This is a genomic window from Pseudomonas sp. GW822-FHT04H02 (assembly GCF_058800645.1).
Window position 1 is genome coordinate 967,718 of the sequence record NZ_JBXAMM010000003.1, and the last position, 109,359, is coordinate 1,077,076.

At 64.1% G+C, this 109,359-nt stretch carries 110 protein-coding genes, 2 tRNA genes and 3 pseudogenes (2 of these 115 only partly in view); 71 read left to right on the forward strand and 44 right to left on the reverse strand.

All coding sequences use genetic code 11. The features are described from left to right. A protein-coding gene (locus tag AC1RMG_RS16910) for a hypothetical protein (RefSeq protein ID WP_015636955.1) crosses the window boundary here: on the reverse strand, nucleotides 1-99 show its beginning. Its footprint begins 189 nt before the window's first position; 99 of the gene's 288 nt are visible here — the first part of the coding sequence; it begins with the start codon at nucleotides 97-99; the stop codon falls past the left edge of the window. A 189-nt stretch (nucleotides 100-288) separates the two neighbouring features. Between AC1RMG_RS16910 and AC1RMG_RS16915 the strand changes: the two genes are divergently transcribed. Continuing rightward, nucleotides 289-495 (forward strand): hypothetical protein, encoded by a 207-nt coding sequence (locus AC1RMG_RS16915; RefSeq protein ID WP_011063378.1) that lies wholly within the window; start codon nucleotides 289-291, stop codon nucleotides 493-495. Between the two features lie 88 nt (nucleotides 496-583). Here AC1RMG_RS16915 and AC1RMG_RS16920 read toward each other — a convergent pair whose 3' ends face one another. Beyond that, entirely contained in the window at nucleotides 584-1,168 is a 585-nt protein-coding gene (locus tag AC1RMG_RS16920; RefSeq protein WP_011063379.1) for a YajG family lipoprotein, read from the reverse strand. Nucleotides 1,169-1,374: 206 nt separating this feature from the next. Between AC1RMG_RS16920 and AC1RMG_RS16925 the strand changes: the two genes are divergently transcribed. Continuing rightward, nucleotides 1,375-1,608, forward strand: a complete 234-nt coding sequence (locus AC1RMG_RS16925) for a hypothetical protein (RefSeq protein WP_210458103.1) — start codon at nucleotides 1,375-1,377, stop codon at nucleotides 1,606-1,608. Between the two features lie 735 nt (nucleotides 1,609-2,343). Next, nucleotides 2,344-3,855 (forward strand): malate dehydrogenase (quinone), encoded by a 1,512-nt coding sequence (gene mqo / locus AC1RMG_RS16930; protein WP_019095052.1) that lies wholly within the window; start codon nucleotides 2,344-2,346, stop codon nucleotides 3,853-3,855. Nucleotides 3,856-3,922: 67 nt separating this feature from the next. Here the strand turns inward: mqo and AC1RMG_RS16935 are convergent, their stop codons facing one another. The 4 genes from AC1RMG_RS16935 to AC1RMG_RS16950 all read right to left on the reverse strand — a co-directional run bounded on the left by AC1RMG_RS16935 (nucleotide 3,923) and on the right by AC1RMG_RS16950 (nucleotide 5,893). Beyond that, on the reverse strand, nucleotides 3,923-4,210 hold the full coding sequence (locus AC1RMG_RS16935; RefSeq protein WP_236203330.1) for a PA4642 family protein: 288 nt from the start codon (nucleotides 4,208-4,210) through the stop codon (nucleotides 3,923-3,925). A 63-nt stretch (nucleotides 4,211-4,273) separates the two neighbouring features. After that, nucleotides 4,274-4,759, reverse strand: coding sequence for a hypothetical protein (locus AC1RMG_RS16940; RefSeq protein ID WP_011063383.1), 486 nt, complete (start codon nucleotides 4,757-4,759; stop codon nucleotides 4,274-4,276). Nucleotides 4,760-4,858: 99 nt separating this feature from the next. Continuing rightward, nucleotides 4,859-5,332 (reverse strand): WbuC family cupin fold metalloprotein, encoded by a 474-nt coding sequence (locus AC1RMG_RS16945; protein ID WP_011063384.1) that lies wholly within the window; start codon nucleotides 5,330-5,332, stop codon nucleotides 4,859-4,861. A gap of 3 nt (nucleotides 5,333-5,335) precedes the next feature. After that, nucleotides 5,336-5,893, reverse strand: coding sequence for a hypoxanthine-guanine phosphoribosyltransferase (locus AC1RMG_RS16950; protein ID WP_011063385.1), 558 nt, complete (start codon nucleotides 5,891-5,893; stop codon nucleotides 5,336-5,338). A 164-nt stretch (nucleotides 5,894-6,057) separates the two neighbouring features. On the opposite strand from AC1RMG_RS16950, the gene upp reads away from it, so the two are divergent. Then, nucleotides 6,058-6,696 (forward strand): uracil phosphoribosyltransferase, encoded by a 639-nt coding sequence (gene upp / locus AC1RMG_RS16955; protein ID WP_011063386.1) that lies wholly within the window; start codon nucleotides 6,058-6,060, stop codon nucleotides 6,694-6,696. Nucleotides 6,697-6,698: 2 nt separating this feature from the next. Beyond that, nucleotides 6,699-7,973 (forward strand): uracil-xanthine permease family protein, encoded by a 1,275-nt coding sequence (locus tag AC1RMG_RS16960; protein WP_011063387.1) that lies wholly within the window; start codon nucleotides 6,699-6,701, stop codon nucleotides 7,971-7,973. 58 nt (nucleotides 7,974-8,031) lie between these two features. On the opposite strand, the gene hemH is transcribed toward AC1RMG_RS16960, so the two are convergent. Continuing rightward, nucleotides 8,032-9,054: a ferrochelatase gene (gene hemH, locus AC1RMG_RS16965; protein ID WP_065365201.1), complete on the reverse strand. Its 1,023-nt coding sequence runs from the start codon at nucleotides 9,052-9,054 to the stop codon at nucleotides 8,032-8,034. Nucleotides 9,055-9,062: 8 nt separating this feature from the next. Continuing rightward, nucleotides 9,063-9,971: a TIGR01777 family oxidoreductase gene (locus AC1RMG_RS16970; protein ID WP_011063389.1), complete on the reverse strand. Its 909-nt coding sequence runs from the start codon at nucleotides 9,969-9,971 to the stop codon at nucleotides 9,063-9,065. A gap of 194 nt (nucleotides 9,972-10,165) precedes the next feature. Here AC1RMG_RS16970 and AC1RMG_RS16975 point away from each other — a divergent pair, with 194 nt between their 5' ends. The 12 genes from AC1RMG_RS16975 (at nucleotide 10,166) to AC1RMG_RS17030 (ending at nucleotide 20,206) form a co-directional block, all read left to right on the forward strand. After that, nucleotides 10,166-11,152: an NAD(P)/FAD-dependent oxidoreductase gene (locus AC1RMG_RS16975; RefSeq protein WP_011063390.1), complete on the forward strand. Its 987-nt coding sequence runs from the start codon at nucleotides 10,166-10,168 to the stop codon at nucleotides 11,150-11,152. Beyond that, on the forward strand, nucleotides 11,149-11,364 hold the full coding sequence (locus tag AC1RMG_RS16980; RefSeq protein WP_019095048.1) for a TIGR02450 family Trp-rich protein: 216 nt from the start codon (nucleotides 11,149-11,151) through the stop codon (nucleotides 11,362-11,364). Before AC1RMG_RS16975 ends, AC1RMG_RS16980 begins: the two co-directional genes overlap by 4 nt. 123 nt (nucleotides 11,365-11,487) lie before the next feature. Then, nucleotides 11,488-12,438: a YbgA family protein gene (locus AC1RMG_RS16985; protein ID WP_152686426.1), complete on the forward strand. Its 951-nt coding sequence runs from the start codon at nucleotides 11,488-11,490 to the stop codon at nucleotides 12,436-12,438. 3 nt (nucleotides 12,439-12,441) lie between these two features. Beyond that, complete coding sequence (locus AC1RMG_RS16990) at nucleotides 12,442-13,377, forward strand: MerR family transcriptional regulator (RefSeq protein ID WP_410036521.1); 936 nt, start codon at nucleotides 12,442-12,444, stop codon at nucleotides 13,375-13,377. A gap of 13 nt (nucleotides 13,378-13,390) precedes the next feature. Beyond that, the gene (gene phrB, locus AC1RMG_RS16995) at nucleotides 13,391-14,836 is read left to right on the forward strand and encodes a deoxyribodipyrimidine photo-lyase (RefSeq protein WP_019095045.1); all 1,446 of its coding nucleotides are present in this window, start codon (nucleotides 13,391-13,393) and stop codon (nucleotides 14,834-14,836) included. Next, nucleotides 14,829-15,254: a nuclear transport factor 2 family protein gene (locus AC1RMG_RS17000; protein WP_493169661.1), complete on the forward strand. Its 426-nt coding sequence runs from the start codon at nucleotides 14,829-14,831 to the stop codon at nucleotides 15,252-15,254. Before phrB ends, AC1RMG_RS17000 begins: the two co-directional genes overlap by 8 nt. Continuing rightward, nucleotides 15,251-16,021 (forward strand): SDR family NAD(P)-dependent oxidoreductase, encoded by a 771-nt coding sequence (locus AC1RMG_RS17005; RefSeq protein ID WP_065365196.1) that lies wholly within the window; start codon nucleotides 15,251-15,253, stop codon nucleotides 16,019-16,021. The genes AC1RMG_RS17000 and AC1RMG_RS17005 overlap by 4 nt, the downstream gene beginning before the upstream one ends. Then, entirely contained in the window at nucleotides 16,018-17,265 is a 1,248-nt protein-coding gene (locus tag AC1RMG_RS17010) for an NAD(P)/FAD-dependent oxidoreductase (protein WP_011063397.1), read from the forward strand. Before AC1RMG_RS17005 ends, AC1RMG_RS17010 begins: the two co-directional genes overlap by 4 nt. Continuing rightward, on the forward strand, nucleotides 17,262-18,077 hold the full coding sequence (locus tag AC1RMG_RS17015) for a DUF1365 domain-containing protein (protein WP_125062179.1): 816 nt from the start codon (nucleotides 17,262-17,264) through the stop codon (nucleotides 18,075-18,077). The genes AC1RMG_RS17010 and AC1RMG_RS17015 overlap by 4 nt, the downstream gene beginning before the upstream one ends. After that, nucleotides 18,064-19,335, forward strand: coding sequence for an SAM-dependent methyltransferase (locus tag AC1RMG_RS17020; RefSeq protein WP_072450942.1), 1,272 nt, complete (start codon nucleotides 18,064-18,066; stop codon nucleotides 19,333-19,335). The genes AC1RMG_RS17015 and AC1RMG_RS17020 overlap by 14 nt, the downstream gene beginning before the upstream one ends. After that, nucleotides 19,328-19,843 (forward strand): DUF2878 domain-containing protein, encoded by a 516-nt coding sequence (locus AC1RMG_RS17025; RefSeq protein WP_072442504.1) that lies wholly within the window; start codon nucleotides 19,328-19,330, stop codon nucleotides 19,841-19,843. Before AC1RMG_RS17020 ends, AC1RMG_RS17025 begins: the two co-directional genes overlap by 8 nt. A 54-nt stretch (nucleotides 19,844-19,897) precedes the next feature. Further along, the gene (locus tag AC1RMG_RS17030; protein WP_493169664.1) at nucleotides 19,898-20,206 is read left to right on the forward strand and encodes a YkgJ family cysteine cluster protein; all 309 of its coding nucleotides are present in this window, start codon (nucleotides 19,898-19,900) and stop codon (nucleotides 20,204-20,206) included. Nucleotides 20,207-20,214: 8 nt separating this feature from the next. Here the strand turns inward: AC1RMG_RS17030 and AC1RMG_RS17035 are convergent, their stop codons facing one another. The 6 genes from AC1RMG_RS17035 to hemA all read right to left on the reverse strand — a co-directional run bounded on the left by AC1RMG_RS17035 (nucleotide 20,215) and on the right by hemA (nucleotide 25,569). Beyond that, complete coding sequence (locus AC1RMG_RS17035; protein WP_210458100.1) at nucleotides 20,215-20,733, reverse strand: acyloxyacyl hydrolase; 519 nt, start codon at nucleotides 20,731-20,733, stop codon at nucleotides 20,215-20,217. A gap of 115 nt (nucleotides 20,734-20,848) precedes the next feature. Further along, complete coding sequence (gene murI, locus AC1RMG_RS17040) at nucleotides 20,849-21,640, reverse strand: glutamate racemase (protein WP_025131835.1); 792 nt, start codon at nucleotides 21,638-21,640, stop codon at nucleotides 20,849-20,851. After that, nucleotides 21,633-22,388, reverse strand: a complete 756-nt coding sequence (locus tag AC1RMG_RS17045; RefSeq protein ID WP_125063679.1) for a molybdopterin-synthase adenylyltransferase MoeB — start codon at nucleotides 22,386-22,388, stop codon at nucleotides 21,633-21,635. The genes murI and AC1RMG_RS17045 overlap by 8 nt, the downstream gene beginning before the upstream one ends. Next, nucleotides 22,382-23,212 carry a peptide chain release factor N(5)-glutamine methyltransferase gene (prmC, locus tag AC1RMG_RS17050; protein ID WP_015636975.1) on the reverse strand — a complete coding sequence of 277 codons (831 nt, stop codon included), beginning with the start codon at nucleotides 23,210-23,212 and terminating at the stop codon, nucleotides 22,382-22,384. Before prmC ends, AC1RMG_RS17045 begins: the two co-directional genes overlap by 7 nt. Next, nucleotides 23,213-24,295 (reverse strand): peptide chain release factor 1, encoded by a 1,083-nt coding sequence (prfA, locus tag AC1RMG_RS17055; RefSeq protein WP_011063406.1) that lies wholly within the window; start codon nucleotides 24,293-24,295, stop codon nucleotides 23,213-23,215. It lies immediately after the preceding gene. Continuing rightward, nucleotides 24,295-25,569, reverse strand: coding sequence for a glutamyl-tRNA reductase (gene hemA / locus AC1RMG_RS17060; RefSeq protein ID WP_047285350.1), 1,275 nt, complete (start codon nucleotides 25,567-25,569; stop codon nucleotides 24,295-24,297). The genes prfA and hemA overlap by 1 nt, the downstream gene beginning before the upstream one ends. Nucleotides 25,570-25,916: 347 nt before the next feature. Here hemA and AC1RMG_RS17065 point away from each other — a divergent pair, with 347 nt between their 5' ends. From AC1RMG_RS17065 to ychF, 8 genes are all read left to right on the forward strand, one after another. Then, the gene (locus AC1RMG_RS17065) at nucleotides 25,917-27,641 is read left to right on the forward strand and encodes a tetratricopeptide repeat protein (protein WP_011063408.1); all 1,725 of its coding nucleotides are present in this window, start codon (nucleotides 25,917-25,919) and stop codon (nucleotides 27,639-27,641) included. 4 nt (nucleotides 27,642-27,645) lie between these two features. Further along, a complete protein-coding gene (lolB, locus tag AC1RMG_RS17070) occupies nucleotides 27,646-28,263 on the forward strand; it encodes a lipoprotein insertase outer membrane protein LolB (RefSeq protein ID WP_019095037.1) in 618 nt (205 codons plus the stop codon). A 1-nt stretch (nucleotide 28,264) separates the two neighbouring features. Next, nucleotides 28,265-29,116 (forward strand): 4-(cytidine 5'-diphospho)-2-C-methyl-D-erythritol kinase, encoded by an 852-nt coding sequence (gene ispE, locus AC1RMG_RS17075; protein WP_493169668.1) that lies wholly within the window; start codon nucleotides 28,265-28,267, stop codon nucleotides 29,114-29,116. A 36-nt stretch (nucleotides 29,117-29,152) separates the two neighbouring features. Beyond that, nucleotides 29,153-29,227: transfer RNA gene (locus AC1RMG_RS17080), tRNA-Gln, on the forward strand. A gap of 47 nt (nucleotides 29,228-29,274) precedes the next feature. Continuing rightward, a complete protein-coding gene (locus AC1RMG_RS17085) occupies nucleotides 29,275-30,216 on the forward strand; it encodes a ribose-phosphate pyrophosphokinase (protein ID WP_003171603.1) in 942 nt (313 codons plus the stop codon). A 138-nt stretch (nucleotides 30,217-30,354) separates the two neighbouring features. Beyond that, nucleotides 30,355-30,954, forward strand: coding sequence for a 50S ribosomal protein L25/general stress protein Ctc (locus AC1RMG_RS17090; protein ID WP_011063411.1), 600 nt, complete (start codon nucleotides 30,355-30,357; stop codon nucleotides 30,952-30,954). A gap of 168 nt (nucleotides 30,955-31,122) precedes the next feature. After that, on the forward strand, nucleotides 31,123-31,707 hold the full coding sequence (gene pth, locus AC1RMG_RS17095; protein ID WP_011063412.1) for an aminoacyl-tRNA hydrolase: 585 nt from the start codon (nucleotides 31,123-31,125) through the stop codon (nucleotides 31,705-31,707). A 23-nt stretch (nucleotides 31,708-31,730) separates the two neighbouring features. Next, nucleotides 31,731-32,831 (forward strand): redox-regulated ATPase YchF, encoded by a 1,101-nt coding sequence (ychF, locus tag AC1RMG_RS17100; protein ID WP_152686428.1) that lies wholly within the window; start codon nucleotides 31,731-31,733, stop codon nucleotides 32,829-32,831. A 58-nt stretch (nucleotides 32,832-32,889) separates the two neighbouring features. On the opposite strand, the gene AC1RMG_RS17105 is transcribed toward ychF, so the two are convergent. Beyond that, nucleotides 32,890-34,944 (reverse strand): TonB-dependent receptor domain-containing protein, encoded by a 2,055-nt coding sequence (locus AC1RMG_RS17105; RefSeq protein WP_493169671.1) that lies wholly within the window; start codon nucleotides 34,942-34,944, stop codon nucleotides 32,890-32,892. Nucleotides 34,945-35,133: 189 nt separating this feature from the next. After that, the gene (gene pobA, locus AC1RMG_RS17110; protein ID WP_011063415.1) at nucleotides 35,134-36,321 is read right to left on the reverse strand and encodes a 4-hydroxybenzoate 3-monooxygenase; all 1,188 of its coding nucleotides are present in this window, start codon (nucleotides 36,319-36,321) and stop codon (nucleotides 35,134-35,136) included. A gap of 190 nt (nucleotides 36,322-36,511) precedes the next feature. On the opposite strand from pobA, the gene AC1RMG_RS17115 reads away from it, so the two are divergent. After that, on the forward strand, nucleotides 36,512-37,402 hold the full coding sequence (locus AC1RMG_RS17115) for a helix-turn-helix domain-containing protein (RefSeq protein WP_015636982.1): 891 nt from the start codon (nucleotides 36,512-36,514) through the stop codon (nucleotides 37,400-37,402). A gap of 66 nt (nucleotides 37,403-37,468) precedes the next feature. Here the strand turns inward: AC1RMG_RS17115 and AC1RMG_RS17120 are convergent, their stop codons facing one another. Together AC1RMG_RS17120 and AC1RMG_RS17125 are read right to left on the reverse strand one after the other, a co-directional pair. Beyond that, nucleotides 37,469-38,686 (reverse strand): MFS transporter, encoded by a 1,218-nt coding sequence (locus tag AC1RMG_RS17120; RefSeq protein ID WP_011063417.1) that lies wholly within the window; start codon nucleotides 38,684-38,686, stop codon nucleotides 37,469-37,471. Between the two features lie 87 nt (nucleotides 38,687-38,773). After that, nucleotides 38,774-39,682, reverse strand: coding sequence for a LysR substrate-binding domain-containing protein (locus AC1RMG_RS17125; protein ID WP_011063418.1), 909 nt, complete (start codon nucleotides 39,680-39,682; stop codon nucleotides 38,774-38,776). A 226-nt stretch (nucleotides 39,683-39,908) separates the two neighbouring features. Here AC1RMG_RS17125 and AC1RMG_RS17130 point away from each other — a divergent pair, with 226 nt between their 5' ends. The 8 genes from AC1RMG_RS17130 to AC1RMG_RS17165 all read left to right on the forward strand — a co-directional run bounded on the left by AC1RMG_RS17130 (nucleotide 39,909) and on the right by AC1RMG_RS17165 (nucleotide 47,346). After that, on the forward strand, nucleotides 39,909-41,027 hold the full coding sequence (locus AC1RMG_RS17130) for an ABC transporter ATP-binding protein (protein WP_493169673.1): 1,119 nt from the start codon (nucleotides 39,909-39,911) through the stop codon (nucleotides 41,025-41,027). Between the two features lie 15 nt (nucleotides 41,028-41,042). Beyond that, nucleotides 41,043-41,963: an ABC transporter permease gene (locus tag AC1RMG_RS17135; RefSeq protein WP_011063420.1), complete on the forward strand. Its 921-nt coding sequence runs from the start codon at nucleotides 41,043-41,045 to the stop codon at nucleotides 41,961-41,963. Further along, the gene (locus AC1RMG_RS17140) at nucleotides 41,960-42,769 is read left to right on the forward strand and encodes an ABC transporter permease (RefSeq protein WP_065365185.1); all 810 of its coding nucleotides are present in this window, start codon (nucleotides 41,960-41,962) and stop codon (nucleotides 42,767-42,769) included. The genes AC1RMG_RS17135 and AC1RMG_RS17140 overlap by 4 nt, the downstream gene beginning before the upstream one ends. 27 nt (nucleotides 42,770-42,796) lie before the next feature. Further along, a complete protein-coding gene (locus tag AC1RMG_RS17145) occupies nucleotides 42,797-43,831 on the forward strand; it encodes an ABC transporter substrate-binding protein (RefSeq protein WP_011063422.1) in 1,035 nt (344 codons plus the stop codon). A 72-nt stretch (nucleotides 43,832-43,903) separates the two neighbouring features. Next, entirely contained in the window at nucleotides 43,904-45,367 is a 1,464-nt protein-coding gene (locus AC1RMG_RS17150) for an amidase (protein ID WP_493169675.1), read from the forward strand. A gap of 77 nt (nucleotides 45,368-45,444) precedes the next feature. Next, nucleotides 45,445-45,521: transfer RNA gene (locus AC1RMG_RS17155), tRNA-Met, on the forward strand. Between the two features lie 180 nt (nucleotides 45,522-45,701). After that, nucleotides 45,702-46,541 carry a 5'-nucleotidase, lipoprotein e(P4) family gene (locus AC1RMG_RS17160; RefSeq protein ID WP_065365183.1) on the forward strand — a complete coding sequence of 280 codons (840 nt, stop codon included), beginning with the start codon at nucleotides 45,702-45,704 and terminating at the stop codon, nucleotides 46,539-46,541. Between the two features lie 118 nt (nucleotides 46,542-46,659). After that, nucleotides 46,660-47,346 (forward strand): T6SS immunity protein Tli3 family protein, encoded by a 687-nt coding sequence (locus AC1RMG_RS17165; protein WP_103407751.1) that lies wholly within the window; start codon nucleotides 46,660-46,662, stop codon nucleotides 47,344-47,346. Nucleotides 47,347-47,395: 49 nt separating this feature from the next. Here AC1RMG_RS17165 and AC1RMG_RS17170 read toward each other — a convergent pair whose 3' ends face one another. After that, nucleotides 47,396-48,388: a cytochrome-c peroxidase gene (locus AC1RMG_RS17170; protein WP_103407752.1), complete on the reverse strand. Its 993-nt coding sequence runs from the start codon at nucleotides 48,386-48,388 to the stop codon at nucleotides 47,396-47,398. A 235-nt stretch (nucleotides 48,389-48,623) separates the two neighbouring features. Between AC1RMG_RS17170 and ggt the strand changes: the two genes are divergently transcribed. From ggt to AC1RMG_RS17225, 11 genes are all read left to right on the forward strand, one after another. Further along, a complete protein-coding gene (ggt, locus tag AC1RMG_RS17175) occupies nucleotides 48,624-50,459 on the forward strand; it encodes a gamma-glutamyltransferase (protein WP_493169678.1) in 1,836 nt (611 codons plus the stop codon). 154 nt (nucleotides 50,460-50,613) lie between these two features. Next, nucleotides 50,614-51,108 carry a GNAT family N-acetyltransferase gene (locus tag AC1RMG_RS17180; protein WP_493169680.1) on the forward strand — a complete coding sequence of 165 codons (495 nt, stop codon included), beginning with the start codon at nucleotides 50,614-50,616 and terminating at the stop codon, nucleotides 51,106-51,108. Nucleotides 51,109-51,336: 228 nt separating this feature from the next. Next, nucleotides 51,337-51,657, forward strand: coding sequence for a transcriptional regulator (locus AC1RMG_RS17185; protein ID WP_368995025.1), 321 nt, complete (start codon nucleotides 51,337-51,339; stop codon nucleotides 51,655-51,657). Continuing rightward, nucleotides 51,644-51,961: a helix-turn-helix domain-containing protein gene (locus AC1RMG_RS17190; protein WP_125063670.1), complete on the forward strand. Its 318-nt coding sequence runs from the start codon at nucleotides 51,644-51,646 to the stop codon at nucleotides 51,959-51,961. Before AC1RMG_RS17185 ends, AC1RMG_RS17190 begins: the two co-directional genes overlap by 14 nt. A gap of 430 nt (nucleotides 51,962-52,391) precedes the next feature. Next, the gene (locus AC1RMG_RS17195; protein WP_368995024.1) at nucleotides 52,392-52,658 is read left to right on the forward strand and encodes a DUF3077 domain-containing protein; all 267 of its coding nucleotides are present in this window, start codon (nucleotides 52,392-52,394) and stop codon (nucleotides 52,656-52,658) included. Between the two features lie 115 nt (nucleotides 52,659-52,773). After that, nucleotides 52,774-53,085, forward strand: a complete 312-nt coding sequence (locus AC1RMG_RS17200) for a type II toxin-antitoxin system HigB family toxin (protein WP_065365177.1) — start codon at nucleotides 52,774-52,776, stop codon at nucleotides 53,083-53,085. Continuing rightward, nucleotides 53,082-53,453 carry a helix-turn-helix domain-containing protein gene (locus AC1RMG_RS17205; protein WP_011063430.1) on the forward strand — a complete coding sequence of 124 codons (372 nt, stop codon included), beginning with the start codon at nucleotides 53,082-53,084 and terminating at the stop codon, nucleotides 53,451-53,453. Before AC1RMG_RS17200 ends, AC1RMG_RS17205 begins: the two co-directional genes overlap by 4 nt. Nucleotides 53,454-53,531: 78 nt before the next feature. Continuing rightward, nucleotides 53,532-54,344, forward strand: a complete 813-nt coding sequence (locus tag AC1RMG_RS17210) for a MerR family transcriptional regulator (protein WP_041119870.1) — start codon at nucleotides 53,532-53,534, stop codon at nucleotides 54,342-54,344. A gap of 133 nt (nucleotides 54,345-54,477) precedes the next feature. Beyond that, on the forward strand, nucleotides 54,478-55,194 hold the full coding sequence (locus AC1RMG_RS17215; RefSeq protein ID WP_125063667.1) for a purine nucleoside phosphorylase YfiH/LACC1 family protein: 717 nt from the start codon (nucleotides 54,478-54,480) through the stop codon (nucleotides 55,192-55,194). Next, nucleotides 55,191-55,646: a GNAT family N-acetyltransferase gene (locus tag AC1RMG_RS17220; RefSeq protein ID WP_011063433.1), complete on the forward strand. Its 456-nt coding sequence runs from the start codon at nucleotides 55,191-55,193 to the stop codon at nucleotides 55,644-55,646. Before AC1RMG_RS17215 ends, AC1RMG_RS17220 begins: the two co-directional genes overlap by 4 nt. Nucleotides 55,647-55,742: 96 nt before the next feature. Then, complete coding sequence (locus tag AC1RMG_RS17225) at nucleotides 55,743-56,324, forward strand: hypothetical protein (RefSeq protein WP_065365174.1); 582 nt, start codon at nucleotides 55,743-55,745, stop codon at nucleotides 56,322-56,324. Between the two features lie 9 nt (nucleotides 56,325-56,333). Here AC1RMG_RS17225 and AC1RMG_RS17230 read toward each other — a convergent pair whose 3' ends face one another. From AC1RMG_RS17230 to AC1RMG_RS17245, 4 genes are all read right to left on the reverse strand, one after another. Then, nucleotides 56,334-56,687 carry a gamma-glutamylcyclotransferase family protein gene (locus AC1RMG_RS17230; protein WP_011063435.1) on the reverse strand — a complete coding sequence of 118 codons (354 nt, stop codon included), beginning with the start codon at nucleotides 56,685-56,687 and terminating at the stop codon, nucleotides 56,334-56,336. A 30-nt stretch (nucleotides 56,688-56,717) separates the two neighbouring features. Further along, nucleotides 56,718-57,812, reverse strand: a complete 1,095-nt coding sequence (gene ddlA / locus AC1RMG_RS17235; RefSeq protein WP_011063436.1) for a D-alanine--D-alanine ligase — start codon at nucleotides 57,810-57,812, stop codon at nucleotides 56,718-56,720. A gap of 43 nt (nucleotides 57,813-57,855) precedes the next feature. Beyond that, a complete protein-coding gene (locus tag AC1RMG_RS17240) occupies nucleotides 57,856-58,335 on the reverse strand; it encodes a GNAT family N-acetyltransferase (protein WP_493169685.1) in 480 nt (159 codons plus the stop codon). Between the two features lie 74 nt (nucleotides 58,336-58,409). Continuing rightward, entirely contained in the window at nucleotides 58,410-59,051 is a 642-nt protein-coding gene (locus tag AC1RMG_RS17245) for a LysE family translocator (RefSeq protein ID WP_011063438.1), read from the reverse strand. Nucleotides 59,052-59,293: 242 nt separating this feature from the next. On the opposite strand from AC1RMG_RS17245, the gene AC1RMG_RS17250 reads away from it, so the two are divergent. The 4 genes from AC1RMG_RS17250 to AC1RMG_RS17265 all read left to right on the forward strand — a co-directional run bounded on the left by AC1RMG_RS17250 (nucleotide 59,294) and on the right by AC1RMG_RS17265 (nucleotide 63,681). After that, a complete protein-coding gene (locus tag AC1RMG_RS17250) occupies nucleotides 59,294-60,103 on the forward strand; it encodes an AraC family transcriptional regulator (protein WP_047285399.1) in 810 nt (269 codons plus the stop codon). Nucleotides 60,104-60,184: 81 nt separating this feature from the next. Next, nucleotides 60,185-60,571, forward strand: a complete 387-nt coding sequence (locus AC1RMG_RS17255; protein WP_011063440.1) for a cupin domain-containing protein — start codon at nucleotides 60,185-60,187, stop codon at nucleotides 60,569-60,571. Nucleotides 60,572-60,829: 258 nt separating this feature from the next. Next, nucleotides 60,830-61,444: a biliverdin-producing heme oxygenase gene (locus AC1RMG_RS17260; protein WP_041119872.1), complete on the forward strand. Its 615-nt coding sequence runs from the start codon at nucleotides 60,830-60,832 to the stop codon at nucleotides 61,442-61,444. Beyond that, entirely contained in the window at nucleotides 61,441-63,681 is a 2,241-nt protein-coding gene (locus AC1RMG_RS17265) for an ATP-binding protein (RefSeq protein ID WP_041119873.1), read from the forward strand. The genes AC1RMG_RS17260 and AC1RMG_RS17265 overlap by 4 nt, the downstream gene beginning before the upstream one ends. A 36-nt stretch (nucleotides 63,682-63,717) precedes the next feature. Here the strand turns inward: AC1RMG_RS17265 and AC1RMG_RS17270 are convergent, their stop codons facing one another. Further along, nucleotides 63,718-64,617 carry a LysR substrate-binding domain-containing protein gene (locus tag AC1RMG_RS17270; RefSeq protein ID WP_401336086.1) on the reverse strand — a complete coding sequence of 300 codons (900 nt, stop codon included), beginning with the start codon at nucleotides 64,615-64,617 and terminating at the stop codon, nucleotides 63,718-63,720. A 102-nt stretch (nucleotides 64,618-64,719) separates the two neighbouring features. Here AC1RMG_RS17270 and AC1RMG_RS17275 point away from each other — a divergent pair, with 102 nt between their 5' ends. Next, nucleotides 64,720-65,652: a DMT family transporter gene (locus tag AC1RMG_RS17275; RefSeq protein ID WP_011063444.1), complete on the forward strand. Its 933-nt coding sequence runs from the start codon at nucleotides 64,720-64,722 to the stop codon at nucleotides 65,650-65,652. Between the two features lie 5 nt (nucleotides 65,653-65,657). On the opposite strand, the gene AC1RMG_RS17280 is transcribed toward AC1RMG_RS17275, so the two are convergent. Continuing rightward, complete coding sequence (locus AC1RMG_RS17280; protein ID WP_493169688.1) at nucleotides 65,658-67,064, reverse strand: MFS transporter; 1,407 nt, start codon at nucleotides 67,062-67,064, stop codon at nucleotides 65,658-65,660. 97 nt (nucleotides 67,065-67,161) lie between these two features. On the opposite strand from AC1RMG_RS17280, the gene AC1RMG_RS17285 reads away from it, so the two are divergent. Then, nucleotides 67,162-68,046, forward strand: a complete 885-nt coding sequence (locus AC1RMG_RS17285; RefSeq protein WP_011063446.1) for a LysR family transcriptional regulator — start codon at nucleotides 67,162-67,164, stop codon at nucleotides 68,044-68,046. A 6-nt stretch (nucleotides 68,047-68,052) separates the two neighbouring features. On the opposite strand, the gene AC1RMG_RS17290 is transcribed toward AC1RMG_RS17285, so the two are convergent. Beyond that, a complete protein-coding gene (locus tag AC1RMG_RS17290) occupies nucleotides 68,053-68,559 on the reverse strand; it encodes a YbaK/prolyl-tRNA synthetase associated domain-containing protein (protein ID WP_011063447.1) in 507 nt (168 codons plus the stop codon). A 68-nt stretch (nucleotides 68,560-68,627) separates the two neighbouring features. Next, on the reverse strand, nucleotides 68,628-69,530 hold the full coding sequence (locus tag AC1RMG_RS17295; RefSeq protein WP_401156678.1) for a LysR family transcriptional regulator: 903 nt from the start codon (nucleotides 69,528-69,530) through the stop codon (nucleotides 68,628-68,630). A gap of 95 nt (nucleotides 69,531-69,625) precedes the next feature. On the opposite strand from AC1RMG_RS17295, the gene AC1RMG_RS17300 reads away from it, so the two are divergent. Beyond that, a complete protein-coding gene (locus tag AC1RMG_RS17300) occupies nucleotides 69,626-70,708 on the forward strand; it encodes an SDR family oxidoreductase (protein WP_169891890.1) in 1,083 nt (360 codons plus the stop codon). Between the two features lies 1 nt (nucleotide 70,709). On the opposite strand, the gene AC1RMG_RS17305 is transcribed toward AC1RMG_RS17300, so the two are convergent. Then, a complete protein-coding gene (locus AC1RMG_RS17305) occupies nucleotides 70,710-71,315 on the reverse strand; it encodes a flavin reductase family protein (RefSeq protein WP_011063450.1) in 606 nt (201 codons plus the stop codon). Between the two features lie 164 nt (nucleotides 71,316-71,479). Between AC1RMG_RS17305 and AC1RMG_RS17310 the strand changes: the two genes are divergently transcribed. The 3 genes from AC1RMG_RS17310 to AC1RMG_RS17320 all read left to right on the forward strand — a co-directional run bounded on the left by AC1RMG_RS17310 (nucleotide 71,480) and on the right by AC1RMG_RS17320 (nucleotide 73,852). Beyond that, complete coding sequence (locus tag AC1RMG_RS17310; RefSeq protein WP_283989163.1) at nucleotides 71,480-72,253, forward strand: SDR family oxidoreductase; 774 nt, start codon at nucleotides 71,480-71,482, stop codon at nucleotides 72,251-72,253. Nucleotides 72,254-72,362: 109 nt separating this feature from the next. Then, nucleotides 72,363-73,271 carry a LysR family transcriptional regulator gene (locus AC1RMG_RS17315; RefSeq protein WP_019093558.1) on the forward strand — a complete coding sequence of 303 codons (909 nt, stop codon included), beginning with the start codon at nucleotides 72,363-72,365 and terminating at the stop codon, nucleotides 73,269-73,271. A gap of 53 nt (nucleotides 73,272-73,324) precedes the next feature. After that, nucleotides 73,325-73,852, forward strand: coding sequence for a GNAT family N-acetyltransferase (locus AC1RMG_RS17320; protein ID WP_015637021.1), 528 nt, complete (start codon nucleotides 73,325-73,327; stop codon nucleotides 73,850-73,852). Nucleotides 73,853-73,891: 39 nt separating this feature from the next. Here the strand turns inward: AC1RMG_RS17320 and AC1RMG_RS17325 are convergent, their stop codons facing one another. The 4 genes and pseudogenes from AC1RMG_RS17325 to AC1RMG_RS17340 all read right to left on the reverse strand — a co-directional run. Continuing rightward, entirely contained in the window at nucleotides 73,892-74,437 is a 546-nt protein-coding gene (locus tag AC1RMG_RS17325; RefSeq protein ID WP_370059450.1) for a methyl-accepting chemotaxis protein, read from the reverse strand. Continuing rightward, nucleotides 74,432-75,208 (reverse strand): annotated as a pseudogene (locus AC1RMG_RS17330) (PAS domain-containing protein); the annotation flags it as partial. The pseudogene AC1RMG_RS17330 and the gene AC1RMG_RS17325, both read right to left, overlap by 6 nt. A 273-nt stretch (nucleotides 75,209-75,481) precedes the next feature. Beyond that, nucleotides 75,482-76,042 (reverse strand): methyl-accepting chemotaxis protein, encoded by a 561-nt coding sequence (locus AC1RMG_RS17335; protein ID WP_256656579.1) that lies wholly within the window; start codon nucleotides 76,040-76,042, stop codon nucleotides 75,482-75,484. Continuing rightward, nucleotides 76,028-76,798, reverse strand: a pseudogene (locus AC1RMG_RS17340) (PAS domain-containing protein); the annotation flags it as partial. The gene AC1RMG_RS17335 and the pseudogene AC1RMG_RS17340, both read right to left, overlap by 15 nt. Before the next feature lie 216 nt (nucleotides 76,799-77,014). Between AC1RMG_RS17340 and AC1RMG_RS17345 the strand changes: the two are divergent. Next, nucleotides 77,015-77,509, forward strand: coding sequence for a RidA family protein (locus tag AC1RMG_RS17345; RefSeq protein WP_011063456.1), 495 nt, complete (start codon nucleotides 77,015-77,017; stop codon nucleotides 77,507-77,509). A 60-nt stretch (nucleotides 77,510-77,569) separates the two neighbouring features. Here the strand turns inward: AC1RMG_RS17345 and AC1RMG_RS17350 are convergent, their stop codons facing one another. Further along, nucleotides 77,570-77,902, reverse strand: a complete 333-nt coding sequence (locus AC1RMG_RS17350; RefSeq protein ID WP_015637022.1) for a DUF2790 domain-containing protein — start codon at nucleotides 77,900-77,902, stop codon at nucleotides 77,570-77,572. Nucleotides 77,903-78,223: 321 nt separating this feature from the next. Here AC1RMG_RS17350 and AC1RMG_RS17355 point away from each other — a divergent pair, with 321 nt between their 5' ends. Together AC1RMG_RS17355 and AC1RMG_RS17360 are read left to right on the forward strand one after the other, a co-directional pair. Then, entirely contained in the window at nucleotides 78,224-79,552 is a 1,329-nt protein-coding gene (locus tag AC1RMG_RS17355) for an OprD family porin (protein WP_015637023.1), read from the forward strand. 176 nt (nucleotides 79,553-79,728) lie between these two features. Continuing rightward, nucleotides 79,729-79,950, forward strand: a complete 222-nt coding sequence (locus AC1RMG_RS17360; protein WP_011063459.1) for a hypothetical protein — start codon at nucleotides 79,729-79,731, stop codon at nucleotides 79,948-79,950. Nucleotides 79,951-80,123: 173 nt separating this feature from the next. Here AC1RMG_RS17360 and AC1RMG_RS17365 read toward each other — a convergent pair whose 3' ends face one another. From AC1RMG_RS17365 to AC1RMG_RS17375, 3 genes are all read right to left on the reverse strand, one after another. Then, nucleotides 80,124-83,261, reverse strand: a complete 3,138-nt coding sequence (locus AC1RMG_RS17365; protein ID WP_011063460.1) for a CusA/CzcA family heavy metal efflux RND transporter — start codon at nucleotides 83,259-83,261, stop codon at nucleotides 80,124-80,126. Between the two features lie 26 nt (nucleotides 83,262-83,287). After that, nucleotides 83,288-84,457 carry an efflux RND transporter periplasmic adaptor subunit gene (locus AC1RMG_RS17370; protein WP_041119885.1) on the reverse strand — a complete coding sequence of 390 codons (1,170 nt, stop codon included), beginning with the start codon at nucleotides 84,455-84,457 and terminating at the stop codon, nucleotides 83,288-83,290. A gap of 200 nt (nucleotides 84,458-84,657) precedes the next feature. Further along, entirely contained in the window at nucleotides 84,658-85,908 is a 1,251-nt protein-coding gene (locus tag AC1RMG_RS17375; protein WP_015637027.1) for a TolC family protein, read from the reverse strand. Between the two features lie 386 nt (nucleotides 85,909-86,294). Between AC1RMG_RS17375 and AC1RMG_RS17380 the strand changes: the two genes are divergently transcribed. Beyond that, the gene (locus AC1RMG_RS17380; protein ID WP_011063463.1) at nucleotides 86,295-86,969 is read left to right on the forward strand and encodes a heavy metal response regulator transcription factor; all 675 of its coding nucleotides are present in this window, start codon (nucleotides 86,295-86,297) and stop codon (nucleotides 86,967-86,969) included. A gap of 57 nt (nucleotides 86,970-87,026) precedes the next feature. Here the strand turns inward: AC1RMG_RS17380 and AC1RMG_RS17385 are convergent, their stop codons facing one another. Next, complete coding sequence (locus AC1RMG_RS17385; protein ID WP_015637028.1) at nucleotides 87,027-87,923, reverse strand: cation diffusion facilitator family transporter; 897 nt, start codon at nucleotides 87,921-87,923, stop codon at nucleotides 87,027-87,029. A gap of 248 nt (nucleotides 87,924-88,171) precedes the next feature. On the opposite strand from AC1RMG_RS17385, the gene AC1RMG_RS17390 reads away from it, so the two are divergent. Together AC1RMG_RS17390 and AC1RMG_RS17395 are read left to right on the forward strand one after the other, a co-directional pair. Then, a complete protein-coding gene (locus AC1RMG_RS17390) occupies nucleotides 88,172-89,542 on the forward strand; it encodes a GntT/GntP/DsdX family permease (protein WP_077934773.1) in 1,371 nt (456 codons plus the stop codon). Nucleotides 89,543-89,629: 87 nt separating this feature from the next. Continuing rightward, entirely contained in the window at nucleotides 89,630-90,046 is a 417-nt protein-coding gene (locus AC1RMG_RS17395; RefSeq protein ID WP_015637031.1) for a lysozyme inhibitor LprI family protein, read from the forward strand. Nucleotides 90,047-90,118: 72 nt separating this feature from the next. Here the strand turns inward: AC1RMG_RS17395 and AC1RMG_RS17400 are convergent, their stop codons facing one another. Continuing rightward, on the reverse strand, nucleotides 90,119-90,637 hold the full coding sequence (locus AC1RMG_RS17400) for a hypothetical protein (protein WP_493169695.1): 519 nt from the start codon (nucleotides 90,635-90,637) through the stop codon (nucleotides 90,119-90,121). 168 nt (nucleotides 90,638-90,805) lie between these two features. Continuing rightward, nucleotides 90,806-92,134 (reverse strand): MFS transporter, encoded by a 1,329-nt coding sequence (locus tag AC1RMG_RS17405; protein WP_493169697.1) that lies wholly within the window; start codon nucleotides 92,132-92,134, stop codon nucleotides 90,806-90,808. Between the two features lie 175 nt (nucleotides 92,135-92,309). Here AC1RMG_RS17405 and panB point away from each other — a divergent pair, with 175 nt between their 5' ends. Further along, on the forward strand, nucleotides 92,310-93,137 hold the full coding sequence (panB, locus tag AC1RMG_RS17410) for a 3-methyl-2-oxobutanoate hydroxymethyltransferase (RefSeq protein WP_011063469.1): 828 nt from the start codon (nucleotides 92,310-92,312) through the stop codon (nucleotides 93,135-93,137). Here the strand turns inward: panB and AC1RMG_RS17415 are convergent. Continuing rightward, a pseudogene (locus AC1RMG_RS17415) lies at nucleotides 93,125-94,512 on the reverse strand (aminotransferase-like domain-containing protein). The gene panB and the pseudogene AC1RMG_RS17415 sit on opposite strands and share 13 nt — an antisense overlap. Nucleotides 94,513-94,516: 4 nt before the next feature. Continuing rightward, entirely contained in the window at nucleotides 94,517-94,750 is a 234-nt protein-coding gene (locus tag AC1RMG_RS17420) for a hypothetical protein (RefSeq protein ID WP_041774476.1), read from the reverse strand. A gap of 115 nt (nucleotides 94,751-94,865) precedes the next feature. Between AC1RMG_RS17420 and AC1RMG_RS17425 the strand changes: the two genes are divergently transcribed. From AC1RMG_RS17425 to AC1RMG_RS17445, 5 genes are all read left to right on the forward strand, one after another. After that, nucleotides 94,866-96,284 (forward strand): short-chain fatty acid transporter, encoded by a 1,419-nt coding sequence (locus AC1RMG_RS17425; protein ID WP_011063472.1) that lies wholly within the window; start codon nucleotides 94,866-94,868, stop codon nucleotides 96,282-96,284. Between the two features lie 186 nt (nucleotides 96,285-96,470). Then, nucleotides 96,471-98,174: an acid phosphatase gene (locus tag AC1RMG_RS17430; RefSeq protein ID WP_015637036.1), complete on the forward strand. Its 1,704-nt coding sequence runs from the start codon at nucleotides 96,471-96,473 to the stop codon at nucleotides 98,172-98,174. A gap of 192 nt (nucleotides 98,175-98,366) precedes the next feature. Next, nucleotides 98,367-100,064 (forward strand): molecular chaperone HscC, encoded by a 1,698-nt coding sequence (locus tag AC1RMG_RS17435; protein WP_011063474.1) that lies wholly within the window; start codon nucleotides 98,367-98,369, stop codon nucleotides 100,062-100,064. A gap of 11 nt (nucleotides 100,065-100,075) precedes the next feature. Beyond that, nucleotides 100,076-101,797, forward strand: a complete 1,722-nt coding sequence (locus tag AC1RMG_RS17440) for a J domain-containing protein (protein WP_493169699.1) — start codon at nucleotides 100,076-100,078, stop codon at nucleotides 101,795-101,797. A 118-nt stretch (nucleotides 101,798-101,915) separates the two neighbouring features. Beyond that, nucleotides 101,916-103,088 carry a hypothetical protein gene (locus AC1RMG_RS17445; protein ID WP_053160064.1) on the forward strand — a complete coding sequence of 391 codons (1,173 nt, stop codon included), beginning with the start codon at nucleotides 101,916-101,918 and terminating at the stop codon, nucleotides 103,086-103,088. A gap of 113 nt (nucleotides 103,089-103,201) precedes the next feature. Here AC1RMG_RS17445 and can read toward each other — a convergent pair whose 3' ends face one another. Next, entirely contained in the window at nucleotides 103,202-103,846 is a 645-nt protein-coding gene (gene can / locus AC1RMG_RS17450) for a carbonate dehydratase (protein ID WP_011063477.1), read from the reverse strand. Nucleotides 103,847-104,001: 155 nt separating this feature from the next. Between can and AC1RMG_RS17455 the strand changes: the two genes are divergently transcribed. Continuing rightward, on the forward strand, nucleotides 104,002-104,334 hold the full coding sequence (locus AC1RMG_RS17455; protein WP_011063478.1) for a hypothetical protein: 333 nt from the start codon (nucleotides 104,002-104,004) through the stop codon (nucleotides 104,332-104,334). A 138-nt stretch (nucleotides 104,335-104,472) separates the two neighbouring features. On the opposite strand, the gene rimI is transcribed toward AC1RMG_RS17455, so the two are convergent. Together rimI and AC1RMG_RS17465 are read right to left on the reverse strand one after the other, a co-directional pair. Beyond that, entirely contained in the window at nucleotides 104,473-104,925 is a 453-nt protein-coding gene (gene rimI, locus AC1RMG_RS17460) for a ribosomal protein S18-alanine N-acetyltransferase (protein WP_011063479.1), read from the reverse strand. Next, a complete protein-coding gene (locus AC1RMG_RS17465) occupies nucleotides 104,922-105,722 on the reverse strand; it encodes a hypothetical protein (protein WP_015637039.1) in 801 nt (266 codons plus the stop codon). Before AC1RMG_RS17465 ends, rimI begins: the two co-directional genes overlap by 4 nt. A 179-nt stretch (nucleotides 105,723-105,901) precedes the next feature. On the opposite strand from AC1RMG_RS17465, the gene mksB reads away from it, so the two are divergent. The 3 genes in view from mksB to mksF are tightly spaced (each overlapping or abutting the next) and all read left to right on the forward strand, a layout consistent with a single transcriptional unit that may run on beyond the window. Then, a complete protein-coding gene (gene mksB, locus AC1RMG_RS17470; protein WP_493169713.1) occupies nucleotides 105,902-107,179 on the forward strand; it encodes an Mks condensin complex protein MksB in 1,278 nt (425 codons plus the stop codon). After that, nucleotides 107,169-107,876 (forward strand): Mks condensin complex protein MksE, encoded by a 708-nt coding sequence (gene mksE, locus AC1RMG_RS17475; RefSeq protein ID WP_015637041.1) that lies wholly within the window; start codon nucleotides 107,169-107,171, stop codon nucleotides 107,874-107,876. Before mksB ends, mksE begins: the two co-directional genes overlap by 11 nt. Further along, nucleotides 107,873-109,359: the 5' portion of an Mks condensin complex protein MksF gene (gene mksF, locus AC1RMG_RS17480; RefSeq protein WP_015637042.1), read on the forward strand. 1,357 nt of this gene lie beyond the right edge of the window; 1,487 of the gene's 2,844 nt are visible here — the first part of the coding sequence; it begins with the start codon at nucleotides 107,873-107,875; the stop codon falls past the right edge of the window. Before mksE ends, mksF begins: the two co-directional genes overlap by 4 nt.

The window sequence follows — 109,359 nt, forward strand, 5'->3', positions numbered from 1 at the left end:
CAGCAGCCAGCTGCCTGGGCAGGCGAACAGCAGGGCAAGCAGGTTGATCAGTTTGGCGGGATGGGCGTTGAACATCGACCAGATCAGTTGCAGCGACATCATGAACCTCGGAGGAAAGCCGTATACGGGCCGTCGAGTGCACCCGCGGCGCGGATTCTACTCAATCCCCGACAAAACGCGGGGGGCTTTCCGACCAGTAACGAGACGCCGGTCCATTAATTTAAAGCGTCATCTTTTCGTCATCTAAACAAGCCAGTCTGTCGCCCCTCGAAACCCACGGAGCTTGTCATGCTGCACGCCGAAAACCAGGACCGCCTTTACCTGATCGCCCCCAGTGAAGAACAGCAGGCGCTGGTGGGCGCCCTGGCGTTCAACGTGCAGGACCGGCACTGGCTGGTGTATTGCGCCCTGGGCGGGCACCAGCACGCGGACCTGCCGGAAACAGACCTGCTGACGGGCGTCAGCATGCTGGACTTCTACGTCGAGGCGGCCTGATCCGCGCCCATAAAAAAGCCCGGCGCGCCATCAGGCAGCCGGGCTTTTTCGTTGCTTGGCCAGGGCTCAAACCCCGGCCAGGCGCGGGTTACTCGCCGAGGATCTGGCCCACGGTCGGATCCTTGAACAGACGGGTCAAGGCATCGCTGAGCACATCGCCCACCAGCTTGGTATTGGTGTCCTGGTTCGGCGCCATGCCGAAACGCTGGTCCAGGGAAGCACCGTAACGGCCGCTGTAACGACGGTTGGCGTTCTGCACATCCGAGCGGAAGGTGGCACCGATGGTGGCCTCGGTCACGTACAGGCCTTCTTTAGGCGACTGGTACTTGAGCTCGGCCAGGGTCACAGTCAACTGAGGGGCGTTGGCGCCACCGGCGGTCGGGGTAAAGCCCAGCAGGCGCACTGCGGCTTCGGCCTGGGCCTGCAGCTTGGGCAGGATCTGCGCGCTCTGCACGGTGATGGCACTGGTTTCCGGGTACAGGCCGCCACGGGTGCCCAGGGTCGGCGAAGGACGTCCATCAACCACTTTCACCACCACCGGCTGGCCATGGCCGACAGGCGCCAGCTGGGCAGTGAGCTTGGGCTCCGGGCTGAGTTGTTGCGGGCTGTGGGCGCAACCCACCAGCGACAGGCTGGTCACAGTGATCAAACCGAACAACAGGCGTTGCAACATGCTCATCTCTCCAGGAATCAGGCACAAACAGGCCCGCAGTATAGCGGTGCACAAGGACGGCAAACCAGCGCCAGGCATGACTTAGTCAAGACTCAGACAGGTCCCGTACAACCGGGTTCCTGTAACCTGCCGTTCACTGGCAATACATCATGATGTAACGGCTCAAGGGCATTCTTATCGTCAATGACACATTCAGGTACCTGGTCATGAACTTCATCCGCTCCCTGTTCGCCCCGCGTCAACAGTTTCGCAGCTTCGCCCTGCTGGACAGCCAGGGACGTTGCCAGGCCTTCAAGCACTGCCTGCTGGCCCCGGTAGGCGATGGCTGGGTGGAAATCCAGGAAATTCGCCTGAACTGGTTGCACCAGCCGCTGCCCGCCAGCGCCCGGGTCAGCCCGCGCTGCGCTCGCTCCCGGGTGCAACCGATACTGGCCACCTGACCAAAAGCCTAATAAAAGTCGCGAAACAGGATCATTTCTGCGCATTTCTTCGTTACAATCTCCCCCCGATTATAAGGACGTCTCCTGATCGGGCCTCGCAGTACCGCCAACGCCACTGCTTTGGCACCCCGCACCGCCCACAGAGAGCCGCCCACACAGTTCGAGTGAAGCTGGCGTGCTTGCTGTTCACCTTGCAAACCTCCACTTTTCGCGAAACTGCAGAGCTGCCGTTGCTCGGCCACTTAAAGCTGTTTGCCCGTCGTGCCCGCATCCTTTGCCGGCATCACCGCGCGGGCCAGGTGCCAGGCTGAGGCAGCCCTTTTTTGAGGTTCACGTCTTCAAAAGAGCGTGAAAAAACGGGTTTTCACAACTTCACAAGAGTGTGGCGAGCAAATGAATAGTTTTGCGTCTGAACTGGCACCATTGGCCTCTACAACAGCCCGATTACACAGGACCGAGCACTCCTCAAGAACTGGTGCTTGAAGCCTGTCCGCTGACGGATTTGGTTGCACGAGCGGATGTATCGACCATAAGTCGAATTGCCCGAGGCTCCCCGAGATGCGTTCATACGCACCTTGAGGCCCGGTTGGCAGCGTCCGTGGTAGTTGCAAAAAATTGCGAAGATTCGGACATGGCGATCCTGGCCATGGGTAACCTGGGGCATTACGTGAACCGCCCCGTCACTCCTGGCAGCCATGCCGTCAATTTGGTGCTGCAGATTTTGGAGACGCGTTAATGGCGCATAACGAAGCAGTAGACGTCGTATTGGTCGGGGCCGGCATCATGAGTGCCACCCTTGCTGTACTGCTCAAAGAGCTCGACCCCGCGATCAAGCTGGAAGTCGTCGAGCTGATGGATTCGGGTGCCGCGGAAAGTTCCAACCCGTGGAACAACGCCGGTACCGGCCATGCCGGCCTCTGTGAGCTGAACTACACGCCACAGGCCGCCGATGGCAGCATCGACATCAAGAAAGCCGTGCACATCAACACCCAGTTCGAGGTGTCGAAGCAGTTCTGGTCCTACCTGACCAAGAAAGGCACCTTCGGCTCGTCCAAGTCCTTCATCAGCCCCGTGCCGCACCTGAGCTTCGTACAGGGCGAAAAAGGCGTTTCCTTCCTCAAGAAGCGCTTTGAAGTACTGAGCCAGCACCATGCCTTCGCGGACATGGAATACACCGAAGACAAGGCCAAGATGGCCGAGTGGATGCCGCTGATGATGCCGGGCCGCCCAGCGGACGAAACCATCGCCGCCACTCGCGTGCTCAACGGTACCGACGTCAACTTCGGCGCCCTGACCAACCAGTTGCTCAAGCACCTGACCAGCGCTCCCGATGCCCAGGTCAAGTACTGCAAGCGTGTCACTGGCCTCAAGCGCAACAAGGCCAACGGCTGGACCGTGAGCATCAAGGACGTCAACAGCGGCAGTACCCGCGAAGTCGACGCCAAGTTCGTGTTCCTCGGCGCCGGTGGCGCGGCCCTGCCCCTGCTGCAGGCCTCGGGCATCGAGGAAAGCAAGGGCTTCGGCGGTTTCCCGGTGAGCGGCCAGTGGCTGCGTTGCGACAACCCGGAAGTGGTCAAGCAGCACCAGGCCAAGGTCTACAGCCAGGCGGCCGTGGGCTCGCCACCGATGTCCGTGCCGCACCTGGACACCCGCGTGGTCGAAGGCAAGAAGTCCCTGCTGTTCGGGCCTTATGCCGGCTTTACCACCAAGTTCCTCAAGCACGGCTCGTTCCTCGACCTGCCGATGTCGGTACGCGCCGGCAACATCGGCCCGATGCTGGCCGTGGCCCGGGACAACATGGACCTGACCAAGTACCTGGTCAGCGAAGTCATGCAGTCCATGGAACAGCGCCTGGAATCCCTGCGCCGCTTCTACCCCGAGGCCAAGGCCGAGGACTGGCGCCTGGAGGTGGCCGGCCAGCGGGTGCAGATCATCAAGAAGGATCCGAAGAAAGGCGGCATCCTGCAGTTCGGTACCGAACTGGTGGCCGCCAAGGACGGCTCTCTGGCCGCCCTGCTCGGCGCCTCGCCAGGTGCCTCGGTGACCGTTTCGATCATGCTGGAGCTGATCGAGCGCTGCTTCCCGGCCAAGGCCAGCGGCGAATGGGCTGCCAAGCTCAAGGAAATCTTCCCGGCACGGGAAAAGGTCCTGGAAACCGACGCAACGCTGTACCACCAGATCAACAGCGAAAACAACCTGAGCCTGGAGCTGGTCGAGCCAAGCAAGGAAACCGAAAGCTGCGCCTGATCCGCGCTGAATGAAAAACGCCCCGTCCTTCGCAGGACGGGGCGTTTTTTTATGCCTGGCGAGAAGATCAGCCGCGGGCGTTGTCCATCAGCTCGATGTAGTCGGCGGCGTTGCGCTGATCGCGGATCAGGTCGATGAAGGTCTGGCCGTGCTCATCCTTGCCATCCAGGTCGAAACCGGCCTCGACGAAGAAGGTCAGGAAGCGTTCGAAATCATCGATGCGCAGGCCACGATAGGCCTTGATCAGCTTGTGCAGGGACGGCGAAGTTGCATCGACCGGCTCGAAATCGAGGAACAACTTGATCTGCTCGTCGCTGATCTCGTCACCAATCACTTGTTTCTTATCTTTACGCATTGCCGACTCCAGCTCGCAGACATTTCACGGGGCGGGCAGTTTACCCCCAGCCCGCATATGGCCTCAACGCGAACGCACGCTGCCGGTATGCAGGTCAGCCCAGATGTGCCCGTTGGCATAGCTGAGGAACTGGCAATACACCGTGTCGTTGCGCAACAGGTCCATCACCGCACGGTACTGGGCCAGCGGGTAATACAGGGTCAGGGTCCGGGTCTTGGCATCGAACTGCGGCTTTTTCAGGCTTTTGCTTTCACCGTCGAAGTTCACCAGCACCTGGCTGATGGTGGCGCCCTTGTTCAACGGCTTGCCCTTGAGCCGCACCCACACTGGCGAAGTCACGGGAATCGGTTGCTGGTTCGATTGGCGCTGGCTGCCGATCACCACCGAATACTCGGTGACCTGCAACAACTGCTGCTGTTGCGGGACGCTGTCGCGCAGGGTCAGATCATCGGGAGGCAGGAACTGCCCGTGCAAGGGGGCCGGGGCGGCTGCCAGGGGCAGGCTCAAGCACAGAAGAAGGGCCGCGCTACTGCGAATCAACAGGCTCATGACAGGCTCCAGACAAGGGCCGAGCACTCTAGCACGGGTTTTTACTGCAAATCTTGCACCGTTACCGACGGTAGGCCGCTGTCACGGGCGCGGGCCTGTTCAGTCGAACTGGGCGCGCATCCAGGCCTGGTATTCGGCCACGCCGGGCTCGCCTTCACGGGGCGCCCAACTGGCCTGCTCACCCTCGCCCACTGGGCGATAAGGGCCGGCCTTGCATTCGAACATCAGGCTGTCGGGCTCCAGCACCACCAGGCCGTGGAAAACCCCGGCCGGCAAGTCCACACCGACGCAGTCGCCGCCGGCCTGCAGCACCCGCTTGCCCTGGACCTGGCCCGCTTCATCGAAAATCAGCACGCCCAGGCGCCCCTTGAGCACCAGCAGGGTCTCGGCCTTGTCAGCGCTCAGGTGGCGATGCGGCGGAACATAAGTGGAGGGTTGCAGCCCCACCGCCATGCGGTGGCAAGGCTCTTCCATGGCATGGAAGTTGTGGTGCTGACGACCGCGGGGGTTGGCCGCGGCTTTCTCAGCCAGGTCGCTGAACAACGCTTGATCGAGAAAGCTCGGCCCGGTCATCGCTTACATGCCCTTGACGGCATAGATGCCGGCAGCGTTACGCCAGTAGCCCTTGTAGTCCATGCCGTAGCCGAACACGTAGCGGTCCACGCAAGGCAGGCCCATGTAGTCGGCCTTGAGGTCCGGACGGGCCTTGCGGTCGTGGTCCTTGTCGATCAGCACGGCCGTGTGCACGGCGCGGGCGCCGGCGTGTTTGCAGAAGTCGATGATCGCGCCCAGGGTGTGACCTTCATCGAGGATGTCGTCGATGATCAGCACGTCGCGGTCGATAAAGGAGACTTCCGGCTTGGACTTCCAGAACAGCTCACCGCCGCTGGTTTCGTTGCGGTAGCGGGTAGCGTGCAGGTAGGAGGCTTCCAGGGGAAAGCGCAGGTGGGTCAGCAGCTTGCCCGCGAAGATCAGGCCACCGTTCATGACGCAGAACACCACCGGATTGCGCTCAGCCAGTTCTTCAGTGATTTGTGCACCGACCCGGGCGATGGCCGCCTCGACTTCAGCTTCGGTGTACAGGCAGTCAGCCTCGCGCATGATTTGACGGATATGCTCGAGATCAGCGGACATGGCGCTCTCCAAGGGGTGGCAGTTTCGGAAAAGCGGGCAAAGGTACGCATCCGGCCCGGTCAGATCAAGCGTTTCTGGACTAACGTACTTTATGTCTATAGGACAACAACCCCGGATAGATTAATCTAGGCCGTTTTTTTTGCCCGCCGCCGGAGCCTTTCCCTATGCCCATCCGTGAGATCCGCCATCCGCTGATCCGACACAAACTTGGCCTTATGCGCCGCGCAGACATTAGCACGAAGAACTTTCGCGAGCTCGCTCAGGAAGTCGGTGCCCTGCTGACGTACGAAGCCACCAAAGACCTGCCCCTGGAAAGCTACGAGATTCCAGGCTGGTGCGGCCCTGTCCAGGTCGAGAAGATCGCCGGCAAGAAGATTACCGTGGTACCGATCCTGCGTGCCGGCATCGGCATGCTCGAAGGCGTGCTGAGCCTGATCCCGGGCGCCAAGGTCAGCGCCGTAGGCGTGGCCCGCAACGAGGAAACCCTGCAGGCCCACACCTACCTGGAAAAACTGGTACCGGAAATCGACGAGCGCCTGGCGATGATCATCGACCCGATGCTGGCCACCGGCAGTTCCATGGTCGCCACCATCGACCTGTTGAAAAAGGCCGGCTGCCGTGACATCCGCGCCATGGTCCTGGTGGCCGCCCCCGAGGGCATCGCCGCCGTCGAGCAGGCGCACCCGGACGTGACCATCTACACCGCTTCCATCGATCAGAAGCTCAACGAGCATGGCTACATCATTCCTGGCCTGGGTGATGCCGGTGACAAGATCTTCGGCACCAAGCAGAAGGATTCCTGATCATGCAGGACGAGTTCAACGATCCGCTCTGGCGCCAGGTACTGTCTGGCGCGCAGATGCTCTTCGTGGCCTTCGGTGCCCTGGTGTTGATGCCGCTGATCACCGGTCTCGACCCGAACGTGGCGCTGTTCACGGCGGGTCTCGGGACTCTGTTGTTCCAGGTGGTGACCGGGCGCCAGGTGCCGGTCTTCCTGGCGTCGAGCTTTGCCTTCATCACCCCGATCATTCTCGCCAAGGGGCAGTTCGGCCTCGCCGCGACCATGGGCGGGGTAATGGCGGCGGGCTTCGTCTACACCTTTCTCGGCCTGGCCGTGAAGATCAAGGGCACCGGTTTCATCGACCGCCTGTTGCCGCCGGTGGTCATTGGCCCGGTGATCATTTCCATCGGCCTGGCCATGGCCCCCATCGCCGCCAACATGGCCATGGGCAAGGCCGGTGACGGCAGCGAGCTGATTCATTACCAGACGGCGATGATGATCTCGATGCCCGCGCTGCTCACCACCCTGATCGTCGCGGTGTTCGGCAAAGGCATCTTTCGCCTGGTGCCGATCATTTCCGGCGTGCTGGTGGGGTTTGCCCTGTCGTTCTACTTCGGCGTGGTGGACACCGCGAAGATCGCCGCCGCCCCCTGGCTGGCACTGCCGCACTTCACCGCACCGGAGTTCAACTGGCAGGCGATCCTGTTCATCGTCCCGGTCGCCCTGGCACCGGCCATCGAGCACATCGGTGGCGTGATTGCGGTCGGCAGCGTCACCGGCCGCGACTACCTGAAGAAGCCCGGCCTGCACCGCACCCTGTTCGGTGACGGCATCGCCACCACCGCTGCCGGCCTGTTCGGCGGGCCGCCCAACACCACCTACGCCGAAGTCACTGGCGCGGTAATGCTGACCAAGAACTACAACCCGAAAATCATGACCTGGGCGGCGGTCTTCGCCATCACCCTGGCCTTTATCGGCAAGTTCGGCGCGCTGCTGCAAAGCATCCCGGTGCCAGTGATGGGCGGGATTCTCTGCCTGCTGTTCGGCTCGATCGCCGCGGTGGGGATGAACACCCTGATCCGCCACAAGATCGACCTGGGCGAAGCCCGCAACCTGGTGATCGTCTCGGTGACCCTGGTGTTCGGCATTGGTGGCGTGCTGGTGGGAACCGGTACCGGTCCGGATGATTTCGGCCTCAAGGGCATCGCCCTGTGCGCCGTTGTCGCCATCGTGCTGAACCTGGTGCTGCCGGGGAACGACGGCTGGAAAAACAAGAAGGCCGATGAGCCGTTGATCTAGAGAACCCTTCGCCGGCAAGCTGTCTCCCCCGCAGGAGCCGGCTTGCCGGCGAAGCTATTTACAACGCCAGCGGCGCTCGCTCGCACAAGGCGTTCAAGGCCTTGGCCCATTGTGGGTCGTCATTCAGGCAAGGGATCAACACCAGGTCCTCCCCTCCCGCCTCGCGAAACTGCTCGCGACCGCGATCACCGATCTCCTCCAGGGTTTCGATGCAGTCGGCGACAAATGCCGGGCACATCACCAGCAGCTTCTTCACCCCTTGTTTACCCAGTTCATCAAGGCGTGCCTCGGTGTAGGGCTCGATCCATTTCGCTCGCCCCAACCGTGACTGGAAGGAAACCGACCATTGCCCGTCGGCCAGGCCCATCTGCTGGGCGAAAGCCCTGGCGGTACGGAAACACTGGCCGCGATAACAGTTGGCAAGCACCTGGGGCGATGACTCTGCGCAGCAGTCCCCGGCACCATCGAGGGAGTGTCCCGGGTTGAGCTTGTTCAAGTGCCGCTCGGGCAGGCCGTGGAAACTCAGCAGCAGATGATCGAAGGGCTGTTGCAGGTGCGGCCGGGTGCTGGCCACCAACGCCTCGATGTACTCGGGTTGATCGTAGAAGGGTTGCAGCACGCTGAATTGCACGTCCAGCTTATGCTCGCGTACCACACGCCTGGCCTCCTCGACCACGGTGGTGACCGTGCTGTCGGCAAACTGTGGATACAGCGGGGCCAGGGTGATCTTGCGTTGCCCCTGGGCCACCAGCTTGAGCAGCACGGACTCGATCGAAGGCTCGCCGTAGCGCATGGCCAACTCTACCGGGCCCTGCTTCCACTGCTCGCTCATTACCTTCTGCAGACGCCGGCTGAGCACCACCAGCGGCGAACCCTCTTCCCACCAGATCGACGCGTAGGCGTGGGCCGATTGCTCTGGCCGCTTGATCAGGATCAGCGACACCAGCAAACGTCGGACCGGCCAGGGCAGGTCGATCACATAAGGGTCCATGAGGAATTGGTTGAGGTAGCTGCGCACGTCCGCCACCGAAGTGGAAGCCGGCGAACCCAGGTTGACCAGGAGCAACGCGTGATCGGTCATGCAACGTCCTATTTCAGAGGCGGCTGGACACAGGCGTCCAGGGCCGCAGGCAAATCAGTGAACTGGAAAGTGAAACCCGCTTCCAGCAACCGCGCGGGAACGGCACGCTGGCCTCCCAGCAACAGCAACGACAATTCACCCAAGGCCAGGCGCAGGAAAAACGCCGGCAGCGGTATCAGTGCGGGCCGGTGCAGCACCCGCCCCAAGGTCTTGGCGAACTCGCGGTTGCGCACCGGTTTTGGCGCGCAGGCATTATAAGGACCCTGCGCCCCAGGCTGATGCACAAGAAAATCAATCAGGGCGATTTGATCGTCGATATGAATCCACGGCATCCATTGCCGGCCGTTGCCGATCGGCCCGCCCAGCCCCAGCTTGAAGGGCAGCAGCAGGCGCGACAAAAAGCCGCCCTCGGGCGACAGCACCAAACCGGTGCGCACCAGCACCACACGCACGCCCATGGCCTCAGCGCGCTGGGCAGTTTCTTCCCAGGCTATGCACAACTGGCTGGCAAAGTCCTCGTTGACCGGGGGCGAATCCTCGCTCAGTTCCCGTTCGCCACCGTCGCCGTACCAGCCCACCGCCGAGCCCGACACCAGCACACCGGGTTTGTGTTCGCGGCTTTCGAGCCAGGCCAGCAGGGTTTCGGTCAGGGCGATGCGGCTGTGCCAAAGCAGCGCCTTGCGCTTGTGGCTCCAGGGCCGATCGGCGATCGGCGCCCCGGCCAGGTTGATCACCGCGTCCACCGGGATCTGGTCCAGCTCTTGCAGCGTCTTGACAGCCCGCACCTGGGGACCGCACAGGGCGGCAACCTTATCGGGTTGGCGAGTCCATACACTCAACTGGTGACCCTGGGCCTGCCAGTGACGACACAGGGCACGCCCGATCAAACCAGTACCGCCGGTCAGCAATATATGCATGACATCTTCCTCGCGTGGCGTTTTACCCGAATCACTAGTCTATTTTTATAAGCAGGGATCTTTTCAATCGGACAGGCTGTGTTTTAACGATAGACAACCTGAACAACCGATGACGCCGAAAGCTATACCAAAAAACAATATTGTACAGGTTTTGGCGGCGGCGTAATCTGTACAGAAAGGTAAACGAGGCCCCTATGACAGTACCCATCGCAATCATTGGTACCGGCATCGCCGGACTCTCCGCCGCCCAGGCGCTACGAGATGCCGGGCATACCGTCCACCTTTTCGATAAAAGCCGCGGCAGCGGCGGGCGCATGTCGAGCAAACGCAGCGATGCCGGCAGCCTGGACCTGGGAGCCCAGTACTTTACCGCCCGTGACCGTCGTTTCGTCACCGAAGTCCAGCGCTGGCAAGCCAAGGGCTGGGTCGCCGAATGGACGCCACAACTCTACAACTCCCACGGCGGCCAGCTCAGCCCCTCGCCGGATGAACAGACCCGCTGGGTCGGCACTCCCCGCATGAGCGCCATCACCCGCGCGCTGATCGGCGACCTCGAGGCCCACTTCGCCTGCCGCATCACCGAAGTCTTCCGCGGCGAACAGCATTGGCATCTGCAGGACGCCGAAGGTTTCACCCACGGCCCTTTCAGCCATGTCGTGATCGCCACGCCAGCGCCACAGGCCACCGCCCTGCTGGCCGCCGCACCGAAGCTTGCGGGCGTCGCCGCCGGGGTGAAAATGGACCCGACCTGGGCCGTCGCCCTGGCCTTCGATACCCCTCTGGAAACCCCCATGGAAGGCTGCTTCGTGCAGGACAGCCCGCTGGACTGGCTGGCCCGCAACCGCAGCAAGCCCGGGCGCGACAGCCACCTCGACACCTGGGTCCTGCATGCCACCAGCGCCTGGAGCCGGCAGCACATCGACCTCTCGAAAGAAGCCGTGACCGAACAACTGCACGGTGCCTTCGCCGAGCTGCTGCACAGCGTCATGCCCGCCCCCACCTTCAGCCTGGCCCACCGCTGGCTCTACGCCCGCCCGGCCACCAGCCATGAATGGGGCGCCCTGGCCGACGCCGATCTGGGCCTGTACGTTTGCGGCGACTGGTGCCTGTCCGGCCGCGTCGAAGGCGCCTGGCTGAGCGGGCAGGAGGCCGCGCGCCGGCTCCACGAGAGCCTGCAGTGAATCGCCTCAACCCGCGCAAACTGCTGCTGTCGAAGTGGACAGCAGCCCACCCGCAACACCGTGAGAAACACTTCCTGGTTACCGAGCTGTTCTGCGATGAACAAGGCACCGTGCTGGACATCGAATTGCAGGCGGTGCTCACCCGACGCAGCCAGCGCCTGAGCTGGCAGACCCTGCAGAACGAGCGCGACTGGCACATGGGCTGGCGATAACCTAGCGCATCCGCGCCGGCGGATACCTATACAAATAATTTGACTTGTACAACTTTAATTCTATGATGGATAAAAGTTGTACAAGCCATCGTTCTTGTACAGGTATACCCCGGAGGTTGAACCATGTCTGCCAAGCCGAAAATCGCCATCAGCGCCTGCCTGATGGGCGTCGAGGTCCGCTACAACGGCGGGCACAAGGAATCTCGCTTGTGCAGCCGGGTGCTGTGCGGCTACTTCGATTTCGTGCCCCTTTGCCCGGAAGTCGCCATCGGCCTGGGCACACCCCGGGAGCCGATTCGCCTGGTAGGCACCCCCGAACAGCCACGGGCCACAGGCACACGGGACAGCAGCCTGGACGTCACCCAGCCCCTGGCCGACTACGCCGAATACATGGCGGGCCAGTTGGGAGATATCTGCGGCTACATCTTCATGCAGAGCTCCCCTTCTTGCGGCCTGGAGCGAGTCAAGGTGTACCAGGCCAACGGCATTCCCCATCGCAGCGGCGGGCGCGGCATCTACGCCCAGGCCTTCTGCGCCCGGCACCCGGACCTGCCCGTGGAGGAAGCGGGGCGCCTGAATGACCCGGTACTGCGGGAAAACTTCCTGACCCGGGTCTACGTCTATCGCGACTGGCAGGCGTTGCTCAAGCAAGGCCTGACCCGCCGCGCCCTCACCGACTTCCACTCACGCTGCAAATACCTGCTGATGGCCCATCACCCCGAACAGTACAAGGCCCTGGGCAATCTGCTGGGCAGCATGGGCAAGGGCGATGCGACGCTGCTCGGCCCACGCTACTTCAGCCAGTTGATGGAAGCGCTGAGCCGCTGCGCCACCCGTGGCACCCACAGCAATGTGCTGCAGCACATCAGTGGCTACTTCAAGCGGGCCATCAGCAGCGAGGACAAGCAGGAAATGCAACGCCTCATCAGCCAGTACCGCCAGGGCATCGTGCCGCTGGTGGTGCCCCTGACCCTGCTCAAGCACCACTTGCGCCAGAACCCCGATCCCTACATTGCCCAGCAACTGTACCTGCAGCCGCACCCCGAAGACCTCAGCCTGCGCAACGCGATCTGAGCCATGAAACCCTTCCCCTCAGCGGTCGACGAAGACACCGCCCCGGATACCGACTGCCAGGAACAGGGCTGGCTGCCGATCCGCGAGGTGGCGCGCCAGACCGGTGTCAACGCAGTCACCTTGCGGGCCTGGGAGCGCCGCTACGGGCTGATCGTGCCCCGGCGCACGCCCAAGGGCCACCGGCTGTATTCCAGCGAGCAGGTGCAGCAGATCCTGACCATCCTCACCTGGCTCAATCGAGGGGTTGCGGTGAGCCAGGTCAAGCCCTTGCTGGACAGCGACACCGGCTCCAGCCCCCAGGTGGAGAATGACTGGCTGCACCTGCGCGCCGCCCTCGCCCGGGCCATCAGCCAGCTGGCCGAGCGCAAGGTCGACGACACCTTCAATCAGGCCATGGCGCTGTACCCGCCACGGACCCTGTGCGAGCACCTGTTGATGCCGCTGCTGGCGGAACTGCAACAACGCTGGCAAGGCCAGTTCGGCAGCCAGATGGAACAGGTGTTCTTCTACTCCTGGCTGCGCAGCAAGCTCGGCGCCCGGATCTATCACAACAACCGCCAGGTGCAGGGCGCCCCGCTGCTGCTGGTCAATCAGTCGGACCTGCCACTGGAGCCGCACCTGTGGCTCACCGCCTGGCTGGCCAGTAACGCCGACTGCCCGGTGGAGGTCTTCGACTGGCCGCTGCCCGGCGGCGAACTGGCCCTGGCCACCGAACGCCTGCAGGCCCGGGGCCTGCTGCTGTATTCCGGCAAGGCACTCAACCCCGCCCAGTTGCCCAGGCTGCTCAGCGGCGTGGCCTGCAAAAAATTCATCGTCGGACCCGCGGTGTGCATCCACCCCGCCCAGTGGTCCGTATGTACCACTGAAATCGCCGATCTGTACCTGGCCCAGGACCCGATAGCGGCCTGCCAGCTACTGCTCGAGCGAGGACTTTTCTGATCCGGGAACCGACATGCAATTGATCTGGCTGCGCAGCGACCTGCGCCTACATGACAACACCGCCCTGAGCGCCGCCGCCCAGCGGGGCGCGGCCGTAGCGGTGTATCTGCTGAGCCCGGAGCAGTGGCTGGCCCATGACGATGCACCGTGCAAGATCGATTTCTGGCTGCGTAACCTGCAGTCGCTGAGCACCGCCCTGGGCCGCCTGAATATCCCGCTGCTGATCCGCAGCGCCGCCACCTGGGAGCAGGCGCCTCAGGTCCTGCTGGAGCTGTGCCGGCAATTGCAGGTGCAGATGCTGCACTTCAACCAGGAATACGGCATCCACGAAAGCCGCCGCGATGCCGCCGTGACCCGGGCCCTGCAACACGCCGGAATCAGCGTCCAGGGTCATCTCGACCAATTGCTGTTCCAGCCCGGCAGCGTACTGACCAAGAGCGGCGGCTACTTCCAGGTCTTCAGCCAGTTTCGCAAGGTCTGCTACAGCCGCCTGCATACCGCACTGCCGGCCCTGGTGAAGGCACCCGGGGCTCAGTTGCCGCTGTCGATCAACGCCGATCCGCTCCCGCAGCGGGTCGAAGGCTTTCCCAGCCCCACCCAAGCCCTGCGCGAGCTGTGGCCCGCCGGCGAGGACGAGGCGCAAAGGCGCCTGGAGCAGTTCAGCGATGAACAGATCCACTACTACCAGAGCGAACGCGACTTCCCGGCCAAACCCGGCACCAGCCAGCTTTCGCCCTACCTCGCCGCCGGCGTGATCTCGCCCCGCCAGTGCCTGCACGCCGCCTTGCGCGGCAACCAGGGCGAGTTTGAAAGCGGCAGCCCCGGGGCCGTCACCTGGATCAACGAACTGCTCTGGCGCGAGTTCTACAAACACATCCTGGTGGGCTACCCACGGGTGTCCCGGCACCGGGCCTTTCGCCCGGAAACCGAGGCGGTGAAATGGCGCCATGCCCCCGAGGAACTGGCGGCCTGGCAGGAGGCCCGCACCGGCCTGCCGATCATCGATGCCGCCATGCGCCAGCTGCTGGAGACCGGCTGGATGCATAACCGCCTGCGCATGGTGGTGGCGATGTTCCTGACCAAGAACCTGCTGATCGACTGGCGCGAGGGCGAGCGTTTCTTCATGCGCCACCTGATCGACGGCGACCTGGCGGCCAACAACGGCGGCTGGCAGTGGAGCTCGTCCACCGGCACCGATTCGGCGCCCTACTTCCGCATCTTCAACCCCATCAGCCAGTCGCAGAAGTTCGACAGTGAGGGGCGCTTCATCAAGCACTGGCTGCCGCAACTGGCGGGGCTGAACAAAAAAGATATCCACAACCCGGCGGCCATGGGCGGCCTGTTCGGCGTGCCTGGCTACCCGGCGCCGATCGTCGATCTTTCACGCTCCCGGGAGCGGGCCCTGGCGGCGTTCAAGGCACTGCCCGCGCGAATGGATGCAGGGGTGAGCCATGAGTGACTTTCTCGACAACTTCGCCCGGGAGTTCGCCGCCCTCGATCGGCACAATCTCGACCGGCTGGAGCAGCTCTACAGCGATGACATCCAGTTCACCGATCCTCTGCACGAGGTCCAGGGGCTGGCCCAGTTGCGCGGCTACTTCGCCGAGCTCTACGCCAACGTCCGTGAGCTGCGCTTTGACTTCCACGGCAGCGACCTGTGCGCCGAGGACCAGGGCTACCTGCGCTGGACCATGAGCTACCGCCACCCGCGCCTCAACGGCGGCGGCCTGATCCAGGTGGCGGGCTGCTCGTACCTGCAATGGCGCGACGCCAGGGTCTACCGCCACCGCGACTATTTCGACGCCGGTGCCCTGCTCTATGAACACTTGCCGCTACTCGGGGCGATGATCGCCTGGCTGAAACGGAGGCTCGGATGAAGCCTGCCATGCCACGAAGGGTCTGGCTCACCGGTGCCAGCAGCGGCATCGGTGCAGCCCTGGCCGAAGAACTGCTCAAGGCCGGGGCCCAGCTGGCGCTCAGCGCCCGTTCCCGCGAGCCCTTGGAGGCCCTGGCCAAGCGCTATCCGGGCCGAGTGCTGGTGGTGCCCGGCGACCTCACCGATGCCTTGCAGGTACGCGAGATCGGCAAGCGCATCGCCCAGGCCTGGGGCGCCCTGGACACGGTGATCCTGAATGCCGGGACCTGCGAATACATCGAGGTACAGCAGTTCGACGCAGCGCTGATCGAACGGGTGCTGAACACCAACCTGCTGGCCGCCAGCTACTGCATCGAGGCCGCACTGCCGCTGTTGCGCGCAGGCAATCGCCCGTACCTGGTGGGCGTGGCCAGTTCGGTGACCTGTTTGCCACTGCCCCGGGCCGGTGCCTATGGCGCCTCCAAGGCGGCGCTGCGCTATCTGCTGCAGTCCCTGCGTATCGATCTTGCTGCCGAAGGCATCGACGTGACCCTGGTCAGCCCGGGTTTTGTCGACACGCCACTGACCGCACGCAACGATTTCCCGATGCCCATGCGCTGGACCGCCGAACAGGCCGCACGGCATATCCACCGGCATCTGGGCAGGCGCCCCCTGGAGATCGCCTTCCCAGGTCTGTTCATCTTCGGCCTCAAGCTCTTGGCCTGGCTGCCCGGCCGCCTGCAACTGGGCATTGCCAGGCGCCTGGCCCGTAGCGGGGAAACATCGTGAAAATCGCCATCATCGGCAGCGGCATCGCTGGCCTGACCTGCGCCTATGTGCTCAACCGCCGGCATGACATCCGGGTCTACGAGGCCGGCAGCTGGATCGGCGGCCATACCCACACCGTGAACGTCAGCCTCAATGGCGAGACCCAGGCCGTGGACACCGGCTTCATCGTCTTCAACGACTGGACCTACCCCAACTTCATTCGCCTGCTGAAGCAGCTCGGGGTGCGCTACAAAGCCACCGAGATGAGCTTTTCGGTGTGCGACCCAGCCTCCGGGCTGGAGTACAACGGCAACAACCTCAACAGCCTCTTCGCCCAGCGGCGCAACCTGCTGTCACCGGGGTTCTGGGGCATGCTGCGGGACATCCTGCGCTTCAACCGGGCCTCCCAGCAGGACCTGCTGCAACAACGCATCGCCGCCGACACCACCCTGGGCCAGTACCTGCAAAGCCAGGGCTACGGCGAGCGTTTTATCCGCCACTACATCGTGCCCATGGGCGCAGCGATCTGGTCGATGTCGCCGGGGCAGATGCTCGGTTTCCCTTTGCAGTTCTTCGTGCGTTTCTTCAAGAACCACGGCTTGCTCTCGGTGAGCAACCGCCCGCAATGGTGCGTGATCGAAGGCGGCTCCAGCCGTTACATCGAGCCGCTGACCGCAAGCTTTCGCCAGCACATCCGTCTCGACTGCCCGGTGCGGCGGGTCGAACGCGATGAGCAGGGCGTACTTATCCACAGCGACGCCGGCAGCGAGCGCTTCGACAAGGTGGTGTTCGCCTGCCACAGCGACCAGGCCCTGCAACTGCTATCCAGCCCGAGCCTCGCTGAACAGGAAATCCTCCAGGCCCTGCCCTACGCCGACAACGACGTGGTGCTGCACACCGATACCCGCCTGCTGCCACGCCGGCGCCTGGCCTGGGCCAGCTGGAACTACCGCCTCGACGCCAGCGCCGAAAAGGCCGCAGCCGTGACCTACGACATGAACATTCTCCAGGGCCTGCAAAGCAGCAGTACCTTCTGCGTCAGCCTCAACCAGAGCGCCGCCATCGACCCTTCGAAGATTCTTGCCCGCTACACCTACGCCCACCCGCAATACAGTCTCGGCGCGCTGGCCGCACAAGCGCGCTGGGGCGAACTGCAGGGCGCGCACCACAGCTTCTATTGCGGAGCCTACTGGGCCAACGGCTTCCATGAAGACGGCGTGGTCAGCGCCTTGCGCGTGGCCCAGGCCTTTGGAGAGCAACTGTGAACAGCGCCCTGTACAACGGCTGGATCAGCCACCGGCGCTTCGCCCCCAAGGACCATGCCTTCCGCTACCGGATCGGCCTGCTGTACCTGGACCTGGACGAGCAGGAAGCGGTGCTGGGGCTCTCGCCCCTGGCAGGCCGCAGCCGTTTCGCGCCCTTCGCCTTCCGTGAAAGCGACTACCTGCCGACCTTCACCGGGCAGGGCATGCGCCTGATCGACGCGGTACGCCAACAGGTGGCCGCGGCCATCGGCCACGCCCCCAGCGGCGCAATACGCCTGCTGACCCAGGTGCGCAGCTGGGGGCTGGCGTTCAATCCGGTGAGCTTCTTCTATTGCTTCGAGGCCAACGGGCAATTGGCGGCGATTCTCTGCGAAGTCACCAACACCCCCTGGCGCGAGCGCTATCACTATGTGCTACCGGCCCGCCCGGGCACTGCCCCAACGCCCGAGCACCAGCACTTCGCCGTGGCCAAGGCCTTCCACGTATCGCCATTCCTGCCCCGGGATCTGGAGTACCGCATGAGCTTCAGCCCGCCGGCCGAGCGGCTGGGCGTGCACATGGCCGACTGGCAGGGCGAGCTCAAGGTGTTCGACGCCACCCTCAACCTGCAACGCCAGCCCCTGGATCGACGCAGCCTGCACCAGTACCTGCGACATTTTCCATGGATGACCGCCAAGACCTGCCTGGCGATCTACTGGCAGGCCCTGCGCCTGGCCGCCAAGGGCATGCGCTTTTTTCCCCATCGGGCCGCCGTTGGCGCCTATCGCACAGCCGCCGTACAACCCAAGGATCGCCGCCATGAAATCCTCTAGCATCTCGGCCAGAACCCCCTTGCTCAGCACCCACAGCCTCACCGCCAGCCTGCTGCGCCGTGGCGTGCTGCGGCAACTGGCGCAGCTCAGGCACGGCCAACTAGTGGTCTGCGAAGAGGGCGAGCGTCTGGTGTTCGGCAGCAGTGGTGCCGCCCTGCTGGGGGAAATCCACATCCACGACTCCAGCGCCTGGGGCCTGGTGGCCAGCAGCGGTTCGATCGGCGCCGGCGAGGCATTCATCCACGGCTACTGGAGCACCCCGGACCTGACCGCGGTGATCCGCGTGTTCGTCAGCAATCTGGACGTGCTGGACGCCATGGAAGGCGGCCTGGCGAAACTAGGCCGGCCGCTGATCCGCGGCCTGCACTGGCTCAACCGCAATACCCGTAAGGGCTCGCAGAAAAACATCGCGGCCCACTACGACCTGGGCAACGAGCTGTTCGAGCAGTTCCTCGACCCCACCATGATGTATTCCGCCGCGCAGTTTCGCAGCGCCGAAGACAGCCTGGAGCAGGCCCAGCTGAACAAGCTGCAACGCATCTGCCAGAAGCTGGCGCTCAAGCCCGAGGACCACCTGCTGGAGATCGGCACCGGCTGGGGCAGCATGGCCCTGTATGCCGCGCAACACTACGGCTGCCGGGTGACCACCACGACCCTGTCCAGGGAGCAGTTCGCCTATACCCGGCAGCGGATAGAGGCCGCCGGCCTGCAGGACCGGGTAACCCTGCTGCTGGAGGATTACCGCGACCTGCGCGGCCAGTACGACAAGCTGGTGTCGATCGAGATGATCGAAGCCGTGGGCCACCGCTTCCTGCCCACCTACTTCAAGCAATGCGCGCACCTGCTCAAGAGCAACGGCCTGATGCTGCTACAGGCCATCACCATTCGCGACCAGCGCTATGAGCAGGCGAAAAATGGCGTGGATTTCATCCAGCGCTACATCTTTCCCGGTGGCGCCCTGCCCTGCGTACAGAAGATGCTCGAAGTGGTCAGCCGCGACACCGACATGAACCTGCTGCACATGGAGGACTTCGGCCTGCATTACGCCCGCACCCTGCGCCTGTGGCACGAGAACTTTCGCCGCGCCCATGGCCGTCTCGGCGAACTGGGCTACGACGAATACTTCCTGCGGCTCTGGGAGTTCTACCTGTGCTATTGCGAAGGCGGCTTCCTGGAACGCAGCATTGGCACCGCCCAACTGCTGCTGGCCAAACCTGCGGCCGCGCCACAACCAGTGCTCGGGCGCCTCGATGCCTAGGCAACTGGTCAATGCCCTGCTGTTCCAGCTGGGCTGGTTCATCTGCGTGCTCAGCGGCGACAGCCTCTGGCTGCTGCTGGGGGTGGCGATCCTGCTGGCGCATCTGCACTGGATCGGCCGCTGGGCCGACGAAGGCCCGATGATCGTCGGCATTGCCCTGATCGGCATCGCCCTGGACAGCTTCCTCAGTTGGCTCGGGGTGTTTCAGTTCCAGCAAGTCAGCCTGCTGGTGCCCTTGTGGCTGATGCTGCTCTGGGCCCTGCTGGCCACCACACTGCGCCATGGCCTGGCCTGGAGCGCCCGGCCCTGGTGGCTGGGGTGTGTGCTGGGGGCATTGGGCGGGCCGCTTTCCTACTACGCCGGGGGGCGCCTGGCGGGAGTGACCTTTCCCTACGGCACCGGCCCCACCCTGCTCGGCCTGGGGCTGCTGTGGGCGCTGCTATTGCCGCTGCTGCACGTGCTCGCGCGGCCGGCACCGCAAGAGCCGCCACTGGTCACCGGAGACTGAGCATCCGTCCGGGCTTTAACACAGCCCGGGCTCACTGCCTTACACTGCGCGCCTATGACCACCATCCCCGTTATCTCCATCGCCGCCGAACCCGCCGTCAGTTGCTCCACCTGCGCCGCCTGTTGCTGCCAGCTGGAGGTCATCCTGATCACCGACACCGGGGTGCCCGAGCGCTTTATCGATACCGACGATTGGGGAGGGGAAGTCATGCGCCGCCTGGATGACGGCTGGTGCGCGGCGCTGGACCGCGACAGCATGCGTTGCAGCATCTATGAGCTGCGGCCGCTGATCTGTCGCGAGTTCGAGCTGGGCGAGGCCGATTGCTTGAGCGAACGCCGGGGAATTGCCACGGCGTATCGCTGATAGCAGCCTTAGAGCGGCATCGTGTAATGCAGCGCGTAGCTTTCGATACCGTCGTTGGGGGTCTTGATGCCGGCGTTGGAGTAGTGCGTGGCGCGGATGCCGACTTCATGGCCACCGGCGAAGCGCAGGCCGAAACCGATGCGGTCTTCGAACTGGAAGGATGACCCCAGCTTGTTGTCCTCGACCTGGGTATGGGCAAAGGCCGCTACCCCGATGCCGGCCTCGATGTAGGGCTTGACGCTGGCCCCGGCGAATTCGTAGACCAGCACCGGGGAGAACGACAGGCTGTGGTTGCTGGAGGTCTTGTCGCCATCCCAATAGGTGTAGGCGCCGCTCCAGTAACCCGTGAGACGGCCGACGTCACTTTGCAGCCAGCTCTTGTCCCAATCCCATTGCATACCCAGCCGATAGGCCTGGGTCGAATCGCCGGTTTGCCCCACGGAGAACTCGACTCCGGCCGCCTGCGCGGAAAAACTGTGCCCCCAAAACGCGGCCGCCAGCGCAGCCAGACAGAACAATCGCTTCATCAGGAAAATCCTTTTTGAACGGTCTTGTATGCTTTTGTACAACCTCGTGACTTGGTTATAGAAGTCTGGGCACGCTCGGAAGTTCAGCGCCAGCAGCGGGTATTTCACGTTTTTTTCACAATTCGAAAGACTGGACTCTGCCGGACTCTTTCCACAGCACTGGCAGGACCTTGGCGAAGTGCGCTACATCGCCGCTGGTCCAGAACCGGGTTTCCTGTGCCGGCCCCCGAGCGAGCAGATCGCCTTCGCCCAGCAGGCGCTGCAACTGACGGGCCACCGCGGCACCGGTGTCGATCAGGCTGATGTGTCCGGGCAATATCTGCGCCAGCAGCGGCTTGAGAAATGGATAGTGGGTGCATCCCAGGATGATGGTGTCGCAGTCCGCGGCCAGCAACGGTGCCACATAACCCTGCAGCATCTGGCGCACAGCGGCGCTGTGCAGGTCGCCGTTCTCGATCATCTCCACCAGGCCCGGGCAGGGCTGGGTGACGACTTTCACGTCAGCGGCAAAACGATCCAGCAAGGCGGCGAACTTGGCGCTCTGCAAGGTGCCGGTAGTGGCCAGCACCCCAACCACACCGCTGCGGGTTGCAGCTGCCGCGGGCTTGACCGCAGGCTCCATGCCGACGATGGGCCAGTCCGGGTAATCCCGGCGCAAGTCGGCAACTCCGGCCACGGTGGCGGTATTGCAGGCCAGGACCAGGGCCTTGGCGCCCTGTTCGCGAAAGTACTGCGCCATCAGGGCACAGCGCTGGCGAATGAACTCCGGGGTCTTTTCGCCATAGGGGATATACCCGCAATCGCCAAAGTACAGCAGCGATTCGTTGGGAAGCCGTTGCTGTATTTCCGCCAGCACCGACAGACCACCAACACCGGAATCGAACACCGCAATGGGCGCTTCACTCATGATGAACTCCGCAGACACGGCAACCGGGATCGCGTTTGACTCGCAGTTCACGAAAACGCGTACCCAGGGCATCGATCAACAACAACCGGCCCACCAGCGGCTCGCCAAACCCGGCCAGCAGTTTCAGGGCTTCCAGGGCCTGCAGGCTGCCCACGGTGCCCACCAGCGGGCCGAGCACCCCGGCTTCGCTGCAGGTCAGTTCGGCTTCGCTGCCATGCCCGTATAGACAGTGGTAGCAAGGGCTTTCCGGGCGCCGCGGGTCGAAGACCGACAATTGCCCTTCCAGGCGGATCGCCGCACCGCTGACCAGGGGCTTGCCGGCCGCCACGCAAGCGGCGTTCACCGCCTCGCGGGTACTGAAGTTGTCGGAGCAATCGAGCACCAGGTCCACCGCCGCCACGGCAACGGCCAGGGTATCGACATCCAGCGCCTGGCGATGGGGCACCAGGCGGACCTCCGGGTTGAGGGCAGACAGGCGACTGATGGCCGAGTCCACCTTGCTGACCCCGACGCTGTGGCTGTCGTGGATGATCTGGCGTTGCAGGTTGGTCAGGTCCACGCTGTCGAAGTCGGCCAGGTGCAGCTCACCAACCCCCGCCGCCGCCAGGTACAAGGCTGCGGGAGCACCGAGACCGCCGAGACCGACGATCAGCACGCGGCTTTCCTTGAGGCGCAGCTGGCCGTCGATATCGACATGCTGCAACAGAATCTGTCGGCTATAGCGCAACAGCTCCTGGTCGGTCAGCACGGCCGGCACCCGAGGCTGATGCGCTCATGCCCACCGAGGTCGACCCGGCTGTGGACTTCGATGAAACCCTGGGCAGCCAGCAACTCGCGGACCGCCGCGGCCTGATCGTAACCGTGCTCCAGCATCAGCCAGCCACCGGCCTCCAGGTGCTGCGGAGCCTGGGCGACGATCAGCCGCAGGTCGTCCAGACCATCCTTGCCCGCCACCAGGGCGCTTTCCGGCTCGAAACGCACGTCGCCGGCCACCAGATGGGGGTCGGCTTCGGCAATGTAGGGCGGGTTGCTGATGATCAGATCAAAGCGCCGGGACTCAATGGAGCTGAACCAGTGGCTGCTGAGCACGCTGACGTTGTCCAGTTGCAGGCGCTGGCGGTTGCGTTCGGCCAGGGCCACGGCTTCCAGTACCCGGTCCACCGCCGTGACCTGCCAGGCCGGGCGCTCGCTGGCCAGGGCCAGGGCGATGGCACCACTGCCGGTGCCCAGGTCAAGGACCGTGGCTGGGGTCGCGGGCAACAGTTCCAGCGCCGCTTCCACCAGTAGTTCGGTGTCGGGGCGCGGGATCAGGGTGTGGGGCGCCACCTCCAGGTCGAGCTTCCAGAAGCCCTGCTGGCCAAGGATATAGGCCACCGGCTCGCCGGAGCGGCGTCGCTGCAGGTAGTCGGTGAACACCAGGGCCGCCTCGCTGGGCACGATGCGCTCCGGCCAGGTGTGGAGAAAGCTGCGGGGCTTTCCCAGGGCCGCGGCCAGGAGCAGCTCGGCATCCAGGCGCGGAGTCGGCGAGTCGGGCAGTTGGGCTGCGCGCAGCAGGCTGGCGATGATGGTCATTTACTCACCCAATGCCGCAAGTTGATCGGCCTGATATTCAGCCAGCAACGGCTCGATGACGGCTTCCACGCCCCCGGCGAGGATTTCGTCCAGGGAATACAGGGTCAGGTTGATGCGGTGATCGGTGACCCGGCCCTGGGGGAAGTTGTAAGTGCGGATGCGCTCGGAACGATCCCCCGAGCCCACCAGCAACTTGCGCTCGCTGGCAATGGCATTGGCCGCGGCACTGGTCTGCTGGTCGTTGAGCTTGGCCGACAGCCAGGACATGGCCCGCGCCCGATTCTTGTGCTGGGAACGCTCTTCCTGGCACTCCACCACGATCCCCGAAGGGATGTGGGTGATGCGGATCGCCGAGTCGGTCTTGTTCACGTGCTGGCCACCGGCGCCGGAGGAGCGATAGGTGTCGATGCGCAGGTCCGCCGGGTTGATCTCGATGGCTTCCTGTTCATCCGGCTCGGGCAGTACTGCCACGGTGCAGGCCGAAGTGTGGATGCGGCCCTGGGATTCGGTGGCCGGCACTCGCTGCACGCGGTGCGCGCCGGATTCGAACTTCAGCTTGCCGTAGACGCTCTCGCCTTCGACCCGGGCAATGACTTCCTTGTAGCCGCCGTGCTCACCCTCGTTTTCCGAGAGGATCTCCAGCCGCCAGCCGCGCCGCTCGGCGTAACGGGAATACATGCGGAACAGGTCGCCGGAGAAGATCGCCGCCTCGTCGCCGCCGGTGCCGGCACGGATTTCCAGGAATACGTTGCGTCCGTCGTTGGGATCCTTGGGCAGCAGCATGCGCTGCAGGCTGCTTTCCAGTTCGGCCAGTTGTTCCTTGGCCTCGCGCACTTCCTCGGCGGCCATTTCCCGCAGGTCCGGGTCGTTGTCCTTGAGCAGCGCCTGGGCGCCTTCAAGGTCCGCCTGGACCTTGAGCACCTGTTTATAAGTAGCCACGATCGGCTCGACTTCCGCGTATTCCTTGGAGTAGGCGCGGAACTTGGCCTGATCGGAAATGACCTCAGCATCGCCGAGCAAGGCGGTCAGTTCCTCGAAACGATCCTGGAGAATGTCCAGCTTACTGAGCAGTGACGCTTTCATTACGGGGTTTTATCCGATGAGCCCTCACCGAGGGCAAAGAGTTCTTGGGCCATGGCCAGCGCATCGAGGCGGCCTTCGGCAGACAGCTTTTTCAGTTGCACGCTCGGCGCGTGCAGCAGTTTGTTGGTCAGGCCGCGGGCCAGTTGGGCCAGCACGTCCTCGGCGCTGGAGCCGTTGCTCAGCAGGCGCAGGGCTTTTTGCAGCTCTTCGTCACGCAGGCGCTCGCTTTGTTGACGATAGGCCTTGAGCACATCCACCGCCGCCAGTTCCCGCAGGCGCACCATGAAATCCTCGGCGCCGATGTTCACCAGTTCCTCGGCGGCCTGGGCCGCGCCCTGGCGGCTCTTGAGGTTTTCCGCCACCACTTCGTGCAAGTCGTCGACGGTATAGAGGTAAACGTCGTCCAACTCGCCGACTTCTGGCTCGATATCCCGGGGAACGGCGATGTCCACCATGAAAATCGGCTTGTGCTTGCGCAGCTTCAAGGCACTTTCCACAGCGCCCTTGCCGAGGATCGGCAACTGGCTGGCGGTGGAACTGATGACGATGTCGCTGTGCACCAGTTCCTGGGGAATATCCGAGAGCAGCACGGCGTGGGCACCGAATTGCTCCGCCAGGAGGCTGGCGCGCTCCAGGGTACGGTTGGCCACCACGATACGCTTGACTCCCAGGTCGTGCAGGTGCCGGGCCACCAGGGTGATGGTCTCCCCGGCGCCGATCAGCAGGGCCTGACTGCGTTGCAGGTCGCTGAAAATCTGTTTCGCCAGGCTCACCGCGGCGAAGGCCACGGACACCGGGTTCTCACCGATGGCGGTGTCGGTGCGCACCTGCTTGGCGGCGCTGAATGTGGCCTGGAACAGCCGGCCCAGCAGCGGCCCGACGGTGCCGGCCTCGCGGGCCACGGCGTAGGCGGACTTCATCTGCCCGAGAATCTGCGGCTCGCCCAGTACCAGCGAATCCAGCCCCGACGCCACCCGCATCATGTGACGAACTGCCGCATCGTCCTCATGCACGTAGGCACTGGCGCGCAGCTCGTCTAGGCTCAAATGGTGATATTCCGCCAGCCAGCGCAGCACCACATCCGCAGAAAGATGATCCTGTTCTATATAGAGCTCACTGCGATTGCAGGTGGAGAGGATCGCAGCTTCGCGGCTGTCGGTGAGTCGGCAGAGCTGCTGCAAGGCCTCAACCAACTGCTCAGGGGTAAAGGCCACGCGCTCGCGGACGTCTACAGAAGCAGTCTTGTGGTTAATACCGAGTGCAAGGAAGGCCATTCAAGGTCGCTGATGATGTCGAGAAGCCGGCAATTGTCCTACTTCGCCCGACTCAGAACAACTACCGCCGACTATTGTCCTAGTTTTGTGCCAAAACTCGCCGAGCGAAGATCAGGCAAGGCGAAAACAGGCGAGGAAGCGGAGTTTAGGAGCCTAAATGAGCATTCCGAGCCTGTTTCTGCGTAGCGCCAAGGCCGCCCAGCGCGCAGCATGGTCGAAGCGCAGGCAGTTTTCGCGCAGAAACTAATAGACTGCCTCTGTTCTGGCATCCCGTTGAGTCTCGGTTATGTTTGGCCGAAGGCTTGTGTCATGATGATCCGACCGCAGGTTAGTCGCCCTCTTCCTATATGAATAGATCTTCCGCGTTGCTCCTCGCCTTTGTCTTCCTCAGCGGTTGCCAATCTCTGGCACCCGTTTCATCGGACGCTACGTCGCCGGTGGAAGACAGCACCTCCGCCCCTGAAAAGCCCAAGGTCTATTCCTCGTTCAGCGAAGACACCGTCTTCAGCCTGCTGAGCGCTGAACTCGCGGGCCAGCGCAATCGTTTCGACATTGCCCTGGACAACTACGTGACCCAGGCCATCAACACCCAGGATCCGGGCATCTCCGAGCGGGCCTTTCGCATCGCCGAGTACCTAGGCGCCGACCAGGCTGCCCTGGACACATCGCTGATCTGGGCGAAAAACGCCCCCGACGACCTGGAAGCGCAGCGAGCCGCCGCGATCCAGCTGGCCCGGGCCGGGCGCTATGACGACTCGATGGTCTATATGGAGAAGGTCCTGCAAGGCAAGGGCGATACCCACTTCGACTTTCTTGCCCTGTCCGCAGCCGATACCGACCAGGACACGCGCAACGGCCTGATGAAAAGCTTCGACCGCCTGCTGCAGAAACACCCGCACAACAGCCAGTTGATTTTCGGCAAGGCCTTGCTCATGCAACAGGACGGCGACGCCAAGGAAGCCCTGGCCCTGCTGGAACAGAACCCACCGGAAGACGGTGAAGTTGCGCCATTGCTGCTGCGCGCCCGCCTGCTGCAAAGCCTGAACCGGGGTAAAGAAGCCCTGCCGCTGCTGGAAAAAAGCATCCGCAAGTACCCGGACGACAAGCGCCTGCGCCTGACCTACGCCCGCATGCTGGTGGAGCAGGACCGCATGGAGGATGCCAAGACCCAGTTCTCCAGTCTGGTCCAGCAATATCCGGAAGATGACGAACTGCGCTATTCCCTGGCACTCGTCTGCCTGGAGGCCAAGGCCTGGGAAGAAGCCAAGGGCTACCTGGAAGACCTGATTGCCCGTGAAAGCCACGAAGACTCCGCGCACCTGAACCTGGGCCGGATCGCCGAAGAACTCAACGACCCGCAAGGGGCCTTGATCGAATACGGCCAGGTCGGCCCGGGCAATGACTACCTGCCCGCACAGTTGCGCCAGGCCGATATCCTGATGAACAACGGCCGCACCGACGAGGCGCAAAAACGCCTGGTGGCGGCCCGCGACGCCCAACCCGACTACGCCATCCAGCTGTACCTGATCGAAGTCGAGACCCTGTCGGCGAACAACCAGGGCGAGCGCGCCTGGAAAGTCATCCAGCAGGCCCTGCAGCAATACCCCGACGACATGAACCTGCTGTACACCCGCGCCATGCAGGCGGAAAAACGCAATGACCTGGCGCAGATGGAAAAGGATCTGCGCCTGATCATCCAGCGCGAACCGGACAATGCCATGGCATTGAACGCCCTGGGCTACACCTTGTCTGACCGCACTACACGCTATGCCGAAGCCAAGACCCTGATCGAGCAAGCCCACCAGCTGACTCCGGAAGACCCGGCCGTCCTCGACAGCCTGGGCTGGGTGAATTTCCGCCTGGGCAACCTGGACGAAGCCGAACGCCTGCTGCGCCAGGCCCTGGAACGCTTCCCCGATCAGGAAGTGGCGGCGCACCTGGGTGAAGTGCTGTGGAACAACGGCAAGCAGCGCGAGGCCAAGCAGATCTGGAGCAAGTTCCTCAAGGATCAGCCCGACAGCCCCGTGCTACGCGGCACCATCAAACGCCTGACCGGATCAGAGACTCTTTAAGACCATGTTTTTGCGCCACTTTATCGTTTTCAGCTTTATCGCCCTGCTGGCCGGCTGCGCCGGCTTCGGTGCCCGCGAGTCCGTCCAGGGCCAGGGCAACCCTGCGCAATGGCGCTTGCACAAGGATCAACTGACCGGCCTCGACGGCTGGCAGATCAACGGCAAGATCGGCATTCGTGCCCCCAAGGATTCCGGCAGCGGCACGCTGTTCTGGCTGCAACGCCAGGACTACTACGACATCCGCCTGTCAGGCCCGCTGGGCCGTGGCGCCGCACGACTCACCGGTCGTCCCGGCCAGGTCAGCCTGGAAGTGGCCAACCAGGGTCGCTATGAATCCGCAAGCCCGGAAACCCTGCTGGAAGAACAGCTGGGCTGGAAGCTGCCGGTCTCGCACCTGGCCTGGTGGGTTCGCGGCCTGCCCGCGCCCGACAGCAAAAGCCGCCTGACCCTGGACGGCGACAGCCATCTGGCGAGCCTGGAGCAAGATGGCTGGCAGGTGGAATACAGCAGCTACTCGCAGCAGAACGGCTATTGGCTGCCCGAGCGGATCAAACTGCACGGCAGCGACCTTGACGTCACCCTGGTGATCAAGGAATGGCTGCCGCGCAAGCTGGGGCAATGAAATGTCCGTGAAAAAACTGACCCTGCCCTCCCCGGCCAAACTCAATCTGATGCTGCACATCCTCGGTCGCCGTGAAGATGGCTATCACGAGCTGCAGACCCTGTTCCAGTTTCTCGACTACGGCGATGAAATCACTTTCGCCCTGCGCGATGACGGCGTGATTCGCCTGCACACCGCGTTCGAAGGCGTGCCCCACGACAGCAACCTGATCGTCAAGGCGGCGAAGAAACTCCAGGAACAATCGGGCTGCCCCCAGGGCATCGACATCTGGATCGACAAGGTCCTGCCCATGGGCGGCGGCATCGGCGGCGGCAGTTCGAATGCCGCCACCACCCTGCTGGGCCTCAATCACTTGTGGCAACTGGGCTGGGACGAAGACCGACTGGCCGCACTGGGGCTGACCCTGGGCGCCGATGTTCCGGTTTTCGTACGCGGGCATGCTGCCTTCGCCGAAGGTGTGGGGGAAAAACTGACCCCTGAATATCCCGAAGAACCCTGGTATCTGGTACTGGTCCCGCAAGTGTCTGTTAGTACAGCAGAAATTTTTTCAGATCCTTTGTTGACACGGAACACCGCGCCCATTAAAGTGCGCCCCGTTCCCAAGGGAAACAGCAGAAACGACTGCCTTCCGGTAGTCGCAAGGCGTTATCCAGAAGTACGTAACGCATTGAATTTGCTAGGTAAATTTACCGAAGCAAAACTGACTGGAACTGGAAGTTGTGTGTTTGGGGGCTTCCCAAGCAAAGCTGAAGCTGATAAAGTCTCGGCCCTTCTTACAGAGACCCTTACAGGGTTTGTAGCCAAAGGAAGCAACGTTTCGATGTTGCATCGCAAGCTGCAAAGTCTGCTCTAAAGGAACCGAGTGCCAGGCATTCGAAGCAACAGATACAGGGGCGTCGCCAAGCGGTAAGGCAGCAGGTTTTGATCCTGCCATGCGTTGGTTCGAATCCAGCCGCCCCTGCCATTTTCCTATACTCATCCAGGTATACCCTCAGCCTTCAGGTACTGCGCGTGTCCAAGATGATGGTCTTTACGGGGAACGCTAACCCCGATCTGGCTCGGCGTGTCGTACGTCAGCTGCATATCCCTCTCGGTGACATCTCTGTTGGAAAATTTTCCGACGGCGAAATTACTGCCGAGATCAATGAAAATGTCCGCGGTAAAGACGTCTTCATTATTCAGCCGACTTGCGCTCCGACCAACGATAACCTGATGGAACTCGTGGTGATGGCCGACGCCTTCCGCCGTTCCTCAGCTACTCGTATCACTGCTGTTATTCCTTATTTTGGTTATGCCCGTCAGGATCGCCGTCCGCGTTCCGCACGTGTGGCTATCAGCGCGAAAGTCGTCGCTGACATGCTCACCGTAGTCGGCATCGACCGTGTTCTCACGGTTGATCTGCATGCTGACCAGATTCAGGGCTTCTTCGATATTCCGGTAGATAACATCTACGGCTCCCCGGTTCTGGTGGATGACATCGAAGATCAGCGTTTCGAAAACCTGATGATCGTGTCCCCGGACATTGGCGGCGTCGTGCGTGCACGTGCCGTGGCCAAGTCCCTGGGCGTTGATCTCGGGATCATCGACAAGCGTCGTGAGAAAGCCAATCACTCCGAAGTGATGCATATCATCGGCGACGTCGAAGGACGCACCTGCATTCTGGTCGATGACATGGTCGATACCGCCGGCACCCTGTGCCACGCGGCCAAGGCCCTGAAAGAGCATGGCGCAGCCAAGGTCTTTGCCTACTGCACACACCCTGTGCTGTCGGGTCGGGCCATCGAGAACATTGAAAATTCCGTGCTGGACGAGCTGGTGGTGACCAACACCATCCCGCTGTCCGCTGCTGCACAAGCCTGTGCGCGTATCCGTCAACTGGATATCGCACCGGTAGTTGCCGAGGCGGTTCGCCGTATCAGCAACGAAGAATCGATCAGCGCGATGTTCCGCTAGGGCCCGTCCCTGGCAGAACATCCCGATGACGAAAAGCGCCCCGTCCCAACCTGTGTTGGGACGGGGCTTTTTTGCCCATATCGCCTTTAGCGCTGGTCGCAAACGCTGGGGCGAGTGTGGTTATTTTGGAGATACAACATGAACGATTTTACTCTGAATGCTGAAGTGCGTTCCGACCTGGGGAAAGGTGCGAGCCGCCGCCTGCGTCGTCTCGCAAGCCTGGTTCCAGCTGTAGTTTACGGTGGCGACAAAGCCCCTGAATCCATCAGCATGCTGGCCAAAGAAGTTGCCAAGCTGCTGGAAAACGAAGCTGCCTACAGCCACATCATCGAACTGAACGTTGGTGGCACCAAGCAGAACGTCGTGATCAAGGCCCTGCAACGTCACCCGGCCAAAGGCCACGTGATGCACGCTGACTTCGTTCGCGTGGTTGCTGGTCAGAAACTGACCGCCATCGTTCCAGTGCACTTCATCAACGAAGCTGCTCCGGTCAAGAAAGGCGGCGAGATCTCGCACGTAATCGCGGAAATCGAAGTTTCCTGCCTGCCCAAAGACCTGCCTGAGTTCATCGAAGTCGACCTGGCTGACGCTGAAATCGGCACCATTGTTCACCTGTCCGACATCAAGGCCCCTAAAGGCGTTGAATTCGTGGCCCTGGCACACGGCAACGACCTGGCAGTAGCCAACGTTCACGCTCCACGTGTTGCTCCAGAAGCTGCAGAAGGCGCTGCAGAGTAATTCACTCTGACGCGGGAGTTAAGCGGAGTACATCGCGGACTGGAACGTAGCGAGAAAGCGGGCGAGAACGCGAAGTTTGCCGCAAGGCAACCCAGCTCTTGTCGTCCACTTTCGCCGTAGCACCGGTTGCGGCGATGTCATCCACCACTCCAAAGAAGGGCCCCTATCGTGACTGCCATCAAACTGATCGTTGGCCTGGGTAATCCAGGCACCGAATACGAACAGACCCGGCATAACGCAGGGGCCCTTTTTGTTGAGCGCATCGCCGAAAAACAAGGGATCAACCTTGTCGCCGATCGCAAGTATTTCGGCCTGACCGGGCGCTTCAGTCACCAGGGTCAGGACATTCGTCTGTTGATTCCCACCACCTACATGAACCGCAGCGGCCAGGCCGTGGCGGCGCTTGCCGGCTTCTTCCGCATCAAGCCGGAAGAGATCCTGGTGGCCCACGACGAACTCGACTTGCCGCCAGGCGTCGCCAAGCTCAAGACCGGCGGCGGCCATGGCGGGCACAACGGACTGCGGGACATCATCGCGCAGCTCGGTAATCAGAATACCTTTCACCGCCTGCGGCTCGGCATCGGCCATCCGGGCGTTGCCAGTATGGTTTCAAACTTTGTCCTGGGTCGTGCGCCACGCGCCGAACAGGAAAAACTCGATGCCAGCATCGATTTTGCCCTCGGCGTGCTGCCGGATATCTTCGCCGGTGAATGGAACCGCGCGATGAAAAACCTGCACAGCCAGAAGGCCTGACTCTACTCCTCGGGGAATACACCATGGGATTCAATTGCGGCATCGTCGGCCTGCCTAACGTCGGCAAGTCCACCCTGTTCAACGCCCTGACCAAATCCGGGATCGCGGCCGAGAACTTCCCCTTCTGCACCATCGAGCCCAACAGCGGTATCGTGCCGATGCCCGACCCGCGCCTGGACGCCCTGGCCGCCATCGTCGTGCCCGAGCGCGTGCTGCCCACCACCATGGAGTTCGTCGACATCGCCGGCCTGGTGGCCGGTGCTTCGAAAGGTGAAGGCCTGGGCAACAAGTTCCTGGCCAACATCCGCGAAACCGACGCCATCGCCCATGTGGTCCGCTGCTTCGAAGACGACAACGTGATCCACGTGTCCAACAGCGTCGATCCCAAGCGCGACATCGAAATCATCGACCTGGAACTGATCTTTGCCGACCTCGACAGCTGCGAAAAACAGTTGCAGAAAGTCGCCCGCAACGCCAAGGGCGGTGACAAGGATGCCGTGGCCCAGAAAGCCCTGCTGGAGCAGTTGATCGCCCACTTCACCGAAGGCAAGCCGGCCCGCAGCCTGATGAAGGACATGAGCGCCGACGAGAAGCTGATCATCCGTGGCTTCCACCTGCTGACCACCAAGCCGGTGATGTACATCGCCAACGTTGCCGAAGACGGCTTCGAGAACAACCCCCTGCTGGACGTGGTCAAGGCCATTGCCGAGGAAGAAGGCGCGATCGTGGTGCCGGTGTGCAACAAGATCGAGGCGGAAATCGCCGAGCTCGATGACGGCGAAGAAAAGGACATGTTCCTCGAGGCCCTGGGCCTGGAAGAGCCCGGCCTGAACCGGGTGATCCGCGCCGGCTACGAAATGCTCAACCTGCAGACCTACTTCACCGCAGGTGTGAAGGAAGTTCGCGCCTGGACCGTGCGTGTCGGTGCTACCGCGCCCCAAGCGGCCGCGGTGATCCACACCGACTTCGAGAAAGGCTTCATCCGTGCCGAAGTCATCGCCTACAACGACTTCATCCAGTTCAAGGGTGAAGCCGGAGCCAAGGAAGCCGGTAAATGGCGCCTGGAAGGCAAGGAATACATCGTCAAGGACGGCGACGTGATGCACTTCCGCTTCAACGTGTGATCCCCTTCAGCCCCATTGCCTGGCAATGGGGCTGATTCCCCCGCTACATCCAGCGGCCTCAGAAGTAAGTGGTCGCCCCCGCGAAGAACGCCCGTCCGGGCACATAGAAGTTGGTCGATCCGTCCCGCAGGTCCTTGTCCATCAAGTTCTGCACCCCGCCGTTCAAGGTCAGCCACTTGGTCAACGCCAGGTTCGCCGTCAGGTCGTAAGTGGTATAGGACTGCACGAAATCATTGCCCACGCCCCGTTGCTTGCCGACGTGCTGCGCCGACAGTTCGGTACTCAAACGATCGTTGACCTGCCAGTCCAGCGCGCTGAACGCCGACAGCTTGGGCGAGCTGATCAAATCCTCGCCGGTGGACAGGTTCTTGCTTTCCAGCATGTAGGTGGCGTTGGTGCGCCACGTCACGGAGTCGCCCAGCGGAACCCGAGTGGTGCCTTCCCAGCCACGGGTGCGGGCCTTGTCGACGTTTTCCAGCATGGTCCACCAGCGGCCCTGATACTTGCCCAATGGACCGTATTCGATCTTGTCGGTGAAATCGGTGTGGAAGTAGGTCAGGCCGGCTTCCCAGCCGTCATGATCGAACGACACACCCATTTCCTTGTTGGTGCTGGTTTCCGGCATCAGGTTCGGATTGCCAGCCATCCAGCAACTGCCGCCTCCATAGCCCAACGGACGCAAGGAACCACAACCACGGCCACCGGATTCAGTCGCCGCTCCCGCACTGCCTTCCTTCAGGCTCGGCGCACGAAAGCCCTTGGAAACACCGCCACGCACGGTCCAGTCCGGGTGCGGGTGATAAACCACATACGCCCGCGGACTGTTGTGGTTGCCGTACTTGTCGCTGTGGTCGAAACGGTTGCCCAGGGTCAGGGACAGGTTGTCCAGCAGAAACAGCTCATCCTCGATAAAGGCCGCCGAGTAATCGCCCTTCAAGGTCGAGCCATTAACCGGCGTGCCCTGGTAATCCACCGGCACAGTGCCCAGGGTATTGGTGTTGGTCAGCTCCTCGCGCTTCCATTGCCCGCCCAGCGTCAGGCGCTGATCCACCAGCAGCTCGAAGGGCAGATTGAGACTGCCCTCGACAATCTTCTCCTCGGAGTTGGCTTTGCCCCCATCCAGGTCGTTGCGGTACTTGTTCAGGTAGGCATCGAGCTTCGTGGTACCAAAGCTCCAGTCACCGGTGTGGGACAGGATGTAGCTGTCGCGAGTCAGTCGGCTGGGGCCAAAGGCGCCACCAATGGTCTCGTCCCAATCACCAAAGGTCTTCTTTGATGCCCAGGAATGCTCAACGCCATGCACCGCCTCGAAGGACAGGCTCTGCTCCTGGTTGATCTGCCAGTCCAGCAGTGCATTCACGCTCTGATCCTTGGAGCCGCCCGCGCCATCGTCGTACATGAAATCGCCCTGGGCATCGCGCCGCGCCTCTACCTCATCCGCAGCCCGACGCGTGACGTTGGCCCCCAGGCGCAGCCCCAGGGACTCCGTCAGCGGACCTGCCGCATTCACGCTGTACTGAGTGGTCTGGCCGCGGTCGGAATCCTTGGGCACGGTGATATTGGTGCTGGCCGAGCCGGTCCAGGTCCGCGAGACCTTGCGGGTGATGATATTGATCACCCCGCCCATGGCGTCCGAACCATACAGCGACGACATAGGCCCGCGGACGATCTCGATGCGCTCGATCATGTTCGGCGAGATCCAGTTCAGGTCCTGGCGCGCCAGGTCGCGGCGATAACTCAGGTCCGCGGAACTGCCGACCCGCTTGCCATCCACCAGGATCAGCGTGTACTTGTCGTCCAGCCCCCGCAGCTTGATCTTCGACTGCTCGCCCACCGGGCCGAAACCACCGGTCACCCCCGGCACCCGGCGCAGCAGGGTATTGAGGTCATAGACCGGCTGGCGCTCGATTTCCTCGCGGGTGATGACGCTGACACTGGCCGGGGCATCCTTGAGATCCGTGGCGCCGCCAGTAGCCGTGACAAAGGCGGTATCCAGTTCCAACGATGCAGGCTTGGCCTCTTCAACCGCATCGCCGGCCTGCGCCAGCGGGGCCAGCAGGCCGACACCGGCGCTGAGCAGAAGCGAATTGAACAGGCAGGAGCTGACTTTCATTACAAACGATCCTTGTCGATTCAATGCACCCGGATGGTGCATCAAGGGAGAGAGGGATCGGAGTGTAATGCTAATGAATATCATTTATAAATAGGAATGTTTCCGCACTGTTACATTACGGCTTGCCGCCCGTTGCAGGCAGCGCCCTGAAACGGCCCACTGCATGCGGGTCGCTTCAGGGTCGTGGGCTCAGCAGATTTCTTCGTAAGGCAGGCCCACATAGTTCTCGGCAATGTTCACCAGGCCAGCGTGGGAGTTGAGGAAATATTCGCGATCGGCCTGCTGCATCTTGTGGTCCCAGGCATCCTGCCGGTCGCCGAAATCGTGCAGCAGATTGGTCATGAACCAGCTGAAGCGTTCGCCCTTCCACACCCGGCGCAAGGCCAGTTCGGAATACTTTTCCAGCAGCTCGGTACGCCCTTCGCGGTAGACCTTGACCAGGATCCGGTACAGGTAGCACACATCGGAGGCCGCCAGGTTCAGGCCCTTGGCACCGGTAGGCGGAACGATATGGGCCGCGTCCCCCACCAGGAACAGCTTGCCGTACTGCATGGGCTCCACCACATAGCTGCGCAGCGGCGCGATGCTTTTCTCCAGCGCTGGCCCGGTCACCAGGTCAGCCGCCACCTCTTCTGGCAGACGGGCCTTGAGCTCGTTCCAGAAGCGCTCGTCGGACCAGTCCTCGACCTTGTCGCTCAGCGGGACTTGCAGGTAGTAGCGGCTGCGGGTCAGGGAGCGCTGGCTGCACAGCACGAAACCACGTTCATGCTGCCCATAGATCAGTTCGTGATTGACCGGTGGGGTATCGGACAGCAGCCCCAGCCAGCCGAAGGGGTATTCGCGCTCGTAGTGGGTCAGCACGTCTTCGGGGATGCTCTTGCGTGCCACACCATGAAAACCGTCGCAGCCGGCAATGTAATCGCAGTCGATGCGCTGCAGCTGGCCGTCTTTTTCATAGGTGATATAGGGCTGCGCGCCCTTCATATCATGGGGCTGCACCTTGTCCGCCGAATAGATGATCGGCGCTGCGCAGGCAGCGCGGGCCTCCATCAGGTCGCGGGTGACTTCGGTCTGGCCATACACCATCACCGTCTTGCCGCCGGTCAGGGCCTTGAGGTCGATACGCACGCGCTTGCCGCCCATCAGCAGCTCCACCCCTTCATGGACCAGGCCTTCAGCGTCCATGCGGCGGGCCACACCGGCCTCGCGCAGCATGTCCACGGTGCCCTGCTCCAGCACACCGGCACGGATGCGGCCCAGCACGTAGTCCGGGGTCTGGCGCTCGACAATCACGGTGTCGATGCCGGCCTTGTGCAGCAGTTGGCCCAGCAGAAGGCCGGAAGGTCCGGCGCCGATAATCGCAACCTGAGTTTTCATTGTTGTCGTCTCATAAGGGCATTCCAGTCACCGTGCAGGCGAAATCCGGAATTTATGGTTATTGTTGTACCCCTGCATTTTTGCCGACAAAAATCGCAAAAAATGGTGATTAACCGCCGTAAAAATGCACTTTTGAAAACAGCGTTCGATTATCGAGCATTCCAATCCTTCACCCCCAGGGCCGCGCCCGATGAAAGCCAGTCGCTCCAGCATCCCCGTATTCAAGCTCTACGGCGAAAACCAGGCCTGGCCGACTCCGGACCTGCTGCACTGTGAATCCATCCCCAAGCGCAGCAGCCTGCACCACTGGGAGATCAAGCCGCACCGCCACGCCGACCTGTATCAACTGCTCTATGTGCAAAGCGGACAGGCCCTGGTGGAAGTCGAAGGGCGCCGCGAGGACGTGCGCGAAGCAACCATCCAGGTGGTGCCGCCGCTGATGGTCCACGGCTTTCAGTTTTCCGAGAACATCGAGGGCTACGTGCTGACCCTGGGTGCGCCGCTGGTGGCCCAGCTGGAAAGCCAGCTGGGGGCGCCGCTGGCGGTCCTGGCCGCGGCCGGGCGCTACCCGGTGGGCCGTGACCGGCAGCGCCTCAACAGCCTGTTCAAGACCTTGCTGGAGGAATACGAAGGCAGCGCCTCGGCGCGGGACCTGCTGCTGCATTCGCTGGTCAACGTACTGCTGGTGTGGATCAGCCGCCGACGCCAGCAGAACGTGACGCCCAGCAACCGCAGCGAGCGCAACCAGCAACTGCTGGGGCACTTCATCAAGCTGGTGGAGCAGCATTACCAGGAGCACCCGACGGTGGAAGCCCTGGCCCATCGCATCGGCCTGTCCAGCGTGCACCTCAATACCCTGTGCCGGGAACTGGCCGGGCAGACCGCGTTGCAGATCATCCACCAGCGCCTGATGCTGGAGGCCAAGCGCAACCTGATCTACACCAACATCAGCATCAGCCAGCTCTCGGACAACCTGGGCTTCAGCGACCCCACCTACTTTTCCCGCTTCTTCAAGCGCCTCGGCGGCCAGACACCCAACGCCTTTCGCCAAGGCACCGGGCACACCCGCCAGGGCGGCTGAAGCCCAGGCAAAAAAAAGCCCGGGGCCAGAACCCCGGGCGTTCTATCGCCAGCACGCCTCAAGCCATCAGGCTTTGCGGGTACGCGGCAGGAAGATCGCCAGCACCCCGAACAGCGGCAGGAACGAGCACAGGTAGTACACATACTCGATGCCATGAATGTCCGCCAGGTGCCCCAGCAGCGCCGCACCGATCCCGCCAAAACCGAACATCAGGCCGAAGAACACCCCGGCGATCATGCCAACGTTGCCCGGCACCAGTTCCTGGGCGTACACCACGATGGCGGAGAATGCCGAGGCCAGGATAAAACCGATCACCACGCTCAGGACGCTGGTCCAGAACAGGTCGACATGGGGCAGCAACAGAGTGAACGGCGCCACCCCGAGGATCGAGAACCAGATCACTGCCTTGCGCCCGATCTTGTCGCCGATCGGGCCGCCGAAGAAGGTTCCCGCCGCCACGGCTCCCAGGAACAGGAACAGATGCAGTTGCGAGCTGGCCACCGACAGGTCGAATTTCTCGATCAGGTAGAAGGTGAAGTAGCTGGTGAAGCTGGCCATGTAGAAATACTTGGAAAACACCAGCAGCCCGAGGACCACCAGGGCGCTGATCACCCGGTTCCTGGACAGGCCGTGAGTCGCCGCCTGGCCCTGCTTGAGCTTGTACAGGCGCAGGTGGTTGGCATACCAGCGGCTGATGGCGTACAGCACCACCAGGGCAAACAGCGCGAACAGGCCGAACCAGGCCACATTGCCCTGGCCGTAGGGAATGATGATGGCCGCAGCCAGCAAGGGGCCGAAGGCGGTGCCGGCATTGCCGCCGACCTGGAAGCTCGACTGGGCCAGACCATAGCGCCCGCCCGAGGCCAGCCGCGCGACCCGCGAAGCCTCCGGATGGAAGGTCGAGGAGCCAATGCCGATCAATGCTGCTGCCAGCAGGATCAAGGGAAAGCTGCCGACCTGGGACATCATCAGGATGCCGATCAGGGTGCAGATCATTCCCGCCGGCAGCAGGAATGGTTGAGGCCGGCGGTCGGTGTAGTAGCCGACCCAGGGCTGCAACAGCGACGCGGTCAGCTGGAAGGTCAGGGTAATCAGGCCGACCTGGGTGAAGGTCAGGCCGTAGCTGTCCTTGAGCATTGGGTAGATCGCCGGCAGCACTGCCTGGATCAAGTCGTTGATCAGGTGCGCCAGGGCCACCGCACCAATGATGCGCAGGACCAGGGGACTGCTTTGCGAAGCCGGGGAAGCCGTCGCGGCGACGCTCGGGGAGTTGCTGCTAGCCATAGGATTTTCCGTACAACGGGTGGGTGCACAGGGGCAGGTGCGTCAATGTGCCATTTTTCGGTGCAGTCGCGCCATCCCATTAGCTTGCTAACGAACCCCGATTCGCGCCTCGGGGAAATCCGCTTCCAGCTCGGCCTTGAGCCACTGGATAAACCATTCCACGTCCTCCGACCACTCGCTGGCCGGGGTCAGCACCCGGTAGCTTTCCAGCTGCACCTGGTCTTCCAGCACCCGCACCAGGGTGCCGGCCTTGAGCTCCTCGCGCACCAGCACTTCGTTGGCCAGGGCAATACCACCGCCGCTTTCAGCCACCGACAGCGCATGGTCGTTGTTCACGTAGATCAGGTCGGACGTGAGCTGGATATCCAGGCCATTGGCGGCGAACCACATGTTCCACCACTCGCCGTCATCGAAGTGGATCAACTCATGGCGGGCCAGGTCCGCCGGCTCGCGAATCGCCTCGATACTGGCCAGGTAGGCCGGGGTGCAGATGGGAAACACCCGGGGGCAGATCAGGCTGACCCGGGACTCGGCGTATTGCCCGTCCAGGCCGTAGGCGATCCCCAGGTCGCTGCTCTTGGCATCCACTTCGCTAAAGGTCGAGTTCGGCTCGATGGCGAACTTCAGGCCCGGGCGCACGTGGCGCAGCGCCTCCAGGCGCGGGGTTAGCCAGCGCTTGGCAAACCCCGGCACGACCATGATCCGCAGCCAGCGCTCGGCGGCCCTGGGCTGTACCTCGCGCCCGGCCTCGATGATCAGTTGCAGGGCGGCGGCGATCTTGCGGTGGTACTTCTCCCCCGCCGGGGTCAGGTTCACGCCGCGGGACGTGCGCTCGAACAGCTGCACCCCGAGCCAGTCCTCCAGCAGCTTCACGTGGCGGCCGATGGCCGGCTGGGTCACATGCAAGGCCCTTGAGGCTTCGACATAGCTGCCAAGACGGGCGGCGGCATCAAAAGCACGCACTGCATTCAACGGTGGCAAACGCTGCTCGACCATGATTTCGCCCGCCCCTTGCTATTAAATTTTTTAACAGCCGGTATGTTAAAATTGATGTTTCGCCCCCGCAACCCCTCACTGATAATCAGCCCCAGCAGAACCCGGTAAAACCCGCGCAAAGCTTGCAAAGACAAGCTTTCCACGCACCCGACACATTTCGATCCTGCCCAAGAAAAACAAGATCCATGGCCTGCACGACAGCTCATGGGGGAATCGGAGGTAAGGCATGAATGCCCTGCATGCGCTGCAAACGCTGGCGGTGTCCATCCGTTCAGTGCGCAAGGTCTACGGCGATCCACACAGCGGCCCGGTGGCCCTGAAGAACATCGACCTGGATATCCGCGACAACGAATTCTTCACCCTTCTCGGCCCCTCGGGCTGTGGCAAGACCACCCTCTTGCGGATGATCGCCGGGTTCGAGTTCCCGACCCAGGGCGAGATCCTTCTCTATGGCGAGAACATCGCCGACCGGCCGCCCTTCGAGCGCCCGGTGAACACGGTGTTCCAGCATTACGCACTGTTCCCCCACATGACCCTGGCCGAGAACCTGGCCTTCGGCCTGGAATCGCGCCCTATGGGCCAGATATTGAACAAGGCGCAGATCGCCGAGCGGGTGCGCGAGATGCTGGCCCTGGTGCAGATGGAGCGCTTTGCGGCGCGCAAGCCCAACCAGCTGTCCGGCGGCCAGCAGCAACGCATCGCCCTGGCCCGAGCCCTGGCCCCCCACCCCAAGGTACTGCTGCTGGACGAGCCGCTGTCGGCCCTGGACCTCAAGCTGCGCCAGGCCATGCGCGAAGAACTCAAGGCCATCCAGGCCAAGACCGGTATCACCTTCATCTTCGTCACCCACGACCAGGAAGAAGCCCTGACCCTGTCCGACCGCATCGCCGTGCTCTCCGAAGGCGAAGTGCAACAAGTGGGTCGCCCGGAAGAAATCTACGAGCAGCCGCGCAATCGCTTCGTCGCCGACTTCATCGGTGAAACCAACTTCATCCCGGCCACGGTCAGCCGTGTCGAAGCGGGCCTGGCCTGGTTCAGCGGGCCCGCCGGGCAGGCGCTGCCGGCGCAACCCTGCACCACCGCCAAGGTCGGCCAGCAGGTCACCCTGTCGGTGCGCCCCGAGCGCTTGCACCTGCGTGGTGATGCCTCGCAAGGCGCCCTGGCGTGCCGCATCGAAGCGCTGATCTACCTGGGCACCGACCTGCAATACCAGGTCAGCCTCGGCGACGGCACACGCCTCACCGTGCGCACGCCCAACAGCCTCGAACACCACCCGCGCCTGAGCGTAGGCAGCAGCGCCGGGCTGCTGTTCGAACGCGGCAGCGCCAGCGTCCTGCTGGATTGACCACGAGGATTCGCCATGCACGCTTCTTCGATTTCCCAGCACCTGGAACGGCGCAAGGCCCTGCGCAGCTTTCTCGGGGTCAGCCCGGCCCTGGTCGCCATCGGCCTGTTCCTGATCGTGCCGATCCTTATCGTCATCGGCTATTCGTTGATGGAAGCCAACCCCTACGGCGGGGTGAACAAGGTCTTCAGCAGCGACGCCTACACCTCCCTGCTGTTCGAACGGCAACTGGACGACAGCCTGGCCTTCGCCGACTCCTACCTGCTGATCGCCCTGCGCTCGATCGGCATCGCCGGGCTGACCACGGTGATCACCCTGCTGATCGGTTTTCCGGTAGCGGTGTGGCTGGCCATGCAGCCAGTGCGGCGCCGCGGCCTGCTGATCTTCCTGATCACCGTGCCGTTCTGGGCCAACCTGCTGATCCGCACCTACGCCTGGATCCTGCTGCTGCGCAACACCGGGGTGATCAACAACAGCCTGATGGGCCTGGGGGTCATCCACGAGCCGTTGCAGTTGCTGTACACCGACGGTGCGGTGCTGCTGGGGCTGGTCTACACCTACGCGCCCTTCGTGGTGCTGCCGATCTACGCCACGCTGGAGAAAATGGACACCCGCCTGCTGGAAGCGGCCCAGGACCTCTACGCCGGACGCATTCGGACCCTGCGCAAGGTGGTGCTGCCCATTGCCAAGCCGGGAATTTTCGCCGGGGCGATCCTGACTTTCGTGCCCTGCCTGGGCGCCATGATCGCCCCCGAACTGCTGGGCGGCGGCACCCGGATGATGCTTGGCAACCTGATCTTCCGGCAGTTCAGCGATGCCCGTAACTGGCCCTTCGGCGCCGCCCTGTCGCTGGTGCTGATGGCCGCGGTGATGCTGGTACTGACCGTCTACGCCCTGCGCGCCCAGCGCCAGAAAACCCTTCAGGAGGGTGCATGATGATCCGCCTGTTCAAGCGCAACGGCCTCGGTGTCCAGGACTTTCCCGGCTTCGGCGGTTTCAGCTTCCTGTTCTACCTGTACCTCTACGCGCCGATCCTGGTGCTGGTGGTGTTCTCCTTCAACGCCAACCAGTCGGCCACGGTGTGGAGCGGCTTCAGCCTCGACTGGTACCGCGCGGCGTTCGCCAACCAGGCCCTGCGCCAGGCGGCAGGCAACAGCCTGCTGATCGCCGTGTGCGCCAGCATGGCGGCCACCGCCATCGCCACCCTGGCGGCCCTGGGCACCTCACGCGGGGCGAAGTTCAAGGGCCTGCAACTGTCCATGGGCGCCATCATGCTGCCCCTGGTGCTGCCGGAAATCGTCGTCGGCGTGGCCACCCTGGCGCTGTTCTCCACCCTGGGGCTGTCCCTGGGCTACGGCAACCTGATCATCGCCCACACGGTGTTCTGCATCCCCTTCGCCTATTTGCCGATCCGCGCCCGCCTCAACGACATGGACCTGTCCCTGGAACACGCCGCGGCGGACCTGTACGCCGGCCCCTGGCGCACCTTTCGCAAGGTGACTCTGCCGCTGCTGATGCCGGGGATCGTCTCCGGGCTGATGCTGGCCTTCATTGTCTCCCTGGATAACTTCGTGATCTCGATGATGGTGTCCCAGGCCGGCACCACCACCCTGCCGATCTTCATCTTCGGCCTGTTGCGCATGGGCGTGACACCCGACGTCAACGCCGTGTCGACGCTGATCCTCGGCGTCTCGGTGCTGTTCGTCAGCTTCTCTTATCTGCTGAGCAAGAAACACGCTTGAACCTTCCACTGACCTTGGGGAAATGACATGAGCAAGTTGATCGCAAGCCTGGGTACCTCGTTGTTGCTGAGCCTGCCACTGGCGGTGCAGGCCGCCGAGAAACTCAACGTCGTGAGCTGGAGCGGCTACTTTTCGCCGGAAATTCTCGCCAAGTTCCAGAAGCAGACCGGTATCGAGGTCACGGTGGACTCCTACGATTCCAACGAAACCCTGCTGGCCAAGCTGAAACAGGGCGGCACCGGTTATGACGTGGCGATCCCCTCCCACCAGTTCATCCCGATCCTGATCAAGGAGCAGTTGCTGGAGCGCTTCGACCCGGCCAAGCAGCCCTATTACGCCAGCGTGGTCGACAACCTGAAGAACCCGACCTGGGACCCGGAAGGCGCCTACTCGGTGCCCTTCATCTGGGGCACCACCAGCGTGGTGCTCAACGGCGAACGCTACAAAGGCCCGAGCGACAGTTACAAGGTGCTCTACGAGCCGCCAGCGGAGCTGCAGGGGCGGATCAACATGTTCGACTCGGTGAGCGAAGTGATCGACATGGCCAGCCTGTACCTGAACATTCCGCTGTGCAGCGAAGACCCCAAGCAGATGCAGCAGATCCTTGGCCTGCTCAAGGCGCAGAAGCCCTTCGTCAAGACCTACAGCTCCAAGGCCGGGGCGATCCGCGAGAACCTGGCGGCCGGGGAAATCGACATGTCGATGTTCTGGGGCGGATCGTCGATGCGCGCCCGGGAAATGAAGCCCGGCCTGAAGTACCTCTACCCGAAAGAGGGCGTGCTGGCCTGGGTGGACAACATGGTCATCCCCAAGGGCAGCAAGAACCCGGCAAACGCCAAGGCCTTCATCGCCTTCCTCAGCCAGCCTGAGAACGCCGCCATGACCCAGAACTTCCTCAAGCACCAGAGCCCGATCAAGGGCGTCGAACCCTTCCTCGACGCCGGCCTGAAGGACGCCCCCGAGCTGCACATTCCCGAGGGTACCAAGGTGGTCTTCAGCCAGACCTGCGGCGAAGGCGCAATCCGCCTTGCCGACCGCCTGTGGACCAACCTGATGCGCTGAGCTGCGTTGACTTCTGCCGCCCCGGCCTGGATGCCGGGGCGTTTCTAAAGCCGTTTGAAAGGCCCTCCTGCCATGATCGCCAAGCCCCCCAGCGAACTGGTCCTGCTCCAGGCCCATGAACTCGCCGAGCGTATCCGCCTGCGTCAGGTTTCCTGCCGGGAAGTGATGCAGACCTACCTTGCCCACATCGAGCACTACAACCCCCTGGTCAATGCCCTGGTCAGCCTGCAACCGGCCGAAGCCCTGCTGGCCGAGGCCGACCGGCGCGACGCCGAACTGGCCCGTGGCGAATATCGCGGCTGGATGCACGGCCTGCCCCACGCGATCAAGGACCTGTCCCTGACCCACGGCATCCGCACCACCCTGGGTTCGCCGCTGTACCGGGATTTCATCCCAGAGCGCGACGGCATCATGGTGGAACGGATCAAGGCCGCCGGTGCGATCCTGATCGGCAAGAGCAACACCCCGGAATTCGGCCTCGGCTCCCAGACCTACAACCCGCTGTTCGGCGCCACCGGCTGTGCCTATGACCCGAGCAAGACCGCCGGCGGCAGCAGTGGTGGCGCCGCCGCGGCCCTGGCCCTGCACCTGGTGCCGGTGGCCGACGGCAGCGACATGATGGGCTCGCTGCGCAACCCGGCGGCCTTCAACAACATCTTCGGTTTTCGCCCGTCCCAGGGCCGGGTGCCGTTCGACGACAGCAGCGACCTGTTCATCGACCAGCTCGGCTACGAAGGCCCCATGGCCCGCAGCGTGCGCGACGCGGCCCTGCTGCTGTCGGTGCAGGCCGGCGGCGATGCACGGGCGCCACTGTCCATCGCCGAATCCGGCCAGGGCTTCGCTGCCCCGCTGGAGCGCGACTTCAAGGGCACGCGCCTGGGTTGGCTGGGGGACTTCAACGGTTACCTGCCAATGGAAAAAGGCCTGCTGGAGCTCTGCGAAAAGGCCTTGGGCGATTTCCGCAGCCTGGGCTGCAGCGTAGAACCGGCCAGCCCCGACTTCGCCCCCGAACGCCTGTGGAGCAGTTGGCGCACCCTGCGCCACTGGATGGTCGCCGGGTCCTTGGGCGGCGCCTATGCCGACCCGCATAAGCGTTCACAACTCAAGACGGAAGCCATCTGGGAAGTAGAGAACGGCCTCAAGCTGTCCGCCAGCCAGGTGTTCGAGGCCTCGGTGATCCGCAGCGACTGGTACCGCGCCATTTCAAAACTGTTCGAACGCTTCGACTACCTGCTGCTGCCCAGCGCCCAGGTCTTCCCCTTCGACAAGAACATACCCTGGCCGCGCAACATCGAAGGCGTGGCCATGGACACCTACCACCGCTGGATGGAGTTGGTGATTCCCGGCACGTTGTCCGGCTGCCCGGTGGCCAGCGTCCAGGCCGGCTTCAATGCCAACGGCCTGCCCATGGGCTTGCAGATCATCGGCAAGCACCAGGCCGACTTCGCCGTCCTGCAATTGGCCCACGCCTACGAACAGGCCAGCCGCTGGTTCCAGCGCTGCCCGTCGCCGCTGATTTTCGGGGGGAAGGGATAAACGGTTGATAGCGTAGATAATTTTTTTATAAAAACGCTTGACGCATTGTCGTTCCGAGCGAATAATGCGCGCCACTTGGCTACATAGCTCAGTTGGTTAGAGCATAGCATTCATAATGCTGGGGTCCGGGGTTCAAGTCCCTGTGTAGCCACCAAGTACTAAAAACGGCTTACCGCAAGGTAGGCCGTTTTTTTATGCCCGCGAAAAAGTACCGGGGATTACGCCGCATTGATCCACAAACGCGACACCCGCATTGAGCACCGCCACTGGCTGGGATAGAACACTCCGGCAGTGTTTGTGAGAGCTGCGCAATCCTCACTTCAAGGGCTCGAAAATGAAAACAAAAATCACCCGAACCGCGGTCGCTCCCTGGCTGTTCTCGCTCCTGGCAATCACCTGTACCCCGACCTTCGCCGAGCAGGCTCCTACCCCGCCCTCCAACCTGCTGACCGCCGCCGTGGCCTGGAAGCAAACCGCCGCCGAATTCGAGGCGCTGTACTACCAGGGCTTCAACATCGCCCGCCTGCAACTGGACCGCGCCCTGCAGGAACACAAGGCCGGCGAGCGGCCACTGGCGATCATCAGCGACGTTGACGACACCGTGCTCAGCAGCAACAGCTACTGGGGCTACATGATCAATTCGGGCAAGGAGTTCTTCGACGACGAGGCCTGGGACAAATGGGTCGCCGACAATGGCCCGGTGGCCACCCCGGGCGCCGTGGAGTTCCTCAAGTACGCCCAGTCCAAGGGTGTCGAAGTGTTCTACGTCACCAGCCGCGACCAGGGCGAAAAGACCTACGAATACGCCCTGGCCAACCTGCGCAAGAACCAGCTGCCCTATGCCGATGAGCAGCACCTGACGGTGTACCGCGACAGCTCCAACAAGGAGCCGCGGCAGCAGGAGATCGCCAAGGACCACAACGTGGTGCTGATGCTGGGCGACAACCTCAACGACTTCAAACGCAAGTACTACGTGGCCGACGTCAAGCAGCGCAGCAGCCTGATGACCGAGGACAAGGAGCAATTCGGCCGCAAGTTCATCCTCTTCCCCAACCCCACCGATGGCCATTGGCTGAAGGCGATCTTCGGCGACTCCGAACCGCCGGCGACTCCGGAAAATCGGGCCAAGTTCAAGGCCGCGGCCAGCTCGACGGCCTGGCAGATGAAGCCCTGAGAGGGCGCCGCAACATCAGCGCAACGCTGGCCCGCCATGGCCAGTGTTGCGCCAAGCCCCCAGGGATGTCATAAACGCCAGCCCCTGCACTCAGGCAGGAACAAGGAGTCGTTTTCTCATGTGGGCAAGGAAGCTGCTGTTGCTGATCTCGTGCGGGGTACTTGGGGCCTGCAGCACTCCCGAGCCGATCCAGTACCTGCCCGGCCGGGTCATCTACCGCATCGACTCATCACGCTTTTTCGAGATCGACCGGACCACCTTCAAGCTCTGCAACGGTTCCTCGCCGGTCATCGCCAGTAGTGGCGACATGGTGCACTACACCGACACCCGGCTCGGCATCCACACCCCGGTTGCACCCTTTGGCTCATTCAACGGCATCACCGTGCATGGCCGTGGTTCGCACTTGATGATCGATGCTGCCAACTCCAATTACCTGGTGATTCCGATTGCCCAAGGACCGGGCTTCAGCAAGGGCGGGGCCGGCTTGCCGCGCCTGTACTTTTCCCAGGATGCCGGGCGTACCTGGCTGCGCATCACCGCGCCCAGGTACCTGGAAAGCCCTGAGCGAACCTGGCTGACCGGCTCCGTCCTTTCGATCGAAGGCCCCCTCCTGCACGGCGCCGCGCAGATCGACCTGTCCTTGAACTACGAGACGCTCAAGGACCACTCGCCCTACTCGATGCTGTCTTACCCACAACGCTGGCAACGCACCGATAGCACTCGTACACCTGGCTACTTCGAACCCGCTCGCCAAGCACCCATCGATGACCGGTTCAATTGTGCCACTGGGGCCAAACAGGGCTGACCCAGCACGTGGGGCTTGAAAAACCGCAGCAGGCTGCGGTTTTTTTTGCTCAGTTGAACGGCTGCGGATGCGGTGTCTGCGCCGAGGACGGCGGCAGGATCGGCAGCTTGAAGTCCGGCTGGTCACCGGTCAGGGTTTCAAGGAAGGCCACGATCTGGCTGACCTCCTCGGTACCCAGCTTGCGTCCCAGTTGCAGACGGGCCATCACGTCCACCGCCTCTTCCAGCTTCCAGTAGGCGCCGTCGTGGAAGTAGGGATAGGTCAGCGCCACGTTGCGCAGGGTCGGCACCTTGAACAGCATGCGGTCAGCATCCTTGCCGGTCAGCCCGGCCACGCCCTGGGCCGGGTTCTGGGTGACATAGGGCTCGATCATGCCCATCTTCTGGAATGAGCCACCGCCCACCGCCTCGCCGTTGTGGCAAGCCACGCAGCCGATGGACTTGAACAGTTGATAGCCCTTGAGCGCGGAGGGGCTGATGGCCGCCTTGTCGCCCTTGAGCCAGCGGTCGAACGGCGCATTGGGGGTAACCAGGGTTTCTTCGAACGCAGCGATGGCATTGGTCACGTCGTCAAACTTGATGCCGTCGTCGCCGTAGACCTGCTTGAAGGAGGCCCGGTACTGGGGAATGGAACGCAGCACGTCCACCGCCAGGTCATGGGTGAAGCCCATCTCCCCCGGGTTGGCGATGGGGCCACCGGCCTGTTCCTGAAGCGTGGCCGCGCGGCCGTCCCAGAACTGCGCGATGCTCATGCCGGAGTTGAGCACCGTGGGCGAGTTGATCGGCCCCTGGTGCCAGTTGTGGCCAATGGAGGTGGGCAGGTTGTCGCTGCCGCCCATGCTCAGGTTGTGGCAGGAGTTGCAGGATATGAAACCGGACTTGGACAGGCGCGGGTCGAAGAACAACTGCTTGCCCAGCTCCACCTTGGCCACATCGGTGATCTTCACCGGCTGTACCGGCTGGATCGGTTCGCTTGGCGTTTCCCCCCTGACCTCCCCCCCCAACAGCAATCCGAAAACAAGTAACCACTTACAACGGTGCATGACGTCCCCTCATCAGGCTTATAGTTTGTTTCACCCTGTACCCAACGCCCCCCTCCCGCCCTGACTCAGATCAATCGACGGCCGGGTGAAAGACTGCCTGCGACCCTGTGTACAGGGGAGATGGCCCACTCCAGCCAACTGCCCAGGGCTACATCCGGGTCCAACTGCCGGCGCCACTGCTGTACATTCCCCCGCACGGACGACCCCTCATTTCCCTGTGAACGGAGCTCAACGCGTGTTCTCGAACTTCCCTCCCCGTCACCGCCAACTGCTCGGCCTCAGCCTGCTGGCTGCCGCCCTCAGCCTTGGCGCCTGCCACAACCCGCCTTCTTCCAACGCTCTGCCTGCCGCCCCGGAAATCGCCTCGGGCTACCGCACCGACATGCAGACTCGCCATGCCGACAAGCACATGGCCGCCGCCGCCAACCCGCTGGCCGCCGAGGCCGGGCGCGAAATGCTGCGCAAGGGCGGCTCGGCCATCGACGCGGCGATTGCCATGCAGGCCGTGCTGACCCTGGTGGAACCGCAGTCCTCGGGGATTGGCGGCGGCGCGATGATCGTGCTCTGGGACGGCAAGGCCGTGCGCACCTATGACGGTCGGGAAACCGCGCCGGCCGGCGCCACCGAGAAGCTCTTCCTGCAGGCGGACGGCAAGCCCATGGCCTTCCCCCAGGCGCAGATCGGTGGACGCTCGGTGGGCACCCCGGGCGTGCTGCGGGCCCTGGAAATGGCCCACCAGAAACACGGGCGCCTGCCCTGGGCGCAATTGTTCGAACCGGCGATCCGCCTGGCCGAGCAAGGCTTCGCCATTTCGCCACGGCTGCACACCATGATCAGCGCCGATCCTTTCCTGGCACGCTCGCCGGACATGGCCGCGTATTTCCTGAATGCCGACGGCACGCCGAAAGCCGTGGGCACCTTGCTGAAAAACCCGCCACTGGCAGCGGTGCTCAAACGCATCGCCGAGGAAGGCCCGGACGCTCTGTACAAGGGCCCGGTGGCCGCGGAAATCGTCGCCAAGGTCCAGGGCCACGCCAACCCCGGCAGCCTGTCGATCAATGACCTGCAAGGCTACCGCGCCAAGGAACGCGCGCCGCTGTGCAGCGACTACAAGCGCTGGCAGGTGTGCGGCATGCCGCCGCCCTCCTCCGGCGGCGTGGCGGTGGCGCAGATACTCGGCACCCTGCAGGCCCTGGAACAGCGCGACCCGCGCTACACCCTGGCCAACCTCAAGCCGCAGAAAACCAGCCTGCCCGCCGGCCTTGAGCCCGCGCCACAAGCGGTGCACCTGATTGCCGAAGCCGAGCGCCTGGCCTATGCCGACCGTGGCCTGTACGTGGCCGACAGCGACTTTGTGCCTGTGCCGGTGGCCGGCCTGATCGCCCCGGACTACCTGGCCAAGCGTGCCGCACTGATTGGCGAGCGCAGCATGGGCAAGGCCGAACCGGGCAAGCCCCAGGGCATCCAGGTGGCCTATGCACCGGACCGTTCGCCAATGCGCATCTCCACCTCGCAAGTGGTGGCAGTGGATGACCTGGGCGGCGCCGTATCGATGACCACCACGGTGGAAGCGGCCTTCGGCTCGCACCTGATGGTCCAGGGCTTCATGCTCAACAACCAGATGACCGACTTCTCGTTCATTCCCGAGGAAAACGGCCAGCCGGTGGCCAACCGCGTCCAACCGGGCAAGCGCCCGCGCTCGTCCATGGCGCCGACCCTGGTCTTCGACCGTGCCAGCGGCGAACTGCTGGCCAGCGTCGGCTCCCCCGGCGGCTCGCAGATCATCGAGTACGTGGCCAAGTCGGTGGTCGGCATGCTCGACTGGAACCTGGACCCGCAAGCCGCCGTCGGCCTGCCCAACTTCGGCAGCCGCAACGGGCCGACCGAACTGGAAAAGGGCCAGTTCAGCCCGGCCCTGAAACAGGCGCTGAAAGCCCAGGGTCATGAAGTGAACGAGATCGACATGACCAGCGGCACCCAGGCCATCGTTCGCGTGCGTGATGCACAGGGCAAGGCCTCCTGGGCCGGCGGCGCCGATCCACGGCGCGAAGGGGAAGCGCTGGGGGATTGAGTGTTATCGGATGAACCCGAGGGCTGGCCGTGAGGCTGGCCCTTTTTTGTGGGCGGTGAACGAGGGCTCTGTATGCAAGATTTTGCGGCGGTCTGTGTCTGATCCGACCTTTGGATCTGCCCTAGCATCGTCCCTGTCCACCGAGGAACCGACGATGAACACGATTGCAGCCGACCTTGATATCCCGGGCCTGAGCCCACGCCGCCTGACGCCCCAGGACCTTGAGCTGATCTGCCGCCATCGCCAGGCGATGTTTCTCGATGCGGGTAAGGATCTCTCCACCTTGCAAGTGATGACCGAGCACTTTCGCCCCTGGTTGCGTGAACGCCTGGAGGACAGCCGCTACTACGGCTTCGCCCTGATGGACGCCGAGCAGAGCGTGGCCAGCATCGGCCTGATGAGCATCGACTGGCCGCCCCACCCTTCCCATCCAACCCAGGATCAGCGCGGCTACGTGCTCAACATCTACGTCGAACCGGCCTACCGGCGCCGCGGCCTGGCTTCGGCGCTGATGAAACTGGCAGAGGCCGATTTCAGCCAGCGCGGGCTGGGCTTTGCCGTGCTGCATGCGACCGAGGCCGGCAAGCCGCTGTATCAGGGGCTGGGTTGGGCGGCGACCAGTGAAATGGCGAAGGTGTTGGAAGCTTGAGTTAGCTGCTCTGGATCATAGAGCCGCCCTGAGCAGAGTTGCTCGGGTTTCAGCTCATGCAAAAGGTGACATCGGGGGCATGGATCACACACAAGAAAACGAATGGGCTGACTGGAAATCAGGACTCCGCTCATTGGAGTTGCAACTCCACGTTCTTAATCTTTCAGGAGTCATCTCCTAGCACCCACCATTGCCGCAGAGTACGTCAAAGACGTAGAATTCTCCCGCATGCTGACGATCATAGAATCTCCGCTGTTTTCCAAACTCTGGCCCGATTACTGGTCCGAAGAGGAGCGTGGAGAGTTCATGACGTTTCTTGCCAGCGACCCGGAGTCCGGCGTTGTCATCCCGGGCTCTGGCGGTTGCAGGAAAATCAGATGGAGCGTTGATGGACGTGGAAAAAGTGGCTCGGTGCGGGTCATCTATACCACCCAGCTCGCATGCGGAGCCCTGGTTGCGCTGGTGATCTATGGCAAAGGCGCTACCGAAAACATTCCAGCACCTGTTCTACGCAGAATTGCGAAGGAGATGAATCATGCCCCTTACTGAAAAAGAACTATTGGAGCGCGATGCCAAGCGCAATATCGGCCAGGAGCTTCTGGACGCGATCATCGATGTCAAAGCCGGCCGGCATGGCCATACCCATAGCATTCCGATCACCAAGGCCGCCGAAGCGCGCGGTAAAACTGGGTTGTCGCAACCCAAATTTGCCCAACTGCTTGGCGTGTCGGTAAGGACCCTTCAAGAGTGGGAGCAAGGTCGGCGCTCGCCTTCTGGAGCTGCCCGTTCATTGCTGCATATCGCAATGCTCAGGCCCGATGTATTTCGAGAGGTGCTGGCACAACCTCAGTAGCCACGGATCGCGGCGGTTGGGTTGGACGGCGACCACAAGACAGCGGCTACAGAGTCGGTCTATCTCACAGTCACAGAATGTCGCAGCAATGCCGTTGCGGCACTCCCCCTCCCCCGCTATCCTTCGCCCGTCGCTGCAACATCAGCGAACGGGCTTGGCGGCCCGAACCACGAAAGGCGCAATAGCGCCAAAACACGAATGCAGGCGCTTTTTTTGTGCCCGCATTTCTGTGTCATGGCGGATTGCGCAGGGACCCCTCCGGGGGTGCCGGTTCCTTTCGTGCCGGTCCGCCAACCTTGTGCAATCCGCCACCCAAATCTGCTTGGCGGCAGACGGTGGTGGTTCCCAATACGAAAGAAGTCGTCACCATGCATCACACTCGAAATCCGTCCTCCCCACACCTCCCGTCCCAAAAAACCGGAGGTGCCCGATGACCACTCAATCGACCCTGACCACCCTCGGTGAAATCCGCTTTTCCCAGTGCGGCGAGCACCCGCATCCGCTGTTTCGAGTGAATGCCGACGTGCCGATCAGCGACGCCCTGGAACACGCCTCGGCGCTGTTGCATCTGGCAAAGCAATTCACCCTGGAGGCGGCCATGGAGCCCCGGTGCGACCGCTATGCTTGGGCGGCACACTACCTGGCAGAGATGGGCAAGGCACTGATGGACGACGTGCACGCCACGCTCTCTGCATGACCTGATCGTCCCTGAACCGACGTCGCCTGCGCGGGCAGATCCAGCGATCTGCCCGTACATCGCTTGACGCACTCAGCGACTTGTTTAAGTCCCAGGACGGGACTAGGATCACGCCATGAGAATTATTGCAGTCAGTCAGTTGAAGGCCTTCTGGGAGAAGTACCCGGACGCAGAACAGCCCTTGCTGGCCTGGGTCGATGAAGCAAAGAAAGCCGAGTGGTCCAACCCTGCGCAGATCAAGGACCAGTATCGCAACGCGAGCATTCTCAAAAGCCGCAGGGTGGTCTTCAACATCAAGGGCAACGAGTATCGACTGATCGTTGCCGTGGCCTACCGCTTTGGTGCGCTGTACATCAAGTTCGTGGGCACTCACCAAGAGTACGACGCCATTGATGCCGACAGCGTAGACATGGAGCAACCCGCATGAACATCCGCCCTATCCACACCGACCAGGATTACCGCGCCGCGCTGAAAAGCGTCTCGCCCCTGTTCGACAACGAACCGCAGCCCGGAACACCTGAAGGCGATTACTTCGATGTGATGATCACCCTGATCCAGGCGTACGAAGCCAGGCAGTTTCCCCTGGACCTGCCCAACCCGATCGAGGCGATCAAGTTCCGCATGGAACAATCCGGCTTGTCCGCCGCCGACCTGGCCCCGGCCATCGGCCGCACCAACCGCGTCTACGAAGTGCTCAACGGCAAGCGCGCGCTGACCCTGCCCATGATCTGGAAACTGCACCAGCTGTTCGGCATTCCTGCCGAAAGCCTGATCAAGCCGATCAAATCGTCCTGAGCCGTGCTGCCGGGCTTGAGCTTGCCCTTGGGTAAAGGCTCAGCATGCCCCGCAGCCCAACCACACCAAGGACGCTCCATGCTCACCATCGGACAAATGGCCCGCTGCCACGGCCTTACCACCAAGACCCTGCGCCATTACGACAGCATCGGCCTGTTCACCCCGGCCCTCACCGGCCGGGACAACGGCTACCGCTACTACAGCCCGGAACAGATCGTGACCCTGGGGCGCATCGCCTGGCTGCGGCAGTTGGGCATGTCCCTGGAAGACATCCGCACTCTGGCGGACCAGGGCGGCCTGGACAGCGTGCTGCACATGCAGCAGTCACTGCAGGCGCATGCCCGGCAGTTGCAAAGCGAGATCGCCCGCAGCCAGAAAGTACTGGGCCATCTGCAGCGCTACCTGGCCCAGCCGCAGCGCCAACTCCCAGCCGCGCAGACACCACAGAAGGTATTCCTGGCGCCGCAGCGGATCATCGGCATGGCCTGGCAGCAGGATGACCCGGGCACCATCGCCGAGCTCTGGCAACGTTTCGAACCTCGGGAACAGGAGATCCAGCGCCTGGCCGAGCCGGTGGGCACCTATGGCATCTGCCAGCCCCTGGAGGACGGCCAGTGGCGTTATGTGGCCGGCCTGCCGGTCGCCGCCGACGCGCCCCTGGTACCCGGCATGGTGGAGCTGGAAATCCCTGCCCGCCATTACGCGCGAGTCGAGCATCACGGCAGCGTGGCCACCCTGCCGGAAACCTTTCGCGCCGCCTACAGCGAGTGGTTGCCCGCCGCCGGGCTGATGCCCATCGACGCGGTGGAGTTCGAGTACACCGGCGAGCGCTTTCTGGGGCCCATGCACCCGGACAGCGTGGTGGAACTGTATATCCCGCTGAGCGCCTGAAACGCCCGGTGAAGGGGCCGACCAGCAGGCTACCGCTGGTCTGCCCCGGCCTATCCAGCGTTGTCTGTCAGCAAAAGTACCTCGGATACCGCTATGCTCTGCAGCCATTCCCAGGTTACCGAGCGAAGGCCCGATGAGTTTCCAGGCAGGTGTGTTGAACCAGATATCCGGCATCCGTCATGCGTTTTCGACCCTCGGCGCCGCCCTGCCGGCCAACCTGTTCTTCTGCTCGCAGATCCACAGCGGCGAGGTGGTGCAAGCCAGTACCACGCTGCCCAGCGGAATCATCCGCGGCGACGCGGTACTCACCCATTCCAGCCGGCCCATCGCAGTGGTCACCGCCGACTGCCTGCCGTTGCTGATCAGCAGCGAGGACGGTTCCTGGGTCGCGGCAGTGCACGGCGGCTGGAAAGGCCTGCATGGCGGGATCATCGCCAATGTGCTGCAACACTTCGCCAGCAAGGGCATCACCCCACAGCAATTGCGGGTGGCCATCGGCCCATCGATCAAACCCTGCTGCTATGAAGTCAGCGCCGATTTCATCGACACCCTGTCCGCCACTCAGGACCCGCTGTGGCCGGCCGCACAGGCCCCCTGGAGCCGTGAGCAACCGGCCCCGCTGCTGCCGCCGCAGATTCCGCCACCGCAACCGACCCAGGCCGATTCCCTGTGGTTCGACCTGAGCCGCTATGCCGTGCACTTGCTGCACGCCGCTGGAATCAGTGATGAACAGATCGAAATCAGCGAGCTGTGCACCTACTGCTCGACCCCGGCCCTGGCCAGCTATCGTCGACGCGGGCACCGGGGTGAAGCCAAGGCCTTCCAGTACTCGTGGATCGGCCGGGCATGAACCTCGAGAGTGCACTGCTCCCGACCTCCCTGAGCGACCTGGAAACCCTGGTCCAGATGCGCATCGCGGCGATGCGCGAAAGCCTTGAGCGCCTGGGGCGCTTCGATCCGCAGCGGGCCCGGGAGCGTTTTGCCGCAAGCTTCGCGGCCGAACGCTGCCACTTCATCCTCAGTGACGGACAGCCCGCAGGCTTTATCCAGAGCCAATCACACGGCGATCATCTGCGCCTGCAGCACCTGTACGTCCTACCGCAATTCCAAGGGCGGGGCCTCGGCGCCAAGGCCCTGGAGCAGCTTTTGGAACGCTCCGCCAACGAGCAGCTACCCATCCACCTGGATGCGTTGCGCGGCAGTGACTCGAATCGTTTTTATCGACGCCTGGGTTTTGTTCAGGTGGGTGAAAGTGAATGGGATATTCACTACGTTCGGCCGGCGGATCCACCCCGGGCCTGAACCCGGTTCCGGTTGGCCACCGAGCCCCTGCTGGTTCTTGGCCAGCAACCTGAGCTAACGTTGCCTCCCCCCTCAGGCTCAACCCAAGGAGTGCCCGTGTCTGACAACCTCTATGCCCCGCCCCAGGCGGATCTGGTCGCCCCCTCGCCCGAAGCGGCGCAACAGCCGTTCTACGTAGTGTCCAAGGCCAAGTTCCTGACCCTGTACATCCTCACCTTCGGTATCTACCAGGTGTACTGGGCCTACAAGAACTGGCATCAGTTCAGGCACGCCAGCGGCCAGGAGCTATGGCCGGTGGCCCGGGCCTTCTTCGCGATCTTCTTCACCCATGCGCTGTACCGCGAAGCCGATGCGACGCTCAAGCGCGACGGCCGCAGCCATGACTGGCGGCCCGGTGAACTGGCAACCCTGTTTGTGGTGGGGATGATCATCAACAACGTGGTGGACGCGCTGTCACGCAAGAACATCGGCTACCCGGTGACCGACATTGCCAGCCTGGCGCTGCTGCCGGTACTGGCGTGGATCACCTGGCTCGGCCAGCGCGGCCTGAATGCCGCCGCGAAAGATCCCGAAGGCCGCAGCAACGCCCGTTTCACGCCGCTGAACTATGTGTTCATCGTGCTCGGGGCGGTGCTGCTGGCCCTGGCGTGCATCGGGGTGATGCTGCCGCCGGAGTGAGCCGAAGACTCAGGCGCTGACGTAGACCCAGGCCTGGATGCCCGAGGCCAGGGTCACGCTGACCCGCTTGTAGTCCGAGACTTCATAGCTGTCGGCCGCTGCCAGCTCCTCGGGGGTGATGCAGAACACGGTGCCGGGAATCGGCGCGCTGTCCGCCGCCCCCGGGCGCAGGATCGGGTGGTGGGTCTTGCCGCTGGCCGCCAGCACCTCGGGGTCGGTGATTTCCACCCAGCTCTGTTCGTAGCCAAGCATGGCATCCGCGCTGCCACTCAACTCACGGCCAAAGTTGGCGATCTGCACCGCCTTGTCTTGCAGGGTGCCGTAGGAAAAAAGATAAACCGATGCATCTGTTGCCGAACTCATTCGTCACTTCCTTAACCACGATGATCCGCTTCAGCGGTTGATTTTCAGCCCTTGCCGTTCAGCGTGACGCTCCAGCGCCAGCTCGATCAGGCGGCTCACCAGCTCGCTGTAGCTCATGCCGGTGGCCTGCCAAAGTTTGGGGTACATGCTGATCCGGGTGAAGCCCGGCAGCGAGTTGATTTCGTTGATCAGCACTTCCCCCTCATCGGTGAGAAACACATCGACCCGAGCCAGCCCGGAGCAGCCCAGCACCTGGAATGCCTCGACGGCCAGGGCCCGAATGCGCTCGCTGTGCTCGATGCTGATGTCCGCCGGCACCAGCACCTGGGCCGCCTCCCCGTCGATGTACTTGCTGTCGTAGGAATAGAAACCGTTGCTGACCACGATCTCGCCGCAGCCACTGGCAATGGGCTGGTCGTTGCCCAGCACCGCGCATTCGATTTCCCGCCCACGCACGGCCGACTCCACCAGCACCTTGTGATCGAAGCCCAGGGCCAGTTCCACCGCGGCCTCGTATTCGGCCTCGTTGTCGACCTTGCTCACCCCCACCGATGAACCCTGGTTGGCCGGCTTGACGAACAGCGGCAGGCCGAGTGTTTCCCGGGCCCGGGCAAAACCGTAGCGAGCACGGGTGGCCCGGGTCAGGGTGATGAACGGGGTCACCGCCAGCCCGGCGTCGCGCAGCAGGCGCTTGCTGATGTCCTTGTCCATGCACACCGCCGAACCCAGCACGTCGGAGCCGACAAAGGGCAGGTCGGCCATGCGCAGCAGGCCCTGCAGGCAACCGTCTTCGCCCAGGGTGCCGTGGACGATGGGGAAGATCACATCGACATGCCCCAGCAGTTCCTGGCTGGAGGTTTCCACCAGTTGCTGGCTGGCCTTGCCCGGCACCACCGCCAGTTCGCGGTTGGACTGGTTGAGGGCGATCAGCGCCGGGTTTTCCTGGTTGATCAGGAAGTTCGAGGTGTCGTTGAGGTGCCAGTGCCCCTGTTTGTCGATGCCGATCAGCACCGGCTCGAAACGCGTGCGATCCAGGGCATCGACGATATTGCGCGCCGACTGCAGCGACACTTCGTGTTCGGCCGAACGGCCACCAAAAATAATCCCGACCCGCAACTTGCTCATGACTGCTTCCCGTTGAAAAAATGATTGCTGACGGTTCTTCAATTCAGCTGGGGCTGTAGCGCAAATGGATCAGCGCCACTCGCTCCTGTTCCTTGTTCCTGCGCTCTTCGATGGCGAACGGCACAAAGCCCAGCTTCGGATAGAGCAGCAACCCCGCCACGTTGCTGTTGAAGCACGACAGCGTCACCTCGCTGGCCTGGTGCTTGCTGTGGGCGATGTGGATCATCTGCCCGATCAATTGCGCCGCCAGGCCCGCGCCGCGCACCTCTGGGTCGACGATGACATTGCCGATGGTACAGGTGCCGCCCTTGGCCCAGCGGTAGAAGTTGGCAAAGCCCACTACCTGCCCGTCACGCTCGATCACCGTCGAGTCGCTGCGCTGGGCGATGGAGTCGCGCAACTGCTCGTGGGTCAGCGGCCAGGTGGCGGCGGGAAAGAAGAAATACAGCTCCTGGGGATTGCCCACGAAACTGCAGATCCGCGGAATCTCCGCCTCTGCCACCGGGCGAAAAACAACAGCCATGTTCGGTCTCCTGATACGGGGACGGGTCGTCCTTGTTGGGGGGCGGATACTGGCCGGCGCAAGGCACCGACCGTTCAGCGATTGGCCAGCAGATGCCCGCCGAACAGCACATAGCAACCACCGGCCAGGCGGTCCAGCCAGCGCCGGGCCCGGGCATAGAACCCGGCCACCCGGCTGCTGGCGAAAAACAGCGCCACGCAGCAGTACCAGGACAACGACAGGCCGGCCATGGTCAGCACCGCCAGCCCCAGTAGCAGAGGTGGCGGGGAGGCCGGCATCGAAGTGGCAAAAATGGTGGCCACGAACAGCGCCGACTTGGGGTTGGTCATGTTGCCGAGAAAGCCCAGCCGGTAGGCCGAGAACAGGCTGCGCGCAGCATGGCTCGCGCCATCGGTGGTCGGGGTCTCCAGGGCCGGCTTGCGCTTGAACTGCTTGAGCCCCAGGTAGATCAGGTAACAGCCACCGGCAACCTTGAACAACACGAACAGCGCCGGCGCCGCGCTGAACAGCGATTTGATGCCCAAGCCTCCTGCCAGCCCCCAGAGCACGGTGCCGCTGGCCACCCCCAGGGCGGCGAACAGGCCATGGCGCCGCGAACAGCCCGCCGCCAGTTGTGCAGTGGTGAAAAAGTTCGGCCCTGGGGTGATCACCGCCACGCTCCAGAGCAGGGCCAGCGACAACAACGGGGCGAGGTAAACCAGGTGCGAGGTGTACATGGGAACAGATGGCCATGAAGAGGGTCCGGGGGAACGACGCTACTCCACTCGCGCCTGCCCAGGCAACCGCCGATTGGCCTCGCAACCCGGCTCAGGCAGCAAGCCATCGTGCAGCGCCGGAACCCTCCTGCAAGCCGCCCTTCTTCCGGCAGAACCGCTACGGCGTAGAACCGAGGGGCAAGACAGCCAGCGCGCCCCTGAGTTAACGTACGGCCCTTGGTTTCATCCATCAGGACCGTTCCATGGCCAAACCCGCAGCTGTCACCGACTGGGTTCACCGCGCGCCGCCCGCCCGGGGCCTGGAGCGCATCGAGGCGTATTTCGCCGGCCATGGCTATGACATGCACCGCCATGACACCTACGCCATCGGCCGCACCCTGCACGGGGTGCAGAGCTTCCAGTACCGCGGCGGCTGGCGCCACAGCCTGCCCGGCGCCACCATGGTCCTGCACCCCGACGAAGCCCACGACGGTGAGGCCGGCACCCACGACGGCTTTCACTACCGCATGCTGTATGTCGAGCCGGCGCTGATCCAGCAGATCCTCGGCGGCCAGCCGCTGCCCTTCATTACTGGCGGCCTGTCCAACGACCCGCGGCTGTTTGCCGCCACCGAGGCCCTGCTGCGTGGGGTCGACAGCCCCCTGGACCCGCTGGAACAGGAAGACGCCCTGTTCGACCTGGCCCATGCCCTGAACAGCGTCTCCGGGGTCGCCCAATCACGGCAACGTTTCGACTATGTGGCGGCCGAGCGGGCCCGGGAATACATCCACAGTGCCCTGGACCGCACCCTGACCCTGGAGGAACTGGCGGCCCACAGTGGGCGCGACCGCTGGAGCCTGTCCCGGGATTTTCGTTTGCTGTTCGGCACCAGCCCCTACCGCTACCTGAGCATGCGCCGCCTGGACCTGGTCCGCGCGCTGCTGGTGCAGGGCCAGACCCTGGCCAATGCCGCACTGATCGCCGGCTTCACCGACCAGAGCCACATGACCCGGCAGTTTCGCCAGACCTACGGCCTGCCACCGGCGCGCTGGCTGAAGATGCTCGGCCGCTGAGGCCACACACGATCGTTCAAGAAGCCCTGGCCCCTGGCTGTTTACCCTCAGCGCTCATTCATCACTGAGGTGGACCACACCATGCAAAACCCTGCCCCGCAAGACGCCTACCAGAGCATCAACTTCGCCAGCAAACTCGGCCTGTTCAGCGAACACTGGACCCCCAAGGTGATCGCCGAGATGAACGACTACCAGTTCAAGATCTCCAAGTTGCAGGGCGAATTCGTCTGGCACTCCCACGCCGACACCGATGAAACCTTCATCGTGCTCGACGGCCAGTTGTACATCGACTTCCGTGACGGCCGGGTGGCCATCGGCAGTGGCGAGATGTTCGTGGTGCCCAAGGGCGTCGAGCACAAACCCTGGGCCGAGCAGGAGGTCAAACTGCTGCTGATCGAACCCAAGGGCGTGCTCAACACCGGCGATCAAGGTGGCGAACGCACCGCCCAGAACGACGTCTGGATCTGATCCTCACCGCTGAACCTGCGAGACGGAAAAAGGAATTTCTGCCTCTTGAACACAGTCAGACACAGCAACACGTCATCGATCGACTACCCTTGGCCGACCAATGGTGCGTCAAAAACTGTACGTCAGTGCAAACAGCACAGGTAGAGTGACGCTCTTATTTTTCTGTGCGATGGCTCTAGTGCAGGGACTACAGCCTGGTCCCAGCTTTCGATGACGCCCATGGCGCGTCCATTACCTGTTGCGACCCCTGACCCCTGAATGCCCAAACCGCACCAAGACACCACCGCCCCCACCCTGCTTCAAGACCTGCGCGCCGGCACCGCGACCTTGCACGTGGCCCTGGAAAAGCGCCTGCCGTTCTTCTCCGAGCACCTCGATGCGGCCTGGTACCGGCGCCTGATCCAGGCCTATTTCGGCTTCTATCAGCCCCTGGAGGCGGCCCTGCATGACAGCGGCCTGATCCCTGCCGGCTACGACCCGGAGCAGCGCCGCAAGACCCCGGCCCTGGCCGGCGACCTGCAGGCCCTGGGCCTGGCCCCGGAGCGCATCGACGCCCTGCCCCGCTGCGACCATCTGCCCGCACTGGCCAGCCCCGGCGCGTGCCTGGGCGCCCTCTATGTACTGGAGGGCGCGACCCTGGGCGGGCAGATCCTGCGCCGGGAAATGGCCCAGCGCCTGGACCTGCACGGGGATAACGGCGGGGCTTTCCTCGACGTGTATGGCGCCGCCACCGGGCGGCGCTGGAAAGATTTTCTCGACTACCTGGGGCGCATGCCCGAGGACGCGAGCGCACGACAACAAGTGGTCAGCGCCGCGCAATCCACATTTGCTTGTTTCGAGCACTGGCTCGACAGCCGCGAGGTGCTGCTATGACCCCACAAGACGCCCAAGCCTTCGAACAACTGCTGGCCAACTGCGCCGATGAGCCAATCCGCTCCCCCGGGGCGATCCAGCCCCATGGCGTGCTGCTGACGCTGTCGGAGCCGGAGCTGCGCATCCAGCAGATCAGCGCCAACGTCGAGGCCCTGCTGGGCCAGCCTGCCGCGCAGGTCCTCGGCCAGCCCCTGGAGCAACTGCTGGGAGACACCGACGGCCAGCGCATCCGCGAGGTGCTGCAACTGCCGCGGTTGTCCGATGCGCCACCGCTGCACCTGGCCGTCAATGGCGCGCGCTTCGAAGGCTTGCTGCATCGCCACCAGGGAGTGCTGATGCTGGAGCTGGAAATCCAGCTCGAACACCTGCAGCCCCAGCACCTGAAAGAGCAGACCGAGAACCTGGGGCGCCTGCTGCGGCGCTTGCAGACGGCCAAGACCCTGAATGAGCTGTACGCCATCAGCGTCAGCGAAATCCAGGCGATGACCGGCTACGACCGGGTGCTGATCTACCGCTTCGAAGAGGAAGGCCACGGCCAGGTGATCGCCGAAGCCACCCGCCCCACCATGGAAGTGTTCAATGGCCTGTTCTTCCCGGCCTCGGACATTCCCCAGCAAGCCCGCGAGCTGTACCGCAGCAACTGGCTGCGGATCATCCCCAACGCCGACTACCAGCCGGTGCCCCTGCTGCCGGCGCTGCGCCCGGACACTCAGCAGGCCCTGGACCTGAGCTTCGCCACCCTGCGCAGCGTGTCGCCGATCCACTGCCAGTACATGAAGAACATGGGCGTGCTGTCCTCCATGAGCATTTCCCTGCTCAAGGGCGACCAGCTCTGGGGCCTGATCAGTTGCGGCAACCGCCAGCCGCTGCTGGTGCCCCACGAGCTGCGCATTGCCTGCCAGACCATCGGCCAGGTGCTGTCGTTGCAGATCAGCGCCATGGAAGCCCTGGATATCAGCCGCCAGCGGGAAGAGAAAGTCGCCGCCCTGGCCCGCCTCGACCAGGCCATGCGCGACACCCCCGACAGCGTCTTCGACGGCCTGACCCAGGTGCCGCAACTGCTGCTGGAGCTGACCCAGGCCGGTGGCGTGGCAATCATCGAAGACAAGCAACTGCACTGCTTCGGCAACTGCCCGCCCCAGGACGAAATCCGCGCCCTGCACCGCTGGCTGCAAGGCACCGGGCAGGCGGTGTTCGCCAGCCATCACCTGGCCAGCGTCTACCCGCCGGCGGCGAGTTATCAACAGGTGGCCAGCGGGGTCCTGGCCATGACCCTGCCCAAGCCTGTGGATAACGGCGTGCTGTGGTTCCGCCCGGAAGTGAAGGAAAACATCAACTGGAGCGGCAACCCGCAAAAGCCCCTGGACCTGGAAAACTCCGACGCCGGCCTGCGCCTGCGGCCGCGCACCTCGTTCGAGATCTGGAAAGTGGAGATGGCCGGGATCTCCACCAAGTGGAGCCACGGCGACCGCTTCGCCGCCAATGACCTGCGCCGCTCGGCCCTGGAGCACGACCTGGCGCGCCAGGTGCTGCGCGAGCAACAGGCCGTGCGCGCCCGGGACGAACTGGTGGCGGTGGTGTCCCACGACCTGCGCAACCCGATGACCGTGATCTCCATGCTCTGCGGCATGATGCAGAAGGCCTTCAGTTCCGATGGCCCGCATACCTCACGGCGCATTTCCTCGGCCATCGACACCATGCAGCAGGCCGCCAGCCGCATGAACAACCTGTTGGAAGACCTGCTGGACACCTCCAAGATCGAGGCCGGGCGCTACAGCATCGCCCCGCAGCCGCTGGACGTCAGCCAGATGTTCGAAGAGGCCTATTCATTGCTGGCGCCACTGGCTCTGGACAAGGCCATCGACATCAGCTTCCACGCCGAACCGGACCTCAGGATCAACGCCGACCCCGAGCGCCTGTTCCAGGTGCTGTCGAACCTGGTGGGCAACGCCATCAAGTTCACCCCCAAACAAGGCAAGGTCGGGGTGGTGGCGATGTCCGACGGCGAGCAGATCGTGTTCAGCGTGCGCGACTCCGGGGAGGGCATTCCCACCGACCAGTTGCCATTCATTTTCGACCGCTACTGGACCATGAAGGAAGGCAACCCCAACGGCACCGGCCTGGGGCTGTACATCACCCAGGGCATCATCCACGCCCACGGCGGCAAGATCGAAGCCCACAGCGAAGTGGGCAAGGGCAGCGAGTTCCGCTTCAGCGTGCCGCGCGCCAGCCTCTGACCCATAGCCCGGGGCTGGCCATTGAGCCCCGGGCGCTCATTCAGCCGCCTGGGCCACCAGCCAGTCGCGAAACAACTGGCCGCTGGCGGACAGGCGCTTGTGCCGCGGATGCACCAGAAAATCCGCCTGCCCGGTGCGGAACGCCCACTCGCCAACCCGCAGCAACTCGCCCTGGGCCACCAACTGGCTGGCCATGAAATCCCAGCCCAGCCCCACGCCCATGCCCTGCTGCACCGCGCTGAACATCAGGGTCAGCTGGTTGAACCCCAGGGCCCCCGGTGGCGCGCTGTAGTCCAGCCCGAAATGATGGAACCAGTCCCGCCAGTCGATGCAGTTCCACTCCGAGGCGTCCAGCTGGATCAACGGCAGTTCGGCCAGTTGCGCCAGCTCCTTGACCACAGGCAGCTCCAGGCGCCGGCTGACGATGGGGTAGACCATCTCGGCGAACAGCGATACCGCCGCCAGGGACGACCAGTGCCCCGCACCATAGAGAATGCCGAAGTCATGCTCGGCCACGCTGGACTCGTCCATGTCGTTGTTGGCATGGATGCTCACGGTGATGTCCGGGTGCTGCTTGTTGAATGCCAGCAGGCGCGGGAACAGCCAGAACTGCGCCACCGCGTGGGTGCATTGCACGGTGATGGTATTGGCGTCGCGCCCGGCCCGCAGGCGGCTGACGCTGCGCAGCAGGGCTTCGAGCTGGGTGCTGACCTCGACGAACAGCGAGGCGCCGCTGGCGGTGAGCTTCACCCCCCGGGCCTGGCGCTCGAACAGTTCGGTCTTGAGCGACAGCTCCAGGGCACGGATCTGCTTGCTCACCGCGCTCTGGGTCAGGTACAGCTCGGTGGCCGCACGGGTGAAGCTGGCGTTGCGGCCCACCGCCTCGAAGGTGACCAGGGTTTCCAGCGGCGGCAGATGACGGGCGAAGCGGCTCACAAGACATTCCCCAGGAGAATAGGTAGGTGCCTATATATCCTTTGTCCATCCGGTCAGCAATGACTAGCCTGCGCAGCTTGATGACTAGGTACGAGTGTTTGCATGAAACGTGGAGTTGCTTATGCCGCCCTGGCCGGTGCGGTCTGGGGCCTGGCGATTGTGGTGCCCAGCCTGCTGCCTGAGTTCAGCCCGTTGCTGCTCAGTTGCGCGCGCTTCAGCCTCTACGGTGCATTCTCCCTGCTCCTGGCTGCGCCTCAGGCCCGGGAGCTGCTGCAACGCCTGACCTGGGGCGATGCCGTACTGTTGGTGAAGCTGGCGCTGACCGGCAACCTGATCTATTTCATGCTCCTGGCCAGCGCCATCCAGTGGGCCGGCGTAGCCAGCACCGCACTGATCGTCGGCTTGCTACCGCTGACCATCACCCTGGCCGGCCGCGGCGATGCCGATGCCGTGCCCCTGCGCCGGCTGCGCTGGCCGTTGTTGCTGGTGTTCGCCGGCATCTGCTGCATCAACCTCGACACCCTGCTCACCGCCCACAGCGATTCGGTGGAACTGGGCCAGCGCGCCCTGGGCCTGCTCTGCGCCTTCGGCGCCTTGCTGTGCTGGACCTGGTTTGCCACCGACAACGCCCGCTACCTCAAAGGCAGCCGTTTCAACAGCAGCCAGTGGTCGACCCTGTGGGGCATTACCACTGGGCTGATGAGCGCCCTGGTCTGGCTGCTGGCGGACGGGTTCTCATTGCCCGGCACCCGGGCCGAGGCCAGCGAGCAGCGCTGGATGCTGTTCTGGGGCCTGAGCCTGTCCAGCGCGGTGCTCGGCTCCTGGTTCGGCAATCGCATGTGGAATGCCTCGACCCGGCGCCTGCCGCTGACCCTGAGCGGCCAATTGATCGTGTTCGAGACCCTGTTCGCCCTGCTCTATGGCTTCATCTGCCTGCAGCACCTGCCCAGCCTGCTGCAAAGCAGCGCCGCCCTGTTGCTCCTGGCCGGGGTGCTGTGGGCGGTGCGCCGCCACCTGCCACAGGCCCATGGCTGACGCCCTCAGCCATGGGCCACGGAACAGGCCGGCAAGGCCACTCCAGCCCGGGGCAGGCGCAGCGCCAGCAAGGCCCCGAACAGCGCCAGCAGGGCGCTGGCGGCGGTAGCCATCTCGATGCCATAGGCCTGATTGCCGCCGGCGCTCAAGGTGTTGGCCAGGGACACCAGCAGCGCCAGCCCCAGGGCCCCGCCGATCTGCTGGCTGGTGGAAGCCACGCCCGCAGCCACCCCTTGCTCGGACGCCGCGATACCTTGCCCGGCCGAGACCCACATCGAGGTCCAGGTCATGCCCTGGCCGATGCTCATGATCACGATCCCCGGCAGCAGGCCGACAAAGCCGCTACTGCCCGGCAGGGCCAGGTACATCAGGCCGATGCCCAGCGCCCCGAGCAGCAAGCCGCTGACCAGGGTCGCCCGCAAGCCTACGCGCAGCAGGGCCCGCTCCGCGACCCAGATCCCGGCCGTGCACAGCAGGGTCGAGGGCAGGAACGCCAGTCCGCTCTGCAACACACTGAACTGATAGACCTGCTGGAAATACAGGCTGAGGAAGTAGTACTGCACGCCGAAGCTGCTCATGAACAGCGCGGTAATCACCATGGCCATGCGCAGTTGTGGATAACCCAGCAGGCGCAGGGGCATCAGCGGGTCGGCGCTACGCTGTTCAAGGCGCACGAACAGCCCGAGCAGGGCCAGGGACAACGCCAGGCAACCCAGGGTCGCCGGGGCGCTCCAGCCCCACTCCGGGCCCTGGACGATGGAAAACACCAGCAGGGTGCCACCCAGGGTCACGGTCAGCGCGCCGCGCAAGTCGAACTGACGGCCGCGCTGGCGCGCAGGGTCGGCGGGTATCCAGTGCCGGGCCAGCAACGCACAGGCCCCAGCCAGGGGCACGTTGACCAGGAACACCGCCTCCCAGCCCCAGTACTGGGTCAGCACCCCGCCCAGCAGCGCCCCCAGGGCCAGCCCCGCCGCCGAGGCCGCGCTCCACACCGCAAAGGCCCGGTTGCGCGCCGGCCCCTCGGCATACCAGGTGTTGATCAGGGCCAGGGTCGCGGGGAACAGCATTGCCCCGCCCACGCCCTGCACCGCCCGGGCCAGCACCAGCAGCAGCGCGCTGCCGCCCAGGCCGCCGGCCAGCGAGGCCAGGGCGTACAAGGACTGGCCGACGATGTAGAAACGCCGCTTGCCCAGGAGGTCCGCCGCCCGTCCGCCCAGCAGCAGGAAACCACCGAAGGCCACGCTGTAGGCACTGACCACCCATTGCAACTGCTGGGCGGAGAAGCCCAGGTGGCTGCCGATTTCCGGCAGGGCGACAAACACGATGGTGGCGTCCAGGGCGATGATCAATTGCGCGGTGGCCAGCAGTAACAGCATCCAGCCCGACGGCTTGGCTAACGGGGTCGCGGACATCGCGAAGATCCTTGTGTGGAAATAACCGGCGGCCAGTGTCATCGATGCTGTTTAAATGATAAACAAGCCATTATCTCTTTCAGTAATGACTTTAATCATGGATCTGAACGCCCTTCGCCTGCTGGTCCGGGTTGCCGAAACCCGCAGTTTCACCCGTGCCGCCGGTGACCTGGGGCTGACCCAGTCCGGCCTGTCCCGAGCCATTTCCCGCCTGGAACAGCAGCTCGGGGTCCGCCTGCTGCAACGCAACACCCGCAGTGTCAGCCTGACCCCGGACGGCCAGGTGCTGGTCGAGCGCGCCGCGCCCCTGCTGGCGGAACTGGCCCATGCCGAACACCTGCTGCTGGACCGGCGCGAATCCCCCAGTGGAATGTTGAAGATCAGTACCCCGTCCCTGTTCGGGCGCAAGGTGGTGATGCCGGTGATCGGCGAGCTGACGGCCCAGCACCCGGGGCTGAGCATCGAAGCGGTGATGACCGACCGGGTGGTGGACATCATCGATGAAGGTTTCGACGCGGTGGTGCGCACCGGGGTGATCCAGGACCAGCGCCTCATTGCCCGGCCCCTGGCGCCCCTGCGCTGGGTCACGGTGGCGGCGCCAGGCTACCTGGAGCGCCATGGCACGCCCCGGCACCTGGCCGACCTGCAGCAGCACAACTGCCTGGCCGTGCGTAACCTGCGCAGCGGCCGGCTGGTGGACTGGCAGTTCATGGACCAGGGCAAGCCCCTGGACCTGGCCGTCCAGGGCCGGCTGATCTTCGATATCGGCGATGCCCTGGTGGACGCGGTGCTCGGCGGCTTCGGCATTGCCCAGTTGATGGAGTTCGCGGTACGCGAAGCCCTGGACACCGGCCGGCTGGTGCCGGTGCTGCAGGAACATGCCGGGCGCAGCCGCGAGCTGTCGCTGGTGTATCCGCCCTCGCGCCAGTGCTCGCCGAAGCTCACCGCCTTTGCCGAGGCCCTGGCTCAGGCGAGCTGGTAGCCGCCTTCAACCGGGCTGGGCGCTGTCGCTCTCCAGGTCCCGGGTCACGCTCAGCAGCAGCGGCTGGGCGACCCTCAGGTAGTCCTGGGTATCGAGCACCATGGAGGCATCCAGGCGCCCGGCGTTGAAGGCGATCTCGCTGTAGCGGGAGGTCAGTTGCGGGTCGACGATCAGCCGGATGCGCGGATCGAAACTCAGCGGAGCAATGGCGCCGATCACGCAACCAGTCAGCTCCCTGGCCAGCTCCGGCGATACCAGTTGCGCCTTCTTGCCCCCCAGGGCCGCGCCGACCTTTTTCATGTCCAGCTTCTGGTCGCCGCTGAGAATCACCAGCCCATACACCTCGTCTGTGCCCTTGAGGCTGCAGAGCATGGCCTTGGCCCCCTGCCCAGGTTCGGTGCCGCGGATCTCGGCAACCCGCGCCGACTGCCCTTCGGCCGGGTGAAAAATCACCCGATAGCGCGCCTGGTGGCTGTCCAGCAGGCTCACCAGTCGTTGGAAAACTGCATGCATGTTCTGTCCTTGGAAAAGTCGCCAGAGGGTTGATTCAAGCATCCGTCGCCACGCCTGACCAGTGGCGGCTACAAGCGCACCCGCTGCGCCAGGAAGTCGATGAACACCCGCACCCGCGACGGCACGTGGCCGCCCTGGCCGACATACAGCGCATAAAAACTTTCCAGCGGCGCCTGGTTGAAGGCTTCCAGTACCGGTACCAGCCTGCCGCTGGCCAGGTCATCGGCGATGGTGAAGGCCGCCAGTTGCGCCAGCCCGGCACCGTGTAGCGCCAGATGGCGCAAGGCTTCGCCGTCGCTGGCCTGCACCCGGCCATTGGGCTGCAGCAGTTGGCTCTCGCCCGCCACGCCCAGGCGCCAGCCCGGCACGGCCCGCGCGTAGTCGAAACCGAGCAGGTGGTGCGCGGCCAGATCCTCCGGGGTCTGCGGTACGCCACAGCGAGCCAGGTAGGCCGGGGAGCCAACGACAACGCCGCGGGTTTCCCCGAGCTTGCGGGCAATCAACTGCGAATCCGCCAGCGGCCCGGTGCGGATCGCCACATCGGTCTGTTCTCCCAAGAGGTCTACCAGGGCATCGCTGTGCACCAGGTCCAGGGCCACCTGCGGATACAGCTGGAGAAACTCCGCCACCAGGGGCGCCAGCACATGCAGGCCAAAGGAGGCGCTGGTGTTGACCCGCACCCGGCCCACCGGAGCCCGGGCGCTGCTGGCCTCACCCTCCACTTCTCGCAGGTCTGCCAGCAGGCGCACGCTGTTTTCATAGAAGCCGCGGCCTTCCGCGGTCAGTTGCAACTGGCGGGTGGAGCGGTTGAGCAAGCGTACGCCCAGGCGTGCTTCAAGCCGCGCCAGCAGCTTGCTCACCGAGGAAGGCGTCACCTGCCTCAACCGCGCAGCGGCCGACAAGCCGCCACACTCCACCACCGCGACAAAGGTTTCCATCTCGGCAAACCGGTTGATCTCGCTGCCCGCCATATGAATTCAACTCACAGATGCTGTTCCGGCCGGCAGTCTATTTCACTCAAAGACCCGACTCTATGCTGGCGATCCCTTTATTCGAGGTATCCCCGATGAGCGTTTCAACTTCCCCGGACCGTCACTTGCTGGTGATCGGCGGCTATGGCGTGGTCGGCACCGCAGTGGTCGAGCTGATGCACCGTACCCCGGGCTGGCAACTGACCACCGCCGCCCGTCGCCGCCCACCGACCAGCCTGCTGGACGGCAGCCCGGCACCGGCGCACATCAGCGCCGACCTGCTGGACGCCGCCGGCACCGCCCGCGCCTTTGCCGGACTGGGCAGCGTCACCGACCTGGTGTTCTGCGCCTACAGCGAGCGGGAAAGCATGGCCGCCACAGTGGCGCCGAACCTGGCGATGCTGGAGCACAGCCTCAAGGCCCTGCGCCAGGCCGGAGCCAGGTTGCGCCAGGTGGTGCTGATCGGTGGCGGCAAATCCTACGGTGAACACCTGGGGCCCTATAAGACGCCAGCCAAGGAAAACGACCCGCGCTTCATGGGGCCGATCTTCTACAACGATCAGGAAGACCTGTTGTGGCATGAAGCCGAACGCGAGGGTTTTGCCTGGACGGTATTGCGCCCGGACGGGGTCATGGGCCCCAGCCTCAACTCACCGATGAACATCCTCACCGGCATCGCCAGCTTCGCCGCCATCAGCCAGGCACTGAACCTGCCACTGCGTTTTCCCGGCAGCCTGCAGGCCTGGTCGGCGCTGCACCAGGCCACCGATTCCCGGGTGCTGGCCCAGGCCGTGCTCTGGGCCCTGACTTCACCGAATGCACAGCAGCAGGTCTTCAACGTGACCAATGGCGATCACTTTCGCTGGCAGCACCTGTGGCCACAGATCGCCGGGTTCTTCGGCCTTGCCAGCGCCGCGCCGCAACCGATGAACCTGGGGGTGCAGATGGCCGACAAGGCGCCGCTGTGGGCGCGCATTGTCCAGGAGCAGCAACTGCGCCCCACGCCCTGGGAGCAGATCGCCGCCTGGCCCTTCGTCGATGGCTGGCTCAATACCGGCTACGACATGGTGCAAAGCACCATCAAGATCCGCCAGGCCGGCTTTACCGGTTGCATCGACAGCCACCAGAGCGTGCTCGAACAGTTGCAGCGGCTGCGTGATTACCGGCTGATTCCCTGACTCAGGGCTCGCCGACCAGGGGCAGTTGCCGACCGTCAACGGCGTCACCGATGGTCAGGAAATGCCCGCCCGCAACATGGTGCAGGGTACGCAGCCGGTCGTGCCCGTCGAAGTGCCAGCGCCCTTCGCTGAACACCCGGGCATCGGCCTGGGCGGCAATCACTTCGCCAAGGAACAGGTCGTACTGCTGGTGGTTGTGGGGCTCGGGCAGCAGCCGGCATTCCAGCCAGGCCACGCAACCTTCCAGCAGCGGCGCCGCCAGTTGCTCGCCGGCAAAGGCCTGCAGACCGTAGGCGGCGAACTTGTCGCTACCGCCTTGGCTCAGCTCAAGCCCGGAGCTGTTGCCCAGGCTCTGCACGATATCCACCTGGGCCACGCAAGGCACATTGAGCACGAAGGTGCCCGAGGCCTCCAGCAGTTGTCGGGTCCAGGTGGACTTGTCGAGCACCACGGCGACTTTCGGCGGCTCGAAATCCAGGGGCATGGCCCAGGCTGCGGCCATGATGTTGCGCTGCCCGCCATGGGCTGCGCTGACCAGCACCGTTGGGCCGTGGTTGAGCAAGCGGTACGCCTTGTCCAGCGGTACCGGGCGACGAAGATCGGACATGACTGGCTCCTGAAAAAAACTGCGATTGTAGCCCCATCGCGGCCGTCGGCAGGCAAGGTCATTGGCCGGATTTTCTGGATAATCCGTCCAGCCGCCGACGGCTTATCAACAGCGGTGCAGACACTAGACTCAGCCTTCACCCCAATTGTTGAAGGACGCGCGCCATGACCGATCACTCCCTGAACAACAAAGTCGTGCTGATCGCCGGTGGCGTGAAGAACCTCGGCGGCCTGATTGCCCGCGACCTGGCCAGCCACGGTGCCCGGGCGGTGGCCGTGCACTACAACAGCAACGCCAGCCGGGCCGACGCCGAGGCCACGGTGGCGGCACTCAAGGCCCTGGGTGTGGAAGCCCAGGCTTGGCAGGCCGACCTCACCCGCGCCAGTACCGTGGAGCAGCTGTTCAACGAGGCCAAGGCGCGCTTCGGCAAGATCGACATCGCCATCAACACCGTGGGCAAGGTGCTGAAGAAACCCATCATTGAAATCAGCGAGGACGAGTACGACCAGATGTTCGCGGTCAATGCCAAGAGCGCCTTCTTCTTTATCAAGGAAGCCGGCAAGCACCTGGAGGACAACGGCAAGCTGGTGACCCTGGTGACTTCGCTGCTGGGGGCCTTCACTCCGTTCTATGCCGCCTATGGCGGCTCCAAGGCGCCGGTGGAACACTTCACTCGGGCCGCGGCCAAGGAGTTCGGTGCCCGCGGCATTTCAGTGACTGCCGTCGGCCCCGGGCCCATGGATACCCCATTCTTCTACCCGGCCGAAGGCGCCGACGCCGTGGCGTACCACAAGAGCGCCGCAGCCCTGTCGCCTTCGAGCAAGACCGGGCTCACCGATATCGAGGACGTGGTGCCCTTCATTCGCCACCTGGTCACCGAAGGCTGGTGGATCACTGGCCAGACCTTACTGATCAACGGCGGCTACACCACCAAGTAATCCTGGCGCCCAAGGGGTAAATTGGCCTGCCGAGCCGCAGCATCGATCGCCTCGGCCGATGCTGCGATCCACTGCCGTCAGGCGCCCCCGAACCAGGATCGTTCAAACGATGGATAAGCTTGAGCAATACCGCGTGTTCATCCAGGTGGCCGACATGGGTAGTTTCATCAAGGCTGCCCATGCCCTGGAACTGCCACGGGCCACCGTCTCTTCCGCCGTGCAGCAACTGGAAACCGGCCTCGGCACCCGACTGCTGCACCGCACCACCCGTCACGTGCAGTTGACCGCCGACGGCGCCATTCTGCTGGAACGGGCGCGGCGCTTGCTGGCAGACGCCGCCGAACTCAACCAGTTGTTCCACCACCGCCAGATAGACGTCAGCGGGCGCTTGAACATCGATGTGCCCAGCCGCATCGCCCGGCGCCTGATCGTCCCCGCCCTGCCCCGATGGCTGGCGCAATACCCCGGCCTGCAACTGGCCCTGGGCGCCAGCGATCGCAGCATCGACCTGGTCCAGGAAGGCATCGATTGCGCGATCCGCGTCGGCAGCCTGGCCGACAGCAGCCTGGTCGCCCGCCCCCTGGGGCAACTGGCGCTGATCAACTGCGCCAGCCCCGCCTACCTGGCCGAACAGGGCGAGCCCCACACCCCCCAGGACCTGCAGAACGGCCAGTGGATGGTCGGTTATGCCTCCCCGGACACTGGCCGCGAGCAGCCCTGGGAATACCTGCTGGAAGGTCGCGAGCACCTGCTGGGGCTGCCCAGCCGGGTGATCGTCAACAACGTCGAGAACTACATCGCCTGCTGCCGGCAGGGGCTGGGGCTGATCCAGGTGCCACGCTTCGACGTGCAGCACCTGCTGGACCGTGGCGAGCTGGTGCAGGTGCTCCGTGAACTGCCGGTGGCGCCCATGGATATCTGCGCGCTATACCCCGACCGGCGCCATCGCTCGCGCCGCCTCAACGTGTTCATCGAATGGTTCGCCGAACTGATCAAACCGCACCTGGAGGCTTGCTGAACACCCGCGGATCGTGAGAAGAAAGCGCCTTCACGGATTGAGGCACTGGCACCATGACCCACCTGCACATCAGCGCTCCCCACCTCGACGACCTGGATGACCTGCTGGCCTTCGAAGGGGAAAACCGAGCGTTCTTCGAAGCCTCGATCAACGCCCGGCCTGCCACCTACTACTCCCGCGAAGGGGTCGCCGAAGCCATAAACCAGGCGTGCGAGGATGCCGAGGCAGACCGCGGCTATCAGTTCCTGATCCGCGACAACGCAGTGCTGGTGGGGCGCGTCAACCTGCACCGGGTGCAGCGCCCCTACTTCAATTGCGCGGAACTGGGCTACCGGGTCGGCGCCCGCTTCAACGGCCGCGGCATTGCCCGCACTGCGGTGCAGCAGGTGCTGCTGCGCGCCTTCGGCGAACTGCAACTGAGCCGCATCGAAGCCAATGCGCGGCCGCAGAACACCGGTTCGGTGCGGGTGCTGGAAGCCTGCGGCTTCTCTTGCTACGGCCATTCGCGGCGCAGCTTCCTGTTGCACGGCGAGTGGTTCGACCGCTTGCACTACGAGTGCCATGGGCCTGCGCCACGCTAGCAACCCGGGCGTGCGCCCCCAAGGCGCACGCCCACGCCCTCAGGCCGACAGCTGGTTGGCGAACTGGCCGACCGCGCTGACCACTTTCTGCGCACCGTCCTGAATCTCGACGATGACCGTGCCGGCCTCCGCTGCCAGGGTCAGGCCCTGTTCCGCCTGCTGCCGGCCCTCGGCCATCAGCTCCACCGCCGAGCGGGCCATGTCCTGGTTCTGGCGCACCACGCCGACGATCTCGTCGGTGGCATTGCTGGTGCGCGAGGCCAGTTGCCGGACCTCATCGGCGACCACCGCAAAACCCCGCCCCTGTTCACCGGCCCGGGCCGCTTCGATGGCCGCATTGAGGGCCAGCAGGTTGGTCTGTTCGGCAATCCCGCTGATGGTCTTGACGATGCTCGCTATCACCAGGGACTGCTCGTTCAGGGCTTCGATGCCGTCCCCGGCCTGCTGCATGCAGGTAGCCAGGTCACGCATCACGTCCAGGGTCTCGGTGACCACCGCCGAGCCGCGCTGGGCGCTGGTGTCGGTCTGTCGGGAGATGCTGTAGGCGATGTCCGCCGCCTCGGCCACCCGTTGCTCCTGGTTCACCTGATCGGTGATCAGGATGGCGAACTTCACCACCTTGTAGAGCTGGCCACTGGCGTCCAGCACCGGGTTGTAGGACGCGTCGAGCCACACCACCCGCCCCTGGCTGTCGATGCGCTTGAACCGCTGGGCGATGTATTCGCCGGCGTTCAACCGTGCCCAGAACTCCTGGTAGCCGGGCCCCTCGTATTCCTGCGGTTCACAGAACAGGCGGTGGTTCTGGCCCTGGACCTCATCCAGCCGGTAGCCCATGCAGGCGAGAAACCGCGAGTTGGCCGTCAGCACCCGGCCTTGCAGGTCGAACTCGATCACCGCAGAGGAGCGCAGCAGCGCCGCCATCAGGTTTTCATGCTCGCAGGCACTTTCCACCGAAGCGCTCTGGTCGGTGCAGATCAGGTTGTAATGATCGAGCCGCCCGGCGCCATCGCGGATCGGCTGCACGCAGACCTGCAGCCAGGCCTCGCGGCCGCCTCCGCGTTGCAGGCGCAATTGGCCGGTGTAGCTTTCGTTGCGCCCCAGGGCCGCCTTGAATTCGCGATACAACGGCACAGCCTGCGGGTGGCGCGAGATGATGCTCTCCAGGGCCACGCCGGCCAGTGGCTGGCCATCGAGTTCCAGGGCCTGGATGAAGTTCTGGTTGGCCCGGCGGATGGCCCCCTCGCCATCGAGTTCGAGATTGAGCACCTGGCTTTCCAGGCAGGCCTTGAATTGCTGCAGAGCGTTCAGCTCGTCGCTCAGGGTGGCAAGTTGCTGCTTCAAACGTTTGTTGAACATGGATACACCGACAGACTAGGAGTGGATACAACAACCCCTAGCCATCGGCGCAGTTTGGGCTTTCTCCAAGCCCCGCAGCGCTTTCCAGATACTTCCTACAAGCCTCTAGGAAATTTCTTGGTTTTTCTTGGGCGCAGCCGTCGCCCGGGGCCCTATCGGTCATGCCCGAGTGTCTCAGCGTGGGAAATGAATGGCGCCAAGGGCGCCGGGGCTGGCCGATGCTGCCCTGAAATCCACAGTGCCCTGTGACGGGAGCACTGTGCTGGGGAGCAATCAGGAGGACAGTTGGTTGGCGAACTGGCCGACCGCGCTGACCACCTTCTGCGCGCCGTCCTGGATCTCGACGATCACGGTGCCGGCTTCCGCCGCCAGGGCCAGCCCCTGCTCGGCCTGCAGCTTGCCTTCGGCCATCAGTTCCACGGCTTCGCGGGCCATGTCCTGGTTCTGGCGCACCACGCCGACGATTTCCTCGGTGGCCTTGCTGGTGCGCGAGGCCAGTTGCCGGACTTCATCGGCCACCACCGCGAAACCACGTCCCTGCTCACCGGCCCGGGCCGCCTCGATGGCCGCGTTGAGTGCCAGCAGGTTGGTCTGCTCGGCAATCCCGCTGATGGTCTTGACGATGCTGCCGATCACCAGGGATTGCTCGTTGAGGGCACCAATGCCTTCGCCGGCCTCCTGCATGTGCTTGGCCAGATCGCGCATCACGTTCACCGCCTCGGTAACCACCGTGGTGCCGCGCTGGGCGCTGTTGTCGGTCTGCAGCGAGGTGTTGTAGGCAATGCTCGCCGCCTCGGCCACGGCCAGTTCCTGGTTTACCTGGTCGGTGATCACGGTGGCGAACTTCACCACTTTGTAGAGTTTGTTGTTGGCGTCCATGACCGGGTTGTAGGAAGCCTCCAGCCAGACCACCCGGCCATGAGCGTCGATGCGCTTGAAGCGCTCGGCGATGAACTCCCCGGCGTTCAGGCGTTTCCAGAAGGCCTGGTAGGCCTGGCTGTTGTACTCCTCCGGCTCGCAGAAGATGCGGTGATGCTTGCCCTGAATCTGCGCCAGGCTGTAGCCCATGCTGGAAAGGAAGCGGTCATTGGCCGTCAGCACGTTGCCGTTGAGGTCGAACTCGATCAGCGCGGTGGAACGCATCAGGGCGCCAATCAGGTTCTCGTGCTCCCGAGAGGCCTCGATGGTGCGGGTCAGGTCGCTGGAGAAGATCGCGAAATACTTGATCCGCCCCTCGGAGTCGCGAACCGGCTGGGAGATGGAACGCAGCCAGGCTTCCTGGCCATTACCGCGCAGCAGCCGCACCGCCCCGGCAAAGTGTTCGCCCCGGGTCAGGGTCGCCTTGAACCGCAGGTGAAACTCATCATGCTTGACGTGTTCCGGGACGATGTCCTCCAGGGCCCGGCCCACCAGATCGCCAGTCTTGTAGAGCATTTCCTGGGCGAAATTGTGATTGACCGACTGAATCCGTCCATCGGCACTCAGGTTGATGACGAGCATCTCGCTTTCAAGGCTCTCCTTCACTTGCTGAAGGCTCGAAAGTTCTTCGCGTAGAGTCGACAACTCCTGCTTCAAGCGTTTATTGAACATGAGGATGTACCGGGGGGGGCTGAAAAAGTGGACTGCTTTGGGTCTAACATCGGCCCTGAAAGATTTTTCTTAATAGCCATTGAGGCTTGTCTGACAAAAATAATTCCGCAGCCAGCAAGGCCGCGGAATTCGGGCCCGCAGCCGGGGATTTCGCGCCACCAAGGAGCGCGTATAGTCGGCGACGGGAAATTCCAGGGCGATCGACGGAGTTGGACTATGGATGCATCACGCAAGGCACTTTTCCAGCAGGCCGCAGCACAGGTCGGACACAGTTTCGAAGGCGAGATGCGCATTGGCGGCAATTACGTGCCGGCGGTGCGCAATGGCGATGAGGTGTATGTCAGCGGGCAGATCCCGCGTATCGACAATACCGTGATGGTGGTTGGCCGGGTCGGTGCCGAAACCTCCCTGGAACAGGCCCGGCACGGGGCGCAGATCTGCACCCTGCGGGCCCTGGCGATCCTCGAGCAGATGCTCGGCGACCTGCAGCGGATCAAGCGCATCCTGCGGATCAACGTCTATGTACAGAGCGCGGCGGACTTCACCCAGCAGAGCGAAGTGGCGGACGGCGCCTCCGCAGTCCTCTATTCGATCTTTGCCGACGCCGGCGTACACACCCGGACCTCGGTGGGGGTCTATCAATTGCCCAAGAATGCCTCGGTGGAAGTGGACATGATCGTCGCCCTGCACCCCGGCTCCGGCAACGACTGAGTACAGCCACGCTGGCCGGGCCCACCCCTGCGGGCCCGGCACAGCAGCGCCGGCGGCCCATCAACTGCCGTTGTTGCGGCACTGGCCCATGACCTGGTACTCGATGGTCTTGAGCTGGCCGGCGGAATCCTCATACGTCATGCGCGAAGGCACCACCTCGCAGGACTTGATCGGCGGGGTCACGTTGACCACCTTGGCGACATCCAGCTTCATGCCGTAGCGGTACGCCTGCACCACCGGCGCCGGCTTGCCCTGGTTCGCCGCATAGCGCTCCATGGCCTTCTGGTTTTCCACCATGGCCCGGGCGAACGTACGGTCGCCTCCCCCTTCGGCCTGCGCCAGGGAAGCCAGGCTCAACAGCAGCGCGGCGAGACTCAGGTTGATTGCTTTCATCACAGTTTCCTCGTCCAGTTGACGCCAGCGAGGATAAGCAACCGACCCTGTCAGGATGATCGCGGGCAGATTACTTATCTGTAATGGGCGCTGCCGACAGCCCGCCCTACCCGGGATAACCCCCGGCCCGTCGGGGTTTTGGCCCGGGCCCTGGACGGCTTTCTTGCACAATTGTAATGACCGGGTCACCCCGCCGTTATCTGCCGTTTGCAACTATCGACAGCGACTGGGCAGGCGTTGCGACGCCTGCCGGTCGAGCCCAATAAGAACGCCTCTGGCGATATAAAAGTTGATAGCTGCCAACACTCAGGAGCGACCCCCATGCGTATCAATCCCCCCTTGTCCCTGTCCGTGCTCGCTGCGGTACTGGGGCTCAGCCCTATGGCGGCAGTGGCCGCCGAGGAACGGCCCGAAGGCTTTGTCGAAGGCAGCCGCCTCGACCTGCTGCTGCGCAACTTCTACTTCAACCGCGACGACCGCAAGGGCCAGTCCAGCCCCACCGGCAACGGCTATTCCGAAGCCTGGGCCCAGGGCCTGATCGGCCAGTTCGAATCCGGCTTCACCCAGGGCACGGTGGGCTTTGGCCTCGATGCCTTTGCCATGTACGGCCTCAAGCTCGACTCTGGCACCGGCCGCAGCGGCGGCGGTGGCTCCTTCGGCATGCTGCCGCTGAACCACGACAACCGGCCCGCCGACAGCTACGGCAAGGCTGGGGGTGCGGTGAAAATGCGAGCCCTGGATACCGTGGTGAAAGTCGGCGATGTGTTTCCCAAGACCCCCGTGGTGCACTACGGCGACTCCCGCCTGCTGCCGGAAAGCTTTCGCGGCGTGACCCTGGAGAACACCAGCATCGACGGCCTCAACCTGCAGGGCGGCCGCCTGCATGCCATGAGCCAGCCCGACAGCAGTGGCATGCGCGATGGCTTCGCCACCTTCTACGCCGGCAAGGTGGACTCGCCCTGGGTCGGCTACTTCGGCGGCGACTACCGGCTCAACTCCAATCTCAACTTCAGCCTCTACAGCAGCCGCCTGAAGGACGCCTGGGACCAGTACTACTTCGGCGTCGCGGGCAACTACCCGCTGTCCGACCAACTGAGCCTGTTCAGCGGCTTCAACTATTACAAGGCCGTCGATGAGGGCAAGAAGCTCCTGGGCGAGCTCGACAACAACATCTGGAGCGCCAAGGTCGGCGCCACCTACGGCGCCCACACCCTGGCCCTGTCGCATCAGCGCAACAACGGCAACGACGACTTCGACTACCTGCGCCAGTCGGACTCGATCTTCCTCGACAACTCGATCCAGTACAGCGACTTCAACTCGCCCAAGGAACGCTCGTGGATGGTCCGCTACGACCTCGACATGCAGCCCCTAGGCATTCCCGGCCTGTCGTTCATGACCCGCTACGCCCGCGGCAGCGGCGCCGACTACAGCCACGCCAACTCGGTGTACATGCGCCGCGATGCGGCAGGTGACCCACTGACCGACCAGCGCCGCTGGGAGCGGGATATCGAAGCCAAGTACGTGTTCCAGGGCGGCAGCCTCAAGGATCTGTCCCTGCGCATCCGCCAAGCGACCATCCGTTCCAGCCAGTTCGAATCCGACCTGGAAGAGTTTCGCCTGATCGTCGAGTACCCCCTGGCCCTGCTCTAGAGAGCGGCTCCGGGCAGGCGCCAGGCCTGCCCGGTGTTAAAACTTCTTCACAGACTCATGCCTTTCAGAACTGTAATATCGGCCTCACCTTCTCGTTAGGTTGGCCTTCATATACTCCCGGACACACTGGCAGCCACCGTGTTTTTCACGGTTGCCCAACGTGTCAGGAGAAGCTCATGCGCCCAACCCAACTGTTATTGATCGGCCTACTGGCCACAACCAGCTCCGCCACCTGGGCCGCTGATGGCAGCGAACGCCCACAGCAGGTCCGCGAAGCTTTCCTGGCCAGCCAGGAACAGATCCACGGCGACGCCAACCAGGAAACAGCCGCCACCGGCAGCACCGGCAAAGCCCCTCGCGATGCTTCTGCGCCCACCACGGCCGAAGAAGACATCTGACAGCGATTGCCTACCGAGCACATTCATCTCTTGAAGCGTTTTTTCTGATGCTCCTTTGGAAAGAGATGAATTTTTAGCGCCCCCTTGGGGCGCTTTTTTTTGCCCGAAAATTGCCGCAGGACTGACACCTGTAGCCGCTGCCTGCGGCAGCGGCTACAAGAAGCGGCAAGCGATCAGTCTTCTTCCCTGCGATGCGCCCATTGGTACAGGGCAGGCAGCACCAGCAAGGTGAGGATGGTGGAGGACAGGATGCCGCCAATCACTACCGTGGCCAGGGGCCGTTGCACTTCGGCGCCGGTGCCGGTGGCCAGGGCCATGGGGATGAAGCCCAGGGAGGCCACCAGCGCGGTCATCAGTACCGGGCGCAGTCGGGTCAGGGCGCCTTCATGAATCGCCAGGGACAACGAGCGCCCTTCCTCTCGCAGGTTGCGGATAAAGGCAATCATCACCAGGCCGTTGAGCACGGCGACCCCGGACAAGGCAATGAAGCCCACCCCCGCCGAGATCGACAGCGGTATGTCCCGCAGCCACAGGGCCATGATCCCGCCGGTCAGGGCGAAGGGAATCCCGGTGAACACCAGCAGGCCATCCTTGAGGTTGTTGAACATCATGAACAGCAGCCCGAACACCAGCAGCAAGGCCACCGGCACCACCACCTGCAGGCGCTGGGAGGCTTCCTGCAATTGTTCGAACTGACCGCCCCAGGTGGTCCAGTAGCCGGCCGGGACTTTGACCTTCTCGGCAATCAGGCCTGTGGCCTCTTCGACGAAGGAGCCGATATCCCGCCCGCGCACGTTGGCGCTGACGATCACCAGGCGCTTGCCGTTCTCACGGCTGACCTGATTGGGGCCCAGCACCAGATCGAGGCTGGCCACTTCCGACAGGGCGATGAAGCCGATCTGCCCGTTGGCCGTGCCCGCCGTCGCCGGTATGGGAATCAGCAGCCGGGACAGGCCGTCGATATCGGTGCGCAGTTGATCGGACAGGCGCACCACCATGTCGAAGCGCCGGTCGCCTTCGTACAGGGTGCCGGCCTGGCGCCCGCCCACCGCAACGGCGATGGTGTCTTGCACATCCCCCACGTTGAGGCCGAAACGTGCGGCCTTGTCGCGGTCGATATTGATGGTCAGCACCGGCAGCCCCGAGGTCTGCTCGACCTTGACTTCCGAGGCGCCAGGCAAGCTCTGCAAGGCCGTGGCAATTTGGGTAGCGGTCTTGTTCAGCACCGCCATGTCATCGCCAAACACCTTCACCGCAACATCGCTGCGCACCCCGGAAATCAGCTCGTTGAAGCGCAGCTGGATCGGCTGCGACAGCTCGTAGGCGCTGCCCGGCACCAGGGCACTGGCACGCTGGATATCAGCGATCAGCGCCTCTCGCGACTTGTTCGGGTCCGGCCACTGGGCCTTGGGCTTGAGCATCAGGTAGCTGTCGGAAATATTCGGCGGCATCGGGTCCGAGGCGATCTCCGCGGTGCCGGTGCGGGCGAACACCCGCTCGATCTCCGGCACTTGCGCCAGCAGGGTTTTCTCCAGGCGCTGCTGCATGTCCACCGACTGAGTGAGGCTGGTGCCGGGCACCCGCAGGGCCTGCTGGGCAAAGTCGCCTTCGCTGAGGCTGGGGATGAATTCACTGCCCATGCGGCTGGCCAGCAGCGCACTGCCAGCGAGGATCAAGCCGGCCAGGGCGAAGGTCAGGCCACGCCGGGCCATCACCCAGTCCAGCACCGGGGCGTAGCCGCGCTTGGCGCTGCGCATCAGCAGGTTTTCCTCTTCCTTGACCTTGCCGGTGACGAACAGCGCGATGGCCGCCGGAACGAAGGTCACCGAGAGAATCATCGCCCCCAGCAACGCCATGACCACAGTGAAGGCCATGGGGTGGAACATTTTCCCGGCCACCCCGGTAAGGGCAAAGATCGGCAGGTACACCACCATGATGATCAACTGGCCGAAGATCAGCGCGCGCCGGGCTTCCTTGGCCGCGGCAAAGACTTCATGCAGGCGTTCGGAGCGGGTCAGCATGCGCCCGTGGTGCTGCTGGGCATGGGCCAGGCGGCGGATGGCGTTCTCGACGATGACCACCGCGCCGTCGACGATGATGCCGAAGTCCAGGGCACCGAGGCTCATCAGGTTGGCGCTGACCTTGTTGCTGAACATGCCGGTGAAGGTGAACAGCATGGACAGCGGGATCACCAGGGCGGTGATCAGCGCCGCGCGGATATTGCCCAGGAACAGGAACAGAATCACGATCACCAGCAGCGCGCCCTCGAAGAGGTTCTTCTTCACCGTGGCGATGGCCTTTTCCACCAGGTTGGTGCGGTCGTACACCGTGACCGCCACCACGCCTTCGGGCAGCGAGCGGTTGATCTCCTCAAGTTTCTTCGCCACCGCCTGGGACACGGTACGGCTGTTCTCGCCGATCAGCATGAATACGGTGCCCAGCACCACTTCCCGGCCATTCTCGGTGGCCGCGCCGGTGCGCAACTCGCGGCCGATCTGCACGTCGGCCACGTTGCGCACGCGGATCGGCGTGCCGTCGCTGCTGCTGATGACGATGTTGGCGATGTCCTCGATGGACGCCAGTTGCCCCGGCGCGCGGATCAGCAACTGCTCGCCGCTACGCTCGATGTAGCCGGCGCCGACGTTGGCGTTGTTGCGCTCCAGGGCCGTCACCAGGTCGCTCAGGGTCAGCTTGTAGGCCGCCAGGCGCTTGGGGTCCGGGGCAATCTGGTACTCCTTGGCAAAGCCGCCGATGGTGTTGATCTCGGCTACGCCCTGCACGTTGCGCAGTTGCGGCTTGATGATCCAGTCCTGGATCACCCGCAGGTCGGTGGGGGTGTAGGGCGTACCGTCCTCCTTGCGGGCGCCCTCCTCGGCCTCCACGGTCCACAGGAAGATCTCCCCGAGCCCGGTGGAAATCGGCCCCATCACTGCCTCCACACCATCGGGCAATTGCTCGCGAGCCACTTGCAGGCGCTCGTTGACCAGTTGGCGGGCGAAGAACAGGTCGGTGCCGTCCTTGAAGATCACGGTTACCTGGGACAACCCCGAGCGCGACAGCGACCGGCTCTGCTGCAACCCCGGCAGGCCGGCCATGGCCGTCTCGATGGGAAAGGTGATGCGCTGTTCGGTTTCCAGGGGTGAGAACCCCGGCGCCGCGGAGTTGATCTGCACCTGGACGTTGGTGATGTCCGGCACCGCGTCGATCGGCAGCTTCTGGTAGCTGGCGATGCCGACGCCGGCCATCAGCAGCACCGCCAGCAGGACGATGATGCGCTGCTCGATGGCGAATTGAATGATGCGTTCAAACATGGGAAGTCACTCTCTGATGAGGCCGATCAATGGCCGTGGTCGGCCGCGCCCTTGCCCAGTTCGGACTTGAGGGTAAAGCTGCCGCGGGCGGCTACCTGGGCCCCGGCTTCGAGGCCCTCGCGGATCTCGACAAAACCGTCCTGGCTGGCCCCGGTGACCACAGGCGTGGCCTGGAACCCCTCGGCCACGCGGACGAACACCGAGGGCCGGTCTTCCACGGTCTGGATCGCCGTCTGCGGCACGCTGACCGGTGCGTCGAAGGCTTCGGTGGCCACCTGTACCGAGACGAACAGCCCCGGGCGCCAGGCGTCATTGGGGTTGGCCAGGGTCACCCGCACCGTGGCGGTGCGGGTCTGTTCCCCCAGCAGGCTGCCGACGTAGGCCACCTGGCCCTGCACCTGGGTCCCCAGCTCACTGGAGCTGACCTGCACCGGCTGGCCGACCCGGACCTTGTCCAGGTCCTTGGGAAACACGCCGAAGGTGGCCCAGACCCGGGACAGGTCCGAGAGGGTGAACGCGGCGCTGGTTTCGCCCACCACTTCGCCCACGCTCAGGTGTTTTTCCACCACCACACCGTCGAACGGCGCGCGCATTTCATAGCGATTGCCACCCACCAACTGGGCGCTGCCGCTCAGGGCATTCATCTTCTGCCGGGCATTGTTGAGGGCGATTTCCGCCTCTTGCAGGGCCTGGCGTGCCAGCAGGTAATCCTGCTCGGCGGAGATCTGGTCGACCCACAACTGGCGCTCGCGCTGGAAGGTGGTACGGGCCAGTTCCACCCGCCGCCCGGCGGCGGCCAGCTCGCTGCGCTGATCGGAGATCTGCTGGCTGGCGATCACCGCCAGCAGTTCGCCGCGCTTGACCGCCTGGCCGAGGTTGACCTGTACCGACTCCACCACACCGGCGGCCCGGGGCACGATGTGCGAGGTACGGTCCTCGTCGAAGCGGATCTCTCCCGGCAGGCTGAGTACCCGGTTGAGGCGCCGCGGACCGGCTGCGGCCAGCTCGATGCCGGCGGCCTGGATCTGTTCCGGGCTGAGTTCCAGATGGCCCTCGGGCTCCTGGGTGCCGTGCCCGGCCTCCTCGGCCTGGGGCACCGTTGCCGGGCTGGCGAACAGGCCCGGCAGCAGCAAGGCCGCCAGCCCGAGGCCGACCACTGCCGTGCTGGCCAGAACAAGGCTGCGTTTTTTATCCATGGGGACTCCTGAATCGATCGAGGGTCGGTAGCGCCAGGCGCTGCCTTACGGGGTAGAGGGAAACAGCCATTGACCAATGGCCCGATGCAGCTCATGCACGCACCAATGCGCGGGTGGGTCTTCGGGGGCTGTCGGGGGTGCGCCACTGCAGTCGCTCACCAGCAACGCGGCAAGGCACGCCAGGCCCATCAGCCAGGGTTTCACCAACGGCTGAGGTCGCCGTAGATGCGCTCGATCCGTACCCAGGCATCGGTGGTTTGCGCCACCGCGGCGAGGTACTGGGTGCGCGCGCCGATCAGGGTGCGTTGAGCATCGAGAACGTCGAGAAAGCTGAACTTGCCCATCTCGAAGCCCTGGGTGGCGCTGTCCACCGCACGCTGGGCGGCGGGCAGGATGGTCTGGTTGAAGGACTGCACCTCGCCCCGGGCGGTGTTCCACTGTTCCAGGGCCTGGCGGGTTTCGGTACGCAAGCGCAATTCGGTGGCGTTGCGCAGGTCCCGGGCCTGGTCGGCGCGGCGGGCGGCGGACAGCACGTTGCCCTGGTTGCGATTGAACAGCGGCAAAGGCATCGACAGCCCTACCAGGTTGACCCGCTCCCGGGCGCTGGCGTCGTACTGGCTGCCCACGCTGACGTCCAGGTCGGGAATGCGCTGGGCCTTCTCCAGCCCCAGGGACGCCTCGCGCTGCACCACTTCCTGCTCCGCCAGACGCAGTTCGGTGGTTTCCGGCAGGCGGCCAAGCAACTGCGCCGGAGCCGGCAGCGCCGCCAGTGCCAGGGGCTGCTCCTGCACCCCGGCAAAGTCGCTGGTGGCCGCGCCAGTGACCATGGCCAGGCGTCGGTAGGCATTGTCCTGCTCCATCTGCCCCCGGTTCAGTTCCAGGCGCACCTCGGCCAGTTGCACCTGGGCACGGGTGGCTTCCACCGGCGAGGCCTTGCCGGCGTTGACCCGGCCCTGGGCTACCGCCACGCCCCGTTCGGCCAGGGCCAGGGAGCGCCCGGCCAGTTGGGTGCGCTCCTGGGCCCGCAGCGCCGTGTAATAGGCATCCAGAACATCCGCACGCAACTGGTTGCGACGCCGCTCCAGCTCCAGGGCCGCCAGCTCCTGACCGCGACTGGCCACGTCGATCCGTGCTCCGCGCTTGCCCCCCAGCTCCAGGGCCTGGCTGAGCTTGACCGAAGTGGTGCGCGAATCCCGGCGGGTGTCCTCGGCGTCCACCGACAGCACCGGGTTGGGGATGAGCCCGGCCTGCTGGCGGGCGCCCTGGGCGATGTCGATCTCCCAGCGTGCGGCGGCCAGTTCAGGGTTGTTGGCAAAGGCTCGGGCCAGGGCGCTGTCCAGGCTCAACAGCGGTTGCTCGACGGCGCTTGCAGATTGGCTCGCCAGGGCCAGCAACAGGGTCAGGACGCAGGTGCGTGCTGCCCGGGCAGATATTCTCGGGAAAGTCGGCATAACAAGTTCCGGCCCCTATGGAGGCAAAGTGTCTGCGAAGTTGCAGCGCACCATATCGACGCTTATCCACAGGAGTTCCGGCCGATATGAAACTGCAGCAGTTCGCCCATTGACAGGGAGAGTTTCAAGTTCGGCCAACTGTAACTTTCAGTGCTTATCAGCAGGGTGGCGCAAAGATTACAAATCCGTTAGCAAAGGCTCTGGCTCAAGGTTCTGTATTAACATCCGGCTATTCGAAGTGAACATCAAGAGCACTTTTCAAGTGCCAGCAAGCGAACTTTAAAGAACACGAATACGGCACGGGGCCGCACAACTTTCGAGCATTGGCCCGCTGATTATTCGCGTCTTTTCGTTACTGTCCCCCACCTGCCGAGAACCTCATTTTCATGCGTATTCTGGTCATCGAAGACGAACCCAAGACCGCTGACTACCTGCATCAGGGGCTGACTGAAAGTGGCTACGTGGTGGATTGCGCCAACAACGGCGCGGACGGCCTGCACCTGACTCGCCAGCATGCGTACGACCTGGTGATCCTCGACATCAACCTGCCGCACATCGACGGCTGGGGCGTGCTCGGGCAGATCCGCCAGGACAGCAGCACCCGGGTGATGATGCTCACCGCCCAGGGCCGGCTGGCGGACAAGATCCGTGGCCTGGACCTGGGCGCCGACGATTACCTGGTCAAGCCGTTCCAGTTTCCGGAATTGCTGGCCCGGGTCCGCACCCTGATGCGCCGCAGCGAACAGGCGCCGGTGCCGGATGTGCTGCGGGTCGCCGACCTGGAGCTGGACCAGGGCCGGCACCGGGCCTTTCGCGGCAAGCAGCGCATCGACCTGACCACCAAGGAGTTCGCCCTGCTGCACCTGCTGATGCGCCAGAGCGGCGTGGTGCTGTCGCGGACCCAGATCATTTCCTTTGTCTGGGACATGAATTTCGACTGTGACACCAATGTGGTGGAAGTCTCGATCCGCCGCCTGCGGGCCAAGATCGACGACCCTTTCGAACGCAAGCTGATCCACACCCTGCGCGGTGTGGGTTATGTCCTTGAAGAACGCGACTGAGGCACGGCCGTGTTCGCCGGCAAGCCGGCTCCTGCACAAGACGCAAGCGCGGCTCCCTCAATGTTCATGCACCTGCTCATGAAACCCTGCCTGCTCCACCTGCAAGGTGACGTGGGCAATGTCGAAGCGCTCCTGCAGCAGCTCGGTGACCTCGGCCAGGATCGCCTGTTCATCCCGCCCTTGCAGGTGCGCCACCAGATGCGCGCTAAGCACGTTCTTGCCGCTGGTCAGGGCCCAGATATGCAGGTCGTGCACGTCGCTGATCCCCGGCACCTGGCGTATGGCCTGCTCCACCTGGTCGATGTCGACCCCGTCCGGCACCCCTTGCAGCAGCACGTTCATGCTCTCCTTGAGCAGGGTCCAGGTCCGTGGCAACACCCACAGGCCGATGGCCGCGGCCACCAGGGAATCGACCCAGCCCCAACCGGTGAACATGATCACCAGCGCGGCGATGATCACCCCCAGTGAACCGAGCATGTCGCTCCATACCTCCAGGTATGCACCCTTGACGTTGAGACTCTGGCTGCTGCCGGAGGCCAGCAGGCCCATGGAGATCAGGTTGACGATCAGCCCCAGCACCGCGATCACCAGCATTCCCGTGGACTGGATCTCGGCCGGTGCCTGCAGGCGTTGCCAGGCCTCGAACAGAATGTAGAACGCCACCACGAACAGCAGCAGGGCGTTGAACGCCGCGGCGAGGATCTCGAAGCGCGCATAACCGAAAGTACGCTTGCGGTCCGCCGGGCGCTTGGCGACCTGGATCGCCACCAGGGAGATGGCCAGCGCCAGGGTATCGGTGAGCATGTGCGCGGCATCCGACAGCAGCGCCAGGCTGCCGGTGACAAAGGCCCCGATGACCTCGGCGAGCATGAAGCTGCCGGTCAGCCCCAGGGCCATCCACAACTTGCGTTCATGCCCGGCCCGTACCTGGCCGTGACTGTGTCCTGCGCCCATGAAAGATCCTCGGTTGGCTGGTAAAGCGTGGCTCTGATGATAGTTCGATTGGCCAGGTGCCCAGGGCTTGATAAGCGAATTGTCATCTGCCGGTTATCCGCCGGTTATCCAGGGCAGGCCCATAGTTAGCCGGCTAACGAATGCACCAAAAGTGCGCATAAGCCCTCTGCGACGGGCGCCTCGGGTATGCTTCCGAAAAAGTGAAACAAAACGTAACAGATAAAAATAGCCGATTGAGGAGTCCCGCCTTGGATGTATCGACTGCCGCCTGGATGGTCCACGACACCCGCCTGATCATCTGCTGCCTGGTGGCCATCGCCAGCATCATTGTGCTGATCAGCGCCACCAAACTGCCGCCGTTCCTGTCGATCCTGATCGGCACCTTCATTGCCGGGGTGGGCGCAGGCCTGCCGCCGGAGGAAGTGGCCAAGGCCTTCAGCAAGGGCGCCGGGGCGATTCTCGGCGAGGCCGGGATCATCATTGCCCTGGGCTCGATGCTCGGCGCATTGATGGCCGAGTCCGGCGCCGCCGACCGCATCGCCTCGACCTTGCTGGGCCTGGGCAAGGGCAAGTCGCTGCCCTGGGTCATGGCCCTGGTGGCGATGGTCATCGGCCTGCCGCTGTTCTTCGAAGTGGGGCTGGTGATGATGGTGCCGATCATTTTCGTCATGGCCCGCCGCTCGGGCCTGCCGCTGCTGAAAATCGCCATTCCGGCCCTGGCCGGGATGACCACCCTGCACGCGCTGATGCCCCCGCACCCGGGCCCGCTGATTGCCGTCAGCGCCCTGCACGCCGACCTCGGCCTGACCATGCTGCTGGGCTTGTGCCTGGCCGTGCCGGCGGTGATCCTGGCCGGCCCGCTGTATGGCAACTGGTTGTCCAAGCGCCTGCAGGTCAGCGAACCGGCGGAGCTCGGCGCGCTGTTCAGTGCTGCGCCCAAGGCCCCGCGCCAGCCGGGCTTCGGCGTGTCGCTGCTGATCATTGTGCTGCCGGTGCTGCTGATGCTCGGCAGCACCCTGGCCAAGGTCGCCATGAGCCCGGAGAACACCCTGGCCCTGACCCTGAAGTTTCTCGGCGAACCCCTGATCGCCCTGGGCCTGGCGGTGATCGCCGCGGTGATCTGCCTGGGCTGGGCCAACGGCATGGCCCGGGACCAGGTGGGCAACACCCTGCGCAAAAGCCTGGCACCGATTGCCGTGCTGCTGCTGACCATTGGCGCCGGCGGCGGGCTCAAACAGACGCTGCTGGATGCCGGGGTCAGCCAGACCATCAGCAAGGTGGCCGAAGGCGCGCACCTGCCCTATATCCTCCTGGCCTGGCTGATCGCCGTGGCCCTGCGCCAGGCCACCGGCTCGGCTACCGTGGCCACCACCACGACCGCCGGCATCCTGGCGCCGATGATGGCCGGTCTGGCCGCCACCCAAAGCGCCCTGGTGGCGCTGGCCATCGGCGCCGGCTCGGTGTTCTTCTGCCACGTGAACGACGCCGGGTTCTGGATGGTGCGCGAGTATTTCGGCCTGCAACTCAAGCAGACACTCTGGGTCTGGTCGGTACTGCAGACCATTGTTTCCGTGGTCGGGCTGGTGGGGACGCTGCTGCTCTGGCACTGGTTGCAATAACCGCTGGCCGTGGTGGGCAGGCCAGCCCTTCTGCATTGGGAACAGCGCTGTAGAATGCCCGCTTCATTCTCAGCGCAAGGGACCGACATGCCTTATCAGCCCTGGATCTTTGGCCTCGTCATCGCCGTAATTGCAGGCGCCGCTGGTTGGGCGCCTGCCCAGGCCGCAGCGCTGGATTGCGAGCACATCAGCGTCAGCGAACAGGTCGACCGCTGCGCCCAGCAGGACAAGGAGCGGGCCGACGCCGCACTCAACCAGAGCTATCAGGCGCTGCTGGTCCGGGTGCACAACCTGTACCCCAGCAGCCTGCTGCAAGAACAGGAATACCTCGGCAAATTGAAGAACGCCCAACGCGCCTGGATCAAATACCGCGACAGCACCTGCGTGCTGGAGGCCTTCGAAGTGGAACCGGGCAAGCCGGCCCATGTGACCCTGATCAACCTCTGCGTGACCCGCCTGAGCACCGAACGCACCCGCTATCTGGAACAACTGCTGCCCGAATGACAGCAGGCCCGGGGGCCTCTTCGCCGGCAAGCCGGAGCACCTGCAGGAACGGGCTTGCCCGCGAAAGCGGCCTCAGGAGCCCGCTCGCTGCCAGAACGGTCGATGCCCCAAGCCATGCAGCAGCCCGCAGATCAGGCTGACGAGCCAGGCAAAGCCCAGCATGCCAACACACGAGTCGTCCTGGCGCAGGCGCTGCTGGCACTCTGCGGCGCTGGAACACAGGGCGCTGCACCCGGGTTGATCGTCGCGGCGACAACTGAGCAGGTACCCCCGCAGGTGGCTGAGTACCAGGGTCTGCCCCGGCAGTTGAGCGAGTGGCAGCTGGAGCCGGGTCAGTTCGCGGTTCAGGCGCAAGCGTTGGCGCTCCCCGGTGTCGAGTTCCTCCACCAGCAGCGCCCCGGCCTCCACTGCGATCACCCGGGCGCGCAAGCTGTCGGGGCTGGCGCCCTCCAGGCCGTAGTCCAGTTGAGTGCAGGTCCAGGCCTGGATCAGGGCAAACACCAACCCCAGCACGAAGCTCATCAGCGCCACTTGTAACAGTGGCGCCAAGGCGGAGAAATTTCGCAAGGAACACAGCGTCGAACGAATCAAGACAGCTCCCGGAAACCCAAGCGCAGGCCGCGCGTTCCGGGAGATTAGCGGGAAAAAACCGGGGGCTGAAAGCCCTTTTCCAGCCCGGTTTCACGCGGGATCAAGAGGCGTTTTGGTGAAGGCTCTAGCTCGCCGCTTCGCTGAATCACAGCAGGCCGAAGAAAAGTCCTAGCGTTGGTCAGCCATGCAGCTTTCTCTCGCTGCCGCAGGCCCTTCCTCACCCACACGGCCGCCGAAGTAACCGGCGCTGACGACCCCCACCGCTCCCATCACTGCGCAGTAGATCACGCAGATCCAGGGGCTCCAGGGCATCAGGGCGATCAGCAGCAACGGCGTGGTACTGGCCCAGAGGGCATAAGCGATGTTGTAGGTGAAGGAGATCCCCGACACGCGAATCCGCGCCGGAAACAGGCCCACCATCACCGACGGCACCGCCCCCACCACGCCGCAGCCCAGGCCGGCGATGGCATAGGCCAGGCCGATCCAGGCGCCGCCGCTGATCAGGCAGCCATAGAGCACGGCGATGCCCAGTGGCAGCAGCAGGCTATAGAGCATCACCGTGCGCCAGGCGCCGAGGCGGTCGACGATCAGCCCCGCCAGCACGCAACCAATGTTGAGAAAGACAATCCCTAGGCTGCTCAGGGCAAAAGTGTGGCTGGCGCTCATGCCGAAGCTTTTTTGCATCATGGTCGGGGTGATGACCACGAACACCACCACCGCCGAGGTCAGCACGCAGGTGAGGATCAGCGCCGGCAGGATCGCCAGCCGGTGTTCCCGCAACACGGTGCGCAGGGGCAGTTCGGCGTCGGCATCGCGCTGGTGCTGCAGCGCCACGAACACCGGGGTTTCGCTCAACCAGCGGCGCAGCCAGACGCCGATCACGCCGAACACGCCGCCCAGCAGGAAGGGATAGCGCCAGGCGTGGTCGAGGATTTCCTCGGGGCTGAAGACCCGCGCCAGCAGGGTCGCGGTCAGGGCGCCCAGCAGGTAGCCGAAGGTCAGCCCGGCCTGGAGAAAGCCCAGGGCATAACCGCGATGGGCCCGCGGCGCGTGCTCGGCGACGAACACCCAGGCGCTGGGCACTTCGCCGCCCACGGCGGCACCTTGCAGCACCCGCAGCGCCAGCAGCAGCAAGGGCGCAAAATAACCGATCTGGGCATAGGTCGGCATGATGCCGATCAGCAGGCAGGGCAGCGCCATCATCAGGATGCTCAGGCTGAAGACCTTCTTGCGCCCCAGGCGGTCGGCGAAATGGGCCATGAGGATGCCGCCCAGGGGCCGGGCCAGGTAGCCGGTGACGAAGATCCCGAAGCTCTGCAGCAGGCGCAGCCATTCGGGCATTTCCGGGGGAAAGAACAGCTGGCTCAGGGTCAGGGCGAAAAATACGAAGATGATGAAGTCGTAGATTTCCAGGGCACCGCCCAGGGCGGCCAGGCCCAGGGTCTTGTAGTCGGAGCGGGAAAAGCGCGCCGGCGACGACTCAGTGGAAGGGGTCATAAAGCAACTCGATGGCAGCACAAAGCAAAGGCGCTCATGGTCTACGCAAAAGATCCGGGGAACAACCCGTTCCCGGCCCTGGGTTGGTTTTCCGGGGTTTTCTGTACCTTGAACGGCCGCGCGCCAGGCCAATAATCGGGCACGTTCCCACCCAAGCAGAATCAGGAAAGTCGTCATGAGCAGCCATACCCGCACCCAGCGCCTGAGCGTCCCGCAACTGGTGGCCATGAAAGGCCGGCAGAAGATCGTTTCCCTCACCGCCTATACCAGCCACATGGCGCGGCTGATGGACCCCTTCGTGGATTTCATCCTGATCGGTGATTCCACCGCCATGGTCGGTTACGGGCGCACCTCGACCCTGGACATGAGCCTGGCGGAAATCATCGCCCACACCCGCGCGGTGGTGGCCGGCAGCCGCCTGGCCTGCGTGATTGCCGACATGCCCTTCGGCAGCTACCAGGAATCCCCGCAACAGGCCTACCGCAATTGCGCCGAGGTGATGGCCCGCACCGGTTGCGCCGCCCTCAAGCTGGAGGGCGGCCGGGCCCTGGCGCCCACCGTGGAGTTCCTGGTGCAGCGGGGCATTCCGGTGATGGCGCATATCGGCCTGATGCCGCAGTTCGTCAACCAGATGGGCGGGTTCAAGGCCCAGGGGCTCGACAGCGAGGCGGCCCGCAAGATCGAGGAAGATGCCCGGGCCCACCTCGAGGCCGGCGCCTTCAGCCTGTTGCTGGAAGGGGTTGCGGAGCCCCTGGCGCGGCGCATCAGCGACTTCTCGCCGATGCCGACCATTGGCATCGGCGCCTCCCCGGCCTGCGACGGCCAGGTACTGGTGACCGAAGACCTGCTGGGGCTGGGCGGGCCCCAGGTGCCGCGTTTCGTCAAGCAATACGCCGATGCCGGCGCCCTGATCAGCCAGGCCTGCGAACGCTTCGCCGCAGAGGTTCGGGAGCAGGCCTTTCCGCAGTTGCAGCATTGTTATGGGGTGGTTCAGGAAGCCTGACTCACCGCCCGCGCCAACTGCCCGAGGGGCCCTGGATATCCTTGCTCCAGTCCAGGGTGAAGCTCAGGCGCAGGTGCTGCTGCCACAAGCCCTGCTGGCTGAAGATCGCCCCCGGGGCGATGACGATGCCGTCGGCCAGCAGGCGCTCGTAGACCCGGGTCATCGGCACCGGGCGCCTGGCTTCGACCCACAAGGTCGCGCCGCCGGCGGCAAGCGGCGCATGCAACAGCCCGCCGGCCTGCTCGTCCAGCAGTTGCTGCAACTGCTTCATCCGCTGTTGCAGCATGCCCCGCAGTTTCAGCACGTGCTGGTCTACGCGACCGGAACTCAAGAGCCGGGCCACGGCCTTCTGGCGGATCGGCGACAGGCGAAAGCGCCGCTCCAGGCACTGGCGCTGCAAGGCCGGGCCCAGGCTGCGGCTCAGCACGTAGCTCAAGGGCGCCTCGGCGCCGATGGACTTGTCCAGGCTGGCGAACACCAGCAGGCGCTCGGGGTCGGCGAAATCCCGATAGCGAGCAGCGCCGGGCACGAAGCTGAATGCTCCGTAGCTGTCGTTCTCCAGCAGCCAGATCCCCCGCTCGGCGAACCAGCGGCACAGCTGCTGCTTGTCGGCGGCGGGCATCAGGCTGCCGTGGGGGATGTTCACCGTCGAGGAGAACACCGCCAGGCGCACCGGCTCGCGCTGAAGCAGCGCTTGCACCTGCTGCAGATCGAAGCGCCCGCCGGCATCCAGGGGCAGCTCGATAATCCGCAGGCGCGCCGCCCGCAACTGGCGCAGGATCGCCCAGGAACACGGGGACTCCACCAGCACCACGCCGCCGTCCAGGTCCAGCGCCCGCAACGCCAACTCCACCACGCTGTGCAGATCGGCCCCCAGGAACACCTGGTCGGCCTGCCAGTAGTCGCGGCTGGAGCAGGTGTAGCGCCGGGCCAGTTCGCTGCGCAGCTCCTGCTCGCCCAGGGGCTGGTACAGCGGTGCCTGGTTGCGCGGGTACTGGCGGGCCAGTTCGCGCTCGGTCATCAGCAAGGGTTGTTCCAGCGACAGCAGCATCGCCGGCGCATCGCTGCACAGCGCCAGGCGCCCCGGCAGGCGGGCCTGGGCATAGAGGTTGTCGAGCAGATCCTCACCGGCCTCGGGCACGGTCGCGGCGGCCAGGGCCCGGGTGAAATAGCCCTGGCGCGGCCGCGAACAGATGCGCCCCTCGTCTTCCAGCAGGGCGTAGGCGTACTTGATGGTGGACAGGGAAACCTTCAGCCGCTGTGCCAGTTCGCGCAATGACGGCAGGCGTTGCTCCTGATCGCTGGCGGCGTTGTCGATCCACTGCAACAGGTAGCGGTAGACCGCCTGATAGGCGAAAGACGGGTGGCGCTGCACCGCTTCAGTTGCCTTTGGCCATGGCGATCGCCGCCTGGATCGCCGCGCGGGCCTGGGGGCTGTTCTTCCAGCAACTGGAACCCACCAGGGCCGAAGCCTGGGTGACGATGTGCAGGGCATCGGCGGCGGCCAGCTGGGCCAGGGAAGTGATGCCCAGTTGTTCCAGGCGAGCGACCACGGTAGAACCGACACCCTTGACCTTGAGCAGTGCGGCGCGTTCTTCGGGGGAAAATGACATGGGCGTTGAGATCCTTTGCAGTCCGTGGCAATTGCCGCATTCTTGCACAGTTCTCGGCCGCCTCTGCCTGGGGCGGCCGACCTCCTTATAAACATAAGAAATCCGAGGTACTCACGTGGCCGCTGATATTCAAGATAGCCGCTCCGCCCGCTTTGCCCTGCGCTGCTCGAACTGGGCCGAACGCTGGTTTCCCGACTCCTGGGTGTTCGCCGCGCTGGCGGTGATCATCGTTGCCCTGGCCACGCTGGCCATGGGCGCCAAGCCCACCGATGCCGCGATGGCGTTTGGCGACGGCTTCTGGAGCCTGATCCCCTTCACCATGCAGATGGCCTTCGTGGTCATTGGCGGCTATGTGGTAGCCAGCTCGCCGCCGGCGGTGAAGCTGATCGACAAGCTGGCGCGCATTCCCAGGAACGGCCGCTCGGCGGTGGCCTGGGTGGCGCTGATTTCCATGGTCGCCTCCCTGCTCAACTGGGGCCTGTCCCTGGTGTTCGGTGGCCTGCTGGTGCGGGCCCTGGCCCGGCGTACCGAACTGCGCATGGACTACCGCGCCGCCGGCGCTGCCGCCTACCTGGGCCTGGGCGCGGTCTGGGCCCTGGGGCTGTCGTCTTCGGCGGCGCAGTTGCAGGCCAACCCCGGCAGCCTGCCACCGTCGATCCTGGCCATCACCGGGGTCATTCCCTTCACCCAGACCATCTTTCTCTGGCAATCCGGCGTCCTGCTGCTGGCCCTGGTGGTGGTCTCGCTGATCGTCGCCTACGCCACGGCGCCCGGCCCCGGCAGCGCCCGGGATGCCCAGGCCTGCGGGGTCGACCCGAGCTTCAGCATGCCCAAGCCGCAACCCCGGACCCGCCCTGGCGAATGGCTGGAATACAGCCCGCTGCTGACCCTTCTCCTGGCGCTGCTGGCGGCCGGCTGGCTGTATCACGAGTTCGCCACCAAACCGGCGATCACCGCGATCTCCGGGCTCAACACCTACAATTTCCTGTTTCTGATGGCCGGCGCCCTGCTGCACTGGCGCCCGCGCAGCTTCCTCGATGCCGTGGCCCGGGCAGTGCCCACCACCACCGGGGTGCTGATCCAGTTCCCGCTGTACGGCTCGATCGCCGCGCTGATGACCGTGGTCAAGGGCGTGGATGGCCAGACCCTGGCCCACCACATCTCGACCTTCTTCGTGCAGATCGCTTCCCACGACACCTACGCGCTGCTGATGGGGCTGTACTCAGCGGTGCTGGGCTTCTTCATTCCTTCGGGCGGCGGCAAGTGGATCATCGAGGCGCCCTACGTGATGCAGGTGGCCAATGACCTGCAGTACCACCTGGGCTGGGCGGTACAGATCTACAACGCCGCCGAGGCCCTGCCGAACCTGATCAACCCCTTCTACATGCTGCCGCTGCTGGGGGTGCTGGGCTTGAAGGCCCGGGACCTGATCGGCTTCTCCTTTGTCCAGTTGCTGGTGCATGCGCCCCTGGTGCTGGTGCTGCTCTGGGCCCTGGGGACCACCCTGTCCTACCTGCCGCCGGTCATTCCCTGACAGAGCCACAGGCCCGCTGCACAGCGGGCCTGTGGATAACGGCCCGCCGGCCCAATCGCAGATTTATCCAGGGCCCAGACAGCCAGGCCTTGCCGCATTCCTGTAGCCTTTGCGTCATATTCGGTTGTTACCGTGCGACCGAAATACTTTGTAACGAATCCTCAGAGAGCCGAGCAAGGAGCCGACATGAGCGACGATACCGACCTGCGCGACACCCCCGAATCCGCCACCGACCAGCCTGCCGATACCAGCCGCCGCCGCTTCCTAGGCGGCGTTGCGGTTCTGGGGGTCGGCGCCACCCTGAGCGCCTGCGGCCAGCCCGGCGAGCCAGGAGGCAAACCGCCGGTGGAACGCCCCTTGTCCCCGGCCGAACTGGACAAGGCGCTGCAGGAGCAGGTGAAGAACGTAGTGGTACTGTTCGCCGAGAACCGCAGCTTCAACAACCTGTTCGCCAACTTTCCCGGGGTGGAGAAACCGCTCTCGGCCCTCAAGCCCGAAGACTTCCAGCAGCGCGACCGCGACGGCAACCTGTTGCAGAAACTGCCGCCGATCTGGGGTGGCATTCTCCAGGTGGGCCCGCAGACCCTGGACGGCATCACCTACCCGGTGGAAACCCAGTTCCAGGAAAACCTGCCCAATGCCCCCTTCGCCCTCAAGGGGCCCAGTGGCGAGGACCTGCCCCTGGGCCTGGTGACCCGCGACCTGTGGCACGTGTTCTACCAGAACCAGATGCAGATCAACGGCGGCAAGAACGACAGCTTCGTGGCCTGGGCCGACTCCGGCGCCCTGACCATGGGCCACTACGCCCAGACCCGCTACTCCCTGCGCCTGTGGGACGTGGCTCGGGAGTTCGTGCTCTGCGACAACTTCTTCCAGGGGGCATTCGGTGGCTCGTTCCTCAACCACCAGTACCTGATCAGCGCCAAGGTGCCGTTCTACCCCGATGCCGCCAACTCGGTGGCCAAGTCGCAGATCGCCACCCTGCAGGGCGACGACCCCAAGGGCACCCGCCTCAAGCCCCTGGACAAGTCCCCGGCCAGTGCCATGGACGGCGCTCCGCAGTTCGGTCCCAGCGCCCTGACCCCGGACGGTTACGCGGTCAATACCATGGCCCCGCCCTACTGGCCGACCTGGATCCGCGACCCGGAGCGCCCGGACTATGCCAAGCCCGACCTGCCCAGCGTTCTGGTGCCACAAACCCACGAGCACATCGGCGACAAGCTGTCGAAGAAGAACGTCGACTGGGCCTGGTACGGCGGTGCCTGGCAGGCGACCCTGGAGCAGTTCAAGGATTCCGGCGGGATTCCCAAGATCCCCAACTTCCAGTACCACCACCAGCCCTTCAACTACTTCGTGCGCCAGGGCCCGGAAAACCCCGCCGAACGGGCCAAGCGCCTGCGCGACGGCGGCCTGGGCGATGAGTCGAGCACCAACAAGTTCTTCGCCGATGCCGAGGCCGGCAAGCTGCCGGCGGTGACCTTCTACAAACCCCAGGGCAACCTCAACCTGCACGCCGGCTATGCCGATGTGGCCGCCGGCGACCGGCATATCGACCGGGCATTGAAAGTGCTGCGGGAAAGCCCGCAGTGGAAAAACATGGTGGTGATCGTCACCGTTGACGAAAACGGCGGCTGGTGGGACCACGTGGCACCGCCCCAGGGCGACCGCTGGGGCCCGGGCACGCGGATTCCGGCGCTGGTGGTATCGCCGTTCGCCCGCAAGGGCACGGTGGACCACACGGTCTACGACACCGCCTCGATCCTGCGGCTGATCACCCGGGTGTTCCAGCTGGAAACCCTGGACGGCATCAAGGAACGTGACCAGGCCATGATCGCCCGGGGCCAGAAGCCCATGGGCGACCTGACCAACGCCCTGCACTTCACGGCCTGACCCCGGCCGGGCCCGCAACGGGCCCACCTGCCACCGCAGAACCGAAACCCAAGCCCGGCTTCGGTTCTGCGGCACCGGCACAAATGATAGCCATATAACATCACCTACTTTACCCATCCACCCGGCGGGTAATATCCTGCGCGCCACCTATTTGTTTCATCTGTTTTCCGATTGGAAAGGGAGTTCGTCGTCATGATCGTAGGTATCGACCTGGGGACCACCAACAGCCTGGTCGCGGTCTGGCGCGAAACCGCCAGCGAGCTGGTGCCCAATGCCCTGGGCGAACTGCTGACCCCCAGCGTGGTGGGCCTGGACGACGAAGGCCGGATCCTGGTGGGGCAAGCCGCCAGGGAGCGCCTGCACACGCACCCGCAGCTCACCACGGCGCTGTTCAAGCGCTATATGGGCAGCGCCACCGAAGTGCGCCTGGGGGAACGTACCTACCGCCCCGAAGAACTCTCGGCCCTGGTGCTCAAGAGCCTCAAGGAAGACGTTGAGCGGGCCTATGGCGAACCGGTGGAGGAAGCGGTGATCAGCGTGCCAGCCTACTTCAGCGATGCCCAGCGCAAGGCCACGCGGATTGCCGGCGAACTGGCCGGGCTCAAGGTGGAAAAACTGATCAACGAACCCACCGCCGCAGCCCTGGCCTACGGCCTGCACCAGCGTGACCGGGAAACCTCGTTCCTGGTCTTCGACCTCGGTGGCGGCACCTTCGACGTGTCGATCCTGGAGCTGTTCGACGGGGTCATGGAAGTCCGCGCCAGCGCCGGCGACAACTTCCTCGGCGGCGAGGACTTCGACAACCTGCTGCTGGAACACTTCCTCGAACAGCAGGCCCAGGCCGCGGGCTTTCCCGAACGCCAGAGCGTGCTCCAGGCACTGCGCCGGGAAGCCGAGCGCGTGCGCCGCGCCCTCGGCCAGGAGCCCAGTGCCGAATTCAGCCTGCGGGTCGATGGCCGGCAATGGACCCAGACCATCACCCAGGCGCAACTGGCCAGCCTCTATGCGCCGCTGCTGGAACGCCTGCGGGCGCCCATCGAACGCGCCCTGCGCGATGCACGGATCCGCGTCAGCGACCTGGATGAAATCCTCCTGGTGGGCGGCGCCACCCGCATGCCCCTGGTGCGCAAGCTGGCGGCCGGGCTGTTCGGGCGCTTTCCCTCCATCAGCCTCGATCCCGACCAGGTGGTGGCCCAGGGCGCGGCGGTCCAGGCGGCCCTCAAGGCACGCTCGGCGGCCCTGGAAGAAGTGGTGCTGACCGACGTCTGCTCCTACACCCTGGGGATCGAGACCTCCCAGCAATACGGCAACCAGATCGAGAGCGGGCACTACCTGCCGATCATCGAGCGCAACAGCGTGGTGCCGGTAAGCCGGGTCAAGACCGTGCAGACCTTGCATGACAACCAGGAGCAGGTGCTGCTGAAGATCTTCCAGGGCGAAAGCCGCCTGGTGCGCGACAACGTCGCCCTGGGCCAGCTGGAAATGCGCGTGCCCAAGCGCCCCGCCGGCGAAGTCTCGCTGGACGTGCGCTTCACCTACGACATCAACGGCCTGCTGGAAGCCCAGGTGAGCATCCCGCTGACCGGGGAAAGCCATTCCCTGGTGATCGAAAACAACCCCGGCGTGCTGACTCCGGAAGAAATCCAGGAGCGCCTCAAGGCCCTGGCGCAATTGAAGATTCACCCCCGCGACCAGCAGGTCAACACGCTGCTCAGCGCCCGACTGGAACGCCTGTATCAGGAGAGCCTGGGGGAGTTGCGCGAACAGATCGGCTATTGGGCCGGGCAATTCCAGCAAGTGCTGGAAACCCAGGACGAGCGCAAGATCCGCGAAGTGCGCAGCCAGCTCAGTGAACAGCTGCAACACCTGGAAAACGGCCACTGGCACTGAGGAGCGGCAACATGGATTGCTGGTCCCTGCTGGAGTTGCCCGAGGACGCCGACGAACGCAGCATCAAGCGCAGCTATGCCCGGCAGTTGAAGATCACCCGTCCGGACGAGGATGCCGAAGGCTTCCAGCGCCTGCGTGAAGCCTATGAGCGGGCGCTGCAACTGGCCCGCTGGCGGGAAGAGATCGCGGATGAAGTCGCGGTGATCCAGACCGCCTCCACTAAGGCACCGCCCCCGGACAACCTGCAGGCCTGGTCGGGCCTGATAGAGATGGACGCGGCCGCCCCGCGGCCAACGCCGAGGGGCCCTTCCCAGGCCCAGCAATGGGCCAGCCTGCTTGAAGACGTCCCGCTGTCCGTCGAACCGCTGGCGGACTGGGTCCCGCCCGCCCCGCAGGATCCCGCCCCCCTACCCGCTCCAGCCACTAGCGCATTGCCGCTGCTCAAGGGGCTGAGCGTCGAGAACCTGCCAGAGCGCTGGCAACAGGCTCGGCAGGAGGGTTGCGAGAACGATTTCCTGCAGCGCCTGCTGGTGGCGTGCTGCGCCCACCCCGAGCAATACGCCGCGATCATCGGCTGGGCCGCCGAGCATCTGGACTGGCTGACACCCTGGCAACAACCGCCCATGGAGGCCTGGCAAGAGGCATTCCTGGTCAAGACGCTGTTGCAGGAATACCGCCGGACGCTGGAAGCGTTGCTGCAAGCCGGCCAGGAGCGGGCCTTCCTCGAACGCCTGACGAGCTACTGCGCACAACCCTGGCTGCGGATCTTCGATCATCGCCAGAACTGGCAGCATGAAATGCTGCAGTTGCTGCAGCAGCAAGCCTGGCAGGTACCCTTGTTCGATCGGGTATGCCAGTTGTTCGGCTGGGACGAAAGCCGTGGCAACACCCCTGAACCGGCGTGGCTCTGGCAGTCGCTGATCGAGCGCTGCCAGCAGGAGGCCTTCTATCAGAAGCTGCTGGCCAACGCCGGGGAACCCGGCGAAGCGACGCCGGACGTTGCCGCGGCTCGCCTGCTGCTGAACCCCATGCCCCGACGTCGCCAGGTCGCCCTGACCCGGCACTTCGAAGACGAACATTGGCAGGCCTGCATGGAGCTGTCGCAGACCCTGGCCTCGCGTTTCCCGGCGCTGCTGGAGCGGCTGCCTCGCAGCGATGTGTTTTTCTGGCAGAACCTGATGCCGCGTCCGCAGGGCGTGGACAGCTGGATCAGGTCAGGGGTCGCCATGGGGTTGGCCCTGAGCCTGTACTTCATGAACAAGCCTCAACACAGCAAAGAACTTGCAGTGATGATGGGGCTGTTCTGTGGGGGTGTCCTGGCGATTTTCGGGCTGATCCTGCTCAACACCTGGGCCCCTGCGATCGCCCGCCTGCTGGCCATCGACCTGTGGTTGAGCGAGCGCCTGGTGCCCAAGCGCCTGAATCCGCACCAGCACTGGCTGGTGCTGCGCCACGGGGTGCCGCAAGCGGTCATGCTGGGCCTGTTCGGCTATTGGCTGGGGGCCCTGGGGATACTGGCCTACCTGGGCTTTGTGCTGATCGGCCTGCTGCATTCGCGGCGCATCGGCCAGCCGGACCCGGATTTCTGTGCCCGCAGCCCCTGGCTGGGCGCCTTGCACTGGAATCACTTCAGCCCCTGGCAGCCGATCTATCTGGTCGTCATGATCGTGGTCATCCGGGTCTGTCAGCTCCATGCCCCGGGGTTTCCCTGGACGCGCCTCATGCCTGGTTGAACCCTGCGCGGCCGGGGCAATGGATATTTTTTCACTCCCGGCTGTTTCTCCGCTCGGTGCTGTTTCAGTATGTCCTGCCCCCCCCTTCGAAGGGGTTCACGCTGAAAAGGATCTGAGCATGTTCAAATTCGCAGGAATGACCCTGGCGCTGACCGCTGCTGCCCTGAGCGCGACGGCACAGGCCGATGTCGAAGTCGATCTGGGCAGCCCCCAGCGCGTCACCCAACTCTTCGCCTACCCCAACAACTGCAACGTGATCTGCTATCGCAACTGGACCCTGGAGGAGACGGTGGCTCACTACCTGACCCAGAGCGTGCAGCGTGACGGCTACAGCGCTGCAAAAGTCAGTGTCAAGACCACCGGCGACAAGGTCCTGGCCTCCATCAGCGGTGTGCCGGACGGCTACGACAAGCCCCTGAGTGCCCTGCTGGATGCCGGCGACCTGGCCTACAAGGGCGCCAGCCAGCTCAATGCCGATGGCAAATGGGCCTACAGCTGGTACCTGTTCCTGCCCCTGGGCATGGCCCTGGAAAACCGCAAGAGCGTCGAGCTGCTGCACTTCCCGCCGGACTATTCATTGACCCAGGCCCAGGACTATCTGGAGTCGGCCACCACCGACCGCTGGGCAACCCTGTTGACGGCCAACGGCATCGCCGCCGAGCAGACCCCGGCCTACCAGACCATCGTCGACATCGCGCCGATTGCCGCGCCATCGAGTGCCGGCAAGGACCTGGAGGGAGTCTACAGCTACTTCAACAGCTACCAGACCAGCATGGTCAGGCAGGTCAGCCAGAGCACCAGCGGCGCGGCCCTGCCGATGGTGGCCTTCGGCGCACCGGTGCGCAATTGGCTCAAGCAGCAGTACGGGGTCACGGTGAATGTGCTGGGCCTGGCACAGATCAGCCCCAGCGAGGGGGTCAAGGTGCCGGTGCTGGGCTCCAACCACCCGAGCTATATCTGGTACGCGGCAGACCCGGCGAACTACGACGATGACCAGGCCAAGGCCGATGCCGCGGGTTTGAAAGTGATGGGCCAGGACCTGAGCGCGGCCTGCTGGCAGGCCGGCATGGGCAGCAAGCCGGGGACGGACCCGAGCACCCTGCTCGGCAGTTGCACCCAGACCTGGCAGGTGACGCAGAAAGTGCAGACCTGCGAGCTGTTCTACACCTCGGTGCGCAAGCTGAGCGAGCAGCAAGCCGCGGCCAAATGCACCAGTGCACCGGTCAAGACCCAGCTCAACCAGCTCAAGGCCCCGGCACCGGCGCCAAGCACCGAGGTACCGCACCTCTGAGCCGGCCGCTCAACCTGTAGCCGCTGCCGCAGGCTGCGATCGACCCGCAGGGTCGCGGTGCTCTGACAGAGCCCGCAAGCCTGCGCCCTATCGCCGCCTGCGGCCAGCGACGATCAGACCGCGCCCACCGGACGCAGCCGATACTGCGGCGGCAACTGCTCGAAGCCGCTGATGGTGGCGTTCAGGCTCTTCCAGCGACCGTCCTTGATGCCGTAGATGCAACCGTGGATCGACAGGCTCTGCCCGCGATGCCAGGCGTTCTGCACGATGCTGGTATGGCCGACGTTGGCCACCTGCTGGATCACGTTCAGCTCGCACAGACGGTCGACCCGCTCTTCTTCCGTGGGCAACTGCCCCAGCGCTTCACGGTGCTCGTAGTACAGGTCGCGGATCGAACGCAGCCAGCCGTCGATCAGGCCCAGCTGGCGATCCTGCATAGAGGCGCGCACGCCGCCACAGCCGTAGTGGCCGGTAACCAGGATGTGCTTGACCTTGAGTACATCCACCGCGTACTGGATCACCGACAGGCAATTGAGGTCGGTGTGCAGTACCACGTTGGCCACGTTGCGGTGCACGAACAGATCGCCCGGCAGCATGCCGACGATCTCGTTGGCCGGCACCCGCGCGTCCGAACAGCCGATCCACAGGTATTCCGGGGTCTGCTGGCGAGCCAGTTTGGAGAAGAAGTCCGGATCTTCCTGCTTGATCGCTTCGGCCCAACGCTCGTTGTTATCAATCAGATCTTGTAGTTCGTTCATGCTGTGAAGCCTCAAGAATGATGCGCTGCTTTGACAGACGGCCGCCCGTCGAGGTCACGCCTATTGCTACAGATACCGGCCATCCCTTGCGGGGGAATCTTCAGGGGCATGCAAGGGTCCACCCTTTATCCAGTCCCGAAGTATGAGTAATCGCCATGAACGAATCACGACGCCCCTACAACGCCCCCCAGCCCGAACCCATCGACGACGATCAGGACCGCATGGGCTCCATGGAGGAGCTGCATTTCGATGACGACGAACCCGCCGCCCGCGCCAGCAACCGCGTCACGGACGACGGTGCAAGCGATGATGACCTGAGCCCGGAAACCCTGATCCGCGAAGACGGTGCCCGCTCCGCCCATGAGGCCGGTGCCGACAAACCGGCCGACTGGGACCTGAGTATTGTCGAAGAAGAGAACATTGGTGGCGGCAATGGCCTGGATGAAGCCGAACTGGCCCGCCGCGACCCGCTGGACGGCAAGCCCTGAGCCCTGCACCGCATTCAATGACGCGCTCTCCCGCAGGAGCCGGCTTGCCGGCGAAGAGGCCCTCAAGCCGTGCATCGCCCCGAATGGCGCCTTCGCTGGCAAGCCAGATCCTGCAGCGGCCCGCGTGCAGTTAAAGGCTCAGTCGACCAGCGTGCAGGCCATGACCAGGGCGTCTTCGCGACCGCCTACCGCCGGGTAGTAGTCGCGGCGGCGCCCCACTTCATTGAAGCCATAACGCTCGTATAACCGATAGGCGGTCTGATTGCTGGAGCGCACTTCCAGGAAACACTCCCGGGCGTCCTTCTGGTAGGCGCGCTTCATCAGCTCTTCCAGCAACCGCAGGCCCAGGCCGCGGCCCTGGCTTTCCGGCTTGACAGTGATGTTCAGCAGATGCGCTTCGTCGATGATCACCTGGATCACCCCGTGGCCCACTTGCTGGCTGCCTTCGAACATCAGCCAGACCTCGTAGGACTTGAAGGCATCCATGAAAATGCCCCGGGTCCAGGGGTGGCTGAACGCCGCATATTCGATTTTCAGGATGCTATCCAGGTCCGCTTCGGTGGCCAGGCGGAAGGTCAACGCGTCACTCATTGGTCATTTTGCTCATCAGTGCTTTTCCAGCGCGTCATCAAGCGACGCATGGCTTGCCAGACATCAGCCTTACGCTGTGGCTCTTCCATCAATAGTTCCAGGCCAGGCAGGGCCCAGGCCGAACCCAGGCCTTCGACCTGGAGTTCGCGGTTGTAGGATTCGGCATTCGCCTCGCCGGCAAATCGCACCGCCGGCAGGCCGATCAGCCACAGACAGACACAGGGTTCCTGCTCGATCCGCACGCCGACAAAGGCCTGGACGAAATCCCGCGCAGCCTCGGGGCCCTGGTCCAGGTTGCCCCGGGTCAGCATCGGCCAGCGCACCGGCTCGGCGAGGATCTGCGGGCTGTCCGGCAGGCCGGCGGCGCGCAGCATGTCCTTGAGCAACAGGTAGGCCGGGTCGCGGCTCTGGAAGGCTTCGCCTGTGGGTAACTCCACCAGCAGCAGGCAACGGCCGGCGCGCAGCAACTGCAGGGCAAAACGCGGCGGCGGTACCACCGGGGCCTTGACCACCGGGGCCGGGGCCTCTTCGCCCTCGGTCGGCGCCTTGCTGGCTGGGCGCGCAGGGGCGGTGGAGGGGCGCGGCACCTCGATCTTCGGCCGTTCGACGTTCCTTGCCGCCGGCGCCGCGGGGGCCTTGGCCTCGACCACAGGGGCAGGCGGCGCCTCCACCTCCGGTTCCGGCAGGGCCAGCAACTCGGGGCGCGAAGGGGCGGCAAAGGGCAATTCGCTGCGCGGCAGCCAACTGACCACCTGCATGGCGGACAGATAAGCGCGACGACGGGACTCGATAAGCAAAGGTCGGCCACTTGTGGATAACTGAGGTGGGGGATTCTACCGTCCTTCGCCGAAGATCGCCCGCAGTTGATTGCGCACAAAAGCGACTGTCCGTCTCATACCTGGACCTGGGGGTGAATCGTCAGCCCCCTGATGCAGTACAATCGCCGCTTTTCATTGCCAACCAGCCGGCCATTCCGATGATCGAACCCAAGCGCGTCTTGCGCGCCCTCGCCGAACACTGGGCACTTCTGGAGCCGCTGTGCGAGCACTTCGACCAAGGCACCCTGAGTCTTGCCGAACTGCGTTCACAGCTGTCTGCCCAACAACTGGACAGCACGCCCCAGGACATCACCCACCTGCTGGATGTATGGATACGCCTGGACATCCTGGTCCCGGTGGCGAAAAGCCCGAACCGTTTCGAGCTCAATGCGCAGATCCACGACTTCCTCGCCTACCTGCGCCGTGAGCACCGCCTGGGCCTGTGCCTGGAAATCGAAGCCTACCTGCGCCACCTCGAGCGCCTGGCCGGTTACATCCAGGACGCCTTCGACGTGCGCGACGGCAACGACCTGGCGCGCCAGCTGCGGCTGCTGGACATGCGCGTGCGCGATGTCCTGAAGAAGCTCGCCAACGACGAACAGGCCCTGGTGGCCGTGGCCGAGCGGGCCAAGACCAGCGACCGGCAGATCCCCCTGCGCCAGCGCTATGCCGAGGTGCTGGCCACCTGGGACGAATACGTTGAACCGATGATCCAGCTGGTGAACGCCGACGGCGCCTTCGAACAGGGCGTGCGCAAGGTGGAGAACGTCCTGCTGCGCATGCTCACCGAACAGCAGCGCCTGGGCCACCTGGTGGACGACGACATGCTGCTGCGCACCCACGCGCGGATCCTGGAAATGCAGACCAGCGCCCAGCTGACCCTGCGCCATGCCCGGGAACTGCTGCTGCCGCTGCGTGAGGAGGCGCGCCGTCATAACGCCGTGACCCGCGGCGCGGCCCTGGCCCTGTCGGCCATCCGCCGCAAGGGCATCGACGCCGTGCCCCAGGCCGCCATGCCGATGTTCACCCGTCCGCAAAGCACCTTCCTCGGCAGCTCCGGCCAGGTGGAAGCCTATGTCTACGCCCTGGCCCGCTTCGAACCCAAGCCCGCGCGCTTCCCCAAGGCCCACAAGACCCACAAGGGCTTGGCCCCCAAGGCACCGCGCACGGTCCGGGAAATGCTCGAGCGCTGCGAAGACGCCCTGCCGATGCCGGACCTGATGAGCTGGCTGCTGGACCAGGAGCCCGATGGCGCCACCGACGAACTGCTGTACTGGTTCTCGCGCCTGTCCCGGGAAAAACGCTTCAAGCGCGAGCGCCTCGAACGCCGCGACTACCACACCCAGGAGCACCAGGTCAGCCTGCGCTCCTTCGCCCTGCTCTCGGCCCGCGATGACGCCGCCGAGCATTCTGCGAGCAACGCCAATGCATCTTGATCTTTCCGAACTGTCCCAGCTGGCGCCGATCTTCCGCGAGCTGTTCAAGGGTTACCACGTCAGCCGCCGCGACCCGGAGCTGTACGCCCAACTGTCGAACTTCCAGGACCAGTACCGCACCCTGTTCAAGGCCCTGGGCTTCGAGCTGGTGTGCGATACCCGCGGCTTCTACTACTTCGTGCCGGACAACGCCGCCGCCCAGGTGAACAAGACCGCCCAGCGCCTGGCGCTGTTCACCTTCATCCTGGTGGAGCACCTGGCCGACCAGGGCCGCGACCCGATCGCCGTGCTCGACGGCGGCAGCCTGGGCCGCGACGAACTGCCGTCGCTGCTGGAAAAATACCGCGACCTGTTCATCCAGGCCGAAGTGCAGACCCAGGAAGAGCTGGAAGAGAAAATCATGCGCCGCATGACCCAGCTGGGTTTTGCCGCCGAGGAACCGGGGATCTATCGCTTCCTGCCGCCGATGCACCGCTTCCTCGATGTCTGCCTGTCGGTGCAGCAGGACCGCGACCTGGCCGCCAGCCTGCACAGCGTGCTGCCGTTGCCGACCCCGGTGCTGGTGGACAACGACAGCGACGAGAAACTGCTGCAGACCGATGACCCGCTGGACCTGAGCGAATTCGACGAGTCCGAAGAAAGTGAAGAAGACGCGCTGGCCCGAGCCATCGCCGAAGAACAGGAGCTCGACGCATGAGCAAGGAACGCTACGGCATCCGCCGCTTCGCCCTACTGAACACCGCCGGCTACAGCCTCGGCCTGTTCCCCCTGGAAGAGCCGCTGTCGGTGTACGGGGCCAACAACCTGGGCAAGTCGGCATCCATCAACGCCCTGCAATTCCCGATCCTGGCACGCATGTCGGACATGAGCTTCGGCAAGTACAGCCTGGAACAATCCCGGCGCTTCTACTTCGCTTCCGACACCAGCTACATCCTGGTGGAAGTCTCGCTGCCCCACGGCCCTCATGTGATCGGCGTGGTCGGGCGCGGCCCGGGCGGCGGTTTCGGTCACCAGTTCTTCGCCTACGCCGGGCAGCTGGACCTGGCGCATTACCAGAAGGACGACACCTGCCTGCGGCAGAAAGAGCTGTTCACCAACCTGGAGCGCCAGGGCCTCAAGGCCTATGAGCTCAAGCCCGATGAACTGCGGCGCCTGCTGGTGGGCGGCCATACGTCGATCCCCCTGGACCTGACCCTGATTCCGCTGCGCTCCACCAGTGAACAGAGCCTGAAGACCTTCCGTGCGCTGTTCATCAACCTGCTGCACATGCGCGAGATCACCGCGGCCAAGCTCAAGCAGCTGTTCCTCGATGCCTTCGAGCACAGCCTGCGCTCCGGTAGCGTCGACTACATCGCCGCCTGCGACGAAGCCTTCCGCGATGTGCGGCGCATGGAGCAGGACTACAACTCCCTGGTGGCCGCCGGCCCCCTGGTGGAAGCCCTGGCCAACGGCGTGAAGCAGCGGGACATTCTGCGGGGCAAACTGCATCGCCTGTCGCCACTGCTGGATTCGCTGCTGGGCACCTGGTCGGACTACGCCGGCGCCCGCAAGGAAGAGCTGACCATCCAGGCCGAGCATTACCGCAACGAGCAGGACGCGCTGCAGAACGACCAGCGCAGCAGCACCCAGGAAATGATGCGCCTGGAGCGGGAAATCACCGGCACCCAGCGCTGGCTGGGTGAGCTGTCGGTGCTCAAGCACCGCTTCGCCCTGGTGGATGACGTCAAGGTCCTGGAACAGCAACTGCTGGCGGCCAAGGATGCTCACGACGAACTGGCCGGCGCCCTGGCCCAGTCCCGGCAATTCTCCGCCGAAGACCTGGAGGAGCGCCTGCGGGACCTGGAAAAACGCCTGAAGTCGGTGAAACAGCAGCTCGATCATGCCGACAACAACAGCTACGCCCGCCTGCGGGAAGAGTTCTCCCAGCAGGACGTGGAACGCCTGATGCGCCTGTTCAACAGCGCGCTGTTCAGCCTGCCCCTGGGCGAGCATGGCATTGCCCTGGACGACAACGGCGAGTGGGTGAAGTCGGTGGAGCTGATCCTCGACGGCTTCAAGGGCGAGCGTTTCGAAGTGCCGGGGCTGTCGATCGACATCTCCCACATCGAACCGCCAGCCTTGCAGGCCCTGGCCGACCGCGCCGCCCTGCGGGATCAGAAAGAACGCCTGGAAAAAGAGCT

What these genes read in the sequence shown, in the direction of transcription:
- AC1RMG_RS16915 (WP_011063378.1), top strand. Translation starts at nt 289, where the DNA reads ATGCTGCACGCCGAAAACCAGGACCGCCTTTACCTGATCGCCCCCAGT.
- AC1RMG_RS16920 (WP_011063379.1), bottom strand. Translation starts at nt 1,168, where the DNA reads ATGTTGCAACGCCTGTTGTTCGGTTTGATCACTGTGACCAGCCTGTCG.
- AC1RMG_RS16925 (WP_210458103.1), top strand. Translation starts at nt 1,375, where the DNA reads ATGAACTTCATCCGCTCCCTGTTCGCCCCGCGTCAACAGTTTCGCAGC.
- mqo (WP_019095052.1), top strand. Translation starts at nt 2,344, where the DNA reads ATGGCGCATAACGAAGCAGTAGACGTCGTATTGGTCGGGGCCGGCATC.
- AC1RMG_RS16935 (WP_236203330.1), bottom strand. Translation starts at nt 4,210, where the DNA reads ATGCGTAAAGATAAGAAACAAGTGATTGGTGACGAGATCAGCGACGAG.
- AC1RMG_RS16940 (WP_011063383.1), bottom strand. Translation starts at nt 4,759, where the DNA reads ATGAGCCTGTTGATTCGCAGTAGCGCGGCCCTTCTTCTGTGCTTGAGC.
- AC1RMG_RS16945 (WP_011063384.1), bottom strand. Translation starts at nt 5,332, where the DNA reads ATGACCGGGCCGAGCTTTCTCGATCAAGCGTTGTTCAGCGACCTGGCT.
- AC1RMG_RS16950 (WP_011063385.1), bottom strand. Translation starts at nt 5,893, where the DNA reads ATGTCCGCTGATCTCGAGCATATCCGTCAAATCATGCGCGAGGCTGAC.
- upp (WP_011063386.1), top strand. Translation starts at nt 6,058, where the DNA reads ATGCCCATCCGTGAGATCCGCCATCCGCTGATCCGACACAAACTTGGC.
- AC1RMG_RS16960 (WP_011063387.1), top strand. Translation starts at nt 6,699, where the DNA reads ATGCAGGACGAGTTCAACGATCCGCTCTGGCGCCAGGTACTGTCTGGC.
- hemH (WP_065365201.1), bottom strand. Translation starts at nt 9,054, where the DNA reads ATGACCGATCACGCGTTGCTCCTGGTCAACCTGGGTTCGCCGGCTTCC.
- AC1RMG_RS16970 (WP_011063389.1), bottom strand. Translation starts at nt 9,971, where the DNA reads ATGCATATATTGCTGACCGGCGGTACTGGTTTGATCGGGCGTGCCCTG.
- AC1RMG_RS16975 (WP_011063390.1), top strand. Translation starts at nt 10,166, where the DNA reads ATGACAGTACCCATCGCAATCATTGGTACCGGCATCGCCGGACTCTCC.
- AC1RMG_RS16985 (WP_152686426.1), top strand. Translation starts at nt 11,488, where the DNA reads ATGTCTGCCAAGCCGAAAATCGCCATCAGCGCCTGCCTGATGGGCGTC.
- AC1RMG_RS16990 (WP_410036521.1), top strand. Translation starts at nt 12,442, where the DNA reads ATGAAACCCTTCCCCTCAGCGGTCGACGAAGACACCGCCCCGGATACC.
- phrB (WP_019095045.1), top strand. Translation starts at nt 13,391, where the DNA reads ATGCAATTGATCTGGCTGCGCAGCGACCTGCGCCTACATGACAACACC.
- AC1RMG_RS17000 (WP_493169661.1), top strand. Translation starts at nt 14,829, where the DNA reads ATGAGTGACTTTCTCGACAACTTCGCCCGGGAGTTCGCCGCCCTCGAT.
- AC1RMG_RS17005 (WP_065365196.1), top strand. Translation starts at nt 15,251, where the DNA reads ATGAAGCCTGCCATGCCACGAAGGGTCTGGCTCACCGGTGCCAGCAGC.
- AC1RMG_RS17020 (WP_072450942.1), top strand. Translation starts at nt 18,064, where the DNA reads ATGAAATCCTCTAGCATCTCGGCCAGAACCCCCTTGCTCAGCACCCAC.
- AC1RMG_RS17025 (WP_072442504.1), top strand. Translation starts at nt 19,328, where the DNA reads ATGCCTAGGCAACTGGTCAATGCCCTGCTGTTCCAGCTGGGCTGGTTC.
- AC1RMG_RS17030 (WP_493169664.1), top strand. Translation starts at nt 19,898, where the DNA reads ATGACCACCATCCCCGTTATCTCCATCGCCGCCGAACCCGCCGTCAGT.
- AC1RMG_RS17035 (WP_210458100.1), bottom strand. Translation starts at nt 20,733, where the DNA reads ATGAAGCGATTGTTCTGTCTGGCTGCGCTGGCGGCCGCGTTTTGGGGG.
- murI (WP_025131835.1), bottom strand. Translation starts at nt 21,640, where the DNA reads ATGAGTGAAGCGCCCATTGCGGTGTTCGATTCCGGTGTTGGTGGTCTG.
- prmC (WP_015636975.1), bottom strand. Translation starts at nt 23,212, where the DNA reads ATGACCATCATCGCCAGCCTGCTGCGCGCAGCCCAACTGCCCGACTCG.
- prfA (WP_011063406.1), bottom strand. Translation starts at nt 24,295, where the DNA reads ATGAAAGCGTCACTGCTCAGTAAGCTGGACATTCTCCAGGATCGTTTC.
- hemA (WP_047285350.1), bottom strand. Translation starts at nt 25,569, where the DNA reads ATGGCCTTCCTTGCACTCGGTATTAACCACAAGACTGCTTCTGTAGAC.
- AC1RMG_RS17065 (WP_011063408.1), top strand. Translation starts at nt 25,917, where the DNA reads ATGAATAGATCTTCCGCGTTGCTCCTCGCCTTTGTCTTCCTCAGCGGT.
- lolB (WP_019095037.1), top strand. Translation starts at nt 27,646, where the DNA reads ATGTTTTTGCGCCACTTTATCGTTTTCAGCTTTATCGCCCTGCTGGCC.
- ispE (WP_493169668.1), top strand. Translation starts at nt 28,265, where the DNA reads ATGTCCGTGAAAAAACTGACCCTGCCCTCCCCGGCCAAACTCAATCTG.
- AC1RMG_RS17090 (WP_011063411.1), top strand. Translation starts at nt 30,355, where the DNA reads ATGAACGATTTTACTCTGAATGCTGAAGTGCGTTCCGACCTGGGGAAA.
- ychF (WP_152686428.1), top strand. Translation starts at nt 31,731, where the DNA reads ATGGGATTCAATTGCGGCATCGTCGGCCTGCCTAACGTCGGCAAGTCC.
- AC1RMG_RS17105 (WP_493169671.1), bottom strand. Translation starts at nt 34,944, where the DNA reads ATGAAAGTCAGCTCCTGCCTGTTCAATTCGCTTCTGCTCAGCGCCGGT.
- pobA (WP_011063415.1), bottom strand. Translation starts at nt 36,321, where the DNA reads ATGAAAACTCAGGTTGCGATTATCGGCGCCGGACCTTCCGGCCTTCTG.
- AC1RMG_RS17115 (WP_015636982.1), top strand. Translation starts at nt 36,512, where the DNA reads ATGAAAGCCAGTCGCTCCAGCATCCCCGTATTCAAGCTCTACGGCGAA.
- AC1RMG_RS17120 (WP_011063417.1), bottom strand. Translation starts at nt 38,686, where the DNA reads ATGGCTAGCAGCAACTCCCCGAGCGTCGCCGCGACGGCTTCCCCGGCT.
- AC1RMG_RS17125 (WP_011063418.1), bottom strand. Translation starts at nt 39,682, where the DNA reads ATGGTCGAGCAGCGTTTGCCACCGTTGAATGCAGTGCGTGCTTTTGAT.
- AC1RMG_RS17130 (WP_493169673.1), top strand. Translation starts at nt 39,909, where the DNA reads ATGAATGCCCTGCATGCGCTGCAAACGCTGGCGGTGTCCATCCGTTCA.
- AC1RMG_RS17135 (WP_011063420.1), top strand. Translation starts at nt 41,043, where the DNA reads ATGCACGCTTCTTCGATTTCCCAGCACCTGGAACGGCGCAAGGCCCTG.
- AC1RMG_RS17140 (WP_065365185.1), top strand. Translation starts at nt 41,960, where the DNA reads ATGATGATCCGCCTGTTCAAGCGCAACGGCCTCGGTGTCCAGGACTTT.
- AC1RMG_RS17145 (WP_011063422.1), top strand. Translation starts at nt 42,797, where the DNA reads ATGAGCAAGTTGATCGCAAGCCTGGGTACCTCGTTGTTGCTGAGCCTG.
- AC1RMG_RS17150 (WP_493169675.1), top strand. Translation starts at nt 43,904, where the DNA reads ATGATCGCCAAGCCCCCCAGCGAACTGGTCCTGCTCCAGGCCCATGAA.
- AC1RMG_RS17160 (WP_065365183.1), top strand. Translation starts at nt 45,702, where the DNA reads ATGAAAACAAAAATCACCCGAACCGCGGTCGCTCCCTGGCTGTTCTCG.
- AC1RMG_RS17165 (WP_103407751.1), top strand. Translation starts at nt 46,660, where the DNA reads ATGTGGGCAAGGAAGCTGCTGTTGCTGATCTCGTGCGGGGTACTTGGG.
- AC1RMG_RS17170 (WP_103407752.1), bottom strand. Translation starts at nt 48,388, where the DNA reads ATGCACCGTTGTAAGTGGTTACTTGTTTTCGGATTGCTGTTGGGGGGG.
- AC1RMG_RS17180 (WP_493169680.1), top strand. Translation starts at nt 50,614, where the DNA reads ATGAACACGATTGCAGCCGACCTTGATATCCCGGGCCTGAGCCCACGC.
- AC1RMG_RS17185 (WP_368995025.1), top strand. Translation starts at nt 51,337, where the DNA reads ATGCTGACGATCATAGAATCTCCGCTGTTTTCCAAACTCTGGCCCGAT.
- AC1RMG_RS17190 (WP_125063670.1), top strand. Translation starts at nt 51,644, where the DNA reads ATGCCCCTTACTGAAAAAGAACTATTGGAGCGCGATGCCAAGCGCAAT.
- AC1RMG_RS17195 (WP_368995024.1), top strand. Translation starts at nt 52,392, where the DNA reads ATGACCACTCAATCGACCCTGACCACCCTCGGTGAAATCCGCTTTTCC.
- AC1RMG_RS17200 (WP_065365177.1), top strand. Translation starts at nt 52,774, where the DNA reads ATGAGAATTATTGCAGTCAGTCAGTTGAAGGCCTTCTGGGAGAAGTAC.
- AC1RMG_RS17205 (WP_011063430.1), top strand. Translation starts at nt 53,082, where the DNA reads ATGAACATCCGCCCTATCCACACCGACCAGGATTACCGCGCCGCGCTG.
- AC1RMG_RS17210 (WP_041119870.1), top strand. Translation starts at nt 53,532, where the DNA reads ATGCTCACCATCGGACAAATGGCCCGCTGCCACGGCCTTACCACCAAG.
- AC1RMG_RS17215 (WP_125063667.1), top strand. Translation starts at nt 54,478, where the DNA reads ATGAGTTTCCAGGCAGGTGTGTTGAACCAGATATCCGGCATCCGTCAT.
- AC1RMG_RS17220 (WP_011063433.1), top strand. Translation starts at nt 55,191, where the DNA reads ATGAACCTCGAGAGTGCACTGCTCCCGACCTCCCTGAGCGACCTGGAA.
- AC1RMG_RS17230 (WP_011063435.1), bottom strand. Translation starts at nt 56,687, where the DNA reads ATGAGTTCGGCAACAGATGCATCGGTTTATCTTTTTTCCTACGGCACC.
- ddlA (WP_011063436.1), bottom strand. Translation starts at nt 57,812, where the DNA reads ATGAGCAAGTTGCGGGTCGGGATTATTTTTGGTGGCCGTTCGGCCGAA.
- AC1RMG_RS17240 (WP_493169685.1), bottom strand. Translation starts at nt 58,335, where the DNA reads ATGGCTGTTGTTTTTCGCCCGGTGGCAGAGGCGGAGATTCCGCGGATC.
- AC1RMG_RS17245 (WP_011063438.1), bottom strand. Translation starts at nt 59,051, where the DNA reads ATGTACACCTCGCACCTGGTTTACCTCGCCCCGTTGTTGTCGCTGGCC.
- AC1RMG_RS17250 (WP_047285399.1), top strand. Translation starts at nt 59,294, where the DNA reads ATGGCCAAACCCGCAGCTGTCACCGACTGGGTTCACCGCGCGCCGCCC.
- AC1RMG_RS17255 (WP_011063440.1), top strand. Translation starts at nt 60,185, where the DNA reads ATGCAAAACCCTGCCCCGCAAGACGCCTACCAGAGCATCAACTTCGCC.
- AC1RMG_RS17260 (WP_041119872.1), top strand. Translation starts at nt 60,830, where the DNA reads ATGCCCAAACCGCACCAAGACACCACCGCCCCCACCCTGCTTCAAGAC.
- AC1RMG_RS17265 (WP_041119873.1), top strand. Translation starts at nt 61,441, where the DNA reads ATGACCCCACAAGACGCCCAAGCCTTCGAACAACTGCTGGCCAACTGC.
- AC1RMG_RS17275 (WP_011063444.1), top strand. Translation starts at nt 64,720, where the DNA reads ATGAAACGTGGAGTTGCTTATGCCGCCCTGGCCGGTGCGGTCTGGGGC.
- AC1RMG_RS17280 (WP_493169688.1), bottom strand. Translation starts at nt 67,064, where the DNA reads ATGTCCGCGACCCCGTTAGCCAAGCCGTCGGGCTGGATGCTGTTACTG.
- AC1RMG_RS17285 (WP_011063446.1), top strand. Translation starts at nt 67,162, where the DNA reads ATGGATCTGAACGCCCTTCGCCTGCTGGTCCGGGTTGCCGAAACCCGC.
- AC1RMG_RS17290 (WP_011063447.1), bottom strand. Translation starts at nt 68,559, where the DNA reads ATGCATGCAGTTTTCCAACGACTGGTGAGCCTGCTGGACAGCCACCAG.
- AC1RMG_RS17295 (WP_401156678.1), bottom strand. Translation starts at nt 69,530, where the DNA reads ATGGCGGGCAGCGAGATCAACCGGTTTGCCGAGATGGAAACCTTTGTC.
- AC1RMG_RS17300 (WP_169891890.1), top strand. Translation starts at nt 69,626, where the DNA reads ATGAGCGTTTCAACTTCCCCGGACCGTCACTTGCTGGTGATCGGCGGC.
- AC1RMG_RS17305 (WP_011063450.1), bottom strand. Translation starts at nt 71,315, where the DNA reads ATGTCCGATCTTCGTCGCCCGGTACCGCTGGACAAGGCGTACCGCTTG.
- AC1RMG_RS17310 (WP_283989163.1), top strand. Translation starts at nt 71,480, where the DNA reads ATGACCGATCACTCCCTGAACAACAAAGTCGTGCTGATCGCCGGTGGC.
- AC1RMG_RS17315 (WP_019093558.1), top strand. Translation starts at nt 72,363, where the DNA reads ATGGATAAGCTTGAGCAATACCGCGTGTTCATCCAGGTGGCCGACATG.
- AC1RMG_RS17320 (WP_015637021.1), top strand. Translation starts at nt 73,325, where the DNA reads ATGACCCACCTGCACATCAGCGCTCCCCACCTCGACGACCTGGATGAC.
- AC1RMG_RS17345 (WP_011063456.1), top strand. Translation starts at nt 77,015, where the DNA reads ATGGATGCATCACGCAAGGCACTTTTCCAGCAGGCCGCAGCACAGGTC.
- AC1RMG_RS17350 (WP_015637022.1), bottom strand. Translation starts at nt 77,902, where the DNA reads ATGAAAGCAATCAACCTGAGTCTCGCCGCGCTGCTGTTGAGCCTGGCT.
- AC1RMG_RS17355 (WP_015637023.1), top strand. Translation starts at nt 78,224, where the DNA reads ATGCGTATCAATCCCCCCTTGTCCCTGTCCGTGCTCGCTGCGGTACTG.
- AC1RMG_RS17360 (WP_011063459.1), top strand. Translation starts at nt 79,729, where the DNA reads ATGCGCCCAACCCAACTGTTATTGATCGGCCTACTGGCCACAACCAGC.
- AC1RMG_RS17365 (WP_011063460.1), bottom strand. Translation starts at nt 83,261, where the DNA reads ATGTTTGAACGCATCATTCAATTCGCCATCGAGCAGCGCATCATCGTC.
- AC1RMG_RS17370 (WP_041119885.1), bottom strand. Translation starts at nt 84,457, where the DNA reads ATGGATAAAAAACGCAGCCTTGTTCTGGCCAGCACGGCAGTGGTCGGC.
- AC1RMG_RS17375 (WP_015637027.1), bottom strand. Translation starts at nt 85,908, where the DNA reads ATGCCGACTTTCCCGAGAATATCTGCCCGGGCAGCACGCACCTGCGTC.
- AC1RMG_RS17380 (WP_011063463.1), top strand. Translation starts at nt 86,295, where the DNA reads ATGCGTATTCTGGTCATCGAAGACGAACCCAAGACCGCTGACTACCTG.
- AC1RMG_RS17385 (WP_015637028.1), bottom strand. Translation starts at nt 87,923, where the DNA reads ATGGGCGCAGGACACAGTCACGGCCAGGTACGGGCCGGGCATGAACGC.
- AC1RMG_RS17395 (WP_015637031.1), top strand. Translation starts at nt 89,630, where the DNA reads ATGCCTTATCAGCCCTGGATCTTTGGCCTCGTCATCGCCGTAATTGCA.
- AC1RMG_RS17405 (WP_493169697.1), bottom strand. Translation starts at nt 92,134, where the DNA reads ATGACCCCTTCCACTGAGTCGTCGCCGGCGCGCTTTTCCCGCTCCGAC.
- panB (WP_011063469.1), top strand. Translation starts at nt 92,310, where the DNA reads ATGAGCAGCCATACCCGCACCCAGCGCCTGAGCGTCCCGCAACTGGTG.
- AC1RMG_RS17420 (WP_041774476.1), bottom strand. Translation starts at nt 94,750, where the DNA reads ATGTCATTTTCCCCCGAAGAACGCGCCGCACTGCTCAAGGTCAAGGGT.
- AC1RMG_RS17430 (WP_015637036.1), top strand. Translation starts at nt 96,471, where the DNA reads ATGAGCGACGATACCGACCTGCGCGACACCCCCGAATCCGCCACCGAC.
- AC1RMG_RS17435 (WP_011063474.1), top strand. Translation starts at nt 98,367, where the DNA reads ATGATCGTAGGTATCGACCTGGGGACCACCAACAGCCTGGTCGCGGTC.
- AC1RMG_RS17440 (WP_493169699.1), top strand. Translation starts at nt 100,076, where the DNA reads ATGGATTGCTGGTCCCTGCTGGAGTTGCCCGAGGACGCCGACGAACGC.
- AC1RMG_RS17445 (WP_053160064.1), top strand. Translation starts at nt 101,916, where the DNA reads ATGTTCAAATTCGCAGGAATGACCCTGGCGCTGACCGCTGCTGCCCTG.
- can (WP_011063477.1), bottom strand. Translation starts at nt 103,846, where the DNA reads ATGAACGAACTACAAGATCTGATTGATAACAACGAGCGTTGGGCCGAA.
- AC1RMG_RS17455 (WP_011063478.1), top strand. Translation starts at nt 104,002, where the DNA reads ATGAACGAATCACGACGCCCCTACAACGCCCCCCAGCCCGAACCCATC.
- rimI (WP_011063479.1), bottom strand. Translation starts at nt 104,925, where the DNA reads ATGAGTGACGCGTTGACCTTCCGCCTGGCCACCGAAGCGGACCTGGAT.
- mksB (WP_493169713.1), top strand. Translation starts at nt 105,902, where the DNA reads ATGATCGAACCCAAGCGCGTCTTGCGCGCCCTCGCCGAACACTGGGCA.
- mksE (WP_015637041.1), top strand. Translation starts at nt 107,169, where the DNA reads ATGCATCTTGATCTTTCCGAACTGTCCCAGCTGGCGCCGATCTTCCGC.